Raw genomic sequence first — 115343 nt, 5'->3', positions numbered from 1 at the left:
CAACAACCACCAGTGCGCCGAAGCTGAAGCGGCGCCCGCCCTTGACCACTTTCGAGTTGCGGTTGATGTGCACCACGCGTTCTTCCAGTTCGGGTTTTTTGTTTTCTTTATCTGCCTTTTTGTCCGTCACTGCGAAACTCCTTTAATAAAGTTTAAAATTGGATTCCGGCTTCGCGGGCGCTATCGGCCAGTGCACGCAAACGGGCACCGTAAGCAAACCCGCCGCGGTCGAAAACCACACGACGGATGTTCTGCCCTTTAGCGGCTTCGGCTGCTTTGGTGCCGAGCTCTTTCGCCGCTGCGATGGTGCATGTCCCGCCGAGCGACGAAACAGAACAGAGTGTTTTCTGCGCGTCGTCGTCGATGAGCTGCACATAAATATAACGGTTGGAAACGTAAACCGCCATGCGAGGGCATTCGGCTGTTCCACGAATTTTGTTCCGCAGACGGAAATGTCTGCGCTTGCGATAATCTGCTTTGCTTTTGACCTTCATGATTAAGCCACTGCCTTACCTTCTTTACGCCGCACCTGTTCGCCTTTATAACGCACGCCCTTGCCTTTATAGGGCTCAGCGGGCGCAAATGCACGGATGCGCGCGGCGACCTGTCCGACCAGAGCTTTTTCGTGCCCTGCAATTTTGATTTCGGTAGCCCCGTTCAGCGTCACGGAGACACCTTCCGGGATTTCATAGTTGATTTCGTGTGAATAACCAAGGGAGAGAACGAGCATTCTGCCCTGCAATACCGCTTTGTAACCGACCCCCTGAATTTCCAGCTCTTTTTCATAACCGTCCTGCACCCCGACTACCATATTGCGGATGATATTGCGGATGGTTCCGTGCAGGGCGCGGGCTTCTTTACTTTCATCGTTCCGGCGGACCAGCACCTCGCCGCCGTCCACTTTAACCGTAAGCAACGCCGGAATTTCCCAGGAGCTTTCTCCTTTCAGACCTTTCACGGTGACTGTATTCCCGTTGACGGATACATCCACCCCGGATGGAATCGTCACCGGCTGTTTTCCTATTCTTGACATGGTTACAACCTCAATTTCAAAAATTACCAAATATAACAGAGTACTTCGCCGCCGACGCGCACTTTGCGCGCTTCTGTATCAGAGAGGATGCCGGAGGATGTACTCAAAATGGCCAAACCGATTCCGCCAAGAACGCGCGGAATGCTGCTGGACGTTACATAGTGCCGGCAGCTCGGGCGGCTCACGCGGCGCAAGCCCTGAATCACCGGCTTCAAATCATTGGAATATTTAAGAAACAGAACCAGCGTCGGTTTGCCCTCAACTTTCTCCGTTGTGAAATCCTTGATATAACCTTCCTGTTTCAGAATACGGGCAATCTCGCTCTTCATTCTGGAATGCGGTATCTGCACTTTGTTATGCCCCGCCATATTCGCATTGCGGATACGGGTGAGCATGTCGGAAATCGGATCGCTCAATATCATTGCTGTCCACCTTTATTCTTGTTTTCAAACGGCATACCGAGCAGGCGGAGAAGCTCATATGCTTCTTCATTGGTTTCAGCCGTTGTAACAAATGTCACATCCATGCCGTGTACTTTACGGACATGATCCGGATTAATTTCCGGAAAAATGATCTGCTCTTTCACGCCGAGCGTATAGTTGCCGTGCCCATCGAATGATTTTGCCGGAATTCCGCGAAAGTCGCGAATACGCGGAAGTGCGATATTAATCAAACGATCGAGAAATTCATACATCCGGTTTCCGCGCAGAGTCACTTTGCCGGCCAGCGAAACGCCTTCACGGAGTTTAAAATTCGAAACACTTCTCTTCGCCTTGATCGTGCTTGGACGCTGTCCGCTGAGTTTCGCTACATCATCGAGAACCGCCTGCAATGCATCGCGATCGTATTGCATACCAACGGATACATTAATTGTAATCTTTGACAGTCTCGGGATTTGCATCGGGTTTGCATAGCTGAACTTTTTCTGAAGTTCCGGCACTGCAACCTCGCGATATTTTTTCTTCATTGTCGGTATCATGGATACCCGCTCCTCAAATTAAGTTAAACTTCGTTATGCCTTCTTCAGATTCGATATGTGAAGCGGCGCTTCTTTATCAATGATCGCGCCATTCGGATTATCCTGAGTCTTCCGCATGTGCTTTTTCACAAAATTCACACCTTCAACCAGCGCGCGCTCACCGCCCGCCATCACCTGAAGGACTTTTCCGGTTTTGCCTTTGTCGTTGCCGGCAATGACTTCCACCGTATCACCTTTTTTAATACGTGCTGCTGCCATAAAAACTCCTAAAGAACTTCCGGCGCAAGCGAAACAACTTTCATGAAGTTGCCGTCACGCAATTCGCGGGCGACCGGCCCGAAGATACGGGTTCCGCGCGGATTCTTATTACCATCAATAATCACTGCTGCGTTGCTGTCGAAACGCAGCACTGTACCGTCCCTGCGGCGGATCGGCGCTTTCGTGCGGACGATCACCGCCTCAACCACATCACCTTTTTTAACGACGCCGCCGGGTTGGGCTTCTTTTACTGTGACCTTGATAATTTCACCGACCTTCGCATAACTGCGTTTGGTCTTCATTACCCGGATACACATCACGCTGCGGGCGCCCGTGTTATCCGCTACACTCAATCTGCTTTGTACCTGAATCATGGTTTCCCAGCCTCAATTATTTAGAAAGAACTTCAACCAGACGCCAGCGTTTCAGTTTGCTGACCGGACGGGTTTCCATTACACGGACCACATCACCGACTTTCGCCTCGTTCTGTTCGTCGTGTGCATGGATCTTCTTTGATACGCGCAACTCTTTACCCAGCAGCGGATGCCGCACCCGGCGCTCAATGAGTACAGCGATGGATTTATTCCCCATTGCACTGCATACGCGACCTTCCCGCACTTTACGATGACCTCTTGTCTCCATCTTTTACCCCTCGCCTTTCACAGCCTGATTTATACTTGTTCTAATGCGGGCAATCTGTCGACGAACTGTCCGGATCCGCAACGGATTTTCCAGCTGACCGGACACCTGCTGCATGCGCAGCTTGAACAGTTCTTTTTTCGCATCGCCAAGCTGCTGCTCCAGTTCAGCAGGTGACAGCTCTTTAAGTTGTTTTAGTTTTTTCATCACTTAACATATCCGTTTAAACAGTTGCATGACGCGAAACAAACCGTACGCGAATCGGTAGTTTGGTAGCGGCCAAACGCATTGCAACACGCGCCTGCGCTTCTGTGATACCGTCGAGCTCGAACAGCATACGTCCCGGTTTCACAACCGAAACCCAGCCTTCCACACCGCCCTTACCTTTACCCATACGAACCTCAAGCGGTTTTTTACTGTACGGTTTATCAGGAAAAATGCGAATCCACAGTTTACCGCGACGTTTCAGGCTGCGGTTAATTGCCACACGGCACGCCTCAATCTGGATATTAGTAATCCAGGCGCGCTCCAGTGCCTGCAGGCCGAACTCTCCAAACGCCAGCGTTGTGCCGGCGGTGGAAAGGCCCCGGCGCGAGCCCTTCTGGACTTTGCGAAATTTAACACGTTTTGGCATTAAAGGCATTGTTCAATACTCCTACGCTTCCGCCTTTTCGGCCTTCTTACAAATCCACACTTTGATCCCGATTTTTCCAGCAACAGTATCGGCTTCAGCAGTGCCGTAGTCGATATTTGCACGCAGTGTATGTAACGGGATTTTACCTTCTTTGTAGCTTTCCGTACGGGACAGCTCAGCACCGCCCAGACGGCCGGAAGCCATCACTTTAATTCCATCTGCTCCGTTTTCCATTGCCATTTGAATGGCGCGCTTCATTGCACGGCGGAATGACACACGGCGCTCAAGCTGCAGTGCAATATTTTCTGCAACCAGTTTGGCATCCAGATCGGGAGTTTTCACTTCATCGATTTCGATGTACACCTCTTTTTTCGTCATTTTACCAAGCGACTCGCGCAGCCGCTCAATGTCTTCGCCCTTGCGGCCGATCACCAGTCCCGGACGGGCAGTGCGGATCGTCACGCGGACGCGGTTGGCATAACGTTCGATAAAAATACCGGAAATCGCTGCATCCTTCAGACGCTTCCCTACAGCTTCACGAATTTTGATATCCTCCTGAAGCAGATCAGCAAACTCCTTTTTCCCGGCGAACCAGCGTGAACGCCAGTTTTTATTCACCGCGATACGGAGTCCAATTGGATTTACTTTCTGTCCCAAAACGATTCCCTTTCTTATTTACGATCCGTTAAAATTACCGTGATATGCGTTGTGCGTTTTTTAATTGCACTGGCGGAGCCGCGGGCGCGCGGACGAAACCGTTTAATCACCGGACCGCCGTCGACAACGGCATCTTTCACAAACAGCTGGTCCGCCGAAACCCCTTCATTCTTCTCCGCGTTGGCAACTGCCGACTTAAGAGTTTTGCCAATTTCAGCCGCCGCTTTACGTGCGTTAAAATCGGTGATGCGAAGGGCTTCTGCAACGGACAGTCCGCGAATCTCAGCCGCGACTTGACGGGCCTTGATCGGCGACATTCTCACATATTTAGTTGTTGCTGAAACTTCCATACTTTTCTCTCAATTTGACGCTTGCTGCAAAAACGCAAAGGCGGCAACTATACGTCATTCGATTTTCAAATCCAGAACTTCTGTAAAAAATATTTTATTTCGAAACGGTTTTGTCCGTTGCCATGCCGTGCGTGCGGAAAGCGCGGGTCGGAGCGAATTCTCCAAGACGGTGCCCTACCATGTTTTCTGTTGCAAAAACTGAAACAAACACCTTACCGTTATGCACCAGAAAAGTGTGCCCGACAAATTCCGGAGCGATCATTGAAGCTCGCGCCCAGGTTTTTACCGGTTTTTTTCTGCCGGATGCCTCCATCGCCTCAACTTTTTTGAGGAGTTTAACATCCACGTACGGACCTTTTTTAAGTGAACGAGCCATAGCTTACTTCTTTCTCCGTTCGATAATCATTTTGTTCGACGCCTGCTTTTTCTTGCGCGTACGTTTGCCCTTCGCCAGCGTACCCCACGGCGACTGCGGATGCCCGCCGCCGGATGTGCGGCCTTCACCGCCGCCCATCGGATGATCCACCGGGTTCATCGCCACGCCGCGAACCGTTGGACGAATGCCCAGCCAGCGTTTACGTCCGGCTTTGCCGCTTGCAGTACTTTCATGCTCAACGTTACCGGTCTGTCCGATCGTCGCATAACACTCTGTGCTGATTTTCCGGAGTTCACCGGACGGCATTTTCAGGTTGGCAAAACCGCCTTCACGCGACATCAGCTGAACACCGGCACCGGCAGAGCGGGCAATCTGTCCGCCGCGGCCTTTTTCCATTTCAATATTATGAACTGTCATGCCCAGCGGAATTTTTTCAAGCGGCAGTGCATTGCCAATGGCCGGCTCGACATCCGGGCCGGAAAAGAGTGTCATGCCGACTTTCAATCCAACCGGAGCGATGATATAGCGTTTTTCACCGTCCGCATAATTCAGCAGCGCAATGCGCGCCGAACGGTTTGGATCGTACTCAATAGATGCGACTTTTGCCGGAATACCAAACTTATCGCGTTTGAAATCAATCACGCGATACCGGCGTTTGTGTCCGCCGCCGCGATGACGCGTTGTAATCCTCCCGGCACTGTTACGGCCGCCGGTGCGTTTCTTGGAACGGGTCAGCGAACGCTCCGGCGTGCTCTTTGTAATTTCGTCGAACGCGGAAGTCACCATAAAACGGCGGCTTGGCGTTACAGGTCTGTATTTTTTCAAAGCCATATTAAAACTCCTTAGACCAAATCAATTTTATTGCCTTCGGCAAGAGTAACGACTGCACGCTTCCAGTGCGCAGTACGGCCGTAGTTTGGCGAACGCTCGCGTTTATTTTTTCCCAGCCGTTTCATCGTGTTCACTGAGATCACTTTCACCTTAAACAGTTCTTCGACCGCTTTTTTAATCTCCGCTTTATTGGCGGACGGCGCAACGCGGAATACATACTTGTTTTCCGTCTCAGAAAGGCGCGTGCCTTTTTCCGTCAGCAGAATTTTTTGAATTACCTGATAAACATCTTTCATTACGAATCCCTTAATTATGCCAGGCGCTGTTCAATTTTTTCCATCGCAGCCTGTGTGATTACAATCTGCGGGTAGCGGATGATCTGATAAACATTCACATTGTCTGCACAAGCCACTTCCGCATCGGGAAGATTGCGTGCCGCCAGACAAACATTCACATCAGTCTCATGCAGCACGATCAGCACTTTGCCCCTTACGTCCAAGGCGCTCAGCAGGGCAGTCATCTCCTTCGTACGCGGTGCAGCCAGCATAATTCCATTTACCACTGTAATGGCACCGGCGTCAGCCTTTTCGCTGAAAGCACGGGCAAATGCCAGACGCGCCACTTTGCGCGGTATCGACTTGCGGACTTTGCGCGGATGCGGACCAAACACTACAGCACCGCCGCGCCATACCGGAGACTGTTTATAACCGGCGCGGGCGCGACCGAGCCCTTTTTGTTTCCACGGTTTTTTGCCGGAACCGGACACGGCACCTTTCCCGAGTGTGGAAGCAGAACCCTGATGCTGGTGAGCCTGATACGTGACAACAGCCTGATGCACCGCCTGCGCACCTTTATCGGACACAGTGAAACGGTCGCTAAGGGTCACTTCGCCCAGTTTTTTCCCTTTGCTATCTTTCAATGGCAGAGTACTCATGAATCATTCCTCTCAAATTATCTCTTTTTGAGTGCTTCGCGAAGCACCAGTGTTGTCCCGTTGGCGCCGGGAACCGCTCCCTTGAGCAGAATCAGATTTTCATCTGCACGGATCTGCACTACTTTCAAATTTTGAACCGTAATGCGGGTTCCACCCATCTGTCCGGGCATTTTTTTATTTTTAAATACGCGACCCGGACGTTCTTTCATTCCAATCGAACCCGTGCTGCGGTGAAAGTGCGAACCATGGGAGGCGCGACCGCCGGCAAAGTTAAAACGCTTCACGACGCCTTGATAGCCTTTACCTTTGGTTTCGCCGAGAACATCAATAAACTTGACGTCTTCGAACACAGAAACCGTTACCGTATCGCCGGCTTTCGACTCATCAGCAGAATCCACGCGGACTTCTCTCAGTTCACGAAGCGGCTCAAGACCGGCTTTCTTGAAATGACCCAGCAGCGGTTTGCGGACGCGCTGTTCTTTCTGTTTTCCGAAGCCGAGCTGAACGGCATCATAACCGTCTTTATCGGCAGTCTTGCGTTGTACAACGCTGCACGGACCCGCTTCAATCACTGTTACAGGCACAAGCCGGCCTGTCTCATCGAAGATCTGGGTCATCCCAAGTTTTTTTCCAATTAAACTTTTCATGATGAACCTCAAATTTTAATAGTAATGTCCACGCCCGCCGGCAGATTGAGCTTCTTTAGCTCGTCTACCGTTTTGATGGTCGGATCGATGATATCCAGTAAACGCTTATGCGTGCGGACCTCGAACTGCTCCATCGATTTTTTGTTTACATGCGGGCTGCGGTTCACGGTGAACCGCTCAATGCGTGTCGGCATCGGAATCGGTCCCGCGACACGGGCACCGGTGCGTTTGGCCGTTTCGACAATATCCTTCGACGATGCGTCGAGCACGCGATGATCGAATGATTTCAAACGTATACGTATGCGTTGATTGCTCATAATTCTCTCTGTTATCTGTTTAAGATGGCCCCTTGTATCGCTTCCGGAACCATCTCAAAGTGCGACGGTTCCATGGTGTAACTGGCCCGGCCCTTCGTCAGAGAACGCAGCGCGGTTGCATAGCCGAACATTTCGGCCAGCGGCACGTCGACGTGTATAATCTGCATTCCATCGCGGGCATCGATCTCGCGGATCCGTCCGCGCCGACCGGTCAAGTCATTCATTACGTCGCCCAGATGTTCGTCGGGGCTGACGACCTCAAGTTTCATAATCGGTTCCAGCAGAACCGGGGCAGCACATGCAGCGGCGGCACGAAGCGCCATCACAGCAGCGGTACGGAACGCAACGTCAGAGGAATCCACCGGATGCGCCGTACCGTCCGTGACAGTCACTGCAATATCCACCAGCGGATAGTTGCCGAGAATGCCGGTCAACAATGCATCCCGTAACCCCTCTTGAATTGCATCATGAAAATCTGCAGGAATCACCTCTTTGGAAACCTTAATGTCCACGGCATTGCCGGCGCCGCGCTGACGCGGTTCAATCTGGACAATGAGGCGGGCGAAGTGATCGTGTCCGCCGATTTCGCGCTCGAACGTATGTTCGGCGGAAGCGGTTTTCTGAACACTTTCCCGATACGCCACCACCGGCTTACCGGCGTTCGCCTGTACTTTAAATTCGCGAAAAATCCGGTCTTTAATAACGTCGAGATGCAACTCACCCATTCCGCTGATAATTGTCTGGCCGGTATCAGTATTCGTTGAAACGCAAAAGGTCGGATCTTCCTCCGCTAAAAGATGAAGTGCTTCGGCAAGTGCATCGCGGTCGGCCTGCGTTTTCGGCTCGATCGCCATTGAGATCACCGGCTCCGGAAAGTCTATGCTCTCGAGTAGAACTGGATTGTTTTCACTGCAGAGCGTATCGCCGGTAGTGAATCCTTTTACGCCGGCGACAGCGCCGATTTCACCAGAATATAAGACATCAATATCTTCACGGCTGTTGGCGTGCAGGCGGAGCAGCCGTGTAATTTTTTCACGTTTTTTCGTGCGCGGATTATAAACGTTCTGCCGCTTTTCCAGCTTGCCGGAATAGATGCGGACAAACATGAGGCGCCCGACAAACGGATCAGTCGCCATTTTAAATGCCAGCGCACTGAACGGCTCATAATCACCGGCGATGCGCTCCTCTGTTTCACCCGTTTTCGGATGAACCCCTGCCACTGCCGGAATATCCGCCGGAGATGGCAGATAATTTACAATGCCGTCAAGCAGCGGCTGAATCCCTTTGTTTTTCAGTGATGAACCGCAAAGCACCGGTACCGCATTCCCGGCAATCGCCGCGCGACGGACAGCTGCAATCAGCAGGTCCGCCGGAACGTCCGGGTTTTCAAGATAAGCTTCGATCAGTTGTTCATCGAACTCAGAAATTTTTTCGATCAATTCAACACGCGCTTTTTCGGCGGCGCCGGCGAGCTCCGCCGGAAGTGCACTTTCTGTCATCTCGCTGCCGAAATTTTCTGTGCTGAACGTAATAGCTCGCATGTGGATTAAATCAACCACGCCTTTAAAATTTTCTTCGGCACCGATCGGCAGTTGCGTCATCACCGCCGGCACACTGAGTTTTTCGCGGATCTGGTTTATCACTGCCGGAAAATTTGCACCTTTGCGATCCATCTTATTGATAAACGCAATGCATGGCACACGATATTTTTTTGCCTGCCGCCAGACAGTTTCTGACTGCGGCTGTACGCCGCCTACACCGCAAAAGACCCCGACAGCACCATCGAGAACCCGCAAAGAACGCTCTACTTCAACTGTAAAGTCTACATGCCCCGGAGTATCGATGATATTGATCTGACAGTCTTTCCAGAAACAGGTAGTTGCTGCGGATGTGATGGTAATACCGCGCTCCTGCTCCTGCTCCATCCAGTCCATTACGGCGGTGCCTTCATGCACTTCGCCCATTTTATAGACGCGGCCGGTATAATAAAGAATGCGCTCGGTAGTGGTTGTTTTGCCGGCGTCAATATGTGCCATAATGCCAATGTTGCGAACGGCGGACAAGCTGCGGCCGCGCGCCGCATCTTCTCTCGGAGAAGGCGCAGCGCTCTTCGCATGTTTTCCATCCTGTTTCACATCCACCGTCATTTCTTTTACCGGTCATTACCATTTATAATGCGCAAACGCTTTGTTGGCCTGAGCCATCTTGTGCGTGTCGTCGCGTTTTTTAATTGCAGATCCCTGCCCGGCGTAAGCATCCATCAGCTCGATGGACAGCGCGCGGCGCATCGGCATTCCGCGGCGTGCGCCGGAATACTGAATGAGCCAGCGACAGGCCAGTGCAATTTGGCGCTTCGGACTGACTTCCAGCGGGACCTGATAGGTTGCACCGCCGACACGACGGGATTTCACCTCAAGTTTCGGCTTCACGTTGTCAACCGCTTTGTTGAACACTGCCAACGGGTCTTCGTCTTTCATCTTTTTCTGGATGTCGTCGAGAGCACCGTAAACAATTGAAGCGGCAACCGCTTTTTTGCCGCGTTCCATGATGCCATTAATCATATATGCCACGAGTTCGCTGTTATAGCGCGGATCGGGCGTCAGGATGCGTTTATCTGCTTTGCGTCTTCTTGACATAATTCAAAAATCCTTATTGACCTTCTTTCGGTTTCTTGGCGCCGTATTTGGACCGCCCCTGCTTACGGTTATTCACGCCGAGACAGTCAAGCGTGCCGCGCACGATGTGATAGCGAACTCCCGGAAGGTCTTTCACCCTGCCGCCGCGCACCAGTACCATGCTGTGTTCCTGCAGGTTGTGGCCTTCGCCAGGGATGTATGCATTAACTTCACGACCGTTAGTTAAACGGACACGCGCAACTTTACGTAGAGCGGAGTTCGGTTTTTTCGGTGTCATGGTTTTTACAAGCAGACACACACCGCGGCGCTGCGGACAGTTTAGCAGCGCAGGCGATTTCTTCTTTTTCTGAAGCGGACTGCGCGGTTTTCTAATCAATTGGTTTATTGTAGGCATAAGCTCCTTCCATCCCAAAAAAACGAGCCGGAAACTATAGGTTTCCTCTGCCCGTCCCGCAAGCAATAAGATTTAACTTTGTGCGGTTTTTTCCTCCTGCATATCCAGTGGATTCACGCCTATGGCATCTTCCACACTAATCTCTTCACCAAGCTTAACCGGACGGATATTTTTATACAGCGGGAATCCGCTTCCGGCCGGAATCAAATGACCCATAATTACATTTTCTTTGAATCCGCGCAACTGGTCAATGCGGCCCAGTGTCGCGGCCTGCGTCAGCACCCTGGTGGTGTCCTGGAATGATGCTGCAGAAATAAAGCTTTCAGTTGCCAGCGCCGCTTTAGTGATACCCAGCAGAACCGGTGAAGCAGCCGCCGGACGGCGCCCCTCTTCCATCGCGCGCTGATTAATCTCCTGGAACTTCTGTTTTTCAACCTGTTCGCCCCAGAGAAATTCTGTTTCACCCGGGTCAGTGATTTTCACTTTACGCAACATTTGGCGCACAATCACTTCAATGTGCTTGTCGTTAATTTCCACGCCCTGCAGACGGTATACCGCCTGCACTTCGTTCACCAGATACTCCTGAAGCTCCTGCGGACCGCAGACTTCGAGCAGTTCCTGTGGAACGACCGGGCCTTCTGTCAACTGCTGACCCTTCAGAACCATATCACCGGAATAAACAATCACATGTTTATTCATTGGAATCAGATGTTCTTCTTCTGTTCCAGTAGCAAGGTCGCGCACAATCAGTGAACGCTTACCGCGGCCGGCAATATCACCAAGCTCCACTGCTCCGTCAATTTTGGCAATTTCAGCGGCCTCTTTCGGGCGGCGCGCCTCAAAGAGCTCGGCCACGCGCGGCAGACCACCGGTAATATCCTTGGTACGCGCCTGTTTGCGCGGCGTTTTCGCCAGTGTCGTGCCGGCAGTGATTTTCTCGCCTTTCTTTACCATTACGTAAGCAGCGGCGGGAATTGAACAGAATGCAAGCGCTTTACCGGATTGATCTTTGATCACAATCTGCGGATGCAAATCTTCTTTGTGCTCCAGCACAACCAGACCTTCGATACCGGTCGATTCATCCTCTGCTTTCTGAACGGTCACACCTTCGATAAAGTCCTGGAAATCAACGAATCCGTCCTGTTCGGAAAGAATCGGCACGCTGTACGGGTCCCAGCTGACAAACGTCTGCCCGCGTTTTACACGTCCGCCATCGTCAACTGTAATAACGGCTCCGATTATGGCATTATACCGTTCAAGCTCACCGCCGTTATCGTCATAGGTCACGACGTTGCCGTTTTTGTTGAGAATCACATGACCGTTTGCAACCTTTACGGTCCGGAGATTTTCATAACGGACAATGCTGTCTTCCTTGGCCGTGATTTTCGGCTGCTTGAAAACTGAGCTCGCCGTGCCGCCAATGTGAAATGTACGCATTGTCAGCTGTGTGCCCGGCTCACCAATAGACTGCGCAGCGATGATGCCGACCGGCTCACCGAGGCGCGATTCTTTTCCGGTGGCGAGATTGCGGCCATAGCATTTTGAACAGGTGCCGCGGCGCGATTCACAGGTGAGTACGCTGCGGATACGAACGCTGTCGACACCGGCATCATCCAGCTTTTTCGCCGAATACTCATCAATAATTTCATTCGCCGCAACAATCACCTCTTCCGGACTTTGCGGGTTATAAATATCATCACAGGAAGTGCGGCCGATTACACGCTGTGCGAGCGAAACGAGTTCGTCATCACCATCAGCAATCGCACAGACTTCGATACCGTTCAGTGTGTGACAGTCCTCTTCCATGATAATAATATCATGCGCAACATCCACTAGCTTACGCGTCAGATAACCTGAGTCCGCCGTTTTCAAGGCCGTATCGGCAAGACCTTTGCGGGCACCGTGAGTTGAAATAAAGTATTCGAGTACGCTCAAGCCTTCACGGAAATTTGCGAGAATCGGGCGTTCAATAATTTCGCCGGACGGCTTTGCCATCAGGCCGCGCATACCGGCGAGCTGACGAATCTGCTGACGGCTTCCGCGCGCACCGGAATCGACCATGATATACACCGGATTCAGGTCGCGTCCCGGAGCGTCATCATACGGATCAGCGTTGCTTTCCAGGTCGTTGAACAACCGTGACGTCAGTTTTTCATTCGCATCCGTCCAGATATCAATCACCATGTTATAACGCTCACCGTCAGTGATCAGACCTTTTTTATATTTGTCTTCAACTTCTCTGATCGATTTGCGCGCACCGGCAATCAGCTCCTGTTTCTCAGCCGGAACAATCATGTCGGAAAGACCGATTGAAATCCCGGCACCGGTGGCATGTGCAAAACCAAGATTTTTCAGTTTATCAAGCAGCTTCACTGTCTCCTGATGCCCGGCAACGGCATAGCAGTGTTCAATCAGTCTCCCCAGCAGCTTTTTGCTGATGCGGTCATTGACAAATCCGATGCCGGACGGCCAGATCTCGTTAAAGAAAACACGGCCGACAGTTGTAATGATCACCGGCTGTTTCTGATCGCCAAATTTTGTTTCACGTTGATAATCAGGATTACGGTAACGAATACGGTCATGCAGTTTCACGACCCCCTCATCAAACGCGGTGTGAACCTCATTAAGATCCGCCATCAGCGGCAGATGCTCTTTCGACTCGCCCTTTTTGGCACCGGCGCTGCGGGTTTCGAGCAGATATTTCTGTGAAAAACTCGTCAGAAAGTAACAGCCGAGCGCAATATCCTGGGTCGGGGTCGTAATCGGTTTTCCGCTTGACGGCGAAAAAATATTATTCGGCGCCAGCATCAGCGCTTTTGACTCCATCTGCGCCTCAACGGACAGCGGAACGTGAACCGCCATCTGGTCACCATCGAAGTCTGCGTTATAGGCAGTACACACAAGCGGATGGACCTGAATTGCTTCACCTTCAATGAGCACCGGCTCGAACGATTGAATACTCAAACGGTGCAGCGTCGGCGCACGGTTAAGCATCACTGTATGGCCTTTGGTCACTTCGTCAAGAATATCCCAAACAATATCCTCTTCGCGCTCGATCATTTTTTTCGCACTGCGCACAGTGTGAACAATTCCGCGTTCTTTCAGTTTGCGAATGATAAACGGCTCAAACAGTACAAGTGCCATCTTCTTCGGCAGGCCGCACTGATTTAACTTCAGTTTTGGACCGACCACAATTACTGACCGGCCGGAGTAGTCAACACGCTTACCAAGCAGGTTTTGACGGAAACGTCCCTGTTTGCCTTTCAGCATATCACTGAGCGATTTTAGCGGGCGGTTGCCCGGTCCGCTCACCGCACGTCCGTGACGGCCGTTATCAAATAGCGCATCAACCGACTGCTGCAGCATGCGTTTTTCGTTGCGGATAATCACTTCCGGCGTTTTCAGCGCCAGCAGTGTTTTCAACCGGTTATTGCGATTGATTACGCGACGGTACAGGTCGTTCAAGTCGGACGTCGCAAAACGCCCGCCTTCGAGCGGCACCAGTGGCCGCAAGTCCGGCGGAATCACCGGCAGCGTTTCAAAAATCATCCATTCCGGGCGCGAATTACTGCGGATCAGCCCCTCGATAACCTTCATTTGGCTGACCAGTTTTTTGCGCGTCTGTTTGCTGCGGGTTACAGCCAGCGCATCTTCAAGGTCACGCAGTTTAACCGGCAGATCTATCCGGCGCAGCAGTTCGCGGATACCTTCCGCACCGATACGTGCATCAAAAGAGCCCTCACCGTAATTATCCAGCGCTTCACGGTATTCCATTTCCGTTAGCAGCTGTTTTTCTTTCAGCGGCGTTTCGCCCGGGTCAACGACAACATAATCGTCGTAGTAAATAATATGTTCAAGGCTGCGAAGCGTCATATCGAGCAGCAGTCCCATACGGCTCGGCGTGGCTTTGAAGAACCAGATGTGCGAAACCGGCACGGCCAGTTCGATATGCGCCATACGCTCACGGCGGACACGCGACAGCGTGACTTCAACGCCGCAACGGTCGCAGATCACGCCCTTATACTTGATCCGTTTGTATTTTCCGCAACTGCATTCCCAATCTTTGGTCGGACCGAAAATGCGTTCGCAGAACAGCCCGCCCTTTTCCGGTTTAAATGTGCGGTAATTAATCGTTTCAGGGTTTTTAACCTCCCCGAAACTCCAGGAACGGATGTCCTCGGGAGAAGCCAGACGGATGCTGGCCACATCGTTGATCGCATCGGGTTCGTTGCCGAAAATATCTACTGCGTTATCCACTCGCTGTTCTCCTGTCAAAAATTAAAGGTGCGTAAAGGACGTCTCATTGGCTTTCTTCACTTCAAAATTCAAACCGAGCCCCTGCAGCTCCTTGATCAGAACATTGAACGATTCCGGGCGTCCGGCATCGAGTACGTTCTGCCCTTTTACGATCGATTCGTAAATCCGGGTGCGTCCGGCGAGGTCGTCGCTCTTTACCGTCAGAATTTCCTGCAGCGCATAGGCTGCGCCATATGCTTCGAGCGCCCATACTTCCATTTCACCGAAGCGTTGACCGCCGTACTGCGCCTTGCCGCCGAGCGGCTGCTGCGTAACAAGCGAATACGGTCCGACCGCGCGCGCGTGAATTTTTTCAGAAACGAGATGATGCAGCTTGAGCATGTAAATCGTTCCCACCACTACGCGCTGCTCAAACGGCTCGCCGGTGCGTCCGTCGAACAGAATCGTCTTCCCGTCGCGGGAAAGGCCGGCATCCTGCATCATGGCACGGATTTCTTTTTCCGGAATACCGTCGAAAATCGGCGTCGCGGCATACATGCCGAGATGCTTACACGCCCAGCCGAGATGCGTTTCAAGAACCTGACCGACGTTCATACGCGACGGCACACCGAGCGGGTTCAGTACAATGTCCACCGGCGTTCCGTCCGGCAGGAACGGCATGTCCTCTTCCGCCAGAATGCGGGAAATTACCCCCTTATTCCCGTGGCGTCCGGCCATCTTATCGCCCACCGACAGTTTCTTTTTGCAGGCGATAAACACCTTAACGGATTTTACAATGCCCTCATCGACTTCTTCGCCGCTGTCGGCTTTATCCATCGAACGCTGTTTGTCCGCATCGGCCTCCTCAAACTTACTGCGGAATGTATCGATAATTCCCATGATCTTAATGCGGATCGGGCTTGGATCGATTTCAATAAACTCATAGTTGTTTGCGAGCTTGCGCAGCAGCGTTTTCGTGATTTTGCGGTTCGCCGGAATAATGATGTCGCCGGTTTCCGTATTCACTACATCGAGCGGAATTTTTTCCCCGAGCAGAATGTTACTCAGTGCTTCCGTCAAATCTTCTGTCAGCTCATTAATTGAACTGCTGTGGCGCTCTTCAATTTCCTTCTGACGTTTCTTCACGTCGGCGGCTGATTCCTCTTTTGCAGAGAGTTCATCTTTATTCTTCGCAGAAACCTTAACGTCCATCACGATGCCGTACGTTCCAGACGGAGCGCGCAATGATGTATCGCGGACATCAGCAGCCTTTTCGCCAAAAATTGCGCGCAGCAGACGCTCTTCCGGCGCCAGTTCCGTTTCAACTTTCGGTGTGATTTTTCCGACGAGAATATCACCGGGATTGACTTCGGCACCGACCTGGATAATTCCTTCGTGTGTCAGGTTTTTCAGCGCTTCTTCGCCGACGTTCGGGATGTCGCGCGTAATTTCTTCCGGACCCAGTTTTGTGTCGCGGGCCCCGCATTCAAACTCTTCGATATGAATCGAGGTGTAAACATCCTCTTTAACGATTTTCTGGCTGATCAGAATCGCATCTTCAAAGTTGTAACCCTGCCACGGCATAAATGCGACCGTCACATTACGTCCCAGCGCAAGCTCTCCATGATCGGTTGAGGGTCCGTCTGCCAGCACCTGACCTTTTTTTATCTTTTCGCCGTGTTTTACAATCGGGCGCTGGTTCAAACAGGTGCCGGCATTTGAACGCATAAATTTGCGCAATTTGTATTCCTGGTACTCATCTTTCGGCGTTTTCTTCACCGGCATTGCACCGTCTTTTGAAACGATGATTTTATCAGCGGAAACATACGCGACCTTTCCGGCTTCTTCTGCAATTACCAGTACGCGCGAGTCGCGTGCAATGCGGCCTTCAATTCCGGTCGCTACAAACGGACGTTCCGGCACCATCAGCGGCACCGCCTGGCGCTGCATGTTCGAGCCCATGAGGGCGCGGTTGGCGTCGTCGTGCTCGAGAAACGGAATCAAACCGGCGGCCACCGATACAACCTGTTTCGGCGAAACGTCCATATATTGAACATCTGCCGGCGCCATCTCTTTAAAATCACCGCGCACACGGACCATCACGCGATCGTTTCTGAACGTATTGTCCTCTTTCAACGGTGCGTTTGCCTGCGCGATCACATAATTTTCCTCTTCATCCGCTGTCAGCGATTCCACTGTATTTGAAACTTTGCCGTTTACCACTTTGCGGTACGGCGTCACAATGAAGCCGTATTCATTGACGCGGGCAAATGTACTTAAGGAAGAGATTAGACCAATGTTCGGACCTTCCGGCGTTTCAATCGGACAGATACGTCCGTAATGCGAACTGTGAACGTCACGGACCTCAAAACCGGCGCGGTCGCGATTTAACCCCCCGGGGCCGAGCGCCGAAAGACGGCGTTTGTGCGTCAGTTCAGACAGCGGATTCGTCTGGTCCATAAACTGGCTGAGCTGTGAACGACCGAAAAAATCTTTAATTACTGCGGAGAGCGCTTTCGGATTAATCAGTTTCTGCGCCGTCAGACGGTCAACGGTCGTATCAAAAATCGTCATCCGCTCTTTGATCAAACGCTGAATACGCGCCAGGCCGACGCGGCATTGCCCTTCAAGCAGTTCTCCGACCGTACGGATGCGGCGGCTGCCCAGATGGTCGATGTCGTCCAGCATACCCTGCCCCATGCGAATGTTGATCAGGTAGCGGATGGCTTCAACCACATCTTCTTTGTCGAGCGTCAGCGAGGTCGCTGTTGTTCTCAGCTTCTGCTGAATTTTATAACGCCCGACGCGACTGAGGCTGAAGCGCGCTTCATCAAAGAACAGACGTTTTAGCATCTGACGTGCAGAGGCTGTTGTCGGCGGATCACCGGGACGCAGTTTTTGATAAAGGTCTTTTAACGCATCATCGACCGAACGTGTCGTATCTTTCTGGAGCGTTTTCATGAACAGGCCTTCGTCCCAGGAAACATTGACGACATCAACGGTTTTATAACCGGCGTGTTTCAGGCGCTGAATCATGTCGAACGTCAGTGCATCATAACGGCGGCCGATTACCGACTGCGAATCAGCATCAACGGTATCGTCTTTCAGCACAAAGGTTGAAAGTTCAGATTCATCATCAACTTTCTTGCTCAGCGAAAACTGTTCGACCGTGTAATAGAGGTTGATGATTTCCTCATCCGTGCCGTATCCGAGCGCGCGCAGGAATGTGGAAGCAAGAAATTTTCTGCGCCGGCGTTTGCGGTCGAGGTAGACATAAAGCAGATCGGAGGTGTCAAACTGGGTTTCAATCCATGAACCATGGTCCGGAATAATGCGGAATGAATAAAGTAAAGATCCGTTTGCATGGGTAGCCTGCTCAAAACAGATTCCCGGCGAACGGTGCAGCTGGCTGACAATTACACGCTCGGCGCCGTTAATTACAAAACTGCCGCGATCTGTCATCAGCGGAATTTCGCCCATAAACAGCGTATCTTCTCGCACGTCTTCGCCTTCACGCAGACGATACGTCACATACAGCGGCGCAGAAAATGTCTCGCCCTCTTTAAGCGACTCAATATATGAAAGATTCGGCTCTTTGATTTCGTAGCTGGCGAAATCAAGCGCAATCTGTCCATCATAACTTTCCACCGGAAACGCTTCACTCAGAACCGCCTGCAAACCGATTTTTTTCCGGCGCGACGGAGCGACTCCAGTCTGCAGAAAATCCGCATAGGAGTTAGTCTGAAGTTCAATCAGATCCGGTATTTCAATAACGTCAGTCAGTTTTCCAAAATTTTTTCTATCGGCCATTCCATCACCTTCAGGCTCTTTAATTGGACTTCTCCCGCCGGCCGGCGCCTCACCTTGGCGACACGATGCCGGCGAAAATAAACACACCATCCTGATAACAGCGAAGCCCCGGAGACATTAAAACGCCTGCCGGGCTCCCGCTGAGTGTCGATCTATTACTTAATTTCGATGGTGGCGCCAGCGCCTTCGAGTGCTTTTTTGATAGATTCGGCTTCTTCTTTGGATACGCCTTCCTTAACGTTTTTCGGAGCGCCGTCAACCAGTTCTTTTGCTTCTTTCAGGCCGAGGGAAGTTAAGCCGCGGATCTCTTTAATCACCTGAATTTTATTTGCACCGGCGCCGGTCAGCACCACGGTGAATTCAGTTTGCTCAGCGGCAGCTTCGCCGCCGGCTGCCGCGCCGCCGGCGGCTGCGACTGCAACCGGAGCTGCTGCGGAAACACCGAGACGGTTTTCGAGAGCTTTCACCAGTTTGGAAAGTTCCAGCACGGAAATGCCTTCAATCCAATCAACGAACTCAGCCATTTTACCTTCGAGCTGTACTTCTTCTTTTACTGCTTTTTCTGACATGTTCTATTCCTCCATAACAACAATGTTGACACCCTACTAAATTTATCGCGACGTTCCTCAGGCCGCCTGTTCTCTCTTCTCGCAAACCGCATTCAGCACATACAGCAGACTGCAGATTTTTTGATTCATTACACCAACCGTCTGAGTCATCGGAGCGGCCAGCGTTGCAACCAGTTTCGCCTGAAGCTCTTTTTTGCCGGGCAGTTTCGCCAATTCATTGACGTCATCCGCAGAAAGCACATTGCCTTCCAGAATTCCGCCCTTCGCCGCCGGCGTCTCTTTACCGCTGGAAAAATTCCTCAGAATTTTCGCCACTTCAACCACATCACCGGTCCCAAAAATCACTGCCGTCGGACCGGTCAAGCTTTTCAGTTCATTGCCCATTTCTCCGCCGATGCGGCGCAGCATGGTGTTTTTAACAACTTTAACGCGGGCATCGGCACTGCGCAGCTGCTTCTTAAACGCATCCGTTTCCGGCATGGTCATGCCGCTGTAATCTGCCAGCAGCATATAAAGCGCGCCGGAAACCTGCTCCTGCACTTCCCTGTACATTGCCTGTTTTTCAGGTCTCAAATTTTTATTTTCGCTCATGATGACCCTTCGTCCTTAAATTAAGCGGCAGCCGCCTCTTTTACATCCACATGCAAACCCGGCCCCATGGTGCTGGAAACCGTAACCCGCTTAATATAAATCCCTTTTGCCGATGCCGGTTTGGCTGCGATAATCGCGTCGTATACCGCACGGAAATTTTCCGCCAGCGCCGCTGTTTCAAATGAGCGCTTACCGAACGGAACAATAATATTTCCGTTGCGGTCCATCCGGAACTCAACGCGGCCGGCTTTAAACTGCTGAACCGCAGTGGCGGTATCATCTGTCACTGTACCGGTTTTCGGATTCGGCATCAAACCGCGCGGACCGAGCACTTTGCCGAGTTTGCGGACTTCTTTCATCGCATCCGGCGTAGAGATCACAATATCAAAATCCATCCAGCCGCCGGTGACCTTTTCAAGCAGATCTTCAAATCCGGCCTCAACTGCGCCGGCCCGACGCGCCGCCTCCGCCGCTTCGCCGCTGGCGAATACGATCACACGAACATCTTTACCGGTTCCGTGCGGCAGCGCCACTGTCGAACGGATCGCCTGATCTGATTTGGTCGGATCCACCCCCATACGGAGTGCGATTTCCATCGTTTCATCAAACTGGGCGGTCGGATTGTCTTTTAAAAACTGAATTGCTTCTTCGACACCGTACGTTTTCTCAGCGTCAACCTTCGCTTTGACTGCGGTATATTTTTTCCCGTGCTTTGCCATGACTACTCAACCTCAATTCCCATACTGCGTGCCGACCCTTCGATAATGCGGCGGGCGGCATCCATATCGTTCGCATTCAAATCAGCCTGTTTGGTTTTTGCGATCTCTTCAACCTGAGCGCGCGTCACTTTACCGGTTTTATCGCGGTTCGGCACGCCGGAGCCTTTGGCAACGCCGGCGGCTTTTTTAAGCAGCGCGGATGCCGGCGGGCTCTTGGTGATAAAGCTGAAGGAGCGATCCTGATAGACTGTAATCACGACCGGAATAATCATACCGGCCTCTTTCTGCGTAGCGGCATTAAACGCCTTGCAGAACTCCATAATATTTACGCCCTTCTGACCCAGCGCAGGACCCACCGGCGGCGCTGGATTCGCCTGCCCGGCCGGAATCTGCAGTTTGATTTGACCCATTTCTTTCTTTGCCATAGAAAACTCCGTCGGCTTTACGCTTTATCCGCCTGCCAGTATTCAAGTTCAACCGGTGCCGATCGCCCGAAAATCGCGACGGACACCTTCAATTTACCGCGGGCCGGATCAACTTCTTCAATTACTCCGTTAAAATTCATAAACGGCCCATCCGTAATTTTGATGGTTTCCCCCGGTTCAAAATGAATCTTCGGCGTGACCGTTTCTTTCTTTTCTTCTACCTGATTGACAATCTTATCTACTTCATCCTTGCGCAACGGAACCGGCTTTTCTCCGCCGACAAATCCGATCACGCCCGGCGTGTTCTGAATAAAATACCAGACATCTTCAACCAGTTTTTTATTATCATCGTGCAGTGCCAGATTCACCAGCACATAGCCCGGAAAAAATTTACGCGATACGGTTGTTTTTTTACCCTGCTTCACTTCCGAAACTTTTTCGGTCGGAACCAGAATTTCGCCGATATAATCGCTCATCTCCTCCTGACGCACGCGGCTGACAATGCTGTTCTGCACTTTAAATTCCTGCCCGGAGAGCGTATGTAAAACGTACCATTGTTTTTCCATATACGTCAGTCTCTCCATCAGCGCAGTATTAACCGCAGAACACCCATCAGAACCGTATCGCTCAGTCCGACAAAAACACCAAGAATGATAACCGAGATCACAACGACAATGGTTGAGCCGACCAACTCCTGCCGTGACGGCCAGCTGCATTTTTTCAACTCAGCCTTCACTTCATCCAGGAAGGTTGTCAGCTTATTAAAAAGTCCACCTATCTTATTCATTTTTCTGATCCCGAAAAAACTGGCAGGCCAGAAGGGAGTCGAACCCCTAACCCCCGGTTTTGGAGACCGGTGCTCTGCCAATTGAGCTACTGGCCTGCATCGATCTTCAACTCTTTTTTATTTGGTTTCCCTGTGAATTGTGTGAATGCGTTCGTGCGGGCAGAATTTTTTCTTCTCAAGGCGGCCCGGCGTAAGTTTTTTATTTTTTGTCGTAGTATAATTACGGCGCTTACATTCCGTGCATGCCAATGTAATGATATCGCGCATCTTCTTGCCCTCTTGACGTTATCCGCAGAAAGCACGCCTGTTTCCAGACATACTCCCCGCAGAATTCACCTTGCTTATTTCACAACTTCGGTTACGCGTCCCGCACCAACCGTACGTCCGCCTTCACGGATCGCGAAGCGCATGTGCTGCTCCATCGCGATCGGCGTGATCAGCGTAACATCCATTGTTACGTTATCACCCGGCATCACCATCTCAACGCCTTCCGGCAGAGTAATGTCACCGGTCACATCCGTCGTACGGAAATAGAACTGCGGACGGTATCCTTTGAAGAACGGAGTATGACGTCCGCCCTCTTCTTTATTCAAAATGTACACTTCAGCTTTGAACTGCGTGTGCGGTGTAATTGAACCCGGCTTGGCGAGAACCTGACCGCGCTCGACCTCTTCTTTCTTCGTACCGCGCAGCAGGCAGCCTACGTTGTCACCGGCCTGTCCTTCATCCAGGATCTTGCGGAACATTTCAACACCGGTACAGGTCGTCTTAGCCGTCGGTTTCAGGCCGACGATTTCAACTTCATCACCCGTGTGAATCACACCGCGCTCAACACGTCCGGTAACCACCGTACCGCGGCCTTCAATGGAGAACACGTCTTCGATCGGCAGCAGGAATGCCTGATCAGTTACACGGACCGGTTCCTGGATGTAGTTATCAAGGGCATCGAGCAGTTCCTGGATGCAAACAGCACCCGTACCGGACGGATCATTGATCGCGCCAAGAGCAGAACCGCGGATAACCGGAGAATCATCACCCGGAAAATCATACTTAGAAAGCAGTTCGCGGATTTCGAGCTCAACGAGATCGAGCAGTTCAGCATCGTCCACGAGGTCACATTTATTCATAAACACTACGATTGCCGGCACACCAACCTGACGGGCAAGCAGAATGTGCTCACGGGTCTGCGGCATCGGACCGTCAGCGGCGGAAACCACCAGAATCGCACCGTCCATCTGAGCAGCGCCGGTAATCATGTTTTTAACGTAGTCTGCGTGACCGGGACAGTCAACGTGAGCATAATGCCGTTTATCAGATTCGTACTCAACGTGCGATGTAGCAATCGTCAGAATTTTGGTGGGATCGCGGCGGCCCTGAGATTCAGAAGCCTTCGCTACTTCATCATACGCGATATACTGTGCCAGGCCTTTCGCGCCCTGAACGCAGGTAATCGCAGCCGTCAGCGTTGTTTTACCGTGGTCAACGTGGCCGATTGTACCAACGTTTACGTGCGGCTTTGTCCGTTCGAATTTATCCTTAGCCATGACTATTCCTCCTGATATCTCTTTCTTCTTTTCCTATATACAAACTCAACTTTTTGTGGAGCCCACGAGCGGAATCGAACCGCTGACCTCATCCTTACCAAGGATGTGCTCTACCATCTGAGCTACGTGGGCAGTTCATCCCCCCGTGCTCGCGCTCCATTCCAGAATACAAAAAAGTATAAAAAGTCCTGCCTCTTATTACTTACTTCGTATAAACACCTAAGAAACAGTACTTTTTCTACTCTCTTTTTTTATCCTGCAATACCTCTGCGCAAACACCAAAAACAGTCTTGGTTTATCACACAAAGGGGAGCGACTTTATATTAATTCATTCCGCTGTCAACTGTTTCGTCAAAAAAAAATTATAAGAAATGACAGGGGGGTAGATTGTAAAAGCAAGTGAAAACGATTTAAATTCACGGCGGCAGCGCCAGATGCAGCCCCGCAATCTTTAACGCTCCGCCCCGGTCCTTACTGCCAGAAAATTTCTTCCCTTCATCCCATCCCGCCTGTCGCCGGTCTTCGCCGACGGATTGTTTTATATATCCAGATCACCGGCCCACACGGTGAGGTTTCCGCCGGTACTGTCACGCAACAAAAGCTCACCGGCACTTCCAAAGCCGGCGAGAATTCCGGTGCGTTTGCTATCGCCATCACGAACGGTGACCGTGCTGCCGAGTGCAGGACAGCCGGCTTCCCATTCAGCGCGAAGGCCGGCAAAGCCCTGCGCTTTCCATAAAGTAAGCTGGGGCGCAAGATGTGCAAGCAAACGGTCGAGAAGTTCTTCAAGATTTTGCCGTTCGCCGGTTTCGTGGAAAATGGACGTCGCGGGCTGGTCGATGCCGGCAGGATCCCGCATGTTGACGTTCAGGCCAATGCCAATAATGAGTCCGGCGGAAATCCGTTCCGAAAGAATTCCACAGATTTTTTTTCCATTCACCAGCACGTCATTCGGCCATTTTAGAATCGCCGGAATCTTTTCTTCGGCCAGCAACCGCCGGATGGCGATGGCAGCGGCCATTGTGGATGACGGCAGCTTTTGCGGATCAATCCTGTCGCTGATAAAAACGGAAAAGGTAAGATTTTCATTTGCGCCGGAAATCCACTGCCGCGCCTGTCGTCCCCGTCCCTGCGTCTGTTCGCGGGCGGCAATTATGGTGCCGTTGCCGGGCACACCGTTAATTTCAACAGATTCTTTTAAAAACGTGTTTGTTGACGGCAGGCGATCAAACCATTGTATCTTAAACTTCATCATGTGCAGTAAACGATGCGCAACCTCTGACCGCAAAAAATTTGTCACTGATTATTTCTTTTGAAAAATTAAAACACCCTGCAGAACACCAACGGCTTTTTCGAGCTGGATGTCGATTTGTTCGGCAATAACCTTTCCATCTTCAACATCACTCTCCAGCTGCATCTGCCGGAGCCGGATGTTGTAGAGAACTTCGGGGTTCATTTCGACGGTGATGTCCGGCTCAATTCCGTTTTCGTGAATCACACGCTCACTCGGCGTATAATATTTGGCTGTCGTCAGCTTTACCGCTGCACCGTCGTCGAGCGGCAAAATAGTTTGCACCGATCCTTTGCCAAATGTTCTTTCCCCGACCAGAATCGCGCGCTGATGATCCTGCAGTGCGCCGGCAACAATTTCCGAAGCACTTGCGCTGCCGCCGTTCACAAGAATCGCCAGCGGTATCTCTGTATAATGTGTACTGCCGGCAGAAAGATAACGCTGCGGCGGTTTATCATTTTCCGCACCGCGCGTAAAAACGATCAGCTCACCGCGCGGCAGAAACAGTTCAGTCACGCCGGCAGCAGACGAAAGCAATCCGCCGGGATTTCCGCGCAAGTCCAGAACCAGCGCACGCATCCCCTCTTGCTGCAGTGCCTTGAGCGCTTCTTTCAGTTTCCCTGCCGACGGTTCGTTAAATTGTGTAATGCGAATGTAAGCAATGTTGTTATCAATCATTTTTGCATCCTTGACGCTCTCCACTTTGATATCTTCGCGCGTGATAATGTATTCTTTAATATCGCGCCCGAACGACCGTGAAATTTTCAGCGCCACATCCGTTCCCGGTTCGCCGCGCATTTTTTTTACCGCATCTGCAAGGCTCAAGCGGTGTGTCTCCGTGCCGTCGATTTCAACAATCACATCGCCGGACAGAATACCGGCGCGAAATGCCGGCGTGTCTTCCATCGGCGAAACTACCGTGAGCATGCCCTCTTTTTTACCAATCACCAGCCCGACGCCGCCGAAATGCCCGGATGTATCATTTTTCAAATCACGGTAACTTTCTTCGTCGAGAAACTGGCTGTATGGATCAAGGTTCTGCAGCATTCCGGCGAGCGCGTGGCGGATCAGTTGATCATATCCCGCCTCTTCCGGCTCCACATAGCCGCGATGCACCTGTTCCAGCACTTTAGTAAACAGAGTGATCGCGTCATAAGCATTCGTGTACGACCCCTTGTCCGGCGCCGCGATAGCAACCCCGGCACACGCGATCAGAATAAAAATCCATCGTTGCATGATAACGAATCTCCGGCGATAAAAGTTTTTATAATTCGTCCACAATGGAATCGTCGACTTCAAAGCCGCCGTAAACGTTTTGAACATCATCCAGTTCTTCAAGCGCATCGATCAATTTCATCAGCTTTTGTGCCTGTTCTTTGTCTGTCACATTCAGCGGCAGTACCGGAATCATCGTAATTTCAGATAACTCCGTTGCAATGCCGGCGTCGGCCAGCGCATTGGCCACCGCGGCGTAATCGGCGAACAAAGTAATCACTTCAAATTGATCGCCGGCGTGTGTCATATCCTCTGCACCCGCTTCCAGCACCAGTTCCATCAACCGGTCTTCATCTTGACCGGCGGCATGAATAAGAATCTGCCCCTTGCGCTGGAAACTGCGGCTTACGGCACCCTGCTGCGCCATATTCGCGCCGTTTTTCGTAAATACATTTCTGATTTCAGAAGCCGCGCGGTTTTTATTATCCGTCAGCGCTTCCACAATAATCCCAACGCCACCCGGAGCGTAGGCTTCATACATCAATTCTTCAAGCTGCCCACCGGCCAGTTCGCCGGTGCCTTTTTTAATCGCACGGTCAATATTATCATTCGGCATATTCACCGCTTTGGCTTTTCCAATCAGCATCCGCAATGTCGGATTCGCACCTGGATCGCCGCCGCCGAGGCGCGCGGATATTGTCATTTCCTTCGCAATCTTGCTGAACATCTTGCCGCGTACAGCATCCGCCCTGCCTTTCTTGTGTTTAATATTTGCCCACTTACTATGCCCTGCCATAGCATCTCCTGTTTTAAAAGTTTCCCGTCATAATCGCGGAGCAGTATTATTAGCTCAAACCCGGCAAAATAGTCAAAGGTCTATTTACCACCGCTCTTGAAAAATCTGTTTGCTTTAACCGGAATCACCAAGACTTACCAGGATGTGCCCTCCTTGAAAGAAAAATCACACCGATTCCGTCTAAAATTTTTTCTTATACCGTTTTGTGTTTTTGTGCTGAACAAAATCTGTTTATAATTAGTATTTTTTAATAGCAATTTTTTGGATTTAAAAATCGGGAGGGAGAATGAAGAGCACTTTAAGGCATGTAACCCGTGTGTTGTGTCTGATATGGATTATTTTTTCTGAACCGGCGTACGCTGCGTTCAGTATTAATATTAACGGTTTGGAAGGATCGGGTTTCGGAGGGTATCAATCTATGCTTGATGATGCGGCGGCGTATTGGCAAAGCATCATTACCGGTTATCAATGGAATATTCAACTCAGTCAAAGTATGATCGATTCCGGTCTTTATGTGACGGATGCAAACGGATGCCTCGCCGGCGTGAATATTACCGCGGGATTTGCAGCTCTGGGTACCGGCGTTCTCGGACAGGCCGGTCCGAGACAGGTTGTGCTGGTCGATTCATTGGGGGTGATGTTTTCCGGGACAGGGGTGATGATGTTCAGTACGGCATATTATTCCAGCAATGATGTTGATTTCAACTTGTACCCGGTAATTTTACACGAGATGGCACACATACTGGGTTTCGGGACTCTGTGGAGTTATTTTTACGGTGGAATTACCTATAATGATGTGCTGGATGCAAACGGAAATTATATTGGCGCAAATGCACTGAATACTTACCGCATAGAATTTAACCAGCCCGGTGCTGCGTATATCCCGGTGGAAACGAACGGCGGCAAAGGGACCGCCGGCAGCCACTGGCTCGAAGTTGAATACGGTGCGGCAGATACCGGAATTGTCAGCATTTACGGCGAAGACATGCGGTATGAACTGATGACCGGCTGGGCAAATGATCCGATGTTTACCAGTATGACGACAATCGCATCGTTCGCAGATATGGGCTATACTGTAGTTCCTGAACCGGTTGCAATATTGATGGTTGCGGCGGTGGGAATTCTGTTCGGTCTCTACCGCCGGTTTTTTAATAAATTTTAAAAACCGCCAATCAAAGGATTTTGTTTCATACAACATTTATGGCGAACCGGCTTAATACCAAATAGCCGATGCGAAATTTATTCTTCCCTGCCTGAGATTCAATCCGGCTGTAATCCTCTCTAATCGACACTGATTTATGAATCAGTAGAAAATAAAAACGCCGGCAAAAATAAAAAACAAGTTATCTGAATAAAAAAATAGGGACTGGCATAAGTGATTGACAGAAAAAGTGTCGTCATTTATGCGTAAACCATTGAAAATAAAGAACTCTAAGCTGACAGAACGGCAGATAAAAATGGGGCTCGTTTTTTTCGTTGCCGGAACCAGTGCTGAAACGGCTGCGGAACTGATTGGGATTCACCGGAATTCTGCGGCCCGGTTCTATGATTACCTGCACCGAATCCTTGCAAAATATATGGCCGGTAAGTCTCCGTTTCTTGAGGACGAAATCGAAGTCGATAAAAGTTATTTCGGTGGAGTGCGTAAAGGTAAACGAGGACGGGTGCAGCCGGAAAAATTCCAGTATTCGGTTTATGAAAAAGAAATGGACGGATTTATGCGCAGGTGATTCCTGATGCGAAAACAGAAACGCTGATGCTAATCATACGCAATAAAATCAGGCCGGACAGCATCATTTATACGGATACATTCAATAGCTATAACGCACTGGATGTTTTAGAATTTAAACATTGCCGCATGAATCACAGCCGGCAGTTTGCTTCTCAGATGAACCATATTAACGGAATCGAAAATTTCTGGAACCAGGCGAAACGGCAGTTGAAAAACTATAACGGAATTCCGCGCAAAAAATTTCTGCTGTTTTTGAAAGAGTGTGAGTTTCGTTTCAATTACGGCAGCACAAAAACTCAGTTGCGGACGTTGAAGAAATGGATCTAATTTGAACAGAAAATCAGATGGTTTTTACCCAATCATCTATGCCAGCCCCTAATTTTTTCTTGAGATAAGGCTTTTGCTTTTTATCAGCATAGCTTTTCTCCTCCCCGCCAATCAAGTGAGGCTCTCAAGGTGGTATGCCGTGCCGTGCTTCTCGGGAATGCGATACGGGACTTAAGCATATCCCACGCAGTCTGACACATGATCTCGACCGGCTGAACTACGGTGGATATGGGCTGATCGAGATATTGAGTGTCCTGAATGCCGTCAATGCCTAGAAGGACTGTGTCGGAGGGGATTGAATAACCGAGTTTTCGTAATGCCCTATAAGCACCCATGAGAACTTCATCTTTCCGGCAGAAAATCGCATCGGGGCATCCATATCGTGAAATGTGTTCGCACAACGTTTTTTCCGCACCAATCCGTTGCGTGTCGGCGGGAAACCCGATCAATTCTTCATTCAATCCCCGTCGGCGAATGAATTCGCGGTACATTTTTTCACGTTCATCCATTTTACCCAGCCCCGGGTACTGTCCTGAAAGCATGGCGATCCGTGTTCGACCTTCATCCACCCACTGTTCAAGGGCTTCGCGCGCCGGTGAGAGTACATCCACATAAACAGAATCTACTAGTGGATGATCTTTGAGAGGAAACCAGCCCATATTTACCACCGGGAGATCCCAGTGTGGATGATTTTTTAGAAAATGATGCAGATAATGTGATCCATCCAGAGCAATCAGTCCATCTACGGACCAGCGGTTGAAAAGATCGAGTTCAAAATCTTCCGGAGAATTTTTTTTCCGGGCGGGGCTGCTCAACATGGCATATCCATCTTCACGCAACAGCTGTTCAACGGTTTGCATTACCCATGCATGATACGACTGCCCGAGGGTTAGTTGCCAGAGACCGATCAGTTTTGTTTTCCCAGTCGATAGAGCCGAGAGTATATGATTCGGTTTCCAGCCCATTTGGTCTGCAATCTTTCGTATGCGGATCTGGGTTTTTTCAGGAATGGCATAAGCCGCTCCCTTTCCGTTGAGAACGTAGGAAACAGTGGCATGGGAAACTCCCGCCTTCAATCCGATTTTCCGGGTTGTAACTCGCTTTTTCATCTTGTGCACTTTATCTGCAGTTTTTTTAGTCAAGTTAACATGCTGGCGATTCCAGTCAATCGGATAGAAAAATCCGTTTTGTCACGCCGTGAGAAAAAATATTTTTTACATGTTGACAAAGTCGAAAAAATCTATAGCTTACCATGTAAAGCTGGATTGTTTTTTAATCGCACAGAGAATAGCAGAAGGCTTAACGGGAACAAGTTGAGCAGAGGAAGAGACAAGAAATGGAGAAAGAGACCGTCTGGCAGGAACAGTAAAAAGGAGATAAAAATGACAAGGATAATAAATATAATTAATAAATTGGCGATATTCGGATTACTTCTTTCATATTATTCAGTTCACGGGGCAACATATGAATGGCAGGGAGGATCCTATCATTCAATAACCTACACCAATGTTTTTTCAAGTACGGATTATTGGAACCCTTCTGGGATTCCTGGAGCAAGTGATAACCTGCGCTTCAGGGGTTCAGTTGCCGGTGGGTTGAATAATAAAACATTAGGAATACAGCTTGAAAAAAGTGTTACGGTTAACATTTTTTATATGGAATATGGCGATGTAAATTTAGTTTTTGATTTGAATGGCTATGATTTTTTTACAACAGGACAGCTTGCTTTACAAAATAACGTTGGGTCGCAAGTTAACGGATCCCGTCTTAAAATTGTAAATGGAAACGACGGCGCATCTGCTTGGAATATGCAGGCATTCAATATTGGCGCTGTGTCGGGCTCTATAATGACCGTAGAGATCGCCGGCTCAAATCTTACAGTTGCGGCTCGAAACACATCAGTAGGAAGAAATGATGGAAACAGTAAAGGAATATTACATATATCTGATGGTGCTATTCTTAATCTGGGAACGACTTCTGATTTAAGTGTAAACGGCATGGGGAGTATGTTGATTCTGGATGATGCAACAATCAATGCACGCAGCTTATCCTTAGGGAGTGGAACAACATTAGGCTTTGTGTTAACTGATACACAACCGGATCCTTTGGTAACCATAAGTTCAAGCGTTCTTGTGGATGCTTCTTCGATGTTAAATTTTGAATTAGATCCGAACAGCACGTTTCAAGAAAATGATTTTATTTCTCTGATCAATTATGACGGGGGAGTTTGGACAGGAGAATTTTCCGGATACAATGATGGCCACATGTTTTCCTTGGACGGTTATGAATTCAGGGTTGATTATGCGGGAGGAACAGATGGGAAAACCTTTGGCTTAACAGTGATTCCTGAACCATCCGCTGTATCATTGTTCTTAATTTCCGGAATTTCCGGCGTAATACTGTTTTTTATCAGAAATCAAACGAAATGAGTATAAAGACAGTAATAATTGGCGGAGGAAGTGTTAACTGGACGCCGAAATTAGCTCAGGACCTTTTTTTACGTGAAGGACTAACGGGAAGTGAACTTGTTCTGGTAGATACAGACCCTGATGCGTTAGCATTAATGGTGCGTTATTGCAGTAAGTTAGCAGAACTTTTTGAGACCGGATGGAGGGTAAAATCAGGTGCTTTGGCTGAGGCCCTTGACGGGGCAGATACAGTTTGTTTATCCATCTCTACCGGCGGACTCGAAGCGATGCAACTGGATTACGAAATCCCGGAGTCTTTTGGAATTTATCATACAGTGGGTGATACAACCGGTCCGGGCGGCATTGCCCGTACGTTACGAAATGTTCCGGTTTTTCTCGAAATTGCACGGGAGATGGAAAAACGATGTCCGAACGCGTGGATGGTGCATGTCACGAATCCTCTTAATCAGCTCACAAGGGCGGTAACCGCATACACATCAATTAAAACAGTCGGACTTTGTCATAACTATGCATCGACGATGGCTTTTTTAGCAACATTTTTCGATGTATCTGTTGAAGATATTCAAGCGACTTGTGTCGGACTTAATCACGCAACCTGGCTTACAGGCATTTCAGTTAAAGGACAGGCTATTAATCCTGAGAAGATGACCGTTGAAGCCTATCTGGAGTTTGAGGCCCTGAATAAAAACCGGTTTATTGCCAGCAATACGACTGACGATGATATTGAAGAGATGATCGGATCCAAGATTGTCAGTCGCCTGCTTTCATTTAACCTGTACGAACTTTTTGGAGCATTTCCTGTGGGCGGCGTATCTCACGTTGCTGAAAATTTCCCGTTTTTTCTAAATGAACCGGAAGTTATGCGGCACTATGCAATTCATCGAAAAGGGGTTATTCCTCAACGTATTGGATTCCGTGAATATAATTTGAAGAAGGTGATAGATCGTCTGGAAGGCCATTCGCCGTGGCCGGAGAGGAGCCTTTCTGCTGAAGAATATTCCGCAGTAGTCGAATCATTGCATACCGGTAAGATTTCCAGGGTAATGGCTACACTGCCAAATACCGGACAGGTAAGTAATCTCCCGGCAGGTGTTTCAGTTGAAACATGGGCAATGGTTGATTCTTTGGGCGTTCATCCCTTGCAGAGCGGAGAGATTCCTGCCGCTCTTCTAGGGATAATGATGTCTATTGTAATGGAAATAGAACTCTCTGTTGAAGCGGCAGTTTCTGGAAGTTTTAATAAAGTGAAACAGGCTTTATTTACCTCTCCGATGCTTTATCGCAAAAACTGCGTGGACAGCTTGGCTGCTAGGTTAATCGACGCACACCGGGCATATCTTCCTCAATTTAATTAACAAGAACTCTCATGAATCTTCGAGGGAAAACAGCGGTTATCGGGTATGGAGAAACAGAGTTTGTCAAATCTAAGGATAACGGGACCCGGTCAAATTATACTGAACAATGTCTTGCCGCTAAACTGGCAATAGAGGATGCCGGTATTTCTAAAGATGAAATCGATGGGTTGATTGCGATATCACCAATAGATCAATCAGCGTCCTGGTCGCAAGATATGGCGGAATATCTCCAGTTGCGTCTAAGTTTTCTAGACAGTATGTATTTTGGTGGAGGTTCCGGAAATACCGGCCTGCTTTATGCAGCGGCGGCAATTACAACCGGGTTGTGTCAGACAGTGTTGCTGGTTGGCGGATCAGTGTTTGACCCTTCTACCGCCGGCAATTTCGGTAGAGAGAACGAAGTGCCCTTTGAGCGCGATTTTGATACTCCTTATGGCCCCATGCTGGATAATTCTGCCTACGCGTTGATAAAGCAACGCTATAAATATGAATTCAGCGCCCGCGACGAGGCTTTTGCCCAAATTACGGTTAATGCCCGCTATCACTCATCACGCTTTGAGAATGCACTCTTAAAGACGCCGCTTACTGTTGAGGAGGTGCTTGGCTCTCGGATGATTTGTGATCCCCTGCGGATGTTTGAGATTGTGATGCCTTGTACCGGGGCCGGCGCATTAATTCTGACATCATCAGAGCGGGCGAAGGACGCGAAACAGCGTCCGGTGTATCTGCTGGGCGGCGGACAGAGTTTCGACCGCGGCATGTGGACGCCAGCCTACGGGCGCGAGCCGTCCTTGACCACGTCACCGATTAAAATTGCGGCTGAACGGGCGTTTGCCATGTCTGGTGTGACAATCCAGGAGATGGATTTCGCGCAATTGTATGATTGCTATACCGTTACAGTGCTTATTGCTCTGGAAGATATTGGTTTATGCAATAAGGGCGAGGGGGCTGAATATGTTGAAAGCACAGATTTGACATATCACGGGGTTTTTCCTGTCAATACAGACGGTGGGCAGTTAGGACGCGGACAGCCTTATGGTGCCTGCCACTTTATGCCCACAATTGAAGCGGCACGTCAATTAATGGGACGTGCCGGCGATCTGCAGATAAAAAACGCTCAGTTTGGGTTGTCTAATGGCAATGGCGGTTCTATGGCCAATGAGTGCACGCTGATTTTTGGCAATGAGATTCCCTGACCAATTAAAGGTTATAATAATGAATACCGAGACCATTAACCGAAAACCTCTTCCGGAAATTTTACCTGAAACCGGCGAATTCCGGGCGGCAGCCAAACGTCACGAATTGGTGATTCAAACCTGCAGGGCATGTGGTGCAAAAATTTATTTTCCGCGACTGCTTTGTCCGCATTGTATGGCGGAAGATTTTTACTGGATCAAGGCAAAGGGGCTGGGTGTAGTATATAGCTACACGATTGTCCATAAAGCATTGCATGAAGGTTTCGAGGACGAAGTTCCTTATGTTTACGGAATTGTTGAGCTTGAGGAAGGCGTACGCATGATTGCGAATATCGTCAATGTCGCTCTGGAAGATATTTTCATTGGAATGGCGGTTGAAGTGATATTTGAAGATAGAACCCGGGAAATAAGTGTCCCGCAGTTTCAACCAATTCGGGCTCATAGGAACCCATAAAAAGGAGATGGGGCATGGAGGATGTGAATTTACATTATCTGCTGAATCCGCGGTCGTTGGCGATTGTCGGAATATCCCGAAATCCTGACAGTTTCGGGTATCCTTTTGTTGAGATTGCGCAAAAGTGTGGATATACCGGTAATTTATATTTAATAAACCCGAATGCAGAAACTATTTTGGGATTAAAATGTTATCCCAGTATTTTGGATGTGCCCGGTGAAGTGGATGCCGCCATGATCATGGTTTCCAAAAAATACGCAGATCAGGCGGTTGACGATTGCATTAGCAAAGGGGTGAAGGGAATTGTTATGATTACCGCCGGCTTTGCTGAACAAGGCGCTGATGGTCGAAAACGCCAGGATGAACTTGTCAGGAAGGCGAATGTTCACGGCATCCGAATGATCGGCCCGAACACACTTGGATACTATAGCGCTTCAGTCAGTCTTGATGCTATTATGTCCGGTTTTATTAAGGCAGGTCACACTGCCTTGATTTCGCAGAGTGGTAACTTAACACAATCGCTAACTTTCCCAGGGTCTCAGCGTGGACTGGGGTTCCGGTATGTGGTTGGTTTGGGAAATCAGGCGGATGTCCAGGCTTATGATCTGATCCGATATTTTCGAAACGATCCGGACACGAGGGCGATTGCTATTCATATCGAGGGATTGAAGGATGGACGACGCTTTATGGAAGAGGTGAGAGAAACCGTTCGCGTTAAGCCGGTTCTCGTTGTAAAAAGCGGTCGCACGGAAAAGGGTGCTAAAGTTGCATCCAGTCACACGGCGGCCATTGCCGGTAATGATTCTATCTATCAGGCTGCCCTTCGGCAATGCGGAGCTATTATGATGGAAACCTTCTCTGGGTTGACGTCCGCTCTGCTGGCATTCAATCAACGAAAGCCTATGAAAGGGAATCGGGTCTGCATTATTTCAGAAGGCGGAGGAGATTGTGCCTGGACAAGTGATGCCTGTATTTGCAACGGACTTGAGGTTCCTGAGCTGTCGATTGGCACTCAAGAATATCTAAAGCCAATTATTCCACCGAATGGATCGGTATCGAATCCAGTTGATCTGGCGGGCTGGGAAAATTTTGTCGAGGCCACAGGCGCCGCATTGGCAGATGATGGAATTGACGGCGTCATTCTGGTCGGCGGTTTTGGCGGGAATTTTCATATTAATCCTCGGGATTACAATAAAGAAAAGGAATGCGTCGAGCGTATGCTCGTATTATTGGCTGACGCAAAGAAACCGGTATTGATCTATTCCTATTCGGGATATAAGCAAAGTATCTTTGTTGATATGTTAAAAGAGCAAGGTATTCCTTTGTTTTTTGACCATCATGATGCTGTAAAGGCGATGGCGGCATTGGCAAGATTTCACAACATCCAGACCGCCACCATAAAGCGGAGTCGTTTCGAAAGCGCTCTGCCGCTTTTTGATCCGGATAGGGATGCTGTTGCACGACCATTGCTTGCGACGGAAGCGAAACAATTGCTTCGAAAATATAATATTTCTTTTCCTGCTGAGGGGCTTGCCCGTAACGACAAAGAGGCTGTAGAGCTGGCACACACAATTGGTTTTCCCGTAGCATTGAAAATTGTTTCCCAGGATATTCTGCATAAATCAGATGTCGGGTGTGTAAAGTTAAATCTAAATGACGAGGAGGCGGTGGAGCTGGCGTTTGCTGAGATTGAAGCCAATGCCAGACAGTGCAAATGTGATGCGAATATCTCAGGAATTCTGGTGAGTAAGATGGATACATATCCGGGAACCGAAGTGATCATCGGCGGTGTTAACGACCAGATTTTCGGACCAGTCGTTATGTTCGGGCTCGGTGGTATTTTCGTTGAGATATTGAAGGATGTTGCTTTCAGAGTATGTCCGCTGAGTGAGGCTGACGCGGAAGAGATGATTCGGGAGATTAAAGGATTTCCGGTGCTGGCCGGGGCGCGGGGCGGGGTTGCAGTTGACCTTGGAGCGATTAAACACGCGTTACTGAGTGTTTCGCAGCTGTTGATTGAGAATCGGCAAATCCAGGAAATCGACCTCAATCCAATAAAGGTGCATGCCAAAGGACTAAACGCTTTGGATGCGCGTATGATCGTTTCAGGAGCAGCACAATGAAAACCACAGGTTTGTTTGGTCGTAAATTCATGAATCTTGAGTTTCGGGAAACCGAGGTCCCCTCTCCTGGATTCAATGATGTTATTGTAAAAATCCATGCTTGCGGGGTCTGTGGAACAGACCTTAATTTTCTTAAGCAATGGGATGGAGATCCCATGCCTTTAGGGCATGAAATCGCCGGCGAAGTGGTCGAAACAGGAAAAGATGTCAATACCGTTAAACCTGGTGATACTGTAGTTGTTGAAGACTGCACTCTCTGCGGCGTGTGCCCACAATGTAAAAACGGTCGTCCTGATTTGTGTCGCAATTTATTGGGGCTTGACGGACAGTCCGGTATGGGTCAGTACCTGCGTGTCCGCCATAACAATCTGGTCAAATATGACGGGATGGATTACACGACGGCCTGTCTGACCGAGCCTTTGACCGTGTGTCTGAATGCGGTGTTAGCATCTGAAATACCCTTGGGAGGTAGTGTGGCGGTTCTGGGTTGCGGACCACTGGGGTTAATGACTGCCGGGGTCGCCCGACTGCAAGGTGCGAGTTTCGTGGTGATGACCGAGTTTGATACCACCACCCCCATCGGTCGTGCCCGCGCTGCAGCAGCGAGTAAAATGGATGTGGATATGGTCATCAATACGCAACAGGAAGATGTTGAACAGGTGATCCGTCGCCGTTTTCCAAATGGCGTAGATCGCGTTATTGTCAGTGCTCCGCCTCAAAGTATCCATGATGCGTTAAAAATAATTTGCTACGGAGGTCTGATCACATTCTATGGCCTTCATTTTGGAGGCGGAAACAAGATCGAAATAGATATCAACCGGATGATTTTCAATAAAATCAGTCTCCGTCCGGTTTTCGGTGAACCGGCTCTCAATTTCAACCGGTCGCTTGATCTGCTGAAAGCCGGGCTGATTCCAACGGACGCCCTTATTACACATACCTTTGCTCCCGGAGATGCGCAACATATCCTTCAGGCAATGGTGAACAGCACGGAACCGGTCATCAAAGCGGTCGTATTGCCTCAGGATTGATGGGAAATTAACATGCGTATAGATAGTCATACTCATATTGGATTTGATCCCCTGTATTATTTACAGGGGTGGTCGCCTTATTGTGCAGATTTGACACGCCTGTTTCTTGATGCAGAAGGCGCAGAGATTGACCGGTTTATTGTTTTTCCATTCATCACGTATATGGATTTAGATATGGAAAAATTACGAAGGGATCAGGTGGCATTATCCAACGATCCCGATGCCGTACCCTATCGCTTTGAAAATAAACGCTTAGTCACTGATATTCAGCGTGCACCCTTAGAGTGGCGGGAAAAAATCTGGCCTTTTTTGATTGGCGATCCATCCCGTAAGCCGGCAGAGCAGGTAGCTGAGTGGCGCAAGTTATCGTCGGGCTGCCGGGTATACGGAATTAAATTTCAGACGCACACCATCCAATCTCCTGTCTTGGATTTGCTTAATCAAGGAGGTTGTATGCTTGACTTCGCTGAGGAAAAAAATTTGCCCCTGTTAATTCATGCGAGCATTCATCCTAACGACCGCTGGTCGCAGTGTGCTGATATTTTACGAATTGTCGAAACACGTCCGGCTATCCGCTTTGTACTTGCCCATTCCTGCCGGTTTCATCGACCTACTCTTGAGCGGATGGCTGAACTGCCCAATGCCTGGTTCGACTGTGCAGCATTTATTGTTCATTGTGCCTGTGCCGAAAACAACCTGCCTGCTGTGGCTGCTCCCGAACAACGTTTTCCTTCGGATTATTCCTGTCCTGGTACCGTGTTAAATGATTTGGCGGAAGCGTTTCCTGAAAAACTGATTTGGGGGAGTGATGCCCCGTATTATTCAATTGAGTATGACCGGCTTCAACTACGGAGTTCCTACCGGTGCGAACGGGCCTGTTTGGATGCCGTATCGGTTGCGTTGCAAGAACGTATATGCTGTCGCAATACACTAGCCTGGTTGGGAGAGAACGGAAATAATTCTTAAAGAGAAATTTTTCTAATAATAATAAACACGTTTTTGGTGAACAACAAGGAGAACAAGTGAAATGAAAAAAGTTACTGTCTGTATTATTTTAAGTGGAATATTGGCAGGATTGAATCCTTTGCTGGCACAACATGTTTGGAATGGAAATGTCTATAATGACAGTACATATCAGAATGTGTTTACAGAGCAAAATTATTGGATGCAGCCGACAACGCCAGGAAAATCTGATGTCATTGGATTTTATGGAACGATTGCCGGAGGATTGAATAAAAAATGGTTGGAAATCACATTGACAGAAGATGTGACCATCGGTGGATTGGAAATGTCGCACGGTGACGTCATGCTAACTTTCGACTTAAAAGGTAATGCTCTCACAATAGCAAAAGAGGGGTTACGATTACAAACCGGAGTTTCTAAGCAAATTCGGGGATCGAGTCTAATTATTCGGAATACGAGCGAAAAAATTTCTTTAGTAAAAGCGAAAAATTTTAATATCGCAGCTAAAGCAAACTCTATTATGACTCTTGGTGTGTCTGGGAATGTTATGATGAAAATACACAGTGATCAGTCAGCAACTTCGACGATTGGAATAACTTCAGAAACGGCCAGAGGCAGATTGCTTATTTCCGACAGAGCACAGGTTGTGATCGAAAACAAATCATTAATAATATCGGGCTGCGACAGCAGCTTAAAAATAGATAACGCCACTTTCTACGCCAGAGAGCTTGTGTGTAAGCCGGAAACGATTTTGAGTTTTGTATTAAAAGATGTTCGTCCATCACCATTTATTATTTTGAAATCCAATCTTACCTTAACGGAAGAAAAAGGACGTTCTGCGGCAACGATGGAATTTATATTGGATCAAAACGCATCTTTTATCAAAGGCGATTTTGTGCCTCTGATCAGTTATAATCGCTATGAAAACGCTTTTGCCGGTTATCTTGCCGGAAGCGAATTTTCTTTGGGAAGGTATACCTTTAAAACTTCTTATACGGGGGGAGCCGAACGTAAAACCATTGGACTGACGGTGGTAGGAATAAAAAACGATTAGGATGACCAATTATGAGTATACAGGCGTCTATACACGAGGTTTTTCGAACAAAAATAAGTGGAGAATATGATGTGATTGTTGGCGGAGCCGGGCCTGCTGGCGTAGCTGCTGCGGTATCTGCTGCACGGGCCGGCGCTCGAGTGTTATTGATCGAAGCGAACGGCTGCCTTGGAGGAATTTGGACTGCAGGCTTACTCAGCTGGGTGATTGATGCAGACAAGCCTGGAATAATGAAAGAAATTCGGAACGACTTAGAGAAAATGGGTGCGCTTGGCGAAAAACGTCGTTCAGCGCGCAACTGGACATATGATCCGGAAATCATGAAACTTCTTTTAGAGAGAATGTGCGTCGCTTCCAGAGTCAATTTCCAACTGCATACAAGAATTGTTTCTGTAAATAAATGCACATCCCGCTTCTTAAACGCTGTAATAACTGAATCGCGATCAGGAAGAGAAGCATGGAGAGCGCAACATTTTATAGACTGTACGGGTGACGGGGATCTTGCTTTTCATGCAGGCTGTTCGTTTTCGACAGGTCACCCGGGAACAAATGATATCCAGCCGGCTAGTATGACAATGTTGGTTACCGGGGTTCAATTCGCAGAGATAGAACGTTTCGTCGGAGGAGGGATGCAGGAGCCAAAAGCTAGGCTTTCGCAATTGATCTGGGATCTTGGAATAGATATTTCAAATAAATCGCCGGTACTTTTCCCGATTTATGATGATTTATTCGCTTTTATTCCTAATCATCAATATAATGTTTTTCCCGGTGATGCCGCGGCTTTAACTCAAGCAACTGTTGAAGCCCGGGAAGAATGCCATGCTATTGTAAAAGCTCTACAAAAACAGGGAGGAATCTGGGAAAAACTGCGCATTGTCGCTACAACTGAGCATCTTGGCATGCGCGAAGGACGTCGTATCCATGGGATATACACAGTAAACTTAAATGATATGATCTATGGGGTACATCATGCTGATGCTGTATGTCGTGTCACAATGAATATCGATGTACACAACACACAGAAAGACAGTTATTCTCTTTCCAAAAAAAACACGAGTTCAATTCTGCCTTATGATATTCCCTTGCGTGCTCTGATTGCGCGTGATGCGGACAACTTATGGCTCGCCGGACGCTGTATCAGTGGGGATTTTTTTTCGCACTCAAGCTATCGAGTTACTGGTAATGCTGTGGCTACAGGCGAAGCTGCCGGGCGTGCAGCGGCTTTAACCGTCCTTTCAGGAAAAATGACAAGTCATATTAACAATTACCAGACATGCAAAATTAATGAATAATATAAAAAAAATAAACATGGCCCTAAACACTTAGAAATAAAAAAACAGACAGTCATTAAAATCTTGCGTAGGCGAGATATAACTATGACGCCACAGGAAACAAAATAATAGGCACATTAAAAAAGGAGTATATAATATGTTTACTCGACAGATTATTAAAGGAACAAGTCATTATGCCCTTCTTCTTTGTATTATACTTATCCATGGAAGAAATGGATTAACAGAAATAGGGCAAAATGAATCGGCCAGTCTCGTCTTGAATGGTAATTCGGTTTCGATAATTGTGTTGCCGGATAACCCGCAATCTTTTGAGCAGTCTGCGGCAGAAGATTTTTCACGTTATGTTTATAAAGCCAGCGGAGCAGTGCTTGACATCATCGCTGAGTCTGAGGCTTTGAATGATGATAGATGTAAGGTATATATTGGAGATACTTGGAAAGCTGCAGAGAAAGGGATGTCATCTTCGGCATTTTCTGCAGAACAGTTTCGAATCTATGCTTCTGAAACAGAAGTGATTCTGAATGCAGCAAAGCCTAATAAAACTTCCAGCGAAGCTCCCATGTCGATTCCTTTATTTTGGGCAATTGGAGAAATTCTTGAAAAAGATTTAGGTGTCCGGTGGCTTTGGCCAGGCGATGTTGGGACATATATTCCGGAAAATACTAATGTTGTCATTACTGTTCGGGATTTTACCTGTCTTCCTCAACTGGAATTAAGATCGTTCAGAAATAGCAATATCCGGAAATTGGATAAAAATGCAAAAATACCGGGTAGAGATGGTCGCCCTCATGTTGATACGCCGCCTGAATTATATCAGAAATTAAGCGCTGAAATGGATGTATGGCTTCGCTATCACCGTATCGGTTCACGTTGTGATGTTACTTTTGGTCATGCATTTACTGATTGGTGGGATAGATATGGGGAAACTAATCCGGATCTGTTTGCATTGCCTCCATCAGGAGCATCGCAGCCCTTTCCTGCTCGAGACCGAGTTAAACTTCGGGTTGGTAATCCTGAAGTTGATGAGATGATTCTTAAAGAATGGTTGGATGCAGGATCCCCGCAGTGGTATAATATCTGCCCTAATGATGGGGGTGGTTTTTGTATTGCACCTGAATCTATGGCAATGGATGTGCCTGCCGGGCAGGATATTCAGGAGATATGGAATGGTTCTTCTTATCTAACCGCCCGCTACATTAAGTTCTGGAACCGCCTGATTGAGAAATTTCGCATTCATCGACCGGATGTGGAACTTTGTACTTATGCTTATTCCCGTTATGCTGACCCGCCGCCGGATGGGGTTTTTTTAGAGAAGGGAATTCTGGTCGGGATGGTTCCAACTTTCGATGAAGAGTTTTATGAGCAATGGGATGGTTTTTTCCGTGCAGGCGCTGCACGAATGGTTCTGCGTCCGAATTGGTTGAATCATGGATCAACCGCACCATATCTTCCGTTGGAAGAGATAGGATCTGCTATTAAACATGCTACCGAGACCGGAATGAGTGGGGCTATAATGTCGGGATTTCACGGCGCTTGGGGGATGACAGGGCTAAAAGCATATTTGGTTGTTCGCTTACTGGCACATCCTGAACTGGAAATTGATGATGTCTTAGAAGAATACTGCATTGCATTTGGTCCGGCAGCTTCATACGTAAAAGCATATATTGATTATTGGATGAATTTTGCTTTAGAGGCTGCTTATCCTTTCCCGCGCGGGGGAGAATGGAGAAGAGAACGGGGAGGTCTTTATGAAAAAATTGTCAAAGAGTATGATCTCGGTTTTAATATTACAAATCGCGGGCAGTGGCATGTCATGCCTTATCTCTATACGGATGACGTTCTAGCACCAGCATTTAATTTATTAGATCAGGCCGCTCTGGCTGTTGAAGGTGAGTCGGATGTTTTGGTTGCTCGTGTAAAATTTCTTCGTGATGGCTTGGATGAGTTTGTGCTTACACGTAACGCAGTTGCCGCGGGTTTGCGGGCTCGTAAAAGTAAGGATCCCGTAATTTTGCTTCAGCACGAACAGGCTTATTTAGCGTTACGGGAATTTCGTGCAGTTTTAACTCCGACACATGCTGTATGGGGGGATTCCCTGTTTGGGGAGGAAGGAATTCGAGGGGCGCTGACTTTCCCTGCTTCGGTTGCAGGAGGTGGTGTGCTTGGTGATGGTAAACAGGACGATTAAACATCTTGATAAAGTATCGCGGATATTCTTTTTGTTGACGATTAGATTTTTCTACTGCGAAATAGATTATTAACTTTACTATATTTTTTATAATAGGAGAAAATACAAATGACAATTGTATCCTGGCTGATTTCTTTAATTATTTTTATTATAATTATAGTTGTTATGATGTGGTGCAGAACCTTAGTAAAAGACGTATCGAGTTATTTAGTGGGCGGGCGGAAACAACGTGTCTGGTTGGGACTCAGCAATACATTTTCGGGCGGATTGGGATTAGTTACAATTGCTTATATTGCGCAGCAAGGCTTTAATAACGGATTTAGCTATCTTTGGATTATTCTAATTCAAAGCATCTATATTATTATAATGTTTGGAATTTTCGGGTTTGGTATTCAAAGACTGAGGGCGACAAAAGCCATGACGGCGGGGCAGTTCCATGAAATGCGCTATAGTCGCGGAGTACGTTTATTAGTAGGATGGGTATCCGGCATTGCCGGGGTGGTCAACATGGCAGCGTTTCCTGTTGTGGGCGCTACATATCTTATTTATTTTTTGGATTTGCCGTTGGCTTTTTCGATCGGAAGTGTGGAGCTATCTACTATACCGGTAATAATGGGGACGCTGATTTGTGTTGGTCTTTTTTTTACCGTTATAAGTGGGCAGGTAGGGTCAATTGCGACAGATTATCTTCAAGCATGGGTGGTCATGATTGGGCTTTTTTCTGTAACATTTCTGATTTTTAGAAATATAGGCGTTATATCAATACGCGATTCACTTCAGGAATCATTAGGGAACATTGCATTTAATCCTTTTCTTTCCGGTACATATGGGTGGCAGTGGGTGCTATGGTTGCTGTGCATGGCGACATTGGCACCTTTTTCCTCACCCAATACGATCGCAAAAAATGCAGCTACCAAAAATAGTAAAGTGACCCGGGTTACTACACTGTACAGCACCATGCTTGCTAACGGAAAACAGATGATCATGTTGACTTTGGGTATTGGCGCTATGATTGTTCTTGGTAAAGATGTACCTGAAGGAATGCAATATAATGAATATAGTTTAACGGCTTCAGCAATATATCTGGGGCGGATATGCGGTCCCGTTTTATTTGGCATTTTATTTAGCGCTCTTTTGGCAGCCCATGTTTCAACGGATAATACATACTTCCTGACATGGTCGGGAGTTTGGGTCAATGATGTTATCTGTCCATTGCTTCCAAAACCTTTATCGACTAAGGCACACCTGTTACTATTGCGTATGACGGCTGTTTGTATCGGGATTTTCCTCTTTATTTTTGGGGTGCTGTATAAAACTCAAGATACAATTCTAGAATTTGTCATGATAACTGGTACCATGTGGCTTGGTTGTGGAATCGCTGCCGTGGTCGGTTTATACTGGAAGCGAGCCTGTACGGCAGCTGCATATGCGGCTATTCTGAATTCGCTAGTTTTACCGATTTGCCATCTGATATTGCAAAAAATATGGCCGTTTTATCAAGACGTGGTTGAAACTAAGACAGCTGGCATTATTACGATTGGGATCTCGTTTTTTTTGATGATCATTATCTCACTGATTTATAGGGAGCCTACTAAATTTATCGATTACTCTGGCGTTGTGAAAGATGATGAAGCCCGTAAACTCTGAGATAAGGAAATATACGATGAATAATATTACGATCATTTATGTTTCAATCGGACTGGTTGCAACTTTTTTATTCGAGACTGTGGCGTTGATCAAAGGATGGTTTGATCTACTGCATTTCATTCGGGAGTTGCAACAGCATCAAACTGATGAAATTGATGATGGACGTGTTGTAGAGCCTAAATTCGAATAAAACTGGATTCTGTTGAATTTGGCATTACGCTGAAATTTTATACTTTCATAAAAGAGCAGACAGATAATCAAAAAGAGGAAAATAGGTATGCGTGCAATCAGTCAGGTGGCCCCGCAATGGTGGGATTATACAACACTGGACCGCGAAATTCTGGATGATGCGGCCCGGCTTACAGTGAACGATCTGGCGCAGCTCAGCCGTCCGGGATTTGACATCAGTTTTTACGATACGCCGCAGGAATTTTATTGTGCGGAGGCGCTGGAATATATTCATGCCTGGCAGCAGGCGACGCCGGATAACCCGGCCGGCGTGTGCGGTCCGATCGGCCCGACAGAACAGCTTCCGCTGGTGGCGCAAATGGTGAATACGTTGGGGCTTAAACTGCACAATGCCCATTTCTGGGGCATGGATGAATGGGTGGTTGACGGGAAAACAGTGGATGAAAATTTTTCGCTGGGATTTAAAAAAGCGGATATGGATTTATTGTTTAATCATATTCGCCCGGAACTGCTCATGCCGCCGGAAAATATGCATTTCCCGACACTGGATATCGCGTCGTTTGAACAGAGCTGGTCGGATGCGCGGTGTCTGTTGATGCAGGGCGGGCAGGGCGAAGTAAAACACTGGGCGTTCAACGATCCGTTTAAACGGAAGGGAAAATATAAAGATACGCCGCCCTCGCCGGAAGAATATCGTCAGCTCGGAACCCGGCAGGTGGAACTGCATCCGATTACACTGATTCAAAACGCGCGCACATCCGGCGGCGGCGTGGTACAGAATGTTCCGGGCTCGGCGGTCACGGTCGGCCCGAAGCAGACATGGCAGACGGAAACAGTTTCGATCTGGCATCCGGGACATCACGATAATCCGTTCGGCATGCGGCTGACTGCGCTGATGATTTCGAAAAAAATTGTGGATACCGCCGTGCCGATGAGCCTGCTGGCGGATCATCCGAATGTGAAATTTAATTATCTTCGCCCGAATATCGGCGAGTGCAGCGTGGAGATGCATTAACATGAGAAGAGCACTGGCGGCGGCAACCCATCCCGACGACATAGAATTTATGATGGCGGGAACGCTTCTCCGGCTAAAAGAAGCCGGTTGGGAAATTCACTATTTTAATGTCGCACAGGGCGGGCTGGGAACAAATGCGCTGCCGGCTGATGAAATCAGCCGTATCCGCCGTGACGAAGCATTTACAGCCTGTCAAAAAGCCAGCGCAGTTTTTCATGAAAGCGTCGTACAAGACCTTGAAATTTTTTATACGAAAGAGCTGCTGGACAAAGTCGCGGCGGTAGTTCGCGACGTCGCGCCGGAAGTTATTCTGACGCACTATCCGTTTGATTATATGGAGGATCATTCAAACACCTGCCGTCTGGTTGTTTCAGCAGCATTCACCCGCGGCATGGTCAATCATATCACCAATCCTGCTTTCCCAGTAACATCACAGCCGGTGGCGTTGTATCACGCAATGCCGTATGGACTGCACGATCCGTTCCGCCGTCCGGTGGCGCCGGATTTTTATGTGGACGTTTCCGCGCAGATGGATCTGAAAACTGAAATGCTGGCCTGCCACAAAAGCCAGAAAGAGTGGCTCGATGTCAGTCAAGGACAGGATTCTTATCTGATCACCATGCGCGACATGATGCGGGAAATGGGAAAACAGTCCGGCAAATATGAGTATGCGGAAGGATGGACGCGCCACCTTCATCTCGGCCTCGGACCGGAAGATTTTGATCCGCTGGCAGACCTGCAGAAAGAACGCGCATGAGCATCGCAGTCGCCGGTCACATCTGTCTGGATATTATTCCGGATTTCGGGGAGCGCCATCCGGGGCTGGAAAATATTTTTATTCCCGGCACGTTAACTGAAATCGGCAATGCAACACTCTCCACCGGCGGCGCGGTTTCCAATACTGGCATCGCGCTGCATCGTCTGGAAATGCCGGTGCGGCTGATGGCAAAAATCGGCGCTGACGATTTCGGGCAGACGATCCGCAACATTCTCCGGCGGCAGGGAACATCGCTGGATGAAGGAATGATCACCGGACCCGATGCTCAGACATCCTATTCCATCGTTATCAATCCGCGCGGTGTCGACCGGATATTTCTGCATTGTCCCGGCGCGAATCATACGTTCTGTGCCGCAGATATTGACGACGATCAATTGCGCGGCATCGAACTTTTTCACTTCGGTTATCCAACTCTGATGCGCTCGATATATCAGAATAACGGCAGCGAGATGAAACGGTTATTCGACCGCGCTCAATCCGCCGGAGCATATACGTCACTGGATATGACCTGTGTGGATCCGGCGTCCGAAGCCGGGCAGGTTGACTGGGCGCAGTGGCTTAAAAATGTGTTGCCGTCGGTTGATATTTTTCTTCCCAGCATTGACGAAATTCTCTTCATGATTCATCCGGCGAAATATGCAGAGCTGACAGAAAAATTCCCCGGCGAATTAATGCAAGGAATCGACCGTGCACTGGTTGAACAAACCGCACAGACGTTGATTGATCTTGGAGTTTCCATCGTGGTGATAAAACTTGGATCTCAAGGACTTTATCTCCGGACAGGCGCACACGTTCGCGGGCGCGGCGCTGAATGGAATAACGTAAGCCTGTTCATGCCTTGCCTGAAAACCGAAGTCATCGGAACCACCGGCGCCGGCGATTGTACGATCGCCGGATTTCTTGCCGCGTTTTTAAAGAAAGAACCGCCGAAAACTGCGGCTGAAATCGCCGCCGCCGTTGGCGCGTTCAATACAGAATCCGCCGATGCAACCAGCGCCGTGCCTTCATGGGATCAGGTTTTGCAACGCTTAAACGCCGGATGGAATCGTCTGGAGAGTAAATTTGTTTGTTCATAAAATTTCATCGACCGATGTGTCGCAGGATTAACTTTCAGCTGAGAGCAGAATCATGAAAACAACATTTCTCGGAATCGGAATCGGGCCGATTCAAACCGGTATTTTTTTGCGCGGCGCATTTTCCGGCGGATTTGACCGGCTTGTCATTGCGGATGTGGATCCGGCGCTGATCCATTCCATTCGCGCAAACAACGGAACGATACAACTCAGCGTTGCATCAAATTCAGCAATTGCATCAGAAACAATTTCCGGCATCGAAATCTATAATCCGTCCGTTCCGGCGGATCTGGAAAAACTGATTCAGGCCGCGGCGCAGGCCGACGAAATTGCGACCGCGCTGCCCAGCATCGCATCGTTCAAACATCTCGGCTGGATGAAGGCGGGGTTCGAGAAATCGCCGGACCGGCGAAGATTTGTTTACACGGCCGAAAATCACAATCATGCCGCCGAAGAACTCGAAAAAATAATCGGATCATTTGAACAGACACATTATCTGAATACGGTCATCGGAAAAATGAGTTGCGTTTTACCCGCCGATGAATGCCGCCGGCGCAGCATCCCGCCACTTGCGCCGGGCGCCGACCGGGGACATTTGGTTGAAGTGTTCAATAAAATCCTGATCCAGTTCTGCGCCGGAATTACAGAAAGGCGCGTCGCCGGACTTTTTGATAAACCCGATCTTTTTCCGTTCGAAGAGGCAAAACTCTACGGACACAACGCCGTACATTTTTGGCTGGGGTTGCAGGCGCAGCAGAAGGGCGCGCAGTTTATGCACGAGATCGCCGGCAATGCAGAATTAATACGTCGCGCCCGGCAGGCATTCATCGAAGAATCCGGTGCCGCACTATGCCAAAAATGGACAGGAGTCGACGAACTGTTCACTGCAACAGGTTTTGCAGTATATGCTGATGATCTGCTTATTCGCATGGTCAACCCGTTTCTCACCGACCGTGTTGACCGTGTCTGCCGTGATCTCGAACGTAAGCTCGGTTGGGATGACCGCATCATCGGTACAATGCGCCTTTGTTTATCGCAATCCATCACGCCTGAAATTTTCGCTGCAAGCGCGGCGCAGATTTCGGCGGAACTGTTCGGCACGAGTCTGCAGCAAATTCAAGCTGAGTTACAAACGCTTTGGGGAAAATGGGATGACGAGGCGGCTCACATTTGGATGCTTTTGGAAAAACATTTTATGAAAACAGTTTAATCTGAAGCTAACAAAGAATGTGTGTAGGAAAACGCTGGCATCGTGGCGAACATTCATCATTCCGATTTTAGCATAGTAAGGCTTATCGTTTTTTTAGTTCCCAAACATCCCGAACTGCTTCCCATTATTATTTATCAGGTGCCAATGGTATTATTCAATGCAGTTCAAAACAGGAGCCAGCAATTTCACACCAGCACCTACAGCTAATTCATCCGTAATATTATTCCGTTGCATGATGGCATCTTTAGAACCGCCATACTGCTTGGCAACATCATTCAGGGTTTCTCCGGGATAAAGAGCATGGTCGTAAACCGATTCCTTTGGCAGCGTGGATTCTAAGCCTTCAGGCTCTTTCACATACCCAAATTTTGCGATCATCATTGGACTTCTTGATGCCCATTTGTAGCGATGATTTATTCTTCTTATTTCCATAAACGTAATTCCTTATTAATCAGCGTCCCAGATAATAGATTGCGTCATCGCCAGTCCTGCGTTGGTAACGCCCAGTCCCATGAATTTAGAAGGTCCCTGTGTTTGAATCTTTACATAGTCGCCGCTGAAAACCGCCTTTTTCAGCGGCGACTAATTATGTATCTATTCCCCGGAACGTTTATTGCCAGGAAGCATACCTGTACATTGCATCACGGCCGAAGCAGCTTTATTCCATATGGGAATCCCATTGCATGCTATTTTCTTAATCAATGGACGAGGAAGATGCTCAGGTGCTTGTCCGTAGCATAACATGCGTTGAACCAGACGATTCGTTAAATCGCGGATAATGGTTGCGTAAGTCGGATTGTTATACAGATTATTGGTTTCGTGCGGGTCGCTTCCTAAATCATACAGTTCCCTGCAGTCGTAGCCGTGCACACATAGTTTCCACTGATCAGTGCGGAGCATGGCACCGGGGCCAAACTGCGTCGGTGGTGACGGGGCCCGAAGTCTGAGTCCAGGAATGGGGTCGTCCACAGGTGGAATCAACAATCCGCCTTCCGCATATGCGTCGGTACGCGGCATGTAATTCTCTCTCAACAGGCTGTACGCGCGGCTGCCGGACGGCTGTGGAATGCCGCATAAATCCAGAATGGTCGCAAAAATATCCATGGCTTCGATAATATGATGATTCCTGCCGGTTGGAATCCGTCCACTCGGGTCCCGGAGAATCATGGGAATCCGTATCAGGCTGTCATAGTAGGCGGCCATTTTATGGGTTACTCCATAATCACCAATGAACTCGCCATGATCGCTCCAAAACAGAACAATTGTACTTTCCAGCAGATTCAGTTCTTCCAGTTTATCAAGCACCCGTCCCAGCTGATCATCCACATAACGGATTTGTCCACAGTACATGGCCATCGCTTTTTTGAAGTCCTCTTCACCGGCATCCCGTGAACGTGAGTGCTCCCGCCAAATCTCTAAACGCCGCGGCTCGCCCGCAACCGGCTCGCGGCGAAAGTTAGAAGGCAGCGTAAACTGATCAGGAGAAAAGAGCGTATCGTATGGTTCAGGAGCTGTAAAATAAGGATGCGGATCCTGATAGTTCAACGTTAGAAAAAACGGTTGACCGGTCTGACTGCGGCGCTCGATATAACTGATTCCAGCAGTCGTCAGTCGTTCCGTCAGGTTCCACGGGGAATATTCGGGAATGGATTTTTTTAAATTTAGAATCGCCGGCCTCATAAAACACTGCTTTGATATGTGAATCGCCGGTTTGCTGAATGAGCACAACCTCTTCGCGGAAGTTCCGGTTGATGTCCATCGATGCAACATGCAGATGTCCGTGTGCGTCCGTCAGCCAGTGATTTTCTATGTCAAGCTGCATGGCGGAGTTTTTAAACAGTTGTTTTGTCTGCAGGCGGCAGGAGGTACCGTTTGCTGTCAGAATTACGAGGCGGTCCAGCGGTCGGGTATTGGTGTTTTTTATGGAGACCTGGTGTTTGGCAACAACCAGACCGAGGAATTTTTCCGGTGAAGGCAGTTCGCCGCCAATCGCATTCGTGACGACAGCAATGCTTTCCTCTTCTGTGAGAGCACTCAGGCGGTAATCATGGTTGCGATCCAGATAAAGTTGATAAACATACGGCACCAGCGCGCCGGATTCGTTGCGAAGAACAATGAGTTCATCGAGGTCACCCCGATTCTGAAGAATCTTTTCGGAAATAAGATTAGCGGCGGTGATATAGACAAAGTCCGTATTAAAGCGAGCATCATTCTGGTAAAATTTAGCATGCCCGTTGAGCGCGTGAATTTCGATGTCACGCCTGCCGCGGTTATTCAGGCGCTCGACAAGTAATCCTTCCAATCCGCAACCATAATTTTCCAGCCGGACGACGCGACTTATGCGGTCAGTGAAACAGTTAACGGGAACAGACGGCACCGCGTGTTCGTGGAACATAATTTTTCCGTTATAGCAGTCGAACGTCTGCGGCAGCGCGGGGACATCGGTCCGGTAAAAAATCAGCGTGCTCTGATCATAATTATCCGGCGGATTCAACAACGAGTTTTCACTCATCCGCTGTGTGTCGGAATCAAAATAAAAATTGATTCCGTTTGTACCGGAAATATCGTTCTGAATATTAGTCGCGAAGTTGACAAAACGATGAAACTGATACGTCGGTTCATACTCGTCGCTAACGGTAACAGGTGTTGTGACCGGTCCGTGCCAAAAATATCCCGGCGATTCTAAATAGATGACGGATGCGTTGTGAGCCAGCGCACCAGCCATTCCGGCAGAAACAATTTCCATAGGCATACAGGGATTAAAAAAATTCTGAATCCAGTTGACGGTTGCATAATTTTTTACCCCGCTCCTCCAGAACCAGTCTTGAAGATTCTGTCCCCATCGAAACCCCTGTTCTGCCCAGTCAAAAACCGGATGCTGTTTAAACGGCAGATTAAACTGAAGCCATGACGGTACACCGGCAGCAGAGTTTGTCACCACGTCGCCATAGCGCATCAGCGAATCGGCAAGGTTAAAATTGTTGTTGTTGATTACAAAAACAGCATTTGAGCCGCAAGCCGTCCGGGTGTATGCCAGCACATCGGCCCAGATTTCGGTGTTAGCTGTGTAGTTGGAGTCGTTCACAAAAATGCTGTTTCCTTCAGGCAGCCCGGAAGCGGTCCACTTCGGATCGCCCCAGACCAGTTCCAAACCGTAGTCGCGGCAGAAATCAGCCCAGGCGCGGATGGCTTCATCATCTTTGGGAATACCGCCATCACCGCCGTTCAGCCACCGGCGGTTGCTGCCAAGCAGTTCATGGAAAACAATGCCGCAGAATGTGCGCGGATAGCGGAATTTCAGATCACGCGCGGTTTGAATATCGAGCGTCATGCCCTTGTGTCCATCCGTGGAATACTCGGCACGGTTTAACGGGGGCCATGGGATGTCAAATTCTTCCTGCTGATGAGATGCATCCGATGAATATACCATCAGATGAAATCCCGGCGCGCAGTCTTTACTGGAATAGTTCCAGCTTCTGGCTTCAAATTCATCCAGTAATGAAATCAGAACGGGATCAATGGTATAAACCGGAGTGACTTCGCGTCCGTAGCCTTCGTCATCCGTGTTGGAATAGAACAGACTCGGGCAGATTACAAATGAGAGATTATAGTGTTTCAAAAGCGGCTGAACTGACTGGTAAACCCGGTCGAAGCGCGCAAAAATTTCTTCCGGATTATATCTGTATTTCCAAAGAAAATCTGTGTCCCGTCCAACGATCAGTTTAAAAATAATTTCCGGGCGCTCCGGCGGGTCGAACGGAAACGCTTTACAATATTCGCCGGCATATCCGAAAACTTCAACATTACGGATTATATGACTTTGTAAGCCGCTTTGCGCCGCAACTGTAATTTTTATGTACCGCCCCGATGCCTCCGGAAAAATTTCATAGGAACAGGAATTTCCTGTGCCGTTGCTTTGTACAACCAGATCAATCCATGTCCAGTTGTCGTCCGATATCTGAATTTTATACTCAGAGGCGTACCGTTCTGTGTCCGGCGAGAACACAATCCGGTTTATACCGGATGCTTTTGTTTGCAGATCAATCGTAAAATCCCATGGTCCCGGGAATTCAGTACGGGCGTATGTATTTAAGTTTCCGTCAATTGCAAATTCGGCGAAACATCCCTGTTCCGGCAACGCATCCATCCATGCAACCTGTGTGTTTAAACATAAATTGCTGGGCGCCGAAACACCCAGCAATGTTATCAAAAACGCAACAGGAACCATTGTATTAAAGCTTTTTTCTGAGCCCAATAATACTTACAGAGCTGATCAAAAACAACGTGATCGATGAAGCTTCAGGAACTGCAGTGATTGTCCATACATCTCCATTTTTCTCCACATTCAACGCTTCTGTACCGCCGTAGCCGACAATATAACCGGCATCAATATATCCCTGAATGATGTCGCCAAACGTCCCGTCTCCACCGTTTGCATTATTAAAAACGATTGTTCCTCCGCAAAGATCAATCGCCGTATGAGTTCCGTTCATCACCCAGTTATTTTGAATTTCAAATGTACCGCCGCTGATAGAAACTGTTGCATTCGATCCTAAATTAAAATATCCGACAGAGATATTTCCACCGCTCATAATAAACTCTGCATTATTATGATTCATTCCCACCCGGAAATTTTGAGAAACAGTAAGATTCCCGCCGGTCATTTCAAACTTTGCCTGATGGTTGGCATTATTATTCTGGTTGATATTGAACGTCCCATTAACTGCCAATGCTCCACCTGTCATTAAAAATCCGGCAGTGTTTCCGCCAGCCATTCCAATGAGAACATTAGAAACTGTTCCGCTCATTCCAACAGAAAAAATCGGCTGGATTGAAATGGCTTTACTTAATGTAACCACATCCGCCGGCCCAGGAATTCCGGCTGTCCAGTTTGCGGCGTTCGTCCACACTTGATCACCGCCGTTATTATTCCACGTCGTGTCGGCACATACACTAATTGTTATGCCCAATATAGTAACTGCTGTTTTTATGAGCTTACTCATCCTGTTCTCCTTTCTGTTAATATTAATTCAAATACTCAAACCATATGCTATGGTAAATTATATCTGACATTCGTCTTTTCATTTTTTGTGTGTCACTTTACACTTTTTGCAGATGTGAAAAACTGCCTATTTCCCCGGGATGGCCGTGATGACAATCCTCCCTTTCTCCACGATCATGTTAACAGTTCCCTTACCGTCATGCGATAATATTGCCATTGTCGATATAAGAACGGAGCTGTTCTTCACGTTTAATGCTGCGGACGATAAACTGCCCTCCCTGAATATCCATCTTTGAGCCTTCATTCATCAGCCAGTTCCAATGTGCGTTAATTACACCATCCTGAAGAATAATTCGGCTTTTTGCGCCAGCGTTACCATATTCGGTTTCAATTCGTCCGCCGGTAATCAAAACCTGTGCGTCATTATCGTTCCAGCCAACACGGAAATTTCCCCCGACCGACAATATGCCGCCGCTCATCGTAAACTGCCCTTTATGTTTCATAGTGTCATTTTTATTGACCTCAAACGCACCGGTTACGGTCAGCTTTCCGCCCGTCATTTCAAAACCGGCAACTTCGCCATCGGATATACCGATAAAAACCGCCTTTACAGTTGTTCTCATCTTTTCGGTAAACAACGGCTGTAATTTAACCGGCTTATTCAGCCGCACAGCATCTGTTTGTTTCGGAGTGCCGGCATTCCAGTTTTTTGAATTTGTCCAGAGTCGGTCGCCAGCGGCGCTAGTCCAGTAAACATCTTCAGCGAACAGGCGGATGCTGCCAAGAATCATTAGAGATATTAGTAATAGGCGCATTTTTCTCCTTTTCCTACTATACGTACATTCAGGTTATTAAAAACAACCGGAAACAGCTTTGCATTTCATGCACCTGCGTTTACATTTTTTGCCGAACTGAAAATTTATTTCTGTTCCTCCAGATTGAACACCTTGATCAGATGTTCTCCACCGCAAAAAATGAGCTGCAAAAACAGTATCTATTACATCTCATTCTTCGCTATTTGTTCTTTTCCCAGCGTTTTTTGTCGGCCAGCCGTTTACGCCAGCGCATCATTACACCGTCGTCAACTTCTTTCATGTATCCGCACTCTTTCTGAACTGCCTGAAGTTTTTTGTGCATTTCTTTTACGACACCGGCATATTCGGGATTATTATGGACATTGCTGAGTTCTTTTGGATCGTTTTTCAGATCGAAAAGCTCCCATTCCGGATGATCAGGATCGTTATAAAAATAGATCAGCTTATAACGATCTGTGCGCACACCGTAATGCGGGGCAACCCACTCCCCGTAGTGCTGATAGAAAAAACTGTCACGCCAGTCTGCCGGGGTTTTTCCGGAAAATGCCGGGCGGAATGATTTTCCCTGCATGTCGCGCGGGGCGGGAATTCCGGCAAGATCGAGCATTGTCTGAGCGAAGTCTACATTCAGTATCATGGTACTGCTGACCGAACCAGCGGCAATTTCTTTTGGATAACGGATCAGTAACGGCATGCGGATCGGCTCTTCATACATGAACATTTTATTATACCAACCGTGATCTCCAAGAAACATTCCCTGATCAGACGAATACATGACGACGGTGTTATCCAGTTCTCCTGTTTTTTCAAGATAGTTCAGCATGCGTCCTACATTGTCGTCAATAGAAGCAATCACGGAACAATAATCTCTCATGTACGCCTGATATACAAACGAGCGCAATTTTTCCGGTGACAACCCTTTCGGAGCCTTTCTCACATAAGGGGTCCACTTGTCCAGCCGTTGATCGGATGCGGCTGCGGCAAGCCGGCCGGCATAATCATCGTTGATCGTATCCGGCTCTGGAAAAACAACGTCGTCGTACATTCCTTTGTGTTTCTGATCCGGCTCGCAGATGGCGTGCGGTGCTTTGTGATGAACAAAGAGCATGAACGGTTTTTCACGATCGCGTGATTCCTCAAGCCAGCGCAGGCTTTCCTCTGTGATCACATCGGTTACGTAACGTCCCGTATACGTCCGTTCTGTTCCGTTTTCATTGAAATCCGGATCAAAATATTCCCCCTGTCCCCACGGCCCGATTAAGACGTTGTAATAATCGAAATTCCGCGGCGTGCAGTTGAGGTGCCATTTGCCAACCACGGCAGTCTGATAACCCGCCTGCTGCATATAGGTTGCAATCGTATCCTGCGAATTATCAAACACCGTGGGCGCACGTTTCATATAGTCCCACAGTTGAGTCAATCCGGTGATATGAGAATGTTTTCCGGTAAGAATTGTTGCACGGCTCGGTGCGCTAAGCGCGCTGACACAGAATACGTTGTCGAGCCGCATTCCCTCATGTGCAATCCGGTCGAGATTCGGCGTCTGGTTCAATCTGCCGTCGTTATAGCAACTGATCGCCTGCCGCGAATGGTCATCGCTAAGAATAAACAGGATATTCGGGCGTGACTGCTCTGCTGCGGTTGCAAAACCAGCCGCCAGTACACCTACCGCGGATAATGTTATATTATTCATTTTCTCCTCCATTCGCCAGTTTTCGGGGCGAGACAATGTTCATCTTTTTCAGCGCCGGCGCACTTTCCTGCGGCAGCCATTTTCGCAGTGAGTTTTTTACCGACTCATATTCCGGATCTCTGGCAAGATTCGTCCATTCCAGCGGGTCACTGATTTCATTATACAACTCTTCTGTACCGTTGGCGTAAACCGTATAGCGCCACTCTTCATTGCGCAGACTGTAACATTTATAATGATGTGCGGTCATTGCAGGATGTTCTGATTTTAACGCCGGATTTTTCATAAACGGAACAAGCGACATACCATCGAACTGCTGAACCGGATTCGGCAATCCGCACAGCTCAACCAGAGTCGGGTACATATCAGATAAATTTACCGGAATGGTGGATTCCATATTTTCCTTTGTAATTCCCGGCGCGTTCCACATCAGCAGGCAACGGGTGGCCTCATTCCATAAACTATATTTACTCCATCTGGTTTTTTCGCCGAGATGAAACCCGTGGTCACTCCACAGAACAATAATCGTATTATCTTTATATGCACTGTCTTCCAGCGCATCCAGCAGCAGCCCGACGCAATAGTCCGCGTATGATGTCGCAGCAAGATAGGCCTGCACCGCTTCTTTTTCCAGTCCGTTATCGCGCAGCATTTCGTAAAGCCCGCTATAGCAGTAGGCATTCCGCTTTGCAATTTCCGGTACGTCGTCCAGGTCATCAAACTTTATTTCTGGAAGCTGAATCTGATCCAGTGGATGCATATCAAAAAACCGGCGTGGCACAAACCACGGCACATGCGGTTTTTGAAATCCACAGGCAATGAAAAACGGTCGGTCGTATTCAATTTGAAGCTGTTCTTTAATCCAGCTTGCTGATTTTACTTCGGCCATTTCTTCGAGTTCGCAATCGAGAGGATACCAATCAAAATCACTGAACTTATCACGCGGTCCGCGACGCATCGGCGGCGGTGTTCCATCCGGGTGCCTCGGCCACGGACTGTCCGGCACCACATTTTTTCTCGAAGGCCATGCCGTTTCCCAGCCTTCATCTTCTCCAATGAGTTCCAGCCAGCGTTCATGATGAATTTTCCCGGTAATTGCAGTGTAGTAACCGTTATCGTGAAAATGTTTTGGAAGCTGTACCGCCGCATGCAGAACTTCTGACCGCAGCCAGCTTTTATGATTGTTCAGATAAACTCCTGAACGGTTCGGGCGAATGCCGGTGAGCAGCGCAGCCCGCGACGGCCCGCACGCAGGTGCGTCACAATAAGCATTCGTGAATTTAATTCCGGACGCGGCCAGCCGGTCGATATTCGGCGTTTTTGCCTGCGGGTTCCCGCCAAAGCACCCCACCCAGTCATTTAAATCATCAATCGCTATGAACAAAACATTCGGAGAGATTTTCTGCTGATTTCCAAATGCTTGGATTCCACCGGCAACTCCGGCGACATAAAGCCAGCTAAGTGCGCCTGCTTTTTTCATATCCTCATCCTTCCTTTCGCCACCTATTTTTGCTTCAGATCCGGAAGTGCACTCTCCCATCCATTATGCAACAAGCCCGACAGCTCGGCAGCAACAGACTCCCATTCGGGACTGAAAGCAAGATTCACCATTTCATCCGGGTCAGCCCGATGATCATACAATTCCGAAAAAATTACTGCGCTATCTTTTTCCCATTCCACATAGCGAAAATATTCCGTTCTCACCGCCCGTCCGATCATCCCGCCATGATTAGCCGGTCGATTATATTGGGTGAATGCGGCTTTTTTCCATGGCAGCTCCGGATTGATGTTCACCAGAGGAACAAAACTGGTCCCTTCCAGACGCTGTTCCGGCAGCGGCAGCCCGGCGAGTTCGCACAGCGATGGATAAATATCGACAAATTCAGTAATCGCTAAAGTACTGTACCCGCTGTATTTCATGCTGGGGGCTCGAACAATCAATGGTGCAGCGGCATCCACTTCGTAATTTGTAAATTTCGACCAGTGTCCGCGTTCGCCGAGATGAAATCCGTGATCTCCGATCAGAACCACAATTGTTTTTTTATCAAGCCCTAACCGTTGCAGTTCATTCAGGAGTTTTCCAACCAGCGCATCGACAAAACTGACACTGGCATAATAGCCATGCGTTAACTCTTTTGCCTGATCTGCAGAAATATCCGCTCTTCCATCTGCGCCAACAGGAACCTTCCCGTAACTTTCTATTTCAAGAGGACCATTCACCGTATAGTCGGGAATCCCGTCAGGCCGTATGCGATTTTCTGCCGCTTTAATTTTTTCACGGTCATACAAGTCCCAGTATTTTTTCGGACAGGCAAAAGGCAAATGAGGACGGCTGAATCCAACGGCCAGAAAAAACGGCCGGTCTTTCACTCTGCGCATTACTTCAAGAGCCCGCCCGGCAATCATCCCGTCTTTATATTCTTCGTCAGCAGCATCGGTGCATTCAACAACCGGACGGACAAACTGCCGAAGCCTCTCTCCGGAAAGCCCCATCTTCTGACCTTCCGCTCTCCGCTCCTCCCAGGTCTTTAGATACCCTGATCGATCCGGCGTCCACCAGGGTTCGCTCCACGACATCACCTCGTCATCATCCCCATGAAAAATTTTCCCAATCCCTATTGTGTGATATCCGTTGTTTTTAAAATGCTGAGGAAGCGTAATAATTCCCGGGGAGTTTTTTCTAAAATTTCCGCTGTTTTCAAATCGGAGAGAATCCAGTCGCCATCCTGTCAGCAAACTGGAACGTGACGCATTACAAACCGCCATCTGACAGTAACTCCGCCGGAAAACAAATCCTGAAGAAGCCAGCTGATCAATATTCGGAGTGATCACCTGCCGGTTGCCGTAACAGCCTAATGCCGTCCGCAGATCGTCAGACATAATAAAAAGCACATTCGGTCGTGCATCCTCATCTGCACCTGCGGCTCCCGCTATGAACAATCCGGAAAATACAGTCGTTAATATCCGTGAAGTTTTCATACTCTATTTTCTCGATCCATTTTCCTGAATATTACCTCATGGAGATACGCCAGCATTCCATTTGTTGCGTAGTATTTTTCATTTTCTAAAGGACGGGCGTTAAAAATCCTTTGTTTTGTTTTTCCCTTACCATTATAAAACTGACGCCATAAGTATCTTTTTCCTAGGGCGTGTTAACATTGTTGGATTTCATGCCGGGATGCCATCGTGACACAGCCGTCTGTCATCTCTGTTATTCCTGTTAGTTCCGGCATTCACGCCGGAGGTTTTTGTTTTTGACCCTAACAGGGGGAACATTTTTCTGCCTGACTGTCAGATCAGATCGTGACTAATACACTATAATCCACATTGATCCTCTTCATCTTTATTTCTTTCTTTTTCCCAATAAATCCGCATTGCATCCATTGCTTCCTGATTCCTGGTTTTATTTATTTTATCCCTTATTTCCTGCCAGCCCCTGCCTGCCTGCTTCAGTTCTTCCACCCACGGAGATCCTCGTCTGCCCGGAGGAACCAGCGGAGGAACAATCTTCTTTTCCCACTGCGAACGGAGCTGCTGCATAGACGCCGCGACTTCCGGATGCTGTTCGATCAAATTTGTTTTTTCTGAAACATCGTCCCTCAGGTTATACAACTCCACAGCATCCGGCTGATTCAGGTCGCGGACAAGTTTCCAATGATCCTGCCGAACCGCAAAACGAATGACACTGTCCGGATTATCTCCTGAGTACTGCCAGAAAAGAACCTGATGAGGATCACCCTGCCGCTGTCCAGTAAGGTAGGGTGTCAGATCTGTCCCATCCAGCCGGTCAGGCACCGCCAGACCGGCCAGAGATAAAAAAGTGGGAATGACATCCAGTGATGAGACCGGTCTTGAATAAACTTTACCCTGGGGCAATATCCCCGGCAGACTGACCAGATACGGAACGCGGATGCCGCCTTCATACAGCGATCCCTTACCGGACCGGTAGGAATTTCCGGTTCCACCGTTATCGCCTATGAAAAACACCAACGTGTTATTCCGGCTTCCGGATTTTTCAAGAAAATCCAGAAGCCGTCCGATACCCTTATCCAGAGACATAACCATCGCGCGACGCAAATTCCAGCTGGTTATCTTTTCTCCGCCCAGGTCCTTGACCGTATCCCAGGGAGCCTGCGTAGGCGAATGCACCGCATTATATGCCAGATACAGCGCCCAGGGAGTTCCGGCCTGCTGACTGCGCTCCATAAAAGCCAGAGAGCGATCTGTAAACTCTTCAGTCAGATACTTGATTTCCTTTAAGGGCGTTCTGTTTTCATATACCCAAGCCTGCCCGGCTTCATCCGTCCATATATGCCCCGCATCCGCCCGATAATAATCATGCCAGCCGCCTAGAAATCCGCAGAAATAATCAAAGTTGCGATCCAGCGGATTCATGTTCCATCCCAGATGGGATTTACCCACCCATCCGCACGAATACCCATATGAACTAAGGTGATCTGCCAGCATGTTCACGTTGTCCGGCATCCCGGCAAAAGCATCCGGATTGCCGTATATTCCGAATGTCTGCTGATACCGTCCGGTCAGAACCGCCGCGCGCGACGGCGTACAGATTGATGCCGTCACATAGCCGTCTGTCATCCGGACACCGGTCGACGCCAGCCTGTCAATGTTCGGTGTATCAGAATTTTGGCCGTCTTCCCGGTAACATCCAAGAAAACGATCTCCCAGATCATCAATATAAATCAACAGCAGATTCGGGCGTTTCACCTCTGCCGAAGAATTGACCGCAGACATCCCGGACACAGCAGCGGCTGTAAGACCGCAATATAAACTGACGCATATTTTCATAATACTTTTTTTATCCTTTCTGTCTTTCAGACGTTTTTCTACGTTCCAGCAGTTCATTTAAAATGCAGTCGTAACGTTCTTCTGTCAGGTCGTAGAAACAAAACGGAAGCATTGCCAGCAGGCTCAAGGCACCGGGAAGCAATGTGAAGAGTAGGTGCATGCCTTTGATTGTAAATTCCGTCTGTTCAACGTTTGGAATATAATGAATTGCAGCCAGTCCGTAAGCGCCCAGGGCACCGCCGATTGCGCCGGCGACCTTGGTTTTAAATGTATTCATCGCAAAAATAATGCCGCCGGAACGGCGACCGGTTTTCCATTCACCGTATTCTACGGTATCAATCAACATTGACATCAGCGCAATGTTTGCAGCGGATGTTGTGATCAGCAGAATTGAATTAAAAATAAAGAGCCAGATTACGCTTCTATATCCGGCAAAATAAAATGCAATACCGGAGAGTGCGGCGATCAGATTGCCCCAGACTGCCATACGTTTCTTTCCGAATCTAAAGGAGAGTACCGGAGAAATAATTGAACCAAACAGCGTGAGCGCCAGATTCAGGCCCATGAAAACAGGAATCAGGTTTTTGGAATGCAGGACATAGGTCAGATAATAAATCGGCAAGATATTTTTTACGGCATAGACTATTTCCAGCATTAAAAATCCGCCGATCACCAGTCGCAGCGGACGATTATGAATCACCATATCTATAATATCCCGTAAATTCTGCCGGCGTTCTTCTTTTACATGAACGTTTTCCCGACAGTTAAAGAATGTGATCCAGGTGAAAGCAACCGCTGCAATAGAAATGGCAAGTGCCGTCAGCAGAAATCCGTGCCGGTCGTCACCGCTGCCGAGCCAGGCAACCATCGGCAGTGTAATCATGCCGATCAGTGTCCATGCCACTGCTGCCAGTGTGCGCGGAATCATCACCACTTTATTCCGTTCTTTTGAATCTTCCGTCATTGCGGCAGACATAGCCCAATAAGGAATATCCATCGCTGTAAAGCTCATGCCCCACAGAATATAAGTAAAGTATGCGTAAATCAGCTTCCCTGCCGGCGAAAATTCCGGCGACATAAAACACAGCGTTGTAAATATCGCCATGGGAAGCGGAACGAACAGTAGATACGGACGAAACTGTCCCCACCGGCTTTTTGTATTGTCAACCAACAATCCCATGATTGGGTCGTTGATGGCATCCCAGATGCGCGCAACGAGAAACAGTGTTCCCACAGACGCCACCGGAAGTCCGAACTGATCGGTATAAAAGACCATCAGATAAATACTCATCAAGCCGTAGACCAGATTGTTTCCGAAACTTCCGCACCCGTAGGCCAGGATAGTCCGGAAAGGCAGTGTTGCGTCTGATGGTTTGGAATTCATCGTTTATTCCACTGTCTTAAAGCCGACATCCCCTCATCAAGCCGGACAACTTTGAAACGTTTTGGATCCAGCCGGGCTGCGATTTCACGGTGCATCTCGCAATGCAAATCAAATTCATGAAGATCGGTATACACCACGATGAGGTAGGGCGGCTGATGTGCAGCAGCTTCTTTTTCGATTTCTCCGATCACCACATCAAAAACCATCGATTGCTGTGCTGGGTCTTTATACATTTTTTGCCAGTGAGCGTCCCAGCCGCCGGGAAGCAACCGATACCAGTAGGTTAGATTCATCGATGTTCCTGCGAGCGGAATACCGCCGCTAATAACACGATTGTAGCCTTGCGGCGTAGAGTACTCGAACAGCGCATCCACCGCGCCGAGCGGCTGAAGAATCCGCAGAAAATTTTCTTTCTTCACCGGGTTGTCCGCCGGATTTGCAAAATCTGCGATAACGCAAGAGATGTCCGCCTGCTGCATCAATTTTTTCACATGTGCCGAAAAGGCGGATAGATTTTTCATTTCAAAGTTGAATACCTGCATTGCCACGAAATAATCATTTGTTGTAGCTGTGTCATAATAATATTCAAGCATCGCGGGGAATCGCACCATTTCCGGATGCATACACCAGTTCATCGGGACAGAGCCGCGCGCGGGATCGAACCAGCTTCCGAAGAAAAAAGGCAGCGGTCCTTTCGTTGAATCGCCTTCGCTGCTGAGAAAGGTGACGTAATATTTGTTTTTCTCCACCGTTACATTTTCCGGTGCAATGTGCTGTTTCTGTTTAAACTCCGGCTGATGCGCCGGAACTTTTGCATGGTAGCTGAGATTATTGCCCCAATGCAGATAGGTATGGCCGTATTCGCCGAGTAGATCGAACCACGCCAGCTCATATTCTCCGTAGCCGAAAATCAATGCCGGACTTTCAAGCTGCGTAAGAATTTCCCGGTAAAGACGCAACTGGTCCGGCGTTGCGTCAATGATCCGCCCGAACGCCTCCATATCCCGATCGATACAGCCGAGATTAAAAATAAACCCTTTTTCCGCCACGGTATAATCCAATCCGTGAAAGCCCCACCCGATATATTTTCCATCCACTTTTCCGGCGGCGGGAGTGTGCGCCACTTTACGGTTGCAACGCGGCAAAATTTCTTTAAGCGCCCATTCATATACTTCGACACTGGTTTTGAAGCGGCCGGTCAAATCTTCTTTCACCGGCAGATCAATCTGCGTTAAAAGCCGGCTGCCGGCCGCAACCGGCAGAAGATTGTCCAGTCCGCCCAGCGTTGCCGCAATATAACGGGTTCCGTCTACCTTCGGGTCATACAATACAACTCCGGAAAGCTGATCCCGGAACTGCTGAATCAGGTCAGGAAGGCTGCTTACAGACTTAAACTGTATTTCGTATCCGGCAGAATAAACATTGGTCCACATTTGGTTGTATGGAGTCCATGTTTCGGTCAAAAAAAGACGGGGACCATCGCGGTTCACAATTCCCTGAAGAACTTCGACTGTGATCCGCTCATCCAGCGGACGGCCTTTGTACAGATTCAAAGGAAATGTGTATGCTTCTGTCCCGAAACATTCCAGATGAAGCAACGACAGCCCCAGCCAGATGAATCGATCGCAGCGTTTTTTTCTCAGCGACATTTCATTTCCTCTTTCTGTTTCTGCCAGCCTCCCAGCCATTGTTCATGCAACTGTTTTACAACCGGCCGGTATGCATCATCATAAGCGAAATTTCTGCCGGAACCCGGGTCTTTTACAAGATCATACAGACTGAGAGCCTGCACCTTCCCCGTCTTCGGGTGTATGAATTCCGTATAACGATACTGTTCCGTACGCATAGAGGTTCCCCATGCATTGCCCAGATTGTATTGTGTAAAGACAGCTCTCTTCCAATGTTTGGAATTTCCGTTCATTAAAGGCACCAGACTGCTTCCTTCACAATGCCCGGGAACCGGCAAGCCGGCCATTTCGCAAAATGAAGGATAGATATCAACAAATTCAACCAACTCAGAAATATGGCTTCCGGCACGGAGATTCCCCGGATCCGCAACGATCAATGGACTGCGCGCAGACTCTTCCAGATGTGTGAACTTTCCCCACAGTCCATGCTCGCCTAAGTGAAACCCGTGGTCGCCGATCAGAACAATCACCGTCTGCCCCGCAATTCCCAGCTGCTGCAGCTCATCCAGAACACGGCCAAGCTGCGCGTCCACATAACTGACGCACGCCATATATCCATGCATCATTCGTTTTTGCAATGCCGAATCAATCGGTCCGTCTTCAACATCACCGTAATCAAACACTTCCCAGTTTTTCTGCCGGAGAACCCGTTCGTTTTCGGGAGGGACGATGTGTTCCAGACCGCTGACTTCTATTTTTTCGCGGTCATATAGATTCCAGTATTTTTTCGGTGCATTGAACGGATAGTGCGGGCGCGACCAGCCGAGTCCCATAAAAAATGGTTCTTTTTTATCTGCGAGTTCGCGCAGTTTACTAATGGCAATATCTGTATGCTTACCCGGCATATATTCATTGTCCGCAACATCGGCATCTTCGGTACAGGCGACCAGCATTTTAGGGCCGATTTCTTCCCATGGTGCGCCGGCATTGTGCTGGCGCATAAACTCTTCCTGTTTTGCTCTGTTTTTCGGGAGCAGATACACATGGTTTGCAAATGCGACCGGCGGTTCACTCCATGAATCGAGATCGGTTTCTTTTGGTGAATGATATACTTTCCCGATCGAAACCGTGTAATAACCGTTCTGCTTGAAATAAGCAGGGAGGCTCGGAATATTGCGTACAGTTTCCGGCCACATCTGTTCCTGCGTGTTTTCATATGCACTGCTGGTTGTCGGGCGCAGCCCGGTCAGCATACTCAGGCGTGACGGTCCGCACACCGGATATTGACAAAACGCATTGTCAAATACAAAGCCGCGTTCCGCCAGCCGGTCGAAATTTGGTGTAATTGCGCGGCAGTCACCGTAGCAGTTTAAAAGCGGTTTCAGGTCATCGCACATCAAAAACAAAATGTTTTTCGGTGTGTTCGGTTGATTTCCAAAACATTTCAACGCGGTTAACATGGCTGTCACCACAGTAATTTTTTGATGCTTCATGTTGGTCTCCTTAATTATGAATTTCAAGCAGTGCTGCTTTGGTTTCCGGAACATCCGTTTCCGGGGGTTCAATTTGGTCGGGAAGCATGATGCGTGCTGCGAACAGCGCTTCGTCAAGTCGCGCAACTTTAAACCGCTGTGAATCAAGCGCTGCAGTGACATCTGCATAAAATGCGGACAGCTCACCGCAGCGGTGCGTGTCACCGTATACAATCACCGGCCCCGGCATCAAAAGCTGTTCCGCAGCCTGTTCAATATTGCGAATCAGTTTTTCGATCAGTATATAACGCTTTACCGGATCTTTAATGTCATCGGTCCATTCCGATCCCCAGGATCCGGTGATTTTTGCCTGCCAGTATCCTAAATCGTCTGAACAGCAGACCACCGGGGTTCCATCGGGAAGTCTACGCTGATACGCCGCGCGACCAGGAGAAAGCCATTCAATGAATGCAATGCCGGACGGTTTTACAGCTTCTGCAAATTCATTCAGCCGGGTATCATTTTTAGAGCGCTCTGTCAGCACAGGCACTGTTAAATCAGTTTGTCTGTAACGTGCTGCATGTTCTTGTAAAAATTTTGTGAACGTCGGCATTTTGAAATTAAAAATATCGAACGCCACGAAATAATCATTCGCGGTCGCGGTTTCATAATAATATTCCAACATCGCCGGGAATTCCGACATCATCGCCGGAAGCGTCCAGTTTATCGGGATGGCGCCGCGCTGCGGATCGTTCCAGCTTCCGAAAAAGAACGGCACCGGACCTTTCATTGTGTCACCTTCACTGGTGATAAAACAAACCCGGTAACGCCGATCGGAACGGTCTATTTCATCTTCCCGACATTGGAATTTCTGGTGAAGCACATTACTGCGTGGCGAAACTTTGGCGTGAAAACTCATGTTATCTCCCCAATGAAGATAATAATGCCCTTTCTCACCGACCAACATGAACCAGCTCCATTCAAATTCGCCATAACCGAAAATGAATGCTGGCGCTTCGAGTGCATCCAGAATCCGGCGGTACATATCCGCCTGCCGTTTGTCACCTTTCACAATGCCGCCGAAAGATCTCTGATCCTCGTAACCTAGCGTTAAATTAAAAATGAAACCTTTGTTTGCGATCGTCCAGTCGAAGCTGCGAAACGGACCGAGGCCGATATACAGCCCGTCGACATCCGGCCCTGACGGTGTATGCGCCCAGCGCCGGTTGCATTTCGGCATGACATGCTCAAGCGCCCATGCATACACGTCAACACTGTCGCGGAACCGGCCGGTTAAATCTTCTTTGATCTCAAGTCCCAGATAGTTTTCCAATGTTTGAAAATTCAACTTTCCTTTCAGTTCCGGCGATTCCCCAGCCAGCATTTTTTTTGTTACCGGCAGCAGAGAATCTGTTCCGGCGAGCGTCATTGCAACACAGCGCGTTCCGTCAATTTTAGGATCGTAAACAACAATTCCGGAAAACAGATGTTTGAAACGGTCGAGCAGCGGCAGCAGCCCGTGCAACGGCTCGAAAGTAATCCCGTTACGCTCGGAATAAATGTGCATCCAGTTTTCGTTCCACGGTGAGCCGGGACGATCCTGTGCGGCAGAATAATCGCTTGGGCCGAACATTATCTGCGGGCCGCTCCGGTTAGCAAGTCCCTGTACTGCTTCAACGGTGTAAAGCTCCGTCCACCAGTCCAGTCCCGTAACATCAAAAACAACTGTGTTTTGTTTCATTAATTTTTACTTTCCGTCGTGTACCACTGTCTCAAAAACCGTAATTTCATTTGCCTGCGCGTATCTTCTGCCAGCACTTGCAAAAGTCCGATTAGCAGACCGGCATTCAGTGCAGTTAAGATACGCTCGCGCTGAGTCATGATTGTTCTTTCTAACGGACTGCTGGTGATTTGATCGCTACATTCACTGCGCATATACTACCGCTCTCCTGAATCGGAATAATATCTCCGTCAATCTCCTGCCCATTTACAGTCAACGATACCGTTCCTTTGCAGATCCCTCTCGGTTTTTGGATTTGTATAGTGTATTCACATCCGCGGAATTTCCGTATCATGCGAATATTCTCCCACTCTGATGGAAGGCATGGGTCGATCCGTAATCCTGTTAATTCAGGACGGACACCCAGCATATGCTCCCAGACATTCAACAGCGTCCAGCACGCTGTTCCTGTAGCCCAGGAGTGCGACCCCTCACCGGGGTGATCTGCTTCCGGCGCATAGATAAACTGGCATGCGGCATACGGCTCAATCAGATAATTTTCGCCGTCTTCTTTCCAGCGTACATTTGGCAGCATCGTGCGCATAATTTCATACGCCTTATCGCCGCGACCGGCCGTACATTCCGCCCAGATCCGCCAGCGACTGTTATGCCCTTGCAACGATCCGTTTTCTTTCGTTCCCGGCGCAAACCGGCTGATAATTCCGGCACGTTTTTCCGGTTCGGCAAACGGCGGATAAAAACAGCGGCTACCATATTCTGTGTCCAGATATTTTTCAAAACTGTTCATTATTTTTTCTATGCGCGAGACATCGGCAATTCCGGCGATCACTGCAAATGCATTCGGATTCCCGAAAAATGCTCCGCCGGTGTCCAGTTGCTCTTTTGTGCCGAGAACCCAGCCGGAATGGTGCGTCGCGCGCCGGTACCAGTCGCCGTCCCAGCAGAGTTCATTTACACGCATCTTTAGCTCTGCGATTTTCCGGCGATAGATTTCCAGCCGCTGGAAATCCCCAGCTTTTTCCATGCATTCATAAAACATCTCTATACAAATGCATGCCCAGCCCGCAAGCATTACAGATTCCGCCTGTCCCGATGTTCCCGGAATAATATTTTTATTCTCATCCAGTTCCGGAGTTTTACCGCACTGATCGAGCGCATCATTCCAGTCCGCTTTCAGAATTAACGGTAGGCCGCGGTCCGAAAATTGACTCCAGAAAAACTCAATTCCGGCGATCAGATGTTCATAAATTGATGCGTCCGGTTTTTTTGAATCGCCGGAAATTCCGGTTTGCGGATTTACCCACTGTGTTTTTTCATCAAGGATTGAAAAGTCGCCGGTTTCACGGCAGTAGTGTGCCACGATGAACAGCGGGTTTAACGGGTCGTCGGAATGGAATGTGCGCGCACCGAACATATTCATGAAATTGCCGTTGTGCGCATAATCGCCGTCGTCAAACTGCCAGATCATGATTTTTTTCAGGATCAATCCACGCACCCATTCCGGATCTTGGCTCAGACGGGAAACAGCATCCTGGCAGGCATCGCGAACGCCGTAATTATAAATACCGGAATAGCAGTATCCTGTATTGCGGTTCCACCACGAGAGAATTGCACCCTGATATTTAAACCAGATATTCACCATCGTGTTGAGATCGCCATCCGGCGTTTCCACCATTGGAGAAGAAATCACGTTGTTCCAGTATGCATTCAGGTTTTCAAATGCTGCACGCGCTTTTTCCGGCGTGTTATATTTTTCATACAAACCGGATGCATCTCGTGAATCTACCGGAGTCGCACCGAGAATTAAAACATATTCGATGTGTTCACCGGGCTGTAAAACAAACCGGCTGCGAAGTGCGGCACAGGCATCACGCCCCGTAGCGACAACATTGCAAAGTGTTTTCTGTTCCATTGCCTGCGGCGACTTTAAATCGCGATACGCACCAATAAATTGATAGCGATCACCTTCATAGCTATCCACCGGTGCCGAACTGTTCAAAAAAACTGCGTAATCAAAAGGAATGTTGTTTGCATCTGAATTCTGAGCCTGCCAGCCGCCGGTATGTTTCACCCAGAGCGTTGAGCGGTTGTACAATGTGTTATCCTTAAATTCCTGCCGTTGCATCAATGTATAAAACTCGCGCCACGATGTGTCTTCAAACCAGTTGCCCGGTGCCAGCTCCACATATGATGTTGCAGAGATTTCTCGTTCCCGGTCAGAGGTATTTTTAAGTTGAACCGTCCAAATCAAGCATGCATCACCGACTTCAAATGTGCCGGTTTTTGATGCATCCGGCATCGGCGTAAACCACGTTTGCTCCGCTTCAATTCCATGATGCGCCGAAACAATCCGGTTATAACCAAGTCCGATATGACAGCGCCATGAATCCAGCGGATCAAACGGCGGATAACCGTTCGCGTTCCACCAGTCGCCAGATTTTTCATCGCACAGAAATAAAAATTTCCCAACGGTATCGCGCGGAACGCCGTCAATATGCCAGCGCGTAATGCGTCCGACATTCGGCTGATCAATAAAAGAATAGCCGCCGCCAAGATGACTCGCAACATAGCACCAGCGCCCGTTAGACAGCACATTCATCCAGGGCCGCTGTAACAATGGATCGTTTAAAATAAATTCTTTGCCGTCAGTAGAAAAATTTCCGTTCATTTCCATTATCAATCCTCACGTTAAAATTCTTATTGTTCGAATCAAAATTATCGCACCGCAAGAAAACGGACTTTACATTTAAAAAACTTCTGTTTGCATTTTTTGCGCAAGGAGCCGGTATGCCGAAAGAAACACTGATACTGCACAAAGATGATAAATATGGATCCATCACGCGCCATGAAGCGCCGGAAACCATTGCTGCACCGCATCATCATGAGCACCTCGAAATTAATTTTGTGGAACGCGGACAGGCAAAATATAACGTTAACGACCGCATTTATAATCTGGAGGCGCGCGGAATCGTATTTCTCTTTCCGGCACAGGAACATGTTCTGTATGACCGCAGTTCTGACTTCCAGATGTGGAATATCACAGTGCGGCAATCCTTTTTAAACACGCTGTGTAAAAGCCGTTATCTCATGCCGTTGAAAGCCCGCGATCCGCAGGAATATTTCTGCCGCCGCTTCCATCTCGCAACGGCACGTCTATATGAAAAACTTCTACCGGATGTTGCCGCACAACAAAAGACTCATCCTGTCATTTACCGGCTCGGGCTAGGATATCTCGTTGCCGGACTCTGGAAAGATTTTCATGAAAACGCTACAATCAATATTCATCAGCCTGTGTCGCCACACATCCAAAAAATTATCTATCTGCTGTCTCATTCCAATGATCATAAAAATCTTGACGTTCTCGCCGGTGAATTCAATATCAGCCCGAGCCAGATCAGCCGCATGTTCAAAAAGGAAATGGGTATCTCAATTACCGAATTTCGTAACCGTGTAAAACTCGACCGCTTTATCAATCTCATGTTTAAACACCCGAAATACGACCTTCTCACACTGGCAATGGATTCCGGTTTTGGAAGTTACACCCAGTTTTTTCGAATTTTCCGGCAACAAATGGGAATGACTCCTGAAGAGTTCCGGAAAAAAACTGATTTTTAGAGTGCTGCTTATTTGAGTTTACCGGTATCTGCGCTTTGTGAACAACTCGTCCCCGTTCCTGAACAATCGAGCACAGGGAAAAGAATATTACCGTGGTACTCCTGCAACAAATCGCAAAGGCATCAAGGTGCCGATGTCTGAGATCCTGGAGAATGCTGTAGCGGCTGGGGAATTATAGACGGGCGAATACAGCGGTGAGTTTTGACGAATTTTATCGAAATCTGTCGCAGAATACCCCGTGGCTTGCCACGGGGATGAATGCGTTCGATAGAGGGGGGATGTAAGGGGGAGCGCAGCGTCCCCCTTTCCCGACAAGCTCCTCGCCGATTCCATCGAGTACGCTGGTGAAATGAATCGCGATAAACGACACCAAGATACTGGCTAGAAAGATGATGCGAGATAGCTTGGTACGAAGTATAACCACGTCTCCCCCAGAAACCTCATTTGGTGCCTAACAGTTATTCTACGTCATTCATTTCCTGGAGGCTACGGTCCGCTGGGGTTGATTTCAACTTTGATTTGTCTGATATTTTCATTTTTTTATTTCAGGTTGTCGTATAGCATTCCGTGCATGAAAAAAGTTGTTGAGCAACATCCGCGGGTGTTGCTCAGGAAACCGGTGGCATTTAATTCAAATCCGCATTGGCCGAAAGAATATTTTGCGGTGTTGGCGGAGGCAGGTATCCCGGACCGGGAACATGCGTTTGATACCCAATGGGTGCGTCAGTTTTTCAACCGTAATTGTTTAGTCCCACAGTGTAGTGGAACGAATTAAACTTAAAGCGATCCAGAGCAGAAGTCCAGATGTTGCAGATATATTCGTATGGCGTGAGGCCATGTAATGTTTTGAGCCGTTTGGCAAAGTGATAGGCCGTCACAAAGGTCTGTATATGTTCTTTTAGCTGATCATGGGTTCCGTAGTGATAACGCTTCACCGTTGCCTCTTTCAATGTTCAGTTCATCCGCTCAATCTGCCCGTTTGTGGGTGCCATTCATCCCCGGTCTTAAAAGACCGGGGATGAATGGCTGCGGGTTATACAAAATATATTTCACAAATTTTGGTTCATCACGGAAGAGCGTACAAGTGCCGGAAAATTCAGAAATACCGGAAATTATTTTCTATTCAAAAAAATGTATTAAAAAGGTCTTGATCGTCCATAAATAAATATTACATTTATTTAAAAATCAGAGCCGATATTTGTGAAACAGGAAATTGACAGAGAATTTACGGCGATCTGCCGCAGGAATAACTGGAAGTGTACCATCCAGCGGCGTGCGGTTTACGGCTTTATGCGGGGCAACCTTTCTCACCCCGGTGTGGATACCGTATGGAATCATGTGCGCGAGACCGCACCGACCGTTACCCGTGAAAGTGTATACCGGATTCTGAATGAATTTTCTCAGTGCGGAATTTTAAACCGCTTGGATCATATCGAGAATGCGCGCTACGACAGCCGGACGGATTCCCACGGACATTTTGTCTGTGAACAGTGCGGCACGATTATTGACTTTGATTTATCACAGAAAATGACGGTGCCGGATGATGCCGTCAAAGGAGAAATCCGGCAGATCGAATTGAGAATTTCCGGCATTTGCAGTAAATGCCGCTAGAAGACAGGAAACCCAAAAACAGAAAGGAAGGACAGTATGGCCAGATCAATCACACAACTCAACATTCAGTATTCGCACCGTTTTCTCGGTTATGAGGGCGAGGCGCAGTATCTGCACGGACACACAGGATTATTAACGATCGAAGTCGCCGGCGACGTCGATGCCCGCACCGGATTTGTTTATCCGTGCAACGGCATCAAGAAAATCGCCTGGGACTATCTGAAAAATTTCGATCATGCTCTGATTCTGCAGAAAGAAGATCCGCTTCTGCCCGGAGTGCTTGCCGCTTACGAAAAGCAGGGAATCCGCAACGGAGCGCCCACGAATACCATGCTCGGACTGCCGTTTGACAATGAGCTTGCCAAAGCCTATCCGGAATGCCGTCTGGTGGTGGTTTCAAAAGTTGCCACCTGTGAAAACCTGATTGAAGCCTTTCATTTTCTGCTGAAAGATAAGCTCAACATCAAAAAGATGACATTCGTTTCCGGCGACAACTGCGCATCCCAGAAATTCTGAGCGTTCACTTGCAGCAATCAGAATAAACGGAACTCCGCCTGATTTCAGGCGGAGTTTTTTGTTCGCCGGAATACCGGATTTTTTGTTGGCGCGCATGATCTGTTACATATTACGCTTGCCGGATGAATCTGATTTTCAACGCCTCCGCCGGGACGGGGAAAACGTGGCAGGTTACGGAGCTGTACACGGCGCTGGTGCTCGGGTCAGCCCACGAACATCTGCCGGAAAACCGCGCGCCGGTGCCGGCGGAACAGCTTTTACTGATGACATTTACAGATAACGCCGCCGCCGAACTGCGCGCACGCGTCGCCCGGAAACTGCTCGCCGCTGAAACCGGTGCACTGAATTCCGGCGACGATGAAACTGCGGCGATAGCACGGCGCGCACTGCGGTCGATGCCGGCGGCAAACATTTCAACCATTCATGCATTTTGCGCCGGACTTCTGCGCGAGTTCGCGCTGGACGCCGGCCTGTCGCCGGATTTTCAAACGCTGGACGACGATGCGCGCGATGTTCTGCTCAATGATGTGCTGCGCCGGACAATAATTCAAGCGCTCGAAACCGATGCGAATTTCCGTACGTTTTGCGCCGGACTTTCAGTGCTCGGCGACTTTGATTCGAGCGTGATTAAAACCATGCGCGCACTGCTTGAAAAAGCGGCGAGCCGCGGGCTGGATCTTTCAGATGCTGGAGCGCTGCTTCCGCCGCCGGAACATACAGTCGACCGGATTCATTTTGAAAAAATTTATGATGAACTCTGTGCGCTTGGTACAACGACGAAAACAGGAATGGAAGCTGAAATACGGCTAAAGGCGGCGGTTGATCATTTCCCCAATGTGAAAATGATTGCGCAGCTCCCGAAATTCGGACGTGTAAACAAAGCATTGTCGGATGAGTTATCCGCGCTGAAAAAACAGTTTCTTGCTGAATTTTTTTATGCGCAGGAGTTCGACATGTTCAAAGCGTTTGCGCAATGTCTGTCGACCGCATCACAAGAATTTACAGCGGTGAAACGCGCACGCGATGCGGTGGATTTTGACGATCAGCTCCTGCTGGTTCGCGATCTGCTAAAACGAAACCCGGATGGCGTAAGTTTTGACTGGATCATTGTCGATGAAGTTCAGGACACGTCGCGCGTGCAGTTTGAAATTATTAAAGCACTGTGGCGTGCGGAAACAAATCTGGTGATTTGCGGCGACCGCAAGCAGTCGATTTATGCATGGCGCAGCGCTGATCCGGATGTGATGCCGGATATTGAAAAACTGATGGCGGCGCGCGGCGGATTAAAACAGGTTGCATTGAAAAAAAGTTTTCGCAGCAAAGACCGCGTACTGACGGCAGTGAACGAACTGTTCGCCGGTTTATATCCTGATTATCACAACGCTGCGCTGGAACCGGCACCGGAATTAAATGCTCTGACAGAAAGCGGTAAAGGTGCGTGTGTTGAATTTCTCGCGCCGGATTCTGAAGACTGTTCGACTGACGAAGAAATGGCGGCGGTCGCGCGCCGGATTAAGTTATTGGTTCACGAGAACGCGTGGTGCCCGGAGTTCGGCTATGATGAACAGGCAAAACGTTTCGTTGAAAAGGCACCGGTACAATACGGCGATATTTTAATTTTATTAAGGCGGGCGAAGTACCAGACGATACTGGAGCAGGCGCTGCGCAAAGCAGATATTCCGTATACATCCGGCGGCAAGGGCGCTGCGCTGTTTAAACAGCAGGAAGTACGCGATATGCTTTTATTCCTGCAAACGCTGTGCGAGCCGGAAAATGATCTGGCGCTGGTCGGAACTATGCGTTCGCCGTTTGCCGGGCTTTCTGATGAACAGATTGTTGCGTTCGGCTGGAACGGAGAGACGTTTGACCGCGAAATCCTGCGCCGCAATTTCTTTGAAAGCGGAGTTCCGGCGGCGGAACGGATTTTGCGCTATCGAAAACTGATCGGCGAAAAAACGGCGTCGGCACTCGTGCGTGATGCGGTTCGTGAAACGGCCTTCGACGCTGTGCTCGCTGGAAATTCCAACGGCGGACAAAGCCTGGCAAATTTTAAAAAGGCGCTCGATTGGCTGCGCACCGCGGAACGCGGCGGACAAACGCTGCTGCCGGATGTGGTGCGCCGGTTTGAAAAAGCCATTAAAACGCCGCCGCGCGGCAGTGCGGCAGAAGCGCTGCTGCCGGACCGGGAGCAGAACGCCGTAACGATTATGACAGCGCACGGCGCAAAAGGGTTAACGAAACGCGTCTGCTTTGTGCCGGACATCAGTTTCGGAGATATGAGCAATACGTTCTTCGCGCAGTTTACCGATGCCGGAAAACTTGAAATGAATATCACCGGAATCTCCGGCGCAAAAATGGAAACGCCGGGCTGGGATGCCGCGCGCACTGCCGACAAAGACGTCCGGCAGCTGGAGCAGACAAATGTGTTTTATGTTGCGATGACGCGCGCGCGCGATCTGATCGTCTTTTCCGGCGCCGGCACATCAAAGCCGACCGGCTGGTTAAAGCAATCAGAACAATTTATTTCGAACGCCGGCACAGATATATTGAAGATTCGGAAATTTTCAGAAATACCGGAAATAGAGTTCCGCGCTCAGGATTCAGGGCTCAGGGTTGAGGATGTCAAATTTGTTCCATTAAAAGTTCCGGCGGGAGTTGAGCGGAAAACAGTGACGGAATTGGTTAAAATAGAAAAAGAAAAGGATCATCCACTTGCTGCTTATTATCCGCCACTAAAAAATCCGGCATTATTCGGAACACTGGGTCATACTGTGTTAGAAGAACTGGCCAAGAATAACTGGAATGGTGAAATTCCGGCGCTGGTAAAGTTGTTTGAAGCGGAAACCGGTGCAGTAGAAACAGAACTGCTGATTCCGCAGCTTGAGGCAACGCGCAAATTTTTACGCACCGCGACTGCCGGCGCGACACAGCTTTTTGTCGAATATCCGTTTGTATTGAAGCATGATGATTTCATTATCGACGGCACGATTGATCTGCTGGTGAGGTTTCCCGCCGGATGGAAAATTTTTGATTATAAATTTTCCGGTGAGTCGCCGGAAAATGCGCGTAAAATTTATGCGCCGCAACTTAATACATATCAGGACGCGGTGAAAAAACTGCATGATGGTGCGCCGGTTTCAGCTACGTTGATTTTAATTCGTGACACGGTGGAAACAGTCGAATTATAAGAAAATCGTTGCCGATACTTTGCCTATCTACCAGAATGAATTAATCCTATAATTTATTGATCTGCTTATCCGCTAATTCGTTTTTTCTGATTTTCCTGAGTGTGCCGGAAAACCAGAGAATAGCGACGGTGCCGGCGAGAACATGACCGAGCGAGTTACCGAAATAAATTCCCGCCACGCCGGCGAGTTTGGAGCCGAGCCACGCCAGCGGCAGCACGAACAGCAGCAGCCTCACAGCGGTAAGGACTGATGCATGAATCGGTTTGCCGATGGCGTTAAAAGCGAACCCGCTGTGAACCAGCATGTGCAGCATGATCGCGCCGGAGAGCATGATGCGCAGATAAATAACAATCAGACGGTTCACTTCAGGTTTATGGCTGAAAATCCCGGCAATCTGCCGCCCGAAAAAGAAAACGAGAATCAGACAGAGAACAGAATATACACTACCGTAACAGTTTGTGCGAATCCATGCGCCGCGCACGCGATCGAGCCGGCGCGCCCCCCAGTTCTGCCCGAGGATCGGTACAAGCGTGCTGCCCATCGCCATCGGAATCATATACGCGATTCCTTCAATGCGCTGTCCGGCGGTCGTCGCAGCGATCGCATGCTGCCCGAAGCCGGAAATTATGCGTAAAATAATTCCGTTAGTAACCGGCATCAGCATATTGGTCGCGGCAGCTGGCGCGGCGACATAAAGCACATCACGCCACGCTTCCAGCATTTTGCGCACGCCGGTCCACTGAAATGAGAGCAGATTAAACCGAAAATACAGCAGCGAAAAACACCAGATAAGCATCCACAGCCGCGCAATTCCTGTCGCAATCGATGCGCCGGCCATACCGAGCGCCGGAAAAATTCCGATGCCGAAAATGAGCAGCGGATCGAGAATTAAATTCAGCAGTGCACCCGACGCAATAATCAGTCCGGGCTGCAGCGTATTGCCGGTGGCGCGCATTGCGTTATGACCGATCATCGGCAGAATGCCAAATGGAGCATAACAGAACCAGATGCGCATATAGGTTTGTGCGGCGGCGAATGTTTCACCCTTGGCCCCCATCGCTTCCAGCAGATAACGCAGCAGCAACTGTCCGGCGATCGACATAACGACTAATACCACAGCGGCAAGCAGTATGCTGTAACTGGTGAGATGCCGGACGTGATCGGTATCGTTTTTGCCGATTGCGCGGCTTACACATGACGCCGTTCCCAGCGCGATCCCCATGCCGATATTCTGAAAAATCATCACCAGCGGAAACGTATAACCGATCGCGGCGAGATATGTGATTCCGAGCCGTGAAAGAAACCACGCATCAGATATATTGAAAATCACCATCGATAGGAACCCCAGCACCATCGGCGGTGTCATCCGCAGAATATGCCGCCCGAGCGACCCTTCGGTCAGATCAATTTTCTTTTTCATAAAAATTGCTCTGATTGTGCCGTACCGGCACAGCGGGTCGAGACAAAATTTTTTAGCCGGAGTTCTGCACCGCGGATTTGCCGCTTCGCTGCCCGCCTTTGACGAGCCTTTCTTCGAATCGCGGATATAAACGAATAATTTAAAAAGGAGAAGAGATTCGGAAGCCAAAACCCCATTTCCTTTCATTTACAATATCTGTTTGATCCGCGGTAAATTCCCAATGCCGGAAAAATAACGGGCAGGCAGGAATGCCAGACCCATATTTAAGCGCTTTTTCATTTCATCATTCCGGTGGATAGCTATGATCGCCGTAATGAGCTGGTACTTTACACTGCTTTCCACTGGTCTGTTTTTAATCGGCGCCGAAATTTTCGTGCCGGGCGGAATTCTCGGCATTTGCGGTGCGGCGGCACTGATTGCCGCTGTAATAATCGGCTTTACTGTTTTTCCGCCGGTGCTTGGCTGGCTGAGTCTGCTGCTGATTCTGATACTCACCGCCCTCGCCGTTTTCCTCTGGATGAAATTCTTTCCCAAGAGTCCGATCGGCCGTGCGCTGGCGCTGAATCAGAATTCCGCCATCACCGGGAAAACAGATTCGGAGTGGAAAACCGGTATGCGGGGAACGGCGCTGAGCGATCTACGCCCCGCCGGCAAAGCTCTCCTTGACGGCCGGCGCGCCGACGTTATCGCAAACAGCACCTGGATTGAACAGAATGCTTCCATTGAAATCAGCAAAGTGGAAGGCAACCGGATTTATGTGAGGCAGATTTGAAGAAGCCGGTTTTATTGTTTTTTTTAATACTGCTCGCCGGAAATTTATTCTCAGCGGAATTTGTTCAGCGTGAAGAATTTATCAGCGGGCCCGGCGAGACGCTGCGCAATGAGATGTGGATCAGTGCAGGAAAAGCGCAGTTCGACGGAACGGCGGAAGAGGATCTCTTTGTTCTTGCATCCACCGTGGATCTGCACGGAAAATTTTCCGGTGCGGTATGGAGTATTGGCGATCAGATTATCGCCGGCGGAAATTTCACTGAAACACTGCGCGTTGCCGGACGCACCGCTGCCGTTTCCGGCGCACTGAAAAAATCACTCACCGCCGTTGGAAGCAGTGTGCTTATTGAACCGACAGCAACCATAGAAAAAAATGTGTTGTGCTACGGCGAAAACGTAATCATCAAAGGAACCATCGGCGGCAACGTTAAAATTTTCGCCAATCGCGTAACAGTCGGCGGAAAAATTTCCGGCGATATAACCATCGCGGCGAAGGATATCGTGGTCTTGCACGATGCCGTACTCGGAGGAAATCTTCATTACACCGCTCCGCACGAACTCATCCTTTCATCATCCGTGCATCTTGCCGGAAATTTAAACCGTACATTTTCACCGCCGGCGCCGTTGTTCCGGCATGACCTGCTGTCGCACAGCATCTATTTTCTCGCAGCACTGCTCACCGGGATTTTGTTTTACGCCCTCTTTCCGCATTACACTGTCACCTCCGTCCATCTGCTGCGCAGTTCGCGCACCAAATGCATGCTGGCCGGAGTTGCGGCGCTGACCGGAATCCCGCTCATAATTTTTGCATTGCTGTTTTCGCTCATCGGATTTTCGCCCGGACTCCTCCTCGCCGCATTTTACGGCATTCTCTTTTATCTCAGCCGCATCATTGTCGCGCTGTGGATCGGTATTGCCGTGCTGCGCCGCAATGAAATGTCGCGCCGGAAAATAATTGCGCCGCTTGCCGCCGGACTTGCCGTTTTCTACGCACTTACCGCAGTGATTCCGATCGCCGGTATTGTCATAATCGTTGCCGCCGTCTTCGGGCTTGGCGCACTCACGCTCGCACTTTTCAAACAACCGGTGTTCGTCATCAGGCGCCCGGCACAAACAGAGACTCAACAGAAAAATCAAATATTAACGGAGGAATAAATTATGCCAACCGGAATCGGACTCATTCTCGGGATATTTGTACTCATCGTCGCATTTGTACTCGCGATGGTCGTGCTGTCGGTGATCGCCGCCTGGATTCAGGCGTGGGGTTCCGGCGCGCCGATTAAACTCTATAATTTGATCGGCATGAAGTTCCTGCGTAAAGTGCCGCTCGCGCTGATTGTCCGTGCGCGTATTCAGGCCGTACGCGCCGGACTTGACGTTTCCACTGATCAGCTCGAATCGCACTATCTCGCGCGCGGAAACGTCATTAACGTGGTACAGGCGCTGATCGCTGCCGATAAAGCCAACATTGAACTCAGCTTCCAGCAGGCCGCCGCCATCGACCTCGCCGGCCGCGATATTCTCGACGCCGTGGCCACCAGCGTAAATCCGAAAGTCATCGACTGTCCCGATCCGCGCCAGGGAATTACTGTTCTCGATGCCGTTGCAAAAGACGGCATCCGTCTGCTCATCAAAGCTCGCGTTACCGTCCGCACCAATATCGAGCAGCTCGTCGGCGGCGCCACTGAAGAAACCATCATCGCACGCGTCGGACAGGGCATTGTCAGCGCGGTCGGCTCCATGGCATCCTATAAAAATGTACTGGAAAACCCCGACCATATTTCGCGCAAAGTGCTCGAAAGCGGACTCGACGCGCAAACTGCCTTCGAAATTGTCTCCATTGACATTGCCGACGTAAGCGTCGCCGGCACCGCCAACACCGCCAACGTCGGTGCACAGCTTGAAACCGAACGCGCCGAAGCCGACAAAAAAATGCGCCAGGCCGAAGCTGAAGGACGCCGTGCCATGGCCATTGCCGCCGAACAGGAAATGCGCGCCCGCGTACAGGAAATGCAGGCAAAAGTGATCGAAGCGCAGGCACAGGTTCCGCTCGCCATCGCACAGGCATTCAAAGACGGCAACCTCGGCGTAATGGATTTCTACCGCATGCAGAACGTCATGGCCGACACCTCCATGCGCGAGTCCCTTGCCGGCGGCGACGAAACAAAAAAGGAAAGTTAATGGTAGGGACGGTTCGATGAACCGTCCGTGCGGCGCGCTCATCGAGCGCGCCCTGCCCCCGGAAAAACCATGACTCCAATGCTCCAGATTTCCACGACCCCGATCTTCCATCTCCCGCTGGCGGCGATGGAAGATTTCATCTGGATTGTCATCGCACTGCTGTGGGGCGTCGTGCAGCTCGCTGCCGGCGCCGCCAAAAAGAAACGGCAGGAAAACCAATCAGCCCGCAGCACGCCGCAATCCGCACCGGAAAAACAGGCTGACCCATTCGCCGAAATGCTTAAAAAACTCGCCGGCATTACAGATCTGGAAGAGGTCGATTCTGATGATGAAGAAATCGAATCCGGGTCCTATGCGCCGCCGGAATACAAGCCAGCGCCGGAAACTGTAAAATCGGCATTTGTTTCAAAAAGTCCGTGGACATCCGGCGACATCAAAAAACTGCCGGACATCAAACCGCTGTTGCGTGAAATCCCCAAACCGGCTCCCATGCCGGCGCCGGTGGAGATTCCTAAAATTGACGTCCATCCGACAATGAGTCAGTTCCGCAGCAGTATTCCGGCAATCAAACTACCGGCAATGAACCTCTGTTTTCTCAACGGGAATTCCGCCGGTGGGAAAAGCTCTGCCGGCAAAAAACTCATCAGCTCCTCCGACCGCCCCGCTCTCCGCCGCGCTATGCTCAGTCACATTATTTTCAGCAAACCGAAAGCATTAGAATGAAAAAAACTGTGTTTTATGAATATTGATTTTCTTTCTTCGTGGTCTTGGCGATCTTCTGTTTAAAAACTCCGCTTGTGCAGCGGCTGGCAAGGGACTGCCAGCCCTACCGATTTTTTTTCATTACCTTTTTGTAAAAACATCCGTTTCCATCCGTGTTATCCGCGGTTAGTCTTTTCGTGTATCTCGTGGTTTATTTTTTGTATTCCTTGCGTTTTTTTGCGGTTAAAGTAAAAATAAAATTTTTAAAATAAAAAATTCAAATCAAATGAAATGGATCCGGGAACTGCAGGCGATCAGTCAGACAGGCTTGCATTTTGGGGAAGACCGGTATAACCGCGAGCGATATGAACAAATTGGAAAAATTGCAGCGGAAATGCTTTCGGAAATTTCTAATTTACCGGTGGATGAAATTCTGAATTTTAATAAGGCGGAATTCGGGTATGCGACACCAAAGGTGGATGTACGCGGCGTGATTTTCCGCACCGGAAAAATTCTGCTGGCGCGCGAGGTTGCCGACGCAGACCGCTGGACAATTCCCGGCGGCTGGGCGGATGTGAATGAAGCACCCTCAGTCGCAACCGCGCGCGAAGTCCGGGAGGAAACCGGCTTTGACGTGTCAGTTAAAAAACTGCTGGCGGTGTATGATCGCGACACGCAGGGACACCAGCCGCCCCACCCCTGCACGGTGTATAAACATTTTTTTCTGTGCGAAATTACCGGCGGGAAACCGCAACTAAATTGTGAAATCAGTGAAATTGATTTTTTTGACGAAAATAATATTCCACCGGATCTTTCAACGGCGCGTGTCACCGAGAAACAGATCCACCGGTTTTTTGAACATTTGAAAAATCCAGATATGCCGACGGATTTCGACTGATTTTGTTAGCCACAAAAAACATGATTTGGAAGAAGGGCACGGCGAATGCCGGGCAGCAAAGAGGCAAAAGACACAAGAAAGGTGGAGAGTAACTTCCGGGCGCGCTGAAATCGGAAAAGTTTTTTGACAGGATTAACAGAATTTACGCAGATAAAAATTCTCGGAAATTAAATCAGCTCTGCAAACACAGAATCGCTAATAAAAAGTGCGGATTCGGTCAGACGGACATGATTGCCGGATATTTGGATTAGACCGTTGGATTTTAATTTTTGCAGCACCGGCGTAAGCGGCTCAATCAATTCCGGAGGAATTCCGGCACCGGAAATCTGCCGCAGACTCATTACAAATGTTTCACGCGCTTTATGTTCCGGTGTGAGTTTTTCCTCAAACTCACGGCGCGCACCGGAAGTGCAATAATCGTTTAAATCGGAAACGTTGGCGTAACGAACATTGTTCCAGTGCGAGTGCGCCGCCGGTCCACAGCCGATATATTCACCGCCGTTCCAGTAAAGCAGATTGTGCCGGCATTCAAAGCCGGGCTTGGCAAAGTTGGAAATTTCATAATGTACAAAACCTTCACCTACCAACCGCCGGCGAATATGCTGATACATTTCGGCTTCAAGTTCTTCAGCGAGCCGCTCCGGATTCCGTGCGGTCAGCGGCGTATCAGGTTCATACATTAAATTATAAATTGAAATATGATCCGGCGACAGAGTAAGCGCCCGGTCAAGATCGGCATCTAATAATTTAATTGTCTGCGCCGGAATCCCGAACATCAGGTCGATACTGATATTTTGAAATCCGGCGGCGCGCGCCATGCGGACTGCGGCGGCAGCTTCTGCCGCAGAATGAATCCGCCCGAGCAGTTTTAAATTTCCGGCATTGAATGACTGTACGCCGATTGAAATCCGGTTCACGCCGGAATTCCTCAACAGTTCAAGTTTTGCGGTATTGACGGTACCGGGATTGACTTCGCAGGAAAATTCCGCCGGATGAAACCGTTTCAGCCCGGCAAGAAAATCGCGCAGTAGGTCGAATTCAACAGCTGTGGGTGTCCCGCCGCCGATAAAAACGGTTTCCGGCGAAAATTCCGGCGGCAGTGTTTGCAGCTCATTCCGCAGTGCTGCAAAAAACTTCGACTGGATTTCATGTTCCGGTGCGGCAACTGAATAAAATGCGCAGTAAGAACATTTCCGTACACAAAACGGAATGTGAATATAAAGGCCGGACATTTTAAAAACCGAAAAATGACGAGGACTCTTCTCCATCAGATCCGGGAACAGCAGAATCGACAGTGCCCGAATTTAATCTTGAAAGATCTTCTATAACAACAATCGTAGCCGGAATCTGCTTTGTTGCGCGATTTCTAAATGCCATCTGCTCGAGTGTTCCGGCAGCTCCTGATTTTTGTTTGGCATCTAAAATTCCGAAGAGCCGCTCATCGCTGAAAAGATGCCCGTATTCAACAAGCCAGTTTTTAAGACGGAGATTCGGGTATCCATTAAGATTCAAAAATACCGAGAGTTCCGTAACAACGTCGCCGCTGGAAACCGTGCGCGGATCCGCCAGGCGATTAAACGACCAGTATTGTGCACCGGTTTTCGTATCTTCAAATTCAATGCCGACCTGTATGACACCATTCAGTCCAACGTTTTTATCAATAACCGGTGATTTATAATTAACGATCAATCCCCACTGCCTGTTACCGGAAAAATCCGTCGCTGTATTACGCTCAATCGCTGAGTGAATTACGCGCTGTAACGGAACGTTCGGAAAAATTTTCCGGTGCTGTTCTTCAATGCACGGAAAAATTATGGATTGATCGCGTCTAAGCTCAACCGCATCGTTCATCGGCGCAACCGTTGTTTCAAGGAGCTCCGGCGCCGGTTCCATTGCTGTTTTGACCAATGCTTCACGCGCTCCGGAAATTCCGGCACCGGCAGCAAGGCTGATCCACTGTGCAGCATCCGCATCGCCGCGCCGGAACTGAATAATTCCGTATTCCAGCGCAGCCCGTAAAACCCATATATCTCTTAATAACACCGAATTTTCATCACCGGCGGTTATTCCGTCTAAAACTTTTTTACGATAGATATCGGCGCCCTTACGCGGATTTTTTTCAACCAGTGTTCCGGAACGGTGCAAATTACCGAGGTAAAATGCAGCTCCGCGCGAACCGGCGGAGAAGGCTTTTTTGTACAATTCCGCCGCCTGTTCAGGGTCACGCGGAACGCCGAATCCGGCGTGATGCATCAGGCCAAGATAAAATATTGCATCCGCATGATTCTGTGCGGCGGCGGAGTCATACCAGCGCACCGCTTCTTCATGATTACGCGCAACACCCTCACCGGACGCATACAGCCGGCCGAGAGCATACTGTGCACCGGAATTTCCGGCGGCAGCAGCGAGACGGTATAAGTCCACTGCTTTCGTCAATGCCGCCGCTGCTTCCCGTTTTGCATGAGTATCGGTCCGTTCCTGCCACAGGCAGGCTTCAGCAAATTTTATTTCCGCCATTTTATACTGCGCTCCGGCATGGCCGTTTGCAGCAGCTTTTTCGAACCAGAATGCGGCGCGTTCAGAATCCTGTTCAACCGCCGTGCCCGATTCATACAATCGCGCGAGTTCATACTGTGCGCCGACACTGCCGCCTTCTGCTGCTTTTACATAAAAATCGATCGCTTCAATTTCGTCCTGCGGCAAACCGCCCAGTCCCAGAAAATACATCCGGGCAAGAAAATACATCCCCACCGGATCCTGTGCGGCCGCAAGGTTTTTAAAAATTCCGGCGGCAGTTTCGTAATCCTCCTGTGCATATAGTTTAATCGCTTCAGGCCGTTTCAATGCCGTCAATGCCGGAATATGTCCGGCATCGGCGCACCGCTTCAAAAAATCCAGCAATGCTTCGGGATCACCGTCTTTTTCGGCAATCAACTGTGCATATTGTTCCTGTAACTGCACATCGTGCGGCTTTCCGGCTAGCGCACGCGCAAACCATTCTTCAGATTTCACCGGATCAATTTCCGTTCCGATACCGCCGGCATACATACGGCTCAGCAATGCCATGGCTTCGGGCTCGTCTAATCCGGCGGCGGCGGACATCCACTTGAATGCCTCCGCCGGATTGCGGTCCACCTGATATCCGGCATAATAACGCAATGCCAGTTCGATCATGGCTTCGGGATTATTTGCACGCGCCTGCGCCTGAACCACATCAATTCCGGCAGAACGGAGTGAAGTACGCAAAATCGGCAGGTCGCAGAATCCGGCAGCAGAAAACAGAAAAACCAGGCAAAGAGCTTTTCTCATCATTTTTCCCGTTTTACAAATGTTCAGAAATAAGTCAATACGTTATCAATTTATTTTACCCGGTGCAACTCATGAAAAAAATACGACTTGACCAGCTGCTGACGGAACGGGGCATCGCCGAGAGTCGCGAAAAAGCGAAGCGACTGATTCTATCCGGTCAGATTATCGTCGAACACTGCGCCGCCCCGAAACCGGGGCAGATGCTGGCACCGGATCATCCTGTTCAATTGAAAAAAACTGAGCGGTTCGTCAGTCGCGGCGGCGAAAAACTGGAAGGCGCACTGAATGAATTCCCGATCCAGCTCGCTGGAAAAATCTGTCTCGATATCGGCTCGTCTACCGGCGGGTTCACCGATTGCATGCTGCAGCGCGGGGCAAAAAAAGTTTACGCTGTCGATGTCGGTAAGGGCCTGTTGCATTGGAAACTGCGCGAAAATCCGCGCGTGATTGTGATGGAAGGCATCAATGCGCGCTATTTAACTGCCGGTGACATTGCCGAGCCGGCCGATTTTGCATCCATCGACACCTCATTCATTTCGCTGACAAATATACTGCCCGCTGTAAAAGAACTTTTAAGCTCCGGCGGCGAAATCGTTTCGTTAATCAAACCGCAGTTTGAAGCCGGCAAAACGGAGGCTGATAGAGGACACGGTGTAATTACCAATCCGGCAGTTCATGAAACAGTCATCGAAAAAATCCGCCGTTTCGGCACCGAAGAATTAAATTTGCACTGGCTTGGAGTCACCGTCTCACCCATCAAAGGTCCGAAAGGAAATATTGAATTTTTAGCATGGTGGAAAAAAGAGTTGTGATACGAAAAACATGAACACACACCCAAACACAATCCGTATCTTTTAAATCCGCAGTCACCGGCAGATCCTCTGCCGGATGAAGACCCGGTATGTTCAGAATCACCTCTTCCTGTCAAAAACCGGCTACTTTTATCTGGATTTTTTTCGCCGGCTGGAAAACACTGCCGGCATTATGAAGAGAACTGATGCACCCATATTTAAGCATGTCCCGAATGGACGCGCCAAAAAAGTTGAAGATTTTATCCGGCGCTCGCCGATAGAACAAGATGCGGATCAGATCGCCGCGACAGTTTTGAACGATATTAAACGGCAGGGAGATGTCGCCGTGATCCGCTACGCGAACCAGTTTGACGGATCAAATGTAACGCCGCGCACGCTGCGCGTGAGCGAAAAGGATATCGCTGCCGCCGCGTGCGAGGTCGATGCCAAATTTAAAGCCGCCGCCAAAGAGGCACATAAACGGATTAGTGAATTTGCGCAGGCCGGTTTGCGTCCGGACTGGACGATGCCCTCCCCGCACGGCGGATTTCTCGGTGAAAAGTATGTGCCGCTCGACCGCATCGGCGCCTATATTCCCGGCGGCGCCGCGCCGCTCGCATCTACCGCGTTAATGACAATTACGCTCGCTCAGGTTGCCGGTGTACCGGAACGTATTGCCTGTTCGCCTGCTGGAAAAAGCGGCAAAGTAAATCCCTATATTCTTTATGCATTAGAGCTCGCCGGCGCGACAGAAATTTATAAAGTCGGAGGAATTCATGCGATCGGTGCAATGGCATACGGCACGAAATCGGTGCCGAAAGTTCAAAAAATTGTCGGGCCAGGCGGACCGTATGTGACAGCGGCAAAACGGATTGTTTACGGTGAGGTGGCGCTCGATATGGTTGCCGGTCCAAGTGAAATCGCAGTGCTCGCGGATGACGCCGCCAATCCGGCCTACGTTGCAGCGGATCTGCTTTCTCAGGCGGAACACGGCTCCGGCTCCGAGAAAGTTCTGCTCGTCTGTCTGTCAGAAAAATTTGCGGCGGCGGTACGCGCGGAACTTGACGTGCAGTCGGCAAAACTTTTACGGCAGGAGCCGGTTTCAAAGGTGCTGGCGAACGGCTGCCTGCTGGCTGTCGCGCCGAATATGGATGCGGCAATAGAGCTGTGTAACCGTTTTGCGCCGGAACACATGGAAATTATGACGAAAAATCCGGAGCGCGTGGCAAAAAAAATCACTGCGGCCGGTGCAATTTTCATTGGTCCGTGGACGCCCGAATCCGTTGGCGATTTTGCCGCCGGTCCGAGTCATGTGCTGCCGACCGGCGGAACGGCAGCTTATTTCTCAGGATTGACAGTGGATGATTTCCGGCGGCGCATCAGCCTCATTCATTATACGGAAGAAGATCTAAAAGCTGTTACACCGGTGGTTGAAGCCTTCGGCCGCGTTGAAACCCTCGACGCCCACGCCCGCGCTGCGACCATCCGGTTTGAAAAATAACTATTTAATAAAATCATTCACCACACCGATTTTGTTTTATTTGTTGCGGCCTTTCTACACCGAGGTTGTTCGTGGTTAAATAAAGTATGAAAAATCTGATTCGAAAATCTGTTGAAGCAATGGACGGCTATGTGCCGGGTGAGCAGCCGCAGGGCGATAAAATTATCAAGCTGAATACGAATGAAAATCCGTGGCTCTGCTCGCCGTTTGTGCGCGATATCCTGAATGAAATTGATGTGGCGGAGCTGGCAAAATATCCCGATCCGCTGTGTATGGATGTACGGCGGGTGATTGCCGAAAAGCACGCTGTTGGCATCGGCAATGTATTCGCCGGAAACGGGTCGGACGAAATTCTGGCGCTGTGTATCCGCGCATTTGCGGAACACGACGGATCCGTCGGCTATTTCGATCCGTCCTATTCACTTTATCCGGTGCTGGCGCAGATTGAAGAAATTGAAACGCGACCGGTGGAGCTGGATAAAAAATTTTTATGGCAAATGCCCGAAAATTATTCGTCATCAGTTTTTTTCCTGACCAATCCAAATGCACCGACCGGCATGCTGCACCCAAAAGAAAATATTGAAAATTTTATAAAAATATTTTCAGGTGTGGTGGTGATCGACGAAGCGTATGCCGATTTTGCGCGCGAAAACTGCATGGAGTTTGCCGCGAAATATGAGAATGTTCTGGTTGCGCGTACGCTGTCGAAATCCTATGCACTCGCCGGAATCCGGTTTGGCTATTGCGTCGGCGCCGAACCGCTGATCGATGCCCTGTATAAAATTAAGGATTCATACAATGTAAACCGTCTGACTCAAGAAATTGCGCGCGTCGCGATTCTCGACGAAGACACAATGACAGCAATTACATCGGCGGTAAAAGATTCACGCGCGCTGTTAACGGCGGAGCTGATCGATCTTGGATTCAATGTATATCCGTCTGAAACCAATTTTGTTTGGACGAAACCGCCGAAACCGGGCGCAAAGAAAATTTTTGACGCGCTGCGGAAAAAAAATATTTTTGTCCGCTGGTTTGACGGCCAACGCACCAAAGAGTATCTGCGCATTACCGTCGGCACAAATACGCAGATTGTAGAACTGGCTGCTGCGCTTGAAGAAATTTTAGGGCGGTGAAACAGCAATCTGTCCGAACAAACAAATCTCACCGGCTGTTTAACACACGGAACATCCGTGCTATTATAATCCCTGCGATTTTTTCCACTCGTCGTAGCGTTTGATTTCGCTGTCGAGTTCTTTAAACGCTTCGGATGAACGGAAGCGTGTATAAAGCTCTTTCTGTTTCGCAAGCTGGTCGGCAATCACCTGCGGATCGAGCGACATCAGTACGAATGCGGTCACAGTGCTGCCGGTTTTTTCAGTTTTTACTTCCTCTACTGTGCTGCCGGAAAGTTCCTGACTGGTAAGGATTTTTGCGGTGCTGCTAAACTGCGAAAGGATTTCCGCTGTTGCGGCCTGACCGGTTTCTTCGAGGAAAAATTTTTCGAGTGATTCGACTTTAATATTGATCATTTGCGCCAGTTCCTGCCGCGCATTAGCTTTGGCTTTGCGAATGGCGAGATCAAGGTCTTTGGACTCACCGAGTCCAACAACGGCGAGTCCGCCGGCTTTACGCGCGTCACCGGCTTTGCTTTGCATTTTTTCATACGCCGGAATTTGCGCAACAGCCGCCGGCTTCGGTGTACTGGAACAGGCGGCGATGAGAACAGTGATAGCAGCGAATGTTGTTGAGATTAGAATTTTTTTCATAAGAACTCCTTGGATAGATATAATTAAAATAACTATTTCGCCGGCGCAGCGCAAACAATAAAATAAACCGGAAATGAAAGCAGAATGCTGAATATGTTTTGGAAGTCCAATATATTTCAATCAGTTGTAAATTTCATGATCGGCCGGAATGTATACGCAGGCATACGGCGGCAGTGTGCGGTTTTTAATTTTGAGGCGACCGGTGCTGCCGGTTTAAATTCATGAAATGTATTTGAAATTGATGGTTTTATTGATGTTTTTCGTTGCACCGGCGAACGAGTCATTTAAACTGTGCGCATATTTTTTATCAACCGTTAACCGGAGCAATCGAATGGCTGAAGAACTGCAACCCCTGCTGAATCAGATTCAAAAAGAAGGCATTGAAAAAGCGGAACGGGAAGCCTCCGCAATTCTTGCCAAAGCCAAAGAGGACGCCGCAAAAATTGTGAGTCATGCCGAAGCCAAAGCGAAAGCGATGATTGAAAAAGCGGAAGCGGAGTCAACGCTGTTTACACAGCGCAGTACTGCTTCGCTGCAACAGGCCGCACGCGACGTGATTATTACCGCCGGTGAAGGCGTTGGAAATATGATTGCTGGAATTGTAGCGCAGGCGGCGGCCGAAGAGCTTTCCGGTGATGTGATGAAGGAGATGATGCTGAAGCTGGCGGAATCGGCCGATTCCGGTACTGAATTTTTGGTGAACGCAGAGGATAAAAAACGGCTGGCGGAATTCGTCGCCGGCAAATTCCTTGCTGCAGCCAGGCGGGGCGTTGAATTGAAAACAGATAACGACGTGCTGCAGGGATTTAAAGTCAGCTTCAAAGACGACCACGCGTATATGGATTTTACCCAGGATGCGATTGCTGCGGCACTGATGGCGTTGCTGCGGCCGAATCTCGCCGGAATTGTCGGCGCGGCCGCACAGCATGCTGTGAAATAATGGAATGAAAAAATATTGGTATCTGGTTGCGTCGCTGCCGTATCTGCGTCTGGGGGAAAAACCGGTGCTGGATGCGGACGGGTTTCGTGCGGCATGCATGACAGAGCTGTCATCGACAGATCTGGACACCGTGGATGCCGTGCTTGGAAACCGTGAACCGCCGGCGGGTGCCGCCGGAATTTTATGGAATGCTGAAGTTCAGTTGCGTGATGCGCTTATCCGGTTGCGCGCAAAACATCATACCGGCGAAAATCTTATGCAGTCTCATCCGTTCAGCGGATTCAGCGTCGCACTCGAAAAATCGGTGCAGGACGCATTCGCCAGAAGTAATCCGGCAGAGATGGAAATGGAACTCGACCGTGTTCGCTGGAATCTTGCCGATGAACTGGCGGCGACTGATCCGTTCGGGTTTCCGGCGGTCGTCGCTTATGCTGCGAAACTGCGGCTTGCCACGCGCTGGATGCAGATGAACGATGAAAAAGGCATCGTTGCCGTTGAAAAATTTATTGCAAAATCTCTAACAGAAGATCGCGACGGACACAAAGGAGGCGAAGATGCATAAGGATTTCCGGCGAGCCGATGCATTTGAAGTTCACCGTGAAAAAGGTCCGGGACTGGTTGAATCAATTTATGAAAAATGCCTGATACGTGAACTGGAGCTCCAAAAAATTCCAGCAGAGAATCAGGTTGTTGTTCCGGTGGAATATAAAGGGTTTGTTTTTGATGAACCATTGCGTCTGGATGTGTTTGTCGACCGTTGTCTGATTCTCGAATTGAAAGTGGTAAGAGAAGTGCTTCCCGAACATAAGGCTCAACTGCTGAGTTATATGAAACTGCTTAATGCGCCGGTCGGGTTGATTATAAATTTTTATGAGCCGGTTTTAAAAAATGGAATTTACCGGTTGATTTTGAAAGGAGCAGATCAGGTCTGAGTTCTTTGCGGACTTCGCGACCTTCTGTTTGAAAACAGGTAAGGAACGGAATATGAACGTTGGAAAAATTGTTGGAGTGAACGGAAACCTGTTGACGGTGGAATTTGATACGCCGGTGATTCAGAATGAGGTGGGCTATGCAAAGCTCGGTGATATCCGGCTGAAAGCGGAAGTGATCCGCATCCGGGATCAGCATGCGGATATGCAGGTGTTCGAAGATACCGGCGGTCTGAAAATCGGCGATCTGGTTGAGTTTACCAGCGAACTGCTTTCAGCGGAGCTCGGTCCGGGACTGTTAACGCAGGTGTTCGACGGTTTACAGAATCCGCTGCCGGCGCTCGCCGAAAAGGAGGGCTTTTTTTTGCAGCGCGGCGTTTATCTCGATCCGCTGCCGCGCGATAAACCATGGGCGTTCACACCGCTGGTGAAAACCGGCGATGTTGTGGTTGCCGGCGATGCGCTGGGCGAAGTGCCGGAGGGGATTTTTAAACACAAAATTATGGTGCCGTTCCGTCTCGCCGGAAAGCTGACCGTGAAATCAATTTCCGAAGCCGGCGACTATACCGTCACTGAAAAAATTGCGGTGGTGACGGATGAAACAGGCAAAGAGCACGACGTCAGCATGATGCAGGTCTGGCCGGTAAAAGTGCCGATTCGCTGTTACGCCGAACGGTTGCGCCCGACGGAACCGCTGGCAACGTCGCAGCGCGTAATCGATACATTTTTTCCGGTGGCGCGCGGCGGCACCTATTGTATTCCCGGTCCGTTTGGTGCCGGCAAAACAGTGCTGCAACAGGTAACGAGCCGCCACGCGGACGTCGATATTGTAATTTTTGCGGCATGCGGCGAGCGCGCCGGCGAAGTGGTTGAAACACTGCGCGAATTTCCGGAGCTGACCGACCCGCGCACCGGCAAAAGTCTAATGGAGCGCACACTGATTATTTGTAACACGAGTTCAATGCCGGTGGCAGCGCGCGAGGCATCGGTTTACACCGCCGTGACAATTGCGGAATATTACCGGCAGATGGGTTTGAATGTTCTGCTGCTCGCCGACTCAACGTCACGCTGGGCGCAGGCGCTGCGCGAAATGTCCGGTCGTCTTGAGGAGATTCCGGGCGAGGAGGCATTTCCGGCATATCTTGAATCCGTGATTGCGGCGTTCTATGAACGCGGCGGCGTGGTTCGTCTCAACAACGGCGAAACGGGCTCGGTGACGATCGGCGGAACAGTGTCGCCGGCGGGCGGTAACTTTGAAGAACCGGTGACGCAGGGCACGCTGAAAGTGGTCGGCGCATTTCACGGGCTGTCGCGTGCACGCTCTGATGCGCGCCGGTATCCGGCAATTGACCCGCTCGAAAGCTGGAGTAAATATAGCAGTATCGTTGACGATGTTGAGCTGAGCACCGCGCGCCGGTTTTTGCGCGAAGGCAACGAAGTCGATCAGATGATGAAGGTGGTTGGAGAAGAGGGCACGTCGATGGACGACTTCGTCCTTTATCTGAAATCCGAATATCTCGATGCGGTCTATCTTCAGCAGAACGCTTATAACGAGGTGGATTCGGCCACGCCGGCAGATCGTCAGAAATATGTGTTCAGATTCATTGTAAAATTCCTGAACACAAAACTGATGTTTGAAACAAAAGACACTGCGCGCGCATTTTTTCATACGCTTACGCAGGCAACGCGCGACTGGAACCAGCTGGCGTTTGAGTCCGCCGAATTTAAAAAACAGGAAGATCAGTTGAATCAGCAGATCGCGGAGGTCGCAACCCATGAATAAAATTTATCACCGCATTGAACAGATTACCGGCAACGTGATTGTTGTCAGCGCCGGCGATGTGACATACAACGAACTGGCGGAAGTAACATCCGGTTTCGGCACATCACTGGCGCAGGTGATCCGTCTGGAAAACGGTCGCGTATTCCTGCAGGTATTCGCCGGCGGGCGCGGCATTGCCACCGATGCCAAAGTCCGGTTTCTCGGTCATGCCATGGGAACACCGTTTTCTGAAAATCTACTCGGGCGCGTCTTCACCGGCAGCGGCACTCCGCGCGATAAAGGGCCGGCAATTACAGAGAATGAAATCCCCATCGGCGGGCCATCGGTGAATCCGGCGAAGCGCATCATTCCGCGCAACATGGTGCGCACCGGAATTCCAATGATCGATGTGTTTAACACACTGGTTGAATCGCAGAAGCTGCCGGTTTTTTCCGTTGCCGGCGAACCGTATAACGAACTGCTCGCGCGCATCGCACTGCAGGCAGAAGTGGATGTGATTATCCTCGGCGGCATGGGATTGAAGCATGACGACTATCTCTATTTTCGCGACTACCTCGAAGAAAACGGCGCGCTGTCGCGCTCCGTGTTGTATGTTCATACGGCCGCTGATCCGACGGTGGAATGCCTGCTCGTGCCGGACATCGCACTTGCTGTTGCTGAAAAATTTGCCCTCGACAATAAACGCGTGCTCGTGCTGTTAACGGACATGACGAACTATGCCGACGCACGTAAAGAAGTTGCAATCACGATGGAGCAGATTCCGTCGAACCGCGGTTATCCCGGCGACCTCTACAGTCAGCTGGCCGCGCGCTACGAAAAAGCCGTGGACTTTGAGGGCGCCGGCTCAATCACCATTCTTGCTGTAACCACGATGCCGGGCGACGATGTCACACATCCGGTGCCGGATAACACCGGCTACATCACCGAGGGACAGTTCTATCTGAAAAACGGCCGGATCGAGCCGTTCGGCTCACTCAGCCGTTTAAAACAGCAGGTGAACGGAAAAACGCGCGCTGATCACCGCACCATCATGGATACAATGATCCAGCTGTACGCATCCTATAAAGAAACGCTTGAAAAACAGTCGATGGGGTTCCGCATGAGCACATGGGACGACAAGCTGCTGAAATACGGCGAACGCTTTGAAAACGAAATGATGTCGCTCGCGGTAAACATTCCGCTCGAGGCCGCGCTCGATCTCGGCTGGCAGATGCTCGCCGATTGCTTTGAGCCGCAGGAAACCGGAATTTCAACCAAACTCATTGAACAATTCTGGCCTCGAAAGGAAAAACAAACAGAAGTTCGCGAAGAGCGCTAAGAAATTTTTGCGGACTTGGCGAACTTGAGCGAAGCGAGTGTTGGAAAAATAGATGGCTAAAATAAAGTACACAAAGAATGAGTTGAAAGCGCAGCGCGACGCACTGACGCGCTTTACGCGGTATCTGCCGACGCTGCAGTTAAAAAAGCAGCAGCTACAGGTTGAATTGCGTCAGCTTGAAACGCAGATTGCCGCGAAACATGACGAAGAGAAGACAGCGCGTACCGGTTTGGCCTCGTGGGTAAAACTTTTTTCCGAACCGTTTGATTTTCTGCCGTACATCGAGGTTAAAGCAATTCACCGTGCATACGGAAATATTGCCGGCGTTGTCATTCCGCTGTTTGAAAAAATTGAATTTGCCGAAAAAACTCCTGATCTGTTTGAAACGCCGCCGTGGGTGGATCACGGAATTAAAATGCTGCAGCATCTGATTCGCCTGCGCGTTGAACGCGGAATCATTGAAGAGCAGCACCGGCTGCTGGCGTGTGAGCTTGAAACCACAGCACAGCGTGTGAATCTTTTTGAAAAAGTAAAAATTCCGGAGTGTAAAGAAAATATCCGCATGATCCGCATCTTTATCGGCGATCAGCAGACGTCCGCTGTAGCGCGGTCAAAACTCGCGAAAAACAAAAGCGCTGAAAAGGCCGGTGCCATTTAGATTTGCCCACGAATAACACGAATGAACACGAATAAAGACATTTTATATAAAAAAGAAAGCTTCGCGATCATTGGGGCGTGCTTCAACGTGTATAATGAGAAAGGTTTCGGATTTCTTGAGCCGGTTTATCAGGAGTGTATGGGAATTGAACTGGCATTTCAAAAAATTCCATTTGAGGCACAAAAGAAACTGGATTTGTTTTATCGCGGACAAAAACTCAATCATTCTTATGAACCGGACTTTATTTGTTTTGATAACATTATTTTAGAATTGAAAGCGGTGGACAAAATTACGGATGCGCATCGCGCGCAGGTTTTGAATTATTTGAGTGCGACCGGATTTAAATTAGGAATCATTGTGAATTTTGGACATTACCCGAATCTTGAATATGAAAGAATCGTTCTTTAATTCCTGTTTATTCGTGTAATTCGTGGGAAGTAAAATGATTGTTAAAATGAAAAAACTGACGCTGCTGTGCACGCGCGCCTCCCGCGAAACAACGCTGGATGCACTGCGTGATCTTGGCGTGGTGCATTTAACGCCGGTACAGCCGCCGGCGGGGAACGAACTGGATAAGGCCCGTGAAACGCTCGCTTCACTCAAGCGCGTATTAACTGCGCTGTCCGGGCAGTCTGCTGCACATTCAACAGGAATGCCGGTGCAAAAAATTATCGATGCGGTGCATGAGTTGATATCACAGCGTGAAGTACTCACAGAACAAATTGACGCGCAACAACAGCGGGTTCAGCGTTATCAGCCGTTCGGCAGTTTTTCTCCGGAAACGATCCGGTCGCTGGAAGCATCCGGGGTTTATGTGACACTGGCGGCTTTATCGACGAAGGATATCAATCACATTCCCGATGACATCCGGCTGGTCGAATTGTCGCGCACAAAAGGAACGGTCTATGCCGCGTTGATTTCGCGTGAAAAAATTGATTTGGATATCACCGTTGTTCTGCTGCCGGAAGAGTCGCTGGATGACATGAAAGTTCAGCTTGAACAGTATAAAAGCCGGCAGGAGAACATTCGCCTCGAATTAGAAATTTTGGCTGCTGATCGTGCGGCGGTTGCTGAGTTTGCGGCGGCGGAAGAAAGCCGCATCCGTTATCTGGAAGCGCGCGCCGGCATGGGTGATGAAAAAGATATTCTTTATTTATACGGATTTTTCCCGGTGCGGCAGGAAGAAGAAATTAGTGCGGCAGCTGGCAAAAACGGCTGGGCGGTTCTGGTTGAAGAACCGGCGGCAGATGATCCGGTTCCGACACTGCTGACCGATCCGAAATGGATGAGCCTGATTAAGCCCGTATATCGCCTGATTGATGTGCTGCCCGGATATGACGAAGTAGATATCAGCGGCCTGTTCCTTGTTTTTTTGAGTATTTTCTACGCGTTTATTGTCGGCGACGCCGGATACGGGCTTCTCTTTATCACCGCCAGCCTGTGGGCAAAGTTTAAATTCAAAAAAAGCCGGATTGCACAGATGACGGTGAATCTGCTGATTCTGATGAGCAGCTGTACTGTGATCTGGGGCGTGATGAACGGATCATGGTTCGGCATCGACTTACAGTTTCTGCCCAAACCGCTGCAGCATATCACACTGCCGTGGCTTCTGGGTGGCGGCGATGCTGATCTTGTGCGGACGCGTGTGATGCTGGTCTGTTTTACGATCGGTGCCATTCATTTGTCGATTGCGCACGGCTGGAACCTGATCCGGAAGCTTAACTCTCCGACAGCGGTATGTGATCTCGGCTGGCTCTTTACCACCTGGGCGTTTTATTTTCTCGCGCTGAATCTTGTTATTGGAATTGGTGAGCTGAATATTGTCCTCTGGACCGCACTGGGAATCGGCGCCGGACTGATTACGCTAGGCACGATCCTGATCAAAAATTATACAGGGCTCATCACGCTGGCGCTGGATATTGTCGGAAATTTCACCGACATTATTTCGTATGTGCGCTTGTACGCCGTCGGTGCGGCGTCGCTGGCTATCGCGCAGGCATTTAATAACATGGGCGCAGATGTGAACGGCGCACTGCCGGTTGTGGTCGGGCAGTTGTGCGGCGCGTTTGTCATTTTCATCGGGCACGCGCTCAATATTACGCTGGCGGCACTCAGCGTGCTGGTTCACGGTATTCGCCTGAACACATTGGAGTTTTCCAATCATGTCGGCGTACAGTGGGGCGGCGTTGCTTATCAACCTTTTCGGAAAGATTAACGGAGAATGGAGGAATCAGTATGGATGTAACAGGAATGCTTGCATTGGCAAAAATCGGCGGGCCGCTTGCGCTGGGATTCAGCGCGCTCGGATCGGCCATCGGAATTTCAATCGCCGGCTCGGCGGGAATCGGAGCGTGGAAGAAATGCTACGCACAAAACCGTCCGGCGCCGTTTCTTCTGCTTTCATTTATCGGCGCGCCGCTGTCGCAGACAATTTACGGATTAATCGTTATGCTGCTGTTTAAAGCGCGTGCAATTGAAAATCCGGAACTCTGGCTGGTCTTCTTAATCGGCGGACTGATGTCCGGAATTGCCCTGGGCGCATCGGCATGGCTTCAGGGCAGAGTCTGTGCTGCCGGCTGCGACGCGTATGCCGAGACCGGAAAAGGTTTTGTCAACTACATCATTGCCGTCGGCACCGTAGAAACCATCGCATTGTTTGTCATGATCTTTATGCTGCTGGCATTTTAAAACCGTTTATATTGAGCACGTATAGATCAGGACTCACAATTTGTGCCGGCACCGCCGCCCGCCGGAGTTCCGGCGGGCAGTGATTTTTTTAAAATTGGAGTCAGTTTTTCCCAGACATTGCAGGTATTTATCAGTACCTTCGTTCAAATTTTGGAAAAATTATGAATTTACAGGAACTTAATCAAATCAGGGAAACTGCGCGGGCAGAAGCACACGGCGCGGCAGATGCGGCAGCCCTGGAAGCAGTACGTATTAAATATCTGGGACGTAACGGATTGCTGCCGGAGGTGATGGCGCAGTTGAAATCCGTGCCGCCGGCAGAGAAGCCGGTATTTGGAAAATCGGCGAATGCACTGAAAAACGAACTGACAGATTTGATCAGAGAACGGCAGGAAACGCTGACTGCCGGTGTGAAAAAAAGCGGATCGTTTGATCCGACCAGGCCGGGACTTTGGCCGGCACTCGGCTCCGAACATCCGATCAGCAAAGTTACGGCACGCATCATTGAAATTTTTCAAACCATCGGATTCACGGTAGCCGACGGGCCGGATATTGAAACTGTCTGGAACAACTTTGACGCGCTGAACACGCCACCGGATCATCCATCGCGCGACGAGCAGGACACCTTTTATCTGAATAGCGGCGATCTGCTGCGCTGTCATACATCGCCGGTGCAGGTACGCTATATGGAAAGTCATCAGCCGCCGGTCCGCATCATCGCACCGGGACGCTGTTACCGGCGCGACACGCCGGATGCAACACACAGCGCGAACTTTCATCAGGTCGAAGGGCTGTACGTTGCCGAAAATGTTTCGATGGCGGATCTGAAAGGAACGCTCGCTTATTTCGCGAAACAGTTTCTCGGCGAAAACGTTAAAATCCGTTTCCGCCCGCATTTCTTTCCATTCACCGAACCGAGTTTTGAAGTCGACTTCTTTTTTGAGGTCGGCGGCAAAAGCCGGTGGATTGAAATTCTCGGCGCCGGCATGGTTGATCCGAATGTATTCCGCAACGTCGGGTACGATCCGGAAAAAGTCACCGGCTTCGCATTCGGCATGGGCATCGAACGCCTGGCCATGATTATGTATGGCATCAAAGACATTCGTATGCTCTACGAAAACGATGTCCGTTTTCTTTCGCAGTTTTAAGGAATTGTTATGGCTAAACTGATAAAAATCGACACGCTGGGTGAATGCACATTTGATTCTCCCTTTAAGGCAAAGTGTCAGAAGTTTTTTTATGATGACAACGGAATCATCCGTAAAGTTCACGCGTTTGACTATCCGGAAGGGAGCAGTGTCGACGGAATTGAATATTTTGAACGCGCCGGTGCGCGCGAAAAAATTCATTTCAATCCGGCAGAAGTCATCGTCGGCGTGGTCACATGCGGCGGACTTTGTCCCGGCCTGAACGATGTGATCCGCGCGGTGACATTCTGTGCTAAAGAGGGCTACGGCGTAAAAAAAGTACTCGGTTTCCAGTACGGCTTCGAGGGACTCGTCGCCAAATATTTCCATCCGCCCATTGATCTGACGCCGGATAATACCGACGAAATCCATGAAAAAGGCGGCACGATTCTAAAATCGTCGCGCGGTCCGCAGGACACCAAAGAGATTGTACATACCTTGCGCCACTATAAAGTTAACATTCTCATCGCCATCGGCGGCGACGGCACGCTGCGCGGTGCACGCGATATTCAGGATGAAATTCGTGTGCAAGGGCTGGATATTGCTGTGATCGGCGTGCCGAAGACAATTGATAATGACATTGGCGTTATTGAGCGCTCATTTGGATTTCAAACAGCCGTTCAGGTTGCCTGGGGCATTATCAACTGTGCGCATGCCGAAGCAAAAGCCAACCGGCATGGTGTTGGACTCGTTAAACTGATGGGGCGCGAATCCGGCTGGATTGCAACGTCCGCCGCGGCAGCCAACAGCAACGTAAATTTTTGTCTGATTCCCGAGGTGCCTTTTGATCTGGACGGGCCGAACGGATTTTTTGAACACCTCCGCCGGCGGCTTGAGAAGAAAGATCATGCCGTGGTGGTTGTCGCTGAAGGCGCCGGGCAGGATCTGGTGCCCGATCACGTCGCCGGCGTTGATAAATCCGGTAATAAAAAACTGGCCGACATCGGTGTATTTCTGCGCGACGAAATGAGGCGCTGGTTTGCGAAACAGAAGTGTGAAATCAATGTAAAATACATCGATCCCAGTTACACCATTCGCAGTACGCCGGCGAATGCCGCCGATTCTGAATACTGTTTATTCCTCGGATATAATGCCATGCACGCGGCAATGGCCGGCAAAATCGGCATGGTCGTTGGATTGCATAATCACCGGCTCGTGCATCTGCCGATCGACATGATCTCTGCGCGCAAACTCGTCGATCCGCACGGATGGGTGTGGCAGGGCGTTTTGCAAACAACGCGCCAGCCGGCTTGTATGACCAATGAGGAATAAGCGAGATTCTTTTTTGCGAGCTGGAGGGTCGCCGGCCTCGGCGACCGCGGACGGCAAGCCGCCGTCCCGCCAAAAGTAGACGCGACGCCCCCGTCGCGTTCCGTGCGCAGAGAACGCGGCGAGGGCGCCGCGTCTACTTCTCTGCTTTGCTAAAAAATTTTCCGCAGATGGACGCAGATGCGCTGAAAATCTGCGTCCGTCTGTTTTTGTTATCTGCGGATCTATTTCATTTTCATTCCCGGCGTTTTGGAAAGTAGACGCGACGCCCTCGTCGCGTTCCGTGCGCAGACAGGAAAGTCTGCGCCACATTCATTTCTACATTAACGAATTTGTAACGAGCGGAATGCATCCGGCAGTGCGTCGATGATATTTTCAGCAGTCATCGACTCCTGTCCGTAATCCAGCGCGGCGAACTCGCCGGCGGTTCCGTGAAGAAATACAGCAGTCTTGGCGGCATCAAACGGATCCATTCCTTTGCCGGCGAGCGCAGTGATCATTCCGGCCAGTACATCACCGGCGCCGGCGGTCGCCATACCGGGATTGCCGGTCATATTTACGCCGGAAATTTTGCCCGGTGCGGCGACAACGGTTCCGGCACCTTTCAGCACAACGACCGCGCCGGTTTTTTCAGCGGCGGTGCGCGCCTGCTTTAAACGGCCGGTGTCCGGTGCACCGAACATCCGCCGGAATTCGCCGGGATGCGGGGTTAAAATTACCGGACATATTGCGCCGAAGATTTTTTCCGGTGCAACGCACAACGCACCGGCATCAAGAATTAACGGCACGTGCAGTGTATTCAGCAGGCTTTCAACAAACTGTTTTGTCGATTTTTCCGGCGCCATTCCGGGACCGGCTAAAACTGCATCAAAATCTGAAAAATCAATTTTCCGGCGGCGGGAAAATCCATGCACCATGATTTCCGCGCCGGCGAGGATGGAAACCAGCGGCGCAATTTCCGGCGCTGTGATCACCGTGACCAGACCGGCGCCGGAACGCAGCGCCGCGCGCGCCGACATGGCAATGGCGCCGGCGGCGCCGTTTTCACCCCCGAATAATAAAACGTGTCCGTACTGATTTTTATAACTGTCGCGTTCGCGGCGCGGAATAAAAAGATCGGTGCGGTCAATCAGTTCAGCTTCTTGATTGCCCTCGATTTGATCAACCAGTGCCGCCGGAATTCCGATGTCGATCACTTTAATATGACCGGCATACGGTGCGGCAGATGGTTGAATGAATCCGGTTTTCGGCAGTGCCAGCGTTGCCGTTAAATCCGCTTTTACCGCCGCGCCGGAAACGTCACCGGAATCGGAATCGACGCCGGATGGAAGATCGATGGAAAGCACGGCCGCAAACTGTGCCGCGGCATTTATCCATTCAATGAGCGACGCCATAAAGCCGCGCGGCGCACCGGTGGCGCCGGTACCGAGCAGTCCGTCGATCATTAAATCCGGCGCCGCAACTGGAATTAAATCAGACGCGGTCGAGATTTCTTTCGGCAGAATTCCGGCGCGAATCATTTTTCCTAAATGTGTTTGTGCGTCGCCGGAAATTTTACTCTGCGCTCCGCAAATCCAGACTTCGATATGGATATCCGATTCTGCCAGTTCCGCTGCCGCCGCAAACACATCACCGCCGTTATTGCCGGTGCCGGCGAGCATCAGAATGGATTTCCCACCGCGCGCCATGAGCATTTCCATCGCGATAGCGGCGACGCCTCTGCCGGCGCGACGCATCAACTCTTCGCCGGGAATTCCGGATTCTTCAATCGTCCGGCGATCCAGTTCTCTCATTTCTGCCGCAGACACCGTTTTCATGGGTTCAGCATAAAATATTATAATGGCAAATCAATACATTCTAGACAGGGTCAGCAGCGAGATCGTAGTCCGAGGCGGCAGTGATAACCGCATCATAGCGATCGCCCGGAACCGCTTCGAATTGCGGCAGGAAAATGACACCGTCAACCTCCGGCGCTTCGAACTGTGAGCGGGCAATATTGCATTCCTCCCCTGCTCCGTCGATCATGACTTCCACCGTGGTTCCGACGCGTGCGGCGCAGCGCGCTGCTGATATTTTCTGCTGCGCTTCCATTAAGCGGTTCCGGCGTTCGGCTTTGATTTCCGGCGAAACGGCATCATGCATTTGGGCTGACAGCGTGCCGGGTTCCGGCGAATAGGTGAAAACGCCGGCATGTGTAAAACGCCCTTCATTGATAAAATCCAGCAGCTCTTCAAACATGGCATCGGTCTCACCGGGATGTCCAGTGATGAAGGCGGTGCGGATTGCAGTACCCGGCAATGCGGTGGTGATTAAATCGAGTATTTCAATGGTTTCTTTTTTGTTGAGTACACGTCCCATCACAGCGAGCATCGGATCGGAAATATGCTGCAGCGGCAGGTCGATGTACCGGCAGAAGCGTTCGTCGGATGCCATGATGTCGAGCACCTGGCGTGTTAAATGCTGCGGACAGGCGTACAGCAGACGGAACCATACATCGTCGTTAATTCCATCACGCAACCGGCGCAATAAATTGTGCAGTTGCGGTTCGCCGGAAAACTCTTTGCCGTATGCGGTAGTATCCTGTGCAATGAAGTTCAGCTCTACTGCACCGGCATCGATCAATGCCCGTGCTTCGTTCATAATGTCGTCCATCGGCCGGCTGATTTGCCGGCCGCGAATTTTCGGAATGGAGCAAAACCGGCACGGATTGGAACAGCCTTCGGAAATTTTTAAATACGCAGTGTGCGGTGATCCGATTCGCAAACGCGGCTGCAAAAGAAATTCGCTGTAACTTTCCGCCGGGATTCCGGCGCCGGCATTTCCAAGCAGTTCGGCACAGAATTCAGGCAGACGGCTGTAGCCGGAAAATGGAACCTGCGCATCGGCTCCGGCGAGAAATCCGGCGAGCTCCGGTGCATCAGCAGCGCGCTTGACTAAACACCCGAGCGCGACGACCGCACGCAGTTTTCCTGTATTTTTCAGGGCACGCATTTCATTTAAAACGCCGGCGGCTTCAGCGCGCGCGTCCTGTATAAATCCGCAGGTGTTTACGAGACAAATGTCGGCATCCGCAGGCTCTTCAGCAATCAGCCAGCCGCTTTCAACAAAACGGCCGAGAATCAGCTCAGAATCCACTGTGTTTTTTGCACAGCCGAGACTGATGAGAGACACGGTTAGAATATTGGAATGATGGAGTGATAGATTTTTGTTTTTCGGCATATTTTCAGTCTCAAGTCTAAGGTCTGAACGTCGCAAGTCGAAAACCGGAAATGACTTTCCGGCCTTCAATATCAGAACTTTTCAATTTCATCCAGGTAGTGACGCTGCCCGCTTTACTTTTTTCTTCTTTAATTCAGCCATTATTCCTTCGTTCCAGTATTCCAACACTCCATTCTCTTACTTTTTCCAGAATCCCGGCAGAAACAGAACGAGCACGGTATAAAGTTCGAGCCGGCCGAGCAGCATGCAGCCGGTGAGGATGATTTGCCCGAAGAGCGAAATGCCGGCGTAGTCATGCACCGGTCCAACCGCGCCGAATCCGGGACCGACGTTGCTGAGTGTTGTCAGCACTGCCGTTATTGCGCTGCTGAGATCAGGCAGAAAAAATGTCATCAGAAATGAGGTGACGATAAAAATACCGATATAAATTCCGAAAAATGCCGCGATATTGGCTTCGACTTCATCGCCCACCGGACGTCCGCCGAGTTTGATCTGCAATACGGCCTGCGGGCGCATAAACTGTCTGATTTCTTTGAGCATTTTCTTAAGAATGACAAACACGCGCACCAGTTTTACGCCGCCGGATGTTGAACCGGCGCACGCGCCGGTAAACATCATGATGCCGAGCAGCATGCGCGAAGAAGAGGGCCATAAATCATAATTCGCCGTGGAATAACCGGTGGTGGTGATAATGGTGGTACCCTGGAAAAAACCGGCGCGCAGCGATTCTGCAAAATTTCCCGCATACAGCGGCAGTGTATTGAATGCAAAAAAGATTCCGGAAATGAACAGAAATACAAAATAAAACCGGCATTCCGGATCACGGAAATAACTCAGTGGACGTCCGGAAAGTGCACGGTAGTGCAATGCAAAATTAATTCCGGCGATAAAAGTAAATGCCGTTACAATCCAGTCGACGGACGGGCTGGCATAGGCGCCGATGCTGTCCGTACGCGTTGAAAATCCGCCGGTGGCGATAGTGGTGAATGAATGGCAGACTGCGTCGAACCACGTCAGTCCGGCGATAAAATGCAGCAACAGCGCCTGCATCACAGTAATAAAAAAATAGACACCCCACAGCAGTTTGGCGGTGGTGGTGATGCGCGGTGTTAAGCGGTCTTTCGCCGGACCCGGCATTTCGGCACGGTAAATCTGCATGCCGCCGACGCCGAGAAACGGCAGAATTGCAACACACAGCACGAGCACACCCATGCCGCCGAACCATTGCGTCAGTGAGCGCCAGAACAGAATTCCGCGCGGCAGACTTTCGAGTGTGTCATAACCGGGCGCAGCGGACGGCAGGACGGACGCACCGGTCGTGGTGAAGCCGGACATCGTTTCGAAAACGGCTTCGTTTATTTCCGGAATAATACCGGAAACAATGTACGGCAGCGCGCCGAACAGCGCCGCAAAAATCCAGCCGAACGTGACAATCCCAAACCCGTCGCGGCGCGTCAGATTAAAATCGCCGCGCGTTAAAAAGGACAGCAGCAGCGCAATGCACACAGTGATTCCGGCAGAGATGAAAAAACCGGCGGGAATGTTTGCCGGGTCATTCCAGTAAAGTGACAGTCCGCCGCACACGCCCATCGCCAGTCCGATCACCAGCGTTACCACGGCTGTAATATGAGATACTGCGCGCTTATTCATTGTTAACAGTTCAGAGTTCGGAGTTCACAGTTTTCCGTGCCTGATCTTTGATCGCTACTTCAAAAATATCGCCTCAATTTTCTTCACAGCGTCCGGATGCGAAAAAATCAGCACGCGATCGCCGGCGGCTAACTCCAGATCGCCGGTCGCCGTCAGCACTTCGCCGGCGCGCATCACGGTGGCAATAATAGATTCGCGCGGAAATTTTACCTCTTTAATTTTTTTCCCGGCCAGTCTGCTTTTTTCATTCAGCGTTGCATCCAGCAGCTCACCCGGCAGGTTGTGCAGCAGCGATGCCGCCCGGACCTTATGAGAACGCAGATAATGCAGAATTGCATTCGTCATGGAAATGTACGGGCTGACTACGCGGTTTACGAGATAAAGCTGTTCAATCACCGGCACATAATCGGTACGTGTAATCTGCGTTACGGTGAATGCCGCACCGCGCTTTTGCATCACCAGGCAGCCCATAATATTATCTTCATCATCGCCGGTCAGCGCCACAAACGCGGTATGTTCCGTCAGTCCCGCCTCTTCCATCGTACTGTCCGTCAGCGCATCACCGCGCAGCACCAGCGCTTTTTTTAATACAGAGGAACAGTATTTTGCACGCTCTTCATTCTTCTCGATCACCACGCAATCGGTTTTCGTTTCAAGCAGTTCAGCCAGCATCAGTCCAATATCGCCGCCGCCGGCGATAACAACTTTTTCAAACGGTTTTAAATCCGCAGAAACCCACTCAAAAAATGCGGCGACGTCCGCCGGTTTCCCAACGAGATAGAGCCGGTCGTTTTTCTGAAACACTGTGTCACCGTGCGGCACAACGAGCTTATCGCCGCGCCGGATTGCGATCATGCGAATGCTTTGAATCAAATCAAGCCGCTCGCACTCTGCCGGTGTACGACCGTACAGCGGACTGATTACACTGACCGGAAAACCGGCGACCATCACCTTGCCGTCAAACAGCCGGAACGCCTCCTGTGCGCCCGGCATTTGCAGCATATTAAAAATTTCCAGTGCGCATTCCTGTTTCTGGTTAATTATCAGATCAATGCCCATCGCACGTAAATCATAGGTTCCGTTTGCATAAATATATTCCGGACTTGATACGCGCGCAACTTTGCGCGGAACACCGGCGGCATGTGCGCAGAGGCAGGTCAGAATATTCACCTCATCGCTGTCGGTCACCGAAATAATCAAATCCGATTTTTCAAGCTGCGCTTCCGACAGTATGCGCGGACTGGAACCTGATCCTGCCACGGTCAGTACATCCAGCCGCGCTTCCACCAGCGCCAGCACCTTGGGATCCGGGTCGATCATCACGACGTCATGTTTCTCAGCAACCAGCCGTTCCGCCAGCTGCTGCCCCGCATTACCCGCACCTATGATTAAAACGCGCATGGATGAATAATCTCGTATTTAAGGATCGAAAGTCAAAGGTCTTAAAGTCAAAAATCATTCGACTGCCCTTCACTTTCGACATGTTCAGCTTTCCGGAAAGAAGTCTCCCAGGCTTTGTCCATGCTGCCCGTTTCGACTTTTCGCGCCGAAACTTTTTTTCAACGGCTCCGCCGTTTCGTATCTCAACAGAAATTCCCGGCACGAAATTACCGTGGCACCGAAAACCGACACCAGCCGCTGTTCGACCCAGTCCGACGTCACCACCAGGATATTTTCCGGCATTTCAGCATCGTGTACCATCTGTTCGATCACACCGTCGGCGGTGCGGTTCGCCGGCGAGAAGAGCACTTCTATTTGTGCCGACGTTAGCGAGGCATCCACTCCGCTTTCGCGTCCGTCAAATACCACCGTAATTTTCCCCGCCATCCCGCCGGTAAGTTTTTCAATTTTCCGCACAATGAACTGGCGCGCTGTCATCAGATTGTCCCGCCGGTGACGCGCATCCTGATCCTGATACATCAGGTTGTAGCCATCGATGATAATATGTTCATAGTTCATGATTCAGGGTTCAGGGTTCAGGGTTCAGGGTTTTGGATGAGTTTTTAAATACCGGATAAAACCGCCAATTGTGGCCTTCGCTTTTTCTGCCAATTGATATGCTGAGTTAAATTGGTTCTGTGCAATATAATTCCGGTCCACCGCGAGATAAAGCCCACTTTGCACTTCAGTGCAGGATCGTTTGGCATAACTTAAGAATCTTACAAATTCAGGATTCAAACCGGAATCAAATCCTTCGGCAATATTATGCATCACAGAACCGGATGCCCGTTGAATCTGATCCCGCAATCCATAATCCATTGCGAATGGTTTATTCGCCGTAAACCCGTAAATTAAATTTGCCAGTTGCCTGCCCAGTTTCCAATCTTCGATATCTTCAAACCGTTCGATCTTCATCCATTTCTCCCGACGCAAAACTTTAAAAGAAATGAGGGTAAAATCAACGGTAACTTCTACAATAATCAACCCTGAACTCTAAACGCTGAACGCCGAACTCACTGCACAATAAAATTGCGCAGGACGTAATTCAGCACTCCGCCGTTTTTCAGATAGTCAATTTCCAGCGGCGTATCAACGCGCGCTTTCACCTGAAATATTTTATCATCAGCCGTTACAGTAAGAATTTTGCCCGGCGCAAAACCTCCAGCAATGCCGGAGATTGAAATTGTCTCTTTTCCGGTCAATCCAAGGCTTTCTGCCGTTTCACCATTTATGAATTCACAAGGCAGAATACCCATGCCAACGAGATTCGAGCGGTGAATCCGCTCAAAACTTTCAGCAAGTACCGCTTTTACACCGAGCAGTTTCGGCCCTTTTGCCGCCCAGTCGCGTGATGAACCGGCGCCGTACATCTTGCCGGCAATCACCACCAGCGGAATGCCGGCATCAGTATACCTCACCGCCGCATCATAAATCGTCATCTCCTCACCGGCATCATCCCCGGCGTAACAAACGGTACGACCGCCCTCGCCGTCGATCATCCGGTTTTTAATGCGAATATTCGCAAATGTGCCGCGCATCATCACTTCATGATTCCCGCGACGCGAACCGTAGGAGTTAAAGTCGCGCTCCGCCACACCGTGTGCACGCAGATATTCCGCCGCCGGTGAATTGTTTGCAATGTTACCCGCCGGAGAAATATGATCCGTTGTAATAAAGTCACCGAACAGAGCAAGCACGCGCGTGCCGGAAATATCCGCCGGCGGCACCGGCGGCTTTTCGCAGCCTGCAAAAAATGCCGGCTCGCGCACATAGGTTGAATGTTCATCCCACACGAATACCTGACCGGTCGCCGTTTCGAGTGCCGCCCACTCCGGACTGATTGCCGCTGTATCCTTATAAACGCCGGTGTAAAATTCGGGATCCGCCGCCTGTGCCACCGCTGTATTCAGTTCATCTGTCGTCGGCCAGATATCTTTCAGATAAACTGCACAACCATCTTTTGCGGTGCCGATAGGATCTTGCGACAAATCAATATCCACCGTACCGGCGAGCGCATACGCCACCACCAGCGGCGGCGACGCCAGGAAATTCGCTTTTGTCAGCGGATGCACACGGCCTTCAAAATTACGGTTGCCTGAAAGCACCGCCGCTACTGTCAAATTTTTCGCACGGATTTCCTCTTCAATTTCCGGTGCGAGCGGACCGCTGTTGCCGATACACGTCGCACAGCCGTATGCTGCAATCTGAAAACCGAGTTCATTCAGCGGCTGCATCAGATTGGCTTTCTCTAAATACGCCGCCGCTGCGCGCGAGCCCGGTGCGAACGACGTCTTTACAAACGCCGGCACTGTTAAGCCTTTTTCCACCGCCTTTTTTGCCACCAGCGCCGCACCCATCAACAGACCCGGGTGCGCCGTATTCGTGCAGCTTGTGATGGAGGCAATAACAACGGAATTTTGTCGAAGGTCGCAGGTCTTAAGGCCGCAAGTCTCCGACGTTTGACTTTCAGGCTTTCGACTTCCGGCGTTTTTCACATCTGAAAGATGCAAAAGCTGATGCGGGCGACTCGGCCCGGCCAGCGCCGGAGCAACGAGCGAAAGATCCAACTCGAGCGTATCATTATAATCCGCTTCCGTTTCGTACCCCCAAATGCCCTGCACTTTGCAATAGGCTTCAATCAGCGCGCACTGCTCTTCGCTGCGGCCTGTCTCGCGCAGATACTCGATTGTCTTTTCGTCGATCGCAAAAAATCCGGTTGTCGCACCGTATTCCGGCGCCATATTCGCCACCGGACAGCGATCCGCCAGACTCAAATTCGCGGCACCGGCGCCGTAAAATTCAACCAGTTTCCCAACCACACCTTTGTCGCGCAGCATCTTCGTTACGGTTAACGCCAGGTCCGTTGCCGTTACGCCGGCGCGCAGTGCGCCGGTAAATTTAAAACCGACGACCTCCGGTGTCAGAATCGGAATCGGCTGCCCCAGCATCGCCGCTTCCGCTTCGATCCCGCCGACACCCCAGCCCAGCACGCCCATACAATTAATCGTCGTCGTATGGCTGTCCGTTCCCACCAGCGAATCAGGGAACACAATTGCCGATTTGTCTCTTTGTGCCTTTGTGCTTAGTGTTTCAGTGCCTTCCTTGGCAACACATGTTGCCAAGTATTCCATATTAATCTGATGACAAATTCCCAATCCGGGCGGCAGCACGCGGAGTGTATGAAACGCGTTCTGCCCCCACTTTAAAAACCGGTAGCGCTCCACGTTACGTTCAAATTCACGTTTTTCATTGATTTCCAGCGCCGCCGCACAACCCGCCGCATCCAATTGCACCGAATGGTCGACTACCAGATCCACCGGCACCTGCGGTTCAATTTGCGCCGGATTTTTGCCGGCGCGCTGCATGGCCGACCGCAGTGCCGCTAAATCCACCACACACGGTACGCCGGTAAAATCCTGCAGCAGCACACGCGCCGGCATAAACGGCAGTTCTTCCTGAACGGCACCCGGGCTCCACTTCGCCAGCGAATCAATGTGCTGCGGCGTGTACGCCGGATGACCCTGCATCCGCAGCAGTGATTCCAGCAGGATCTTAATGACGAACGGCAGCCGCGAAAAATCGTAGCCGCCCTGCTTCTCCAGTTCCGGCAGGCTGTAATAAAAAACACCGGAGCTCAGCTCTTTCAAAAAAAACTCTTTATTCACAATTCCTCCATCTCGTGGAATGCCAGAAGCTTCAATATCAGAACCCGGGCAAAAATACGCAATACTGTGATCGTGCACAGATTTTCTTATTCTAGAAATACAGCCGGCAGCCGGAAAACCAGCCGAAACGCCTCCCGTCTCATGTACCGGCGCTGATTATCGTCCCAGCGATTTCATTGCTGTCATTGAAGCGCGCAGTTCAGCGCCGACTTCTTCAATAAAGTGCTCGCGAATCGCGGCGTTAACCCGAACGAGCAGGCGGTTGTCGGCACTGTTATCTTTAGCGTTCAGACCTTTACCGATTACCGTTGTGTCGATGTCTTGCATGAAATCCCTGAGCAGCGGCACACAGGCATGTGCAAACAAATAACAGCCGTATTCGGCGGTGTCGGAAATGATACGGTTCATTTCGTACAATTTTTTGCGTGCGATCGTATTGGCAATCAGCGGTGTTTCGTGCAGCGATTCGTAATAGGCGGATTCCGGCTCAATTCCGGCTTCAACCATTGTTTCGAATGCCAGTTCAACGCCCGCTTTAACCATGGCGATCATCAGAATTCCATGATCAAAATATTCCTGTTCGCTGATGGCCATATCTCCGGCAGCAGTTTTTTCGAATGCGGTTTTTGCGGTTTCTTCACGCCAGGTGAGCAGATTTTTATCACCATTCGCCCAGTCTTCCATCATTATGCGCGAAAACTCGCCGGTGAGAATATCATCCATATGCTTTTCAAACAGCGGACGCATTATATCTTTCAGCTCTTCTGAAAGATCGAATGCTTTGATTTTTGCCGGATTGCTGAGGCGGTCCATCATATTGGTAATGCCGCCCTGTTTCAGTGCTTCCGTTACCGTTTCCCAGCCGTATTGAATCAGTTTTGCGGCGTAACCGGCGTCGATTTTCTGCTCGATCATTTTATCAAAACACAGTAATGAACCGGCCTGCAGCATACCGCAAAGAATGGTCTGCTCACCCATCAGGTCGGACTTCACTTCGGCAACGAAAGACGATTCCAGCACGCCGGCGCGATCGCCGCCCTGTGCCGATGCGAGCGCTTTAGCGATTTCAAGGCCGTCGCCGTTTGGATCGTTTTCTTTATGTACCGCGATCAGCGTCGGAACACCGAAACCGCGTTTGTATTCTTCACGAACTTCGGAGCCCGGAGATTTCGGTGCGACCATAATCACTGTGAGATCCGGACGGAAATCCGTCCCTTCTTCAACAATATTAAAACCGTGTGCATAACAAAACGTGGCACCTTTTTTCATCAGCGGCATCACTGCTTCAACCACCGCCGTATGCTGTTTGTCCGGCGTGAGGTTCATGATGATGTCAGCAGCCGGCAGCATTTCCTGATAGGTTCCGACCTTGAACCCGTTTTCTGTCACATTTTTCCAGGACTGCCGTTTTTCATGAATGGCAGAATCACGCAGTGTATAGGAAACATCCAGGCCGCTGTCGCGCATATTCAGTCCCTGATTCAGCCCCTGCGCGCCGGCGCCGATAATTACGATCTTCCTGCCTTTAGCATATTCGCAGCCCTTAGAAAATTCGGATGCGTCCATAAACCGGCAGGTTCCAAGCTCCTGCAGCTGACGCCGAAACGGCAGTGAATTAAAATAGTTTTGACCCATGACAACTCTCCTTCTCTGATAAAAAACCGGCACACACTCTACCGGCACTTCAACAGCGCGTAAATTGAATTATTCTGAATATTATACCGCACCCCGCGTCACAGATCCTCACGATCGTTGAAGCTCTCATTCAATATTCGTGATTTCTTTTTCTAGAGAAGATCTTTGCGGGAAGCACTGAGAATGGCGGAAGCGACGGTAAGGTCTTCAGCTGAGCGGATTTTCATGTTACCGGCAGTGGCGGCAACGAGATGAATTGGCTGCTTTGTTTTTCCGAGCAGCGCAGATTCATCGTCTTTGAGCCTCTCTTTACTTTTCAATATTTTTTCAAAAACCGGACGCTTGAATGCCTGCGGCGTCTGGACGAGCCAGATAGAGTTACGATCAATGTCTTTTTCGGCTTTCTGTCCTCTAGCAGCAAATTTTACAGCGTCAACGCTGCGCGCAGCAGTGACGGCAGCGCCGTACCGTTTGGCGGCCTTGACGCTATCCGTAACGATTTGATCGGTGACAAACGGGCGCGATGCATCGTGTACGACAACAAGGGTGGCACTATCCGGCACCTGAGCGTAAGCGTTTTTCAGATTCGTTAAACGCACCGACCCGCCGGCGACAATAGCAGAAATTTTACGGCAGCCAAAAGAGCGTATTAAGTGGAGGGTGGTATCAATGCGGTCTTTTTTGACAACGACAACAATGCCGGCAATCTCTGAATTTTGCTCAAGAATCTGCAGTGACCGGGAGAGGATGGGACGTGAACCGAGGGCAAGGAATGCAACGTCCGTGCCCGGACTGATTTCCTGCTCTTTACCACATGCCAGAACGATTGCCCACGTTGCCATAATTTTCTCCTTTCAATCCAGCGGCATCCTGCCTGCCAAAAATCTCTGGCTTCAGTGGACTCTATAATATTCTTTTTTAAAGCGCTACCATTGATTTGAACAAATCCATGCGCTGGTCAATTTGCCGGCGGTTAATCTCCTCAAGACGCTGCTGACTGAATTCCTCGACGCCGAACGCTGCGATAACGCTACCGTATGCCATCGCCTGGCGAATGGATTTTTCATCAATTTTACCGGCTTCAGCAAGTGCACCCATCAATCCGCCGGCAAACGTATCACCGGCGCCGGTGGGATCTTTCACCATTTCAGGAGGAAACGCATGCAGTAGAAAAATTCCGTTATCAGACACAAGCATACTGCCGGCGGAGCCTTTTTTAATCAACACATAATGCGGACCGAGCTTGAGCAGCCGCTGCGCGGCAGTGAGCAGTGAATTTGTATCCGCAAGCAGACGTGCTTCGGATTCATTGACGGTGAGCATGGTGCAGCGCGCAATGACTTCGAGCAATTTCGGGCGCGCACTATTGATCCATAAGTCCATCGTATCGAGCAGGATGAATTCCGGTGCAGTCATCTGATCAAGGACGTGCAACTGTAATTCCGGCGCAATATTGGCAAGAAGAAGATAGGGCGCCGCGCGGTATGAATCCGGAATTTCCGGCGAAAAATTTTCAAATACATTCAACTCGGTGGACAGTGTGCTGCGACTGTCCATATTCTGTTCATACACACCGCTCCACCGGAATGTGCGGCCTTGCTCAGTTTGCAGTCCGGCGAGATCAATACCCGCTTTTTTCCATGCGGTGCGATACTCTGCTGGAAAATCAGTACCGACCACGCCGACCATACCGGGGCGCGTAAAAAAGGAGGCGGCCATACAGGCATAACTGACAGAGCCGCCGAGAATCTCCTCACGTCTTGCGTGCGGAGTTTCAATGGTGTCGATGCCGATTGAACCAACGATAACGAGTTGCGGCGATTTGCTTCTCACGGATTAATTTTCTTCTCCGTGCGGTACAGGGATATCACCGACAATCTCCTGAACGCGTACCTTGATATCACTGACATCTGTGATGCCAAGTCCGTCGCGCAGACTCTCGCGTACACGGGTTTGAAGCACCTGCGACAGTTCGGGAATTCGCGAACCGGCTTTTATCTTCACGTCCAGGTCGATGCCGATGTTTTCTTTGTCGGCCCGTAGTTTTGGATCGATATGCTCCACGGCGCTGAATTCTTCGCCGGTTTTGCGAATAAAATCGCGCACCGCGTTCACGCTGATAGAAACAGCACCGGCGTCCGATTCAAACGAAATGGATTTTACTTTCGGACGGCGCTTGCCGAGCGTGAACAGATAAAGCAGTGCAATCAGAATCAGAATCAGCCCCGTCATGATGCCGGTCAGTTTTGAATCGCGAACCGGCGAGAGAATTTCGTCAATTCTTTGGAACAGGCTGCCGTACACAATTACACCGCCGAACATCAGCGGCAGCAGCACCAGCAGAATAATACTTAATCCATGCAAAAGTTTTTTCATACTATTACGCCTCTGTTTTGCCGGAACGGCGGATACTCTGCACAGAAATATTTACAGACTGAACATTTTTGCCGGTCATATTTTCCACCGCATCTTTCACCTCGGTCTGCAGTTTTGCACAGGTATCCGGGATATTGATGCCGAATTCAAGTACGACCGTCAGCTCAATTACAATGCTGTTTTCGGATTCAACGGCAACGCGGATTCCGCGATCACGGCTTTTCTTGCCAATCATATCGGCGAGCTCATCCACCAGCGTACCGGAAAGTTCAACCACACCGGGCACTCGCGCCGCCGCTTCGGCAGCAATAACAGAGATTACATTATTATGAATCCGCACGGAACCAAGTCCGTTTTCGCCCTTCTCTTCAGGGATCGGATAATTAATTGCGCTTTCGTTACTCATTTTGCCTCCTTATATTATCTATCATCGCGGATTTAAATGGATGAAAACGGATTTTTCGCAAAGAGGCAATAAAGAGAAGGAAAAAAATTGACAGGCGTATTGCCTCATATCAAAAAGACACCGATGGGGTGAGGGGTTTTGATCGTTGATGGTTATGAGGCAGTTCTTTGGGTGCAGGTTGTCAAGCGGCTGGTTCCCCGGTCTGTTTTTTGAGTTCTTCAATGTGGCACAATTGCGTTTCGATTCGCTCATTGAGGTCAAACGGCTTTAGACTTGCCTTCTCATGGAAGAATTAAAAAGAATCTGGACATCCTGTCTAGATGTTTAGTCCCACCAGTGTGCTGGAACGGATCAAATTTAAAGCGATCTGGATCAGAAGTCCAGAGTTTGCAGAGATATTCGTATGGCGTAAGACCGCGTAATGCTTTGAGCCGTTTGGCAAAGTGACAGGCCATCAAAAAGGTCTGTATGTGTTCTTTCAGCTGATCATGGGTTCCATAGTGATAACGCTTCACCGTGGCCTCTTTCAATGTTCGGTTCATCCGCTCAACCTGTCCGTTGGTCCAGGGATGGTTGGGTTGGGTCAGTCGGTGATCTACATTGTTTCGGGCGCAAGCCGGTTCAAAGGCATGTGCGCGAAAAAGAC

At 49.6% G+C, this 115343-nt stretch carries 107 protein-coding genes, 2 tRNA genes and 2 pseudogenes (1 of these 111 running past the window's edge); 42 read left to right on the top strand and 69 right to left on the bottom strand.

Translation table 11 applies throughout. The annotated features are described in order from the left end of the window. The 36 genes from rpsE to WC959_06365 form a co-directional block, all read right to left on the bottom strand. Nucleotides 1-130 carry the start of a 30S ribosomal protein S5 gene (gene rpsE / locus WC959_06540; GenBank protein ID MFA5688785.1) on the bottom strand. It extends 362 nt beyond the left edge of the window, so only the first 130 of its 492 coding nucleotides appear in the window; it begins with the start codon at nt 128-130; the stop codon falls past the left edge of the window. 22 nt (nt 131-152) lie between these two features. Then, a complete protein-coding gene (gene rplR / locus WC959_06535) occupies nt 153-494 on the bottom strand; it encodes a 50S ribosomal protein L18 (protein MFA5688784.1) in 342 nt (113 codons plus the stop codon). Between the two features lie 2 nt (nt 495-496). Further along, on the bottom strand, nt 497-1033 hold the full coding sequence (rplF, locus tag WC959_06530) for a 50S ribosomal protein L6 (GenBank protein ID MFA5688783.1): 537 nt from the start codon (nt 1031-1033) through the stop codon (nt 497-499). A gap of 23 nt (nt 1034-1056) precedes the next feature. After that, the gene (gene rpsH / locus WC959_06525) at nt 1057-1455 is read right to left on the bottom strand and encodes a 30S ribosomal protein S8 (protein MFA5688782.1); all 399 of its coding nucleotides are present in this window, start codon (nt 1453-1455) and stop codon (nt 1057-1059) included. Beyond that, a complete protein-coding gene (gene rplE / locus WC959_06520; protein MFA5688781.1) occupies nt 1452-2000 on the bottom strand; it encodes a 50S ribosomal protein L5 in 549 nt (182 codons plus the stop codon). Before rplE ends, rpsH begins: the two co-directional genes overlap by 4 nt. Before the next feature lie 45 nt (nt 2001-2045). After that, nucleotides 2046-2270, bottom strand: a complete 225-nt coding sequence (rplX, locus tag WC959_06515) for a 50S ribosomal protein L24 (GenBank protein ID MFA5688780.1) — start codon at nt 2268-2270, stop codon at nt 2046-2048. An 8-nt stretch (nt 2271-2278) separates the two neighbouring features. Next, nucleotides 2279-2644, bottom strand: coding sequence for a 50S ribosomal protein L14 (gene rplN, locus WC959_06510; protein MFA5688779.1), 366 nt, complete (start codon nt 2642-2644; stop codon nt 2279-2281). A gap of 16 nt (nt 2645-2660) precedes the next feature. Further along, nucleotides 2661-2912 (bottom strand): 30S ribosomal protein S17, encoded by a 252-nt coding sequence (gene rpsQ / locus WC959_06505; protein ID MFA5688778.1) that lies wholly within the window; start codon nt 2910-2912, stop codon nt 2661-2663. A 3-nt stretch (nt 2913-2915) separates the two neighbouring features. Then, the gene (rpmC, locus tag WC959_06500) at nt 2916-3116 is read right to left on the bottom strand and encodes a 50S ribosomal protein L29 (protein ID MFA5688777.1); all 201 of its coding nucleotides are present in this window, start codon (nt 3114-3116) and stop codon (nt 2916-2918) included. 16 nt (nt 3117-3132) lie between these two features. Continuing rightward, nucleotides 3133-3552, bottom strand: a complete 420-nt coding sequence (rplP, locus tag WC959_06495) for a 50S ribosomal protein L16 (protein MFA5688776.1) — start codon at nt 3550-3552, stop codon at nt 3133-3135. A 12-nt stretch (nt 3553-3564) separates the two neighbouring features. Continuing rightward, nucleotides 3565-4200, bottom strand: a complete 636-nt coding sequence (rpsC, locus tag WC959_06490; GenBank protein ID MFA5688775.1) for a 30S ribosomal protein S3 — start codon at nt 4198-4200, stop codon at nt 3565-3567. A 14-nt stretch (nt 4201-4214) separates the two neighbouring features. Beyond that, a complete protein-coding gene (gene rplV, locus WC959_06485) occupies nt 4215-4550 on the bottom strand; it encodes a 50S ribosomal protein L22 (protein ID MFA5688774.1) in 336 nt (111 codons plus the stop codon). Between the two features lie 94 nt (nt 4551-4644). After that, nucleotides 4645-4926 (bottom strand): 30S ribosomal protein S19, encoded by a 282-nt coding sequence (rpsS, locus tag WC959_06480; protein MFA5688773.1) that lies wholly within the window; start codon nt 4924-4926, stop codon nt 4645-4647. Nucleotides 4927-4929: 3 nt separating this feature from the next. Next, a complete protein-coding gene (gene rplB / locus WC959_06475; protein ID MFA5688772.1) occupies nt 4930-5757 on the bottom strand; it encodes a 50S ribosomal protein L2 in 828 nt (275 codons plus the stop codon). A gap of 11 nt (nt 5758-5768) precedes the next feature. Next, a complete protein-coding gene (rplW, locus tag WC959_06470) occupies nt 5769-6053 on the bottom strand; it encodes a 50S ribosomal protein L23 (GenBank protein MFA5688771.1) in 285 nt (94 codons plus the stop codon). 14 nt (nt 6054-6067) lie between these two features. Beyond that, nucleotides 6068-6691, bottom strand: coding sequence for a 50S ribosomal protein L4 (rplD, locus tag WC959_06465; protein ID MFA5688770.1), 624 nt, complete (start codon nt 6689-6691; stop codon nt 6068-6070). Between the two features lie 17 nt (nt 6692-6708). After that, nucleotides 6709-7338 carry a 50S ribosomal protein L3 gene (gene rplC, locus WC959_06460; GenBank protein MFA5688769.1) on the bottom strand — a complete coding sequence of 210 codons (630 nt, stop codon included), beginning with the start codon at nt 7336-7338 and terminating at the stop codon, nt 6709-6711. A gap of 8 nt (nt 7339-7346) precedes the next feature. Next, the gene (rpsJ, locus tag WC959_06455; protein MFA5688768.1) at nt 7347-7655 is read right to left on the bottom strand and encodes a 30S ribosomal protein S10; all 309 of its coding nucleotides are present in this window, start codon (nt 7653-7655) and stop codon (nt 7347-7349) included. 11 nt (nt 7656-7666) lie between these two features. After that, complete coding sequence (gene fusA, locus WC959_06450; GenBank protein MFA5688767.1) at nt 7667-9802, bottom strand: elongation factor G; 2136 nt, start codon at nt 9800-9802, stop codon at nt 7667-7669. A gap of 15 nt (nt 9803-9817) precedes the next feature. Then, nucleotides 9818-10291 (bottom strand): 30S ribosomal protein S7, encoded by a 474-nt coding sequence (gene rpsG, locus WC959_06445; GenBank protein MFA5688766.1) that lies wholly within the window; start codon nt 10289-10291, stop codon nt 9818-9820. A 13-nt stretch (nt 10292-10304) separates the two neighbouring features. Beyond that, nucleotides 10305-10685 carry a 30S ribosomal protein S12 gene (gene rpsL, locus WC959_06440; protein MFA5688765.1) on the bottom strand — a complete coding sequence of 127 codons (381 nt, stop codon included), beginning with the start codon at nt 10683-10685 and terminating at the stop codon, nt 10305-10307. A gap of 72 nt (nt 10686-10757) precedes the next feature. Next, complete coding sequence (rpoC, locus tag WC959_06435) at nt 10758-14942, bottom strand: DNA-directed RNA polymerase subunit beta' (protein ID MFA5688764.1); 4185 nt, start codon at nt 14940-14942, stop codon at nt 10758-10760. A 21-nt stretch (nt 14943-14963) separates the two neighbouring features. After that, nucleotides 14964-18731 (bottom strand): DNA-directed RNA polymerase subunit beta, encoded by a 3768-nt coding sequence (gene rpoB / locus WC959_06430; protein MFA5688763.1) that lies wholly within the window; start codon nt 18729-18731, stop codon nt 14964-14966. Nucleotides 18732-18886: 155 nt separating this feature from the next. Further along, nucleotides 18887-19255, bottom strand: coding sequence for a 50S ribosomal protein L7/L12 (gene rplL, locus WC959_06425; protein MFA5688762.1), 369 nt, complete (start codon nt 19253-19255; stop codon nt 18887-18889). 102 nt (nt 19256-19357) lie between these two features. Next, on the bottom strand, nt 19358-19891 hold the full coding sequence (gene rplJ / locus WC959_06420) for a 50S ribosomal protein L10 (protein ID MFA5688761.1): 534 nt from the start codon (nt 19889-19891) through the stop codon (nt 19358-19360). Between the two features lie 20 nt (nt 19892-19911). Then, nucleotides 19912-20610, bottom strand: coding sequence for a 50S ribosomal protein L1 (gene rplA, locus WC959_06415; protein MFA5688760.1), 699 nt, complete (start codon nt 20608-20610; stop codon nt 19912-19914). Between the two features lie 2 nt (nt 20611-20612). After that, nucleotides 20613-21035 (bottom strand): 50S ribosomal protein L11, encoded by a 423-nt coding sequence (rplK, locus tag WC959_06410; GenBank protein MFA5688759.1) that lies wholly within the window; start codon nt 21033-21035, stop codon nt 20613-20615. Between the two features lie 17 nt (nt 21036-21052). Then, the gene (nusG, locus tag WC959_06405; protein MFA5688758.1) at nt 21053-21601 is read right to left on the bottom strand and encodes a transcription termination/antitermination protein NusG; all 549 of its coding nucleotides are present in this window, start codon (nt 21599-21601) and stop codon (nt 21053-21055) included. Between the two features lie 17 nt (nt 21602-21618). Next, nucleotides 21619-21822, bottom strand: coding sequence for a preprotein translocase subunit SecE (secE, locus tag WC959_06400; protein ID MFA5688757.1), 204 nt, complete (start codon nt 21820-21822; stop codon nt 21619-21621). 20 nt (nt 21823-21842) lie between these two features. Beyond that, nucleotides 21843-21918, bottom strand: a tRNA-Trp gene (locus tag WC959_06395). A gap of 21 nt (nt 21919-21939) precedes the next feature. Then, the gene (rpmG, locus tag WC959_06390; GenBank protein ID MFA5688756.1) at nt 21940-22089 is read right to left on the bottom strand and encodes a 50S ribosomal protein L33; all 150 of its coding nucleotides are present in this window, start codon (nt 22087-22089) and stop codon (nt 21940-21942) included. Nucleotides 22090-22163: 74 nt separating this feature from the next. Next, nucleotides 22164-23366: an elongation factor Tu gene (tuf, locus tag WC959_06385; protein MFA5688755.1), complete on the bottom strand. Its 1203-nt coding sequence runs from the start codon at nt 23364-23366 to the stop codon at nt 22164-22166. 56 nt (nt 23367-23422) lie between these two features. Continuing rightward, nucleotides 23423-23498 (bottom strand) — tRNA-Thr (locus WC959_06380). A gap of 406 nt (nt 23499-23904) precedes the next feature. Then, complete coding sequence (locus WC959_06375; GenBank protein MFA5688754.1) at nt 23905-24621, bottom strand: biotin--[acetyl-CoA-carboxylase] ligase; 717 nt, start codon at nt 24619-24621, stop codon at nt 23905-23907. Nucleotides 24622-24669: 48 nt separating this feature from the next. Beyond that, the gene (locus tag WC959_06370) at nt 24670-25893 is read right to left on the bottom strand and encodes a S41 family peptidase (protein ID MFA5688753.1); all 1224 of its coding nucleotides are present in this window, start codon (nt 25891-25893) and stop codon (nt 24670-24672) included. A gap of 28 nt (nt 25894-25921) precedes the next feature. Then, complete coding sequence (locus tag WC959_06365) at nt 25922-26668, bottom strand: YebC/PmpR family DNA-binding transcriptional regulator (GenBank protein ID MFA5688752.1); 747 nt, start codon at nt 26666-26668, stop codon at nt 25922-25924. 286 nt (nt 26669-26954) lie between these two features. Between WC959_06365 and WC959_06360 the strand changes: the two genes are divergently transcribed. Beyond that, on the top strand, nt 26955-27830 hold the full coding sequence (locus WC959_06360; GenBank protein ID MFA5688751.1) for a leishmanolysin-related zinc metalloendopeptidase: 876 nt from the start codon (nt 26955-26957) through the stop codon (nt 27828-27830). Nucleotides 27831-28071: 241 nt separating this feature from the next. Further along, nucleotides 28072-28727 (top strand): annotated as a pseudogene (locus WC959_06355) (IS1595 family transposase). An 83-nt stretch (nt 28728-28810) separates the two neighbouring features. Here WC959_06355 and WC959_06350 read toward each other — a convergent pair. Continuing rightward, nucleotides 28811-29836 carry a LacI family DNA-binding transcriptional regulator gene (locus WC959_06350; protein MFA5688750.1) on the bottom strand — a complete coding sequence of 342 codons (1026 nt, stop codon included), beginning with the start codon at nt 29834-29836 and terminating at the stop codon, nt 28811-28813. Between the two features lie 273 nt (nt 29837-30109). Here WC959_06350 and WC959_06345 point away from each other — a divergent pair, with 273 nt between their 5' ends. The 16 genes from WC959_06345 (at nt 30110) to WC959_06270 (ending at nt 48724) form a co-directional block, all read left to right on the top strand. Further along, nucleotides 30110-31156, top strand: a complete 1047-nt coding sequence (locus WC959_06345; protein MFA5688749.1) for a hypothetical protein — start codon at nt 30110-30112, stop codon at nt 31154-31156. Further along, entirely contained in the window at nt 31153-32511 is a 1359-nt protein-coding gene (locus tag WC959_06340; GenBank protein ID MFA5688748.1) for a hypothetical protein, read from the top strand. The genes WC959_06345 and WC959_06340 overlap by 4 nt, the downstream gene beginning before the upstream one ends. Before the next feature lie 11 nt (nt 32512-32522). Then, nucleotides 32523-33707 (top strand): thiolase family protein, encoded by a 1185-nt coding sequence (locus WC959_06335; protein MFA5688747.1) that lies wholly within the window; start codon nt 32523-32525, stop codon nt 33705-33707. Nucleotides 33708-33726: 19 nt separating this feature from the next. Further along, a complete protein-coding gene (locus WC959_06330) occupies nt 33727-34161 on the top strand; it encodes a Zn-ribbon domain-containing OB-fold protein (protein ID MFA5688746.1) in 435 nt (144 codons plus the stop codon). A gap of 14 nt (nt 34162-34175) precedes the next feature. Beyond that, entirely contained in the window at nt 34176-36284 is a 2109-nt protein-coding gene (locus WC959_06325; protein MFA5688745.1) for an acetate--CoA ligase family protein, read from the top strand. Further along, nucleotides 36281-37315 carry an alcohol dehydrogenase catalytic domain-containing protein gene (locus WC959_06320; GenBank protein ID MFA5688744.1) on the top strand — a complete coding sequence of 345 codons (1035 nt, stop codon included), beginning with the start codon at nt 36281-36283 and terminating at the stop codon, nt 37313-37315. The genes WC959_06325 and WC959_06320 overlap by 4 nt, the downstream gene beginning before the upstream one ends. A gap of 12 nt (nt 37316-37327) precedes the next feature. Next, nucleotides 37328-38281, top strand: coding sequence for an amidohydrolase family protein (locus WC959_06315; GenBank protein MFA5688743.1), 954 nt, complete (start codon nt 37328-37330; stop codon nt 38279-38281). Nucleotides 38282-38342: 61 nt separating this feature from the next. Beyond that, nucleotides 38343-39332: a hypothetical protein gene (locus WC959_06310; GenBank protein MFA5688742.1), complete on the top strand. Its 990-nt coding sequence runs from the start codon at nt 38343-38345 to the stop codon at nt 39330-39332. An 11-nt stretch (nt 39333-39343) separates the two neighbouring features. Next, nucleotides 39344-40624, top strand: a complete 1281-nt coding sequence (locus WC959_06305) for an FAD-dependent oxidoreductase (protein MFA5688741.1) — start codon at nt 39344-39346, stop codon at nt 40622-40624. 136 nt (nt 40625-40760) lie between these two features. Beyond that, a complete protein-coding gene (locus WC959_06300) occupies nt 40761-42812 on the top strand; it encodes a DUF4838 domain-containing protein (GenBank protein MFA5688740.1) in 2052 nt (683 codons plus the stop codon). Between the two features lie 108 nt (nt 42813-42920). Beyond that, nucleotides 42921-44459 (top strand): hypothetical protein, encoded by a 1539-nt coding sequence (locus WC959_06295; GenBank protein MFA5688739.1) that lies wholly within the window; start codon nt 42921-42923, stop codon nt 44457-44459. Nucleotides 44460-44475: 16 nt separating this feature from the next. Further along, nucleotides 44476-44649, top strand: a complete 174-nt coding sequence (locus WC959_06290; protein MFA5688738.1) for a hypothetical protein — start codon at nt 44476-44478, stop codon at nt 44647-44649. Between the two features lie 87 nt (nt 44650-44736). Further along, nucleotides 44737-45663 carry a hypothetical protein gene (locus WC959_06285; GenBank protein MFA5688737.1) on the top strand — a complete coding sequence of 309 codons (927 nt, stop codon included), beginning with the start codon at nt 44737-44739 and terminating at the stop codon, nt 45661-45663. Nucleotide 45664: 1 nt separating this feature from the next. After that, nucleotides 45665-46420, top strand: a complete 756-nt coding sequence (locus tag WC959_06280; GenBank protein ID MFA5688736.1) for a PIG-L family deacetylase — start codon at nt 45665-45667, stop codon at nt 46418-46420. Next, nucleotides 46417-47517: a carbohydrate kinase family protein gene (locus WC959_06275; protein ID MFA5688735.1), complete on the top strand. Its 1101-nt coding sequence runs from the start codon at nt 46417-46419 to the stop codon at nt 47515-47517. The genes WC959_06280 and WC959_06275 overlap by 4 nt, the downstream gene beginning before the upstream one ends. A 52-nt stretch (nt 47518-47569) precedes the next feature. After that, nucleotides 47570-48724, top strand: coding sequence for a hypothetical protein (locus WC959_06270; GenBank protein ID MFA5688734.1), 1155 nt, complete (start codon nt 47570-47572; stop codon nt 48722-48724). A 150-nt stretch (nt 48725-48874) separates the two neighbouring features. Here the strand turns inward: WC959_06270 and WC959_06265 are convergent, their stop codons facing one another. The 14 genes from WC959_06265 to WC959_06200 all read right to left on the bottom strand — a co-directional run bounded on the left by WC959_06265 (nt 48875) and on the right by WC959_06200 (nt 69939). Next, a complete protein-coding gene (locus WC959_06265; GenBank protein MFA5688733.1) occupies nt 48875-49156 on the bottom strand; it encodes a LysM domain-containing protein in 282 nt (93 codons plus the stop codon). A 162-nt stretch (nt 49157-49318) separates the two neighbouring features. Next, complete coding sequence (locus WC959_06260; GenBank protein MFA5688732.1) at nt 49319-50320, bottom strand: sulfatase-like hydrolase/transferase; 1002 nt, start codon at nt 50318-50320, stop codon at nt 49319-49321. Further along, nucleotides 50229-52871: a discoidin domain-containing protein gene (locus WC959_06255; protein ID MFA5688731.1), complete on the bottom strand. Its 2643-nt coding sequence runs from the start codon at nt 52869-52871 to the stop codon at nt 50229-50231. Before WC959_06255 ends, WC959_06260 begins: the two co-directional genes overlap by 92 nt. A gap of 85 nt (nt 52872-52956) precedes the next feature. Then, nucleotides 52957-53727 carry a hypothetical protein gene (locus WC959_06250; protein MFA5688730.1) on the bottom strand — a complete coding sequence of 257 codons (771 nt, stop codon included), beginning with the start codon at nt 53725-53727 and terminating at the stop codon, nt 52957-52959. Between the two features lie 196 nt (nt 53728-53923). After that, the gene (locus tag WC959_06245) at nt 53924-54541 is read right to left on the bottom strand and encodes a hypothetical protein (protein MFA5688729.1); all 618 of its coding nucleotides are present in this window, start codon (nt 54539-54541) and stop codon (nt 53924-53926) included. A 199-nt stretch (nt 54542-54740) separates the two neighbouring features. Beyond that, nucleotides 54741-56234: a sulfatase gene (locus WC959_06240; GenBank protein ID MFA5688728.1), complete on the bottom strand. Its 1494-nt coding sequence runs from the start codon at nt 56232-56234 to the stop codon at nt 54741-54743. Next, on the bottom strand, nt 56227-57711 hold the full coding sequence (locus WC959_06235; protein MFA5688727.1) for a sulfatase: 1485 nt from the start codon (nt 57709-57711) through the stop codon (nt 56227-56229). Before WC959_06235 ends, WC959_06240 begins: the two co-directional genes overlap by 8 nt. Nucleotides 57712-57734: 23 nt before the next feature. Then, nucleotides 57735-59210 (bottom strand): sulfatase, encoded by a 1476-nt coding sequence (locus WC959_06230; protein MFA5688726.1) that lies wholly within the window; start codon nt 59208-59210, stop codon nt 57735-57737. A gap of 336 nt (nt 59211-59546) precedes the next feature. Beyond that, nucleotides 59547-61040 carry a sulfatase-like hydrolase/transferase gene (locus WC959_06225; protein ID MFA5688725.1) on the bottom strand — a complete coding sequence of 498 codons (1494 nt, stop codon included), beginning with the start codon at nt 61038-61040 and terminating at the stop codon, nt 59547-59549. A gap of 10 nt (nt 61041-61050) precedes the next feature. Beyond that, complete coding sequence (locus WC959_06220) at nt 61051-62424, bottom strand: glycoside-pentoside-hexuronide (GPH):cation symporter (GenBank protein ID MFA5688724.1); 1374 nt, start codon at nt 62422-62424, stop codon at nt 61051-61053. Beyond that, a complete protein-coding gene (locus WC959_06215; protein ID MFA5688723.1) occupies nt 62421-64073 on the bottom strand; it encodes a GxGYxYP domain-containing protein in 1653 nt (550 codons plus the stop codon). The genes WC959_06220 and WC959_06215 overlap by 4 nt, the downstream gene beginning before the upstream one ends. Continuing rightward, nucleotides 64064-65545: a sulfatase gene (locus WC959_06210; GenBank protein ID MFA5688722.1), complete on the bottom strand. Its 1482-nt coding sequence runs from the start codon at nt 65543-65545 to the stop codon at nt 64064-64066. Before WC959_06210 ends, WC959_06215 begins: the two co-directional genes overlap by 10 nt. A 10-nt stretch (nt 65546-65555) precedes the next feature. Next, a complete protein-coding gene (locus WC959_06205) occupies nt 65556-67265 on the bottom strand; it encodes a hypothetical protein (protein MFA5688721.1) in 1710 nt (569 codons plus the stop codon). A 151-nt stretch (nt 67266-67416) separates the two neighbouring features. Beyond that, nucleotides 67417-69939, bottom strand: coding sequence for a hypothetical protein (locus WC959_06200; protein MFA5688720.1), 2523 nt, complete (start codon nt 69937-69939; stop codon nt 67417-67419). 113 nt (nt 69940-70052) lie between these two features. On the opposite strand from WC959_06200, the gene WC959_06195 reads away from it, so the two are divergent. Then, nucleotides 70053-70880 carry a helix-turn-helix transcriptional regulator gene (locus WC959_06195; GenBank protein MFA5688719.1) on the top strand — a complete coding sequence of 276 codons (828 nt, stop codon included), beginning with the start codon at nt 70053-70055 and terminating at the stop codon, nt 70878-70880. A gap of 571 nt (nt 70881-71451) precedes the next feature. Next, nucleotides 71452-71655, top strand: a complete 204-nt coding sequence (locus WC959_06190; protein MFA5688718.1) for a hypothetical protein — start codon at nt 71452-71454, stop codon at nt 71653-71655. Here WC959_06190 and WC959_06185 read toward each other — a convergent pair. Then, nucleotides 71612-71863 (bottom strand): annotated as a pseudogene (locus WC959_06185) (integrase core domain-containing protein). The gene WC959_06190 and the pseudogene WC959_06185 sit on opposite strands and share 44 nt — an antisense overlap. A 217-nt stretch (nt 71864-72080) precedes the next feature. Here WC959_06185 and WC959_06180 point away from each other — a divergent pair. From WC959_06180 to WC959_06170, 3 genes are all read left to right on the top strand, one after another. After that, a complete protein-coding gene (locus tag WC959_06180; GenBank protein MFA5688717.1) occupies nt 72081-72491 on the top strand; it encodes a transcriptional repressor in 411 nt (136 codons plus the stop codon). Nucleotides 72492-72527: 36 nt separating this feature from the next. Next, nucleotides 72528-73007, top strand: a complete 480-nt coding sequence (locus tag WC959_06175; GenBank protein MFA5688716.1) for a 6-carboxytetrahydropterin synthase — start codon at nt 72528-72530, stop codon at nt 73005-73007. Between the two features lie 122 nt (nt 73008-73129). After that, on the top strand, nt 73130-76195 hold the full coding sequence (locus WC959_06170; protein MFA5688715.1) for a UvrD-helicase domain-containing protein: 3066 nt from the start codon (nt 73130-73132) through the stop codon (nt 76193-76195). Nucleotides 76196-76241: 46 nt separating this feature from the next. Here WC959_06170 and WC959_06165 read toward each other — a convergent pair whose 3' ends face one another. After that, nucleotides 76242-77615 carry an MATE family efflux transporter gene (locus tag WC959_06165; protein ID MFA5688714.1) on the bottom strand — a complete coding sequence of 458 codons (1374 nt, stop codon included), beginning with the start codon at nt 77613-77615 and terminating at the stop codon, nt 76242-76244. A 301-nt stretch (nt 77616-77916) separates the two neighbouring features. Here WC959_06165 and WC959_06160 point away from each other — a divergent pair, with 301 nt between their 5' ends. From WC959_06160 to WC959_06140, 5 genes are all read left to right on the top strand, one after another. Further along, nucleotides 77917-78387, top strand: a complete 471-nt coding sequence (locus tag WC959_06160; GenBank protein MFA5688713.1) for an NfeD family protein — start codon at nt 77917-77919, stop codon at nt 78385-78387. 14 nt (nt 78388-78401) lie between these two features. Further along, on the top strand, nt 78402-79541 hold the full coding sequence (locus tag WC959_06155; protein ID MFA5688712.1) for a polymer-forming cytoskeletal protein: 1140 nt from the start codon (nt 78402-78404) through the stop codon (nt 79539-79541). A 3-nt stretch (nt 79542-79544) separates the two neighbouring features. Next, the gene (floA, locus tag WC959_06150) at nt 79545-80567 is read left to right on the top strand and encodes a flotillin-like protein FloA (GenBank protein MFA5688711.1); all 1023 of its coding nucleotides are present in this window, start codon (nt 79545-79547) and stop codon (nt 80565-80567) included. Nucleotides 80568-80636: 69 nt separating this feature from the next. Next, the gene (locus tag WC959_06145; protein ID MFA5688710.1) at nt 80637-81290 is read left to right on the top strand and encodes a hypothetical protein; all 654 of its coding nucleotides are present in this window, start codon (nt 80637-80639) and stop codon (nt 81288-81290) included. Nucleotides 81291-81555: 265 nt separating this feature from the next. Then, nucleotides 81556-82167: an NUDIX hydrolase gene (locus WC959_06140; GenBank protein MFA5688709.1), complete on the top strand. Its 612-nt coding sequence runs from the start codon at nt 81556-81558 to the stop codon at nt 82165-82167. 167 nt (nt 82168-82334) lie between these two features. On the opposite strand, the gene hemW is transcribed toward WC959_06140, so the two are convergent. Both hemW and WC959_06130 read right to left on the bottom strand, forming a co-directional pair. Next, on the bottom strand, nt 82335-83435 hold the full coding sequence (gene hemW, locus WC959_06135) for a radical SAM family heme chaperone HemW (GenBank protein MFA5688708.1): 1101 nt from the start codon (nt 83433-83435) through the stop codon (nt 82335-82337). Then, complete coding sequence (locus WC959_06130; GenBank protein MFA5688707.1) at nt 83401-85479, bottom strand: hypothetical protein; 2079 nt, start codon at nt 85477-85479, stop codon at nt 83401-83403. The genes hemW and WC959_06130 overlap by 35 nt, the downstream gene beginning before the upstream one ends. A gap of 68 nt (nt 85480-85547) precedes the next feature. On the opposite strand from WC959_06130, the gene WC959_06125 reads away from it, so the two are divergent. The 3 genes from WC959_06125 (at nt 85548) to hisC (ending at nt 88901) form a co-directional block, all read left to right on the top strand. Beyond that, nucleotides 85548-86288, top strand: coding sequence for a TlyA family RNA methyltransferase (locus WC959_06125; GenBank protein ID MFA5688706.1), 741 nt, complete (start codon nt 85548-85550; stop codon nt 86286-86288). 76 nt (nt 86289-86364) lie between these two features. Continuing rightward, nucleotides 86365-87768: a histidinol dehydrogenase gene (gene hisD, locus WC959_06120; GenBank protein ID MFA5688705.1), complete on the top strand. Its 1404-nt coding sequence runs from the start codon at nt 86365-86367 to the stop codon at nt 87766-87768. 86 nt (nt 87769-87854) lie between these two features. Further along, a complete protein-coding gene (hisC, locus tag WC959_06115) occupies nt 87855-88901 on the top strand; it encodes a histidinol-phosphate transaminase (GenBank protein MFA5688704.1) in 1047 nt (348 codons plus the stop codon). Nucleotides 88902-88964: 63 nt separating this feature from the next. Here the strand turns inward: hisC and WC959_06110 are convergent, their stop codons facing one another. Further along, nucleotides 88965-89534, bottom strand: coding sequence for an LPP20 family lipoprotein (locus tag WC959_06110; GenBank protein MFA5688703.1), 570 nt, complete (start codon nt 89532-89534; stop codon nt 88965-88967). 331 nt (nt 89535-89865) lie between these two features. Between WC959_06110 and WC959_06105 the strand changes: the two genes are divergently transcribed. The 11 genes from WC959_06105 (at nt 89866) to WC959_06055 (ending at nt 100309) form a co-directional block, all read left to right on the top strand. Further along, nucleotides 89866-90474, top strand: a complete 609-nt coding sequence (locus WC959_06105; GenBank protein MFA5688702.1) for a hypothetical protein — start codon at nt 89866-89868, stop codon at nt 90472-90474. 4 nt (nt 90475-90478) lie between these two features. Beyond that, complete coding sequence (locus tag WC959_06100; protein ID MFA5688701.1) at nt 90479-91036, top strand: DUF2764 family protein; 558 nt, start codon at nt 90479-90481, stop codon at nt 91034-91036. Continuing rightward, entirely contained in the window at nt 91029-91406 is a 378-nt protein-coding gene (locus tag WC959_06095) for a GxxExxY protein (protein ID MFA5688700.1), read from the top strand. Before WC959_06100 ends, WC959_06095 begins: the two co-directional genes overlap by 8 nt. A 52-nt stretch (nt 91407-91458) precedes the next feature. Then, nucleotides 91459-93186 carry a V-type ATP synthase subunit A gene (locus WC959_06090; GenBank protein MFA5688699.1) on the top strand — a complete coding sequence of 576 codons (1728 nt, stop codon included), beginning with the start codon at nt 91459-91461 and terminating at the stop codon, nt 93184-93186. After that, the gene (locus WC959_06085) at nt 93179-94504 is read left to right on the top strand and encodes a V-type ATP synthase subunit B (protein ID MFA5688698.1); all 1326 of its coding nucleotides are present in this window, start codon (nt 93179-93181) and stop codon (nt 94502-94504) included. The genes WC959_06090 and WC959_06085 overlap by 8 nt, the downstream gene beginning before the upstream one ends. Nucleotides 94505-94556: 52 nt before the next feature. Further along, the gene (locus tag WC959_06080) at nt 94557-95162 is read left to right on the top strand and encodes a V-type ATP synthase subunit D (protein MFA5688697.1); all 606 of its coding nucleotides are present in this window, start codon (nt 94557-94559) and stop codon (nt 95160-95162) included. A gap of 21 nt (nt 95163-95183) precedes the next feature. Continuing rightward, entirely contained in the window at nt 95184-95570 is a 387-nt protein-coding gene (locus WC959_06075; GenBank protein MFA5688696.1) for a GxxExxY protein, read from the top strand. A 46-nt stretch (nt 95571-95616) separates the two neighbouring features. Further along, nucleotides 95617-97377 carry a hypothetical protein gene (locus tag WC959_06070; GenBank protein MFA5688695.1) on the top strand — a complete coding sequence of 587 codons (1761 nt, stop codon included), beginning with the start codon at nt 95617-95619 and terminating at the stop codon, nt 97375-97377. Nucleotides 97378-97397: 20 nt separating this feature from the next. Beyond that, on the top strand, nt 97398-97850 hold the full coding sequence (locus tag WC959_06065) for a hypothetical protein (GenBank protein ID MFA5688694.1): 453 nt from the start codon (nt 97398-97400) through the stop codon (nt 97848-97850). Nucleotides 97851-98011: 161 nt separating this feature from the next. Then, complete coding sequence (pheS, locus tag WC959_06060) at nt 98012-98998, top strand: phenylalanine--tRNA ligase subunit alpha (protein MFA5688693.1); 987 nt, start codon at nt 98012-98014, stop codon at nt 98996-98998. 9 nt (nt 98999-99007) lie between these two features. Further along, on the top strand, nt 99008-100309 hold the full coding sequence (locus tag WC959_06055; protein ID MFA5688692.1) for an ATP-dependent 6-phosphofructokinase: 1302 nt from the start codon (nt 99008-99010) through the stop codon (nt 100307-100309). A 320-nt stretch (nt 100310-100629) separates the two neighbouring features. On the opposite strand, the gene WC959_06050 is transcribed toward WC959_06055, so the two are convergent. The 13 genes from WC959_06050 to WC959_05990 form a co-directional block, all read right to left on the bottom strand. Further along, on the bottom strand, nt 100630-102123 hold the full coding sequence (locus WC959_06050) for an NAD(P)H-hydrate dehydratase (GenBank protein ID MFA5688691.1): 1494 nt from the start codon (nt 102121-102123) through the stop codon (nt 100630-100632). Between the two features lie 40 nt (nt 102124-102163). Beyond that, nucleotides 102164-103525 carry a 30S ribosomal protein S12 methylthiotransferase RimO gene (gene rimO, locus WC959_06045; protein ID MFA5688690.1) on the bottom strand — a complete coding sequence of 454 codons (1362 nt, stop codon included), beginning with the start codon at nt 103523-103525 and terminating at the stop codon, nt 102164-102166. A 177-nt stretch (nt 103526-103702) separates the two neighbouring features. Further along, on the bottom strand, nt 103703-105175 hold the full coding sequence (locus WC959_06040) for a TrkH family potassium uptake protein (GenBank protein MFA5688689.1): 1473 nt from the start codon (nt 105173-105175) through the stop codon (nt 103703-103705). A gap of 54 nt (nt 105176-105229) precedes the next feature. Then, complete coding sequence (trkA, locus tag WC959_06035) at nt 105230-106576, bottom strand: Trk system potassium transporter TrkA (GenBank protein MFA5688688.1); 1347 nt, start codon at nt 106574-106576, stop codon at nt 105230-105232. A gap of 84 nt (nt 106577-106660) precedes the next feature. After that, complete coding sequence (locus WC959_06030; protein ID MFA5688687.1) at nt 106661-107134, bottom strand: NYN domain-containing protein; 474 nt, start codon at nt 107132-107134, stop codon at nt 106661-106663. A gap of 24 nt (nt 107135-107158) precedes the next feature. Then, nucleotides 107159-107530, bottom strand: a complete 372-nt coding sequence (locus WC959_06025; GenBank protein MFA5688686.1) for a four helix bundle protein — start codon at nt 107528-107530, stop codon at nt 107159-107161. A 98-nt stretch (nt 107531-107628) separates the two neighbouring features. After that, nucleotides 107629-110280, bottom strand: a complete 2652-nt coding sequence (gene acnA / locus WC959_06020; GenBank protein ID MFA5688685.1) for an aconitate hydratase AcnA — start codon at nt 110278-110280, stop codon at nt 107629-107631. 156 nt (nt 110281-110436) lie between these two features. Beyond that, on the bottom strand, nt 110437-111915 hold the full coding sequence (gene ilvC, locus WC959_06015) for a ketol-acid reductoisomerase (protein MFA5688684.1): 1479 nt from the start codon (nt 111913-111915) through the stop codon (nt 110437-110439). A 152-nt stretch (nt 111916-112067) separates the two neighbouring features. After that, complete coding sequence (locus WC959_06010) at nt 112068-112757, bottom strand: 2-C-methyl-D-erythritol 4-phosphate cytidylyltransferase (GenBank protein ID MFA5688683.1); 690 nt, start codon at nt 112755-112757, stop codon at nt 112068-112070. 76 nt (nt 112758-112833) lie between these two features. Continuing rightward, nucleotides 112834-113748 (bottom strand): PfkB family carbohydrate kinase, encoded by a 915-nt coding sequence (locus tag WC959_06005; protein MFA5688682.1) that lies wholly within the window; start codon nt 113746-113748, stop codon nt 112834-112836. A 3-nt stretch (nt 113749-113751) separates the two neighbouring features. After that, nucleotides 113752-114291 carry an alkaline shock response membrane anchor protein AmaP gene (amaP, locus tag WC959_06000; GenBank protein ID MFA5688681.1) on the bottom strand — a complete coding sequence of 180 codons (540 nt, stop codon included), beginning with the start codon at nt 114289-114291 and terminating at the stop codon, nt 113752-113754. A gap of 4 nt (nt 114292-114295) precedes the next feature. Further along, complete coding sequence (locus WC959_05995) at nt 114296-114697, bottom strand: Asp23/Gls24 family envelope stress response protein (GenBank protein ID MFA5688680.1); 402 nt, start codon at nt 114695-114697, stop codon at nt 114296-114298. Between the two features lie 281 nt (nt 114698-114978). Beyond that, nucleotides 114979-115343 (bottom strand): integrase core domain-containing protein (locus tag WC959_05990; protein MFA5688679.1); only part of this gene is annotated, 365 nt, incomplete at its 5' end.

The organism is Kiritimatiellales bacterium (assembly GCA_041656295.1).
Lineage (GTDB): Bacteria > Verrucomicrobiota > Kiritimatiellia > Kiritimatiellales > Tichowtungiaceae > Tichowtungia.
Note: the sequence above shows the minus strand (reverse complement) of the source record. Positions and strands in the feature narration are given on the sequence as shown.

Coding starts and splice junctions, on each gene's coding strand:
- rplR (MFA5688784.1), bottom strand. CDS start 494: ATGAAGGTCAAAAGCAAAGCAGATTATCGCAAGCGCAGACATTTCCGT.
- rplF (MFA5688783.1), bottom strand. CDS start 1,033: ATGTCAAGAATAGGAAAACAGCCGGTGACGATTCCATCCGGGGTGGAT.
- rpsH (MFA5688782.1), bottom strand. CDS start 1,455: ATGATATTGAGCGATCCGATTTCCGACATGCTCACCCGTATCCGCAAT.
- rplE (MFA5688781.1), bottom strand. CDS start 2,000: ATGAAGAAAAAATATCGCGAGGTTGCAGTGCCGGAACTTCAGAAAAAG.
- rplX (MFA5688780.1), bottom strand. CDS start 2,270: ATGGCAGCAGCACGTATTAAAAAAGGTGATACGGTGGAAGTCATTGCC.
- rplN (MFA5688779.1), bottom strand. CDS start 2,644: ATGATTCAGGTACAAAGCAGATTGAGTGTAGCGGATAACACGGGCGCC.
- rpsQ (MFA5688778.1), bottom strand. CDS start 2,912: ATGGAGACAAGAGGTCATCGTAAAGTGCGGGAAGGTCGCGTATGCAGT.
- rpmC (MFA5688777.1), bottom strand. CDS start 3,116: ATGAAAAAACTAAAACAACTTAAAGAGCTGTCACCTGCTGAACTGGAG.
- rplP (MFA5688776.1), bottom strand. CDS start 3,552: ATGCCTTTAATGCCAAAACGTGTTAAATTTCGCAAAGTCCAGAAGGGC.
- rplV (MFA5688774.1), bottom strand. CDS start 4,550: ATGGAAGTTTCAGCAACAACTAAATATGTGAGAATGTCGCCGATCAAG.
- rpsS (MFA5688773.1), bottom strand. CDS start 4,926: ATGGCTCGTTCACTTAAAAAAGGTCCGTACGTGGATGTTAAACTCCTC.
- rplB (MFA5688772.1), bottom strand. CDS start 5,757: ATGGCTTTGAAAAAATACAGACCTGTAACGCCAAGCCGCCGTTTTATG.
- rplW (MFA5688771.1), bottom strand. CDS start 6,053: ATGAAAGATGTTTATCAGGTAATTCAAAAAATTCTGCTGACGGAAAAA.
- rplD (MFA5688770.1), bottom strand. CDS start 6,691: ATGAGTACTCTGCCATTGAAAGATAGCAAAGGGAAAAAACTGGGCGAA.
- rplC (MFA5688769.1), bottom strand. CDS start 7,338: ATGAAAAGTTTAATTGGAAAAAAACTTGGGATGACCCAGATCTTCGAT.
- rpsJ (MFA5688768.1), bottom strand. CDS start 7,655: ATGAGCAATCAACGCATACGTATACGTTTGAAATCATTCGATCATCGC.
- fusA (MFA5688767.1), bottom strand. CDS start 9,802: ATGACGGTGGATGTGAAACAGGATGGAAAACATGCGAAGAGCGCTGCG.
- rpsG (MFA5688766.1), bottom strand. CDS start 10,291: ATGTCAAGAAGACGCAAAGCAGATAAACGCATCCTGACGCCCGATCCG.
- rpsL (MFA5688765.1), bottom strand. CDS start 10,685: ATGCCTACAATAAACCAATTGATTAGAAAACCGCGCAGTCCGCTTCAG.
- rpoB (MFA5688763.1), bottom strand. CDS start 18,731: ATGGCCGATAGAAAAAATTTTGGAAAACTGACTGACGTTATTGAAATA.
- rplL (MFA5688762.1), bottom strand. CDS start 19,255: ATGGCTGAGTTCGTTGATTGGATTGAAGGCATTTCCGTGCTGGAACTT.
- rplJ (MFA5688761.1), bottom strand. CDS start 19,891: ATGAGCGAAAATAAAAATTTGAGACCTGAAAAACAGGCAATGTACAGG.
- rplA (MFA5688760.1), bottom strand. CDS start 20,610: ATGGCAAAGCACGGGAAAAAATATACCGCAGTCAAAGCGAAGGTTGAC.
- rplK (MFA5688759.1), bottom strand. CDS start 21,035: ATGGCAAAGAAAGAAATGGGTCAAATCAAACTGCAGATTCCGGCCGGG.
- nusG (MFA5688758.1), bottom strand. CDS start 21,601: ATGGAAAAACAATGGTACGTTTTACATACGCTCTCCGGGCAGGAATTT.
- secE (MFA5688757.1), bottom strand. CDS start 21,822: ATGAATAAGATAGGTGGACTTTTTAATAAGCTGACAACCTTCCTGGAT.
- rpmG (MFA5688756.1), bottom strand. CDS start 22,089: ATGCGCGATATCATTACATTGGCATGCACGGAATGTAAGCGCCGTAAT.
- tuf (MFA5688755.1), bottom strand. CDS start 23,366: ATGGCTAAGGATAAATTCGAACGGACAAAGCCGCACGTAAACGTTGGT.
- WC959_06375 (MFA5688754.1), bottom strand. CDS start 24,621: ATGATGAAGTTTAAGATACAATGGTTTGATCGCCTGCCGTCAACAAAC.
- WC959_06370 (MFA5688753.1), bottom strand. CDS start 25,893: ATGCAACGATGGATTTTTATTCTGATCGCGTGTGCCGGGGTTGCTATC.
- WC959_06365 (MFA5688752.1), bottom strand. CDS start 26,668: ATGGCAGGGCATAGTAAGTGGGCAAATATTAAACACAAGAAAGGCAGG.
- WC959_06360 (MFA5688751.1), top strand. CDS start 26,955: ATGAAGAGCACTTTAAGGCATGTAACCCGTGTGTTGTGTCTGATATGG.
- WC959_06350 (MFA5688750.1), bottom strand. CDS start 29,836: ATGAAAAAGCGAGTTACAACCCGGAAAATCGGATTGAAGGCGGGAGTT.
- WC959_06345 (MFA5688749.1), top strand. CDS start 30,110: ATGACAAGGATAATAAATATAATTAATAAATTGGCGATATTCGGATTA.
- WC959_06340 (MFA5688748.1), top strand. CDS start 31,153: ATGAGTATAAAGACAGTAATAATTGGCGGAGGAAGTGTTAACTGGACG.
- WC959_06335 (MFA5688747.1), top strand. CDS start 32,523: ATGAATCTTCGAGGGAAAACAGCGGTTATCGGGTATGGAGAAACAGAG.
- WC959_06330 (MFA5688746.1), top strand. CDS start 33,727: ATGAATACCGAGACCATTAACCGAAAACCTCTTCCGGAAATTTTACCT.
- WC959_06325 (MFA5688745.1), top strand. CDS start 34,176: ATGGAGGATGTGAATTTACATTATCTGCTGAATCCGCGGTCGTTGGCG.
- WC959_06320 (MFA5688744.1), top strand. CDS start 36,281: ATGAAAACCACAGGTTTGTTTGGTCGTAAATTCATGAATCTTGAGTTT.
- WC959_06315 (MFA5688743.1), top strand. CDS start 37,328: ATGCGTATAGATAGTCATACTCATATTGGATTTGATCCCCTGTATTAT.
- WC959_06310 (MFA5688742.1), top strand. CDS start 38,343: ATGAAAAAAGTTACTGTCTGTATTATTTTAAGTGGAATATTGGCAGGA.
- WC959_06305 (MFA5688741.1), top strand. CDS start 39,344: ATGAGTATACAGGCGTCTATACACGAGGTTTTTCGAACAAAAATAAGT.
- WC959_06300 (MFA5688740.1), top strand. CDS start 40,761: ATGTTTACTCGACAGATTATTAAAGGAACAAGTCATTATGCCCTTCTT.
- WC959_06295 (MFA5688739.1), top strand. CDS start 42,921: ATGACAATTGTATCCTGGCTGATTTCTTTAATTATTTTTATTATAATT.
- WC959_06290 (MFA5688738.1), top strand. CDS start 44,476: ATGAATAATATTACGATCATTTATGTTTCAATCGGACTGGTTGCAACT.
- WC959_06285 (MFA5688737.1), top strand. CDS start 44,737: ATGCGTGCAATCAGTCAGGTGGCCCCGCAATGGTGGGATTATACAACA.
- WC959_06280 (MFA5688736.1), top strand. CDS start 45,665: ATGAGAAGAGCACTGGCGGCGGCAACCCATCCCGACGACATAGAATTT.
- WC959_06275 (MFA5688735.1), top strand. CDS start 46,417: ATGAGCATCGCAGTCGCCGGTCACATCTGTCTGGATATTATTCCGGAT.
- WC959_06270 (MFA5688734.1), top strand. CDS start 47,570: ATGAAAACAACATTTCTCGGAATCGGAATCGGGCCGATTCAAACCGGT.
- WC959_06265 (MFA5688733.1), bottom strand. CDS start 49,156: ATGGAAATAAGAAGAATAAATCATCGCTACAAATGGGCATCAAGAAGT.
- WC959_06255 (MFA5688731.1), bottom strand. CDS start 52,871: ATGGATGCGTTGCCGGAACAGGGATGTTTCGCCGAATTTGCAATTGAC.
- WC959_06250 (MFA5688730.1), bottom strand. CDS start 53,727: ATGAGTAAGCTCATAAAAACAGCAGTTACTATATTGGGCATAACAATT.
- WC959_06245 (MFA5688729.1), bottom strand. CDS start 54,541: ATGCGCCTATTACTAATATCTCTAATGATTCTTGGCAGCATCCGCCTG.
- WC959_06240 (MFA5688728.1), bottom strand. CDS start 56,234: ATGAATAATATAACATTATCCGCGGTAGGTGTACTGGCGGCTGGTTTT.
- WC959_06235 (MFA5688727.1), bottom strand. CDS start 57,711: ATGAAAAAAGCAGGCGCACTTAGCTGGCTTTATGTCGCCGGAGTTGCC.
- WC959_06230 (MFA5688726.1), bottom strand. CDS start 59,210: ATGAAAACTTCACGGATATTAACGACTGTATTTTCCGGATTGTTCATA.
- WC959_06225 (MFA5688725.1), bottom strand. CDS start 61,040: ATGAAAATATGCGTCAGTTTATATTGCGGTCTTACAGCCGCTGCTGTG.
- WC959_06220 (MFA5688724.1), bottom strand. CDS start 62,424: ATGAATTCCAAACCATCAGACGCAACACTGCCTTTCCGGACTATCCTG.
- WC959_06215 (MFA5688723.1), bottom strand. CDS start 64,073: ATGTCGCTGAGAAAAAAACGCTGCGATCGATTCATCTGGCTGGGGCTG.
- WC959_06210 (MFA5688722.1), bottom strand. CDS start 65,545: ATGAAGCATCAAAAAATTACTGTGGTGACAGCCATGTTAACCGCGTTG.
- WC959_06205 (MFA5688721.1), bottom strand. CDS start 67,265: ATGAAACAAAACACAGTTGTTTTTGATGTTACGGGACTGGACTGGTGG.
- WC959_06200 (MFA5688720.1), bottom strand. CDS start 69,939: ATGGAAATGAACGGAAATTTTTCTACTGACGGCAAAGAATTTATTTTA.
- WC959_06195 (MFA5688719.1), top strand. CDS start 70,053: ATGCCGAAAGAAACACTGATACTGCACAAAGATGATAAATATGGATCC.
- WC959_06190 (MFA5688718.1), top strand. CDS start 71,452: ATGAAAAAAGTTGTTGAGCAACATCCGCGGGTGTTGCTCAGGAAACCG.
- WC959_06175 (MFA5688716.1), top strand. CDS start 72,528: ATGGCCAGATCAATCACACAACTCAACATTCAGTATTCGCACCGTTTT.
- WC959_06170 (MFA5688715.1), top strand. CDS start 73,130: ATGAATCTGATTTTCAACGCCTCCGCCGGGACGGGGAAAACGTGGCAG.
- WC959_06165 (MFA5688714.1), bottom strand. CDS start 77,615: ATGAAAAAGAAAATTGATCTGACCGAAGGGTCGCTCGGGCGGCATATT.
- WC959_06160 (MFA5688713.1), top strand. CDS start 77,917: ATGATCGCCGTAATGAGCTGGTACTTTACACTGCTTTCCACTGGTCTG.
- floA (MFA5688711.1), top strand. CDS start 79,545: ATGCCAACCGGAATCGGACTCATTCTCGGGATATTTGTACTCATCGTC.
- WC959_06145 (MFA5688710.1), top strand. CDS start 80,637: ATGACTCCAATGCTCCAGATTTCCACGACCCCGATCTTCCATCTCCCG.
- WC959_06140 (MFA5688709.1), top strand. CDS start 81,556: ATGAAATGGATCCGGGAACTGCAGGCGATCAGTCAGACAGGCTTGCAT.
- hemW (MFA5688708.1), bottom strand. CDS start 83,435: ATGGAGAAGAGTCCTCGTCATTTTTCGGTTTTTAAAATGTCCGGCCTT.
- WC959_06130 (MFA5688707.1), bottom strand. CDS start 85,479: ATGATGAGAAAAGCTCTTTGCCTGGTTTTTCTGTTTTCTGCTGCCGGA.
- WC959_06125 (MFA5688706.1), top strand. CDS start 85,548: ATGAAAAAAATACGACTTGACCAGCTGCTGACGGAACGGGGCATCGCC.
- hisD (MFA5688705.1), top strand. CDS start 86,365: ATGAAGACCCGGTATGTTCAGAATCACCTCTTCCTGTCAAAAACCGGC.
- hisC (MFA5688704.1), top strand. CDS start 87,855: ATGAAAAATCTGATTCGAAAATCTGTTGAAGCAATGGACGGCTATGTG.
- WC959_06110 (MFA5688703.1), bottom strand. CDS start 89,534: ATGAAAAAAATTCTAATCTCAACAACATTCGCTGCTATCACTGTTCTC.
- WC959_06105 (MFA5688702.1), top strand. CDS start 89,866: ATGGCTGAAGAACTGCAACCCCTGCTGAATCAGATTCAAAAAGAAGGC.
- WC959_06100 (MFA5688701.1), top strand. CDS start 90,479: ATGAAAAAATATTGGTATCTGGTTGCGTCGCTGCCGTATCTGCGTCTG.
- WC959_06095 (MFA5688700.1), top strand. CDS start 91,029: ATGCATAAGGATTTCCGGCGAGCCGATGCATTTGAAGTTCACCGTGAA.
- WC959_06090 (MFA5688699.1), top strand. CDS start 91,459: ATGAACGTTGGAAAAATTGTTGGAGTGAACGGAAACCTGTTGACGGTG.
- WC959_06085 (MFA5688698.1), top strand. CDS start 93,179: ATGAATAAAATTTATCACCGCATTGAACAGATTACCGGCAACGTGATT.
- WC959_06080 (MFA5688697.1), top strand. CDS start 94,557: ATGGCTAAAATAAAGTACACAAAGAATGAGTTGAAAGCGCAGCGCGAC.
- WC959_06075 (MFA5688696.1), top strand. CDS start 95,184: ATGAACACGAATAAAGACATTTTATATAAAAAAGAAAGCTTCGCGATC.
- WC959_06070 (MFA5688695.1), top strand. CDS start 95,617: ATGAAAAAACTGACGCTGCTGTGCACGCGCGCCTCCCGCGAAACAACG.
- WC959_06065 (MFA5688694.1), top strand. CDS start 97,398: ATGGATGTAACAGGAATGCTTGCATTGGCAAAAATCGGCGGGCCGCTT.
- pheS (MFA5688693.1), top strand. CDS start 98,012: ATGAATTTACAGGAACTTAATCAAATCAGGGAAACTGCGCGGGCAGAA.
- WC959_06055 (MFA5688692.1), top strand. CDS start 99,008: ATGGCTAAACTGATAAAAATCGACACGCTGGGTGAATGCACATTTGAT.
- WC959_06050 (MFA5688691.1), bottom strand. CDS start 102,123: ATGAAAACGGTGTCTGCGGCAGAAATGAGAGAACTGGATCGCCGGACG.
- rimO (MFA5688690.1), bottom strand. CDS start 103,525: ATGCCGAAAAACAAAAATCTATCACTCCATCATTCCAATATTCTAACC.
- WC959_06040 (MFA5688689.1), bottom strand. CDS start 105,175: ATGAATAAGCGCGCAGTATCTCATATTACAGCCGTGGTAACGCTGGTG.
- trkA (MFA5688688.1), bottom strand. CDS start 106,576: ATGCGCGTTTTAATCATAGGTGCGGGTAATGCGGGGCAGCAGCTGGCG.
- WC959_06030 (MFA5688687.1), bottom strand. CDS start 107,134: ATGAACTATGAACATATTATCATCGATGGCTACAACCTGATGTATCAG.
- WC959_06025 (MFA5688686.1), bottom strand. CDS start 107,530: ATGAAGATCGAACGGTTTGAAGATATCGAAGATTGGAAACTGGGCAGG.
- ilvC (MFA5688684.1), bottom strand. CDS start 111,915: ATGGGTCAAAACTATTTTAATTCACTGCCGTTTCGGCGTCAGCTGCAG.
- WC959_06010 (MFA5688683.1), bottom strand. CDS start 112,757: ATGGCAACGTGGGCAATCGTTCTGGCATGTGGTAAAGAGCAGGAAATC.
- amaP (MFA5688681.1), bottom strand. CDS start 114,291: ATGAAAAAACTTTTGCATGGATTAAGTATTATTCTGCTGGTGCTGCTG.
- WC959_05995 (MFA5688680.1), bottom strand. CDS start 114,697: ATGAGTAACGAAAGCGCAATTAATTATCCGATCCCTGAAGAGAAGGGC.